Source organism: Ideonella sp. (assembly GCF_041914305.1).
Lineage (GTDB): Bacteria > Pseudomonadota > Gammaproteobacteria > Burkholderiales > Burkholderiaceae_C > Ideonella.
Genome location: NZ_JAYSDQ010000002.1, coordinates 115,344 through 230,686 on the forward strand (window position 1 = coordinate 115,344; position 115,343 = coordinate 230,686).

Annotated in this window: 93 protein-coding genes and 1 tRNA gene (2 of these 94 cut by a window edge); 29 read left to right on the top strand and 65 right to left on the bottom strand. The window is 69.4% G+C overall.

The features are described 5' to 3' along the window. Together ACE3SG_RS03325 and ACE3SG_RS03330 are read left to right on the top strand one after the other, a co-directional pair. On the top strand, positions 1–1,240 hold the 3' portion of the coding sequence (locus tag ACE3SG_RS03325) for a sphingomyelin phosphodiesterase (protein ID WP_374562554.1). 65 nt of this gene lie to the left of the window's left edge; 1,240 of the gene's 1,305 nt are visible here — the last part of the coding sequence; the start codon falls outside the window, past its left edge; its stop codon occupies positions 1,238–1,240. 128 nt (positions 1,241–1,368) lie between these two features. Next, on the top strand, positions 1,369–3,438 hold the full coding sequence (locus tag ACE3SG_RS03330; protein ID WP_374562555.1) for a DEAD/DEAH box helicase: 2,070 nt from the start codon (positions 1,369–1,371) through the stop codon (positions 3,436–3,438). 131 nt (positions 3,439–3,569) lie between these two features. Here the strand turns inward: ACE3SG_RS03330 and truD are convergent, their stop codons facing one another. Next, positions 3,570–4,583, bottom strand: a complete 1,014-nt coding sequence (gene truD, locus ACE3SG_RS03335; protein ID WP_374562556.1) for a tRNA pseudouridine(13) synthase TruD — start codon at positions 4,581–4,583, stop codon at positions 3,570–3,572. Positions 4,584–5,141: 558 nt separating this feature from the next. Between truD and ACE3SG_RS03340 the strand changes: the two genes are divergently transcribed. The 3 genes from ACE3SG_RS03340 to ACE3SG_RS03350 all read left to right on the top strand — a co-directional run bounded on the left by ACE3SG_RS03340 (position 5,142) and on the right by ACE3SG_RS03350 (position 9,821). Then, entirely contained in the window at positions 5,142–5,645 is a 504-nt protein-coding gene (locus tag ACE3SG_RS03340) for a hypothetical protein (protein ID WP_374562557.1), read from the top strand. 166 nt (positions 5,646–5,811) lie between these two features. Beyond that, positions 5,812–8,820 carry a DEAD/DEAH box helicase gene (locus ACE3SG_RS03345; protein ID WP_374562558.1) on the top strand — a complete coding sequence of 1,003 codons (3,009 nt, stop codon included), beginning with the start codon at positions 5,812–5,814 and terminating at the stop codon, positions 8,818–8,820. 314 nt (positions 8,821–9,134) lie between these two features. After that, positions 9,135–9,821 (top strand): hypothetical protein, encoded by a 687-nt coding sequence (locus tag ACE3SG_RS03350; protein ID WP_374562559.1) that lies wholly within the window; start codon positions 9,135–9,137, stop codon positions 9,819–9,821. Between the two features lie 261 nt (positions 9,822–10,082). Here the strand turns inward: ACE3SG_RS03350 and ACE3SG_RS03355 are convergent, their stop codons facing one another. The 35 genes from ACE3SG_RS03355 to ACE3SG_RS03525 form a co-directional block, all read right to left on the bottom strand. Then, the gene (locus tag ACE3SG_RS03355; protein ID WP_374562855.1) at positions 10,083–11,324 is read right to left on the bottom strand and encodes a choice-of-anchor tandem repeat GloVer-containing protein; all 1,242 of its coding nucleotides are present in this window, start codon (positions 11,322–11,324) and stop codon (positions 10,083–10,085) included. Between the two features lie 358 nt (positions 11,325–11,682). Next, on the bottom strand, positions 11,683–13,173 hold the full coding sequence (locus tag ACE3SG_RS03360; RefSeq protein WP_374562560.1) for a GTPase/DUF3482 domain-containing protein: 1,491 nt from the start codon (positions 13,171–13,173) through the stop codon (positions 11,683–11,685). Next, positions 13,170–14,690, bottom strand: coding sequence for a DUF2868 domain-containing protein (locus ACE3SG_RS03365; RefSeq protein ID WP_374562561.1), 1,521 nt, complete (start codon positions 14,688–14,690; stop codon positions 13,170–13,172). Before ACE3SG_RS03365 ends, ACE3SG_RS03360 begins: the two co-directional genes overlap by 4 nt. A gap of 122 nt (positions 14,691–14,812) precedes the next feature. Beyond that, on the bottom strand, positions 14,813–15,688 hold the full coding sequence (locus tag ACE3SG_RS03370) for an alpha/beta fold hydrolase (protein ID WP_374562562.1): 876 nt from the start codon (positions 15,686–15,688) through the stop codon (positions 14,813–14,815). Further along, the gene (locus ACE3SG_RS03375) at positions 15,685–17,124 is read right to left on the bottom strand and encodes a serine hydrolase domain-containing protein (RefSeq protein ID WP_374562563.1); all 1,440 of its coding nucleotides are present in this window, start codon (positions 17,122–17,124) and stop codon (positions 15,685–15,687) included. The genes ACE3SG_RS03370 and ACE3SG_RS03375 overlap by 4 nt, the downstream gene beginning before the upstream one ends. Positions 17,125–17,156: 32 nt before the next feature. Beyond that, complete coding sequence (locus tag ACE3SG_RS03380) at positions 17,157–18,359, bottom strand: acetyl-CoA carboxylase biotin carboxylase subunit family protein (protein WP_374562564.1); 1,203 nt, start codon at positions 18,357–18,359, stop codon at positions 17,157–17,159. Between the two features lie 57 nt (positions 18,360–18,416). After that, positions 18,417–18,680: an acyl carrier protein gene (locus ACE3SG_RS03385; protein WP_374562565.1), complete on the bottom strand. Its 264-nt coding sequence runs from the start codon at positions 18,678–18,680 to the stop codon at positions 18,417–18,419. 32 nt (positions 18,681–18,712) lie between these two features. Continuing rightward, the gene (locus ACE3SG_RS03390) at positions 18,713–19,981 is read right to left on the bottom strand and encodes a hypothetical protein (RefSeq protein WP_374562566.1); all 1,269 of its coding nucleotides are present in this window, start codon (positions 19,979–19,981) and stop codon (positions 18,713–18,715) included. A gap of 19 nt (positions 19,982–20,000) precedes the next feature. Beyond that, positions 20,001–21,482 (bottom strand): MBOAT family protein, encoded by a 1,482-nt coding sequence (locus tag ACE3SG_RS03395; RefSeq protein ID WP_374562567.1) that lies wholly within the window; start codon positions 21,480–21,482, stop codon positions 20,001–20,003. Positions 21,483–21,510: 28 nt separating this feature from the next. Then, on the bottom strand, positions 21,511–22,659 hold the full coding sequence (locus ACE3SG_RS03400; protein WP_374562568.1) for a hypothetical protein: 1,149 nt from the start codon (positions 22,657–22,659) through the stop codon (positions 21,511–21,513). Between the two features lie 7 nt (positions 22,660–22,666). Beyond that, a complete protein-coding gene (cysE, locus tag ACE3SG_RS03405; RefSeq protein ID WP_374562569.1) occupies positions 22,667–23,557 on the bottom strand; it encodes a serine O-acetyltransferase in 891 nt (296 codons plus the stop codon). After that, a complete protein-coding gene (locus ACE3SG_RS03410) occupies positions 23,554–24,915 on the bottom strand; it encodes a SulP family inorganic anion transporter (RefSeq protein ID WP_374562570.1) in 1,362 nt (453 codons plus the stop codon). The genes cysE and ACE3SG_RS03410 overlap by 4 nt, the downstream gene beginning before the upstream one ends. A gap of 16 nt (positions 24,916–24,931) precedes the next feature. Further along, a complete protein-coding gene (locus ACE3SG_RS03415; protein WP_374562571.1) occupies positions 24,932–25,801 on the bottom strand; it encodes a c-type cytochrome in 870 nt (289 codons plus the stop codon). Between the two features lie 42 nt (positions 25,802–25,843). Next, positions 25,844–26,290 carry a DsrE family protein gene (locus ACE3SG_RS03420; protein ID WP_374562572.1) on the bottom strand — a complete coding sequence of 149 codons (447 nt, stop codon included), beginning with the start codon at positions 26,288–26,290 and terminating at the stop codon, positions 25,844–25,846. Between the two features lie 99 nt (positions 26,291–26,389). After that, a complete protein-coding gene (locus ACE3SG_RS03425; protein WP_374562573.1) occupies positions 26,390–27,430 on the bottom strand; it encodes a 3-oxoacyl-[acyl-carrier-protein] synthase III C-terminal domain-containing protein in 1,041 nt (346 codons plus the stop codon). Beyond that, positions 27,406–28,386 carry a hypothetical protein gene (locus ACE3SG_RS03430; protein WP_374562574.1) on the bottom strand — a complete coding sequence of 327 codons (981 nt, stop codon included), beginning with the start codon at positions 28,384–28,386 and terminating at the stop codon, positions 27,406–27,408. Before ACE3SG_RS03430 ends, ACE3SG_RS03425 begins: the two co-directional genes overlap by 25 nt. A 21-nt stretch (positions 28,387–28,407) precedes the next feature. Next, a complete protein-coding gene (locus ACE3SG_RS03435; protein ID WP_374562575.1) occupies positions 28,408–29,409 on the bottom strand; it encodes a Rieske 2Fe-2S domain-containing protein in 1,002 nt (333 codons plus the stop codon). Beyond that, positions 29,402–30,379, bottom strand: a complete 978-nt coding sequence (locus ACE3SG_RS03440; protein ID WP_374562576.1) for a hypothetical protein — start codon at positions 30,377–30,379, stop codon at positions 29,402–29,404. Before ACE3SG_RS03440 ends, ACE3SG_RS03435 begins: the two co-directional genes overlap by 8 nt. Next, a complete protein-coding gene (locus ACE3SG_RS03445) occupies positions 30,376–31,311 on the bottom strand; it encodes a hypothetical protein (protein WP_374562577.1) in 936 nt (311 codons plus the stop codon). Before ACE3SG_RS03445 ends, ACE3SG_RS03440 begins: the two co-directional genes overlap by 4 nt. Then, on the bottom strand, positions 31,308–31,895 hold the full coding sequence (locus ACE3SG_RS03450; RefSeq protein ID WP_374562578.1) for a hypothetical protein: 588 nt from the start codon (positions 31,893–31,895) through the stop codon (positions 31,308–31,310). Before ACE3SG_RS03450 ends, ACE3SG_RS03445 begins: the two co-directional genes overlap by 4 nt. Continuing rightward, a complete protein-coding gene (locus tag ACE3SG_RS03455) occupies positions 31,892–33,040 on the bottom strand; it encodes a PLP-dependent decarboxylase (RefSeq protein WP_374562579.1) in 1,149 nt (382 codons plus the stop codon). The genes ACE3SG_RS03450 and ACE3SG_RS03455 overlap by 4 nt, the downstream gene beginning before the upstream one ends. Before the next feature lie 8 nt (positions 33,041–33,048). Further along, positions 33,049–33,324 carry an acyl carrier protein gene (locus ACE3SG_RS03460; RefSeq protein WP_374562580.1) on the bottom strand — a complete coding sequence of 92 codons (276 nt, stop codon included), beginning with the start codon at positions 33,322–33,324 and terminating at the stop codon, positions 33,049–33,051. Between the two features lie 91 nt (positions 33,325–33,415). Further along, complete coding sequence (locus ACE3SG_RS03465) at positions 33,416–34,534, bottom strand: ABC transporter permease (protein WP_374562581.1); 1,119 nt, start codon at positions 34,532–34,534, stop codon at positions 33,416–33,418. Between the two features lies 1 nt (position 34,535). Beyond that, positions 34,536–35,528: an ATP-binding cassette domain-containing protein gene (locus ACE3SG_RS03470; RefSeq protein WP_374562582.1), complete on the bottom strand. Its 993-nt coding sequence runs from the start codon at positions 35,526–35,528 to the stop codon at positions 34,536–34,538. Continuing rightward, a complete protein-coding gene (locus tag ACE3SG_RS03475) occupies positions 35,525–37,129 on the bottom strand; it encodes an acyl-CoA ligase (AMP-forming), exosortase A system-associated (RefSeq protein WP_374562583.1) in 1,605 nt (534 codons plus the stop codon). Before ACE3SG_RS03475 ends, ACE3SG_RS03470 begins: the two co-directional genes overlap by 4 nt. Next, positions 37,129–39,072, bottom strand: coding sequence for an acyl-CoA dehydrogenase (locus ACE3SG_RS03480; protein ID WP_374562584.1), 1,944 nt, complete (start codon positions 39,070–39,072; stop codon positions 37,129–37,131). The genes ACE3SG_RS03475 and ACE3SG_RS03480 overlap by 1 nt, the downstream gene beginning before the upstream one ends. Further along, the gene (gene fabZ, locus ACE3SG_RS03485) at positions 39,065–39,592 is read right to left on the bottom strand and encodes a 3-hydroxyacyl-ACP dehydratase FabZ (protein WP_374562585.1); all 528 of its coding nucleotides are present in this window, start codon (positions 39,590–39,592) and stop codon (positions 39,065–39,067) included. Before fabZ ends, ACE3SG_RS03480 begins: the two co-directional genes overlap by 8 nt. Positions 39,593–39,600: 8 nt before the next feature. Further along, positions 39,601–40,821: a beta-ketoacyl synthase gene (locus tag ACE3SG_RS03490; protein WP_374562586.1), complete on the bottom strand. Its 1,221-nt coding sequence runs from the start codon at positions 40,819–40,821 to the stop codon at positions 39,601–39,603. Between the two features lie 56 nt (positions 40,822–40,877). After that, positions 40,878–41,180 (bottom strand): acyl carrier protein, encoded by a 303-nt coding sequence (locus ACE3SG_RS03495; RefSeq protein ID WP_374562587.1) that lies wholly within the window; start codon positions 41,178–41,180, stop codon positions 40,878–40,880. A 49-nt stretch (positions 41,181–41,229) separates the two neighbouring features. After that, on the bottom strand, positions 41,230–42,249 hold the full coding sequence (locus tag ACE3SG_RS03500) for a Rieske 2Fe-2S domain-containing protein (protein ID WP_374562588.1): 1,020 nt from the start codon (positions 42,247–42,249) through the stop codon (positions 41,230–41,232). Between the two features lie 31 nt (positions 42,250–42,280). Beyond that, entirely contained in the window at positions 42,281–44,059 is a 1,779-nt protein-coding gene (locus ACE3SG_RS03505; RefSeq protein ID WP_374562589.1) for an FAD-dependent oxidoreductase, read from the bottom strand. Between the two features lie 656 nt (positions 44,060–44,715). Further along, positions 44,716–46,422: a diguanylate cyclase domain-containing protein gene (locus ACE3SG_RS03510; RefSeq protein ID WP_374562590.1), complete on the bottom strand. Its 1,707-nt coding sequence runs from the start codon at positions 46,420–46,422 to the stop codon at positions 44,716–44,718. Positions 46,423–46,458: 36 nt separating this feature from the next. Next, the gene (locus ACE3SG_RS03515; RefSeq protein ID WP_374562591.1) at positions 46,459–47,979 is read right to left on the bottom strand and encodes a S10 family peptidase; all 1,521 of its coding nucleotides are present in this window, start codon (positions 47,977–47,979) and stop codon (positions 46,459–46,461) included. A gap of 44 nt (positions 47,980–48,023) precedes the next feature. Then, positions 48,024–48,764: a 2OG-Fe dioxygenase family protein gene (locus ACE3SG_RS03520; RefSeq protein WP_374562593.1), complete on the bottom strand. Its 741-nt coding sequence runs from the start codon at positions 48,762–48,764 to the stop codon at positions 48,024–48,026. Positions 48,765–49,065: 301 nt separating this feature from the next. Next, positions 49,066–50,877, bottom strand: a complete 1,812-nt coding sequence (locus tag ACE3SG_RS03525; protein ID WP_374562594.1) for a carboxyl transferase domain-containing protein — start codon at positions 50,875–50,877, stop codon at positions 49,066–49,068. Positions 50,878–50,967: 90 nt separating this feature from the next. Here ACE3SG_RS03525 and ACE3SG_RS03530 point away from each other — a divergent pair, with 90 nt between their 5' ends. After that, positions 50,968–53,037 (top strand): PAS domain-containing protein, encoded by a 2,070-nt coding sequence (locus ACE3SG_RS03530; RefSeq protein WP_374562595.1) that lies wholly within the window; start codon positions 50,968–50,970, stop codon positions 53,035–53,037. Here ACE3SG_RS03530 and ACE3SG_RS03535 read toward each other — a convergent pair. The 5 genes from ACE3SG_RS03535 to ACE3SG_RS03555 form a co-directional block, all read right to left on the bottom strand. Continuing rightward, positions 52,994–54,352, bottom strand: a complete 1,359-nt coding sequence (locus ACE3SG_RS03535) for an ATP-binding protein (RefSeq protein ID WP_374562597.1) — start codon at positions 54,350–54,352, stop codon at positions 52,994–52,996. The two genes, ACE3SG_RS03530 and ACE3SG_RS03535, sit on opposite strands and share 44 nt — an antisense overlap. Beyond that, a complete protein-coding gene (locus ACE3SG_RS03540) occupies positions 54,349–55,071 on the bottom strand; it encodes a response regulator transcription factor (protein ID WP_374562598.1) in 723 nt (240 codons plus the stop codon). Before ACE3SG_RS03540 ends, ACE3SG_RS03535 begins: the two co-directional genes overlap by 4 nt. A gap of 164 nt (positions 55,072–55,235) precedes the next feature. Beyond that, positions 55,236–55,610: a hypothetical protein gene (locus tag ACE3SG_RS03545; protein WP_374562599.1), complete on the bottom strand. Its 375-nt coding sequence runs from the start codon at positions 55,608–55,610 to the stop codon at positions 55,236–55,238. A 1-nt stretch (position 55,611) separates the two neighbouring features. Then, positions 55,612–56,094 (bottom strand): Spy/CpxP family protein refolding chaperone, encoded by a 483-nt coding sequence (locus tag ACE3SG_RS03550; protein WP_374562600.1) that lies wholly within the window; start codon positions 56,092–56,094, stop codon positions 55,612–55,614. 103 nt (positions 56,095–56,197) lie between these two features. Next, complete coding sequence (locus ACE3SG_RS03555; RefSeq protein ID WP_374562602.1) at positions 56,198–57,190, bottom strand: DUF72 domain-containing protein; 993 nt, start codon at positions 57,188–57,190, stop codon at positions 56,198–56,200. 98 nt (positions 57,191–57,288) lie between these two features. On the opposite strand from ACE3SG_RS03555, the gene ACE3SG_RS03560 reads away from it, so the two are divergent. Then, positions 57,289–57,708 carry a YchJ family protein gene (locus tag ACE3SG_RS03560; protein WP_374562603.1) on the top strand — a complete coding sequence of 140 codons (420 nt, stop codon included), beginning with the start codon at positions 57,289–57,291 and terminating at the stop codon, positions 57,706–57,708. 17 nt (positions 57,709–57,725) lie between these two features. Further along, positions 57,726–58,775, top strand: coding sequence for a histone deacetylase family protein (locus ACE3SG_RS03565; protein ID WP_374562604.1), 1,050 nt, complete (start codon positions 57,726–57,728; stop codon positions 58,773–58,775). A 79-nt stretch (positions 58,776–58,854) separates the two neighbouring features. On the opposite strand, the gene ACE3SG_RS03570 is transcribed toward ACE3SG_RS03565, so the two are convergent. Continuing rightward, complete coding sequence (locus tag ACE3SG_RS03570; protein WP_374562605.1) at positions 58,855–59,400, bottom strand: hypothetical protein; 546 nt, start codon at positions 59,398–59,400, stop codon at positions 58,855–58,857. Between the two features lie 149 nt (positions 59,401–59,549). On the opposite strand from ACE3SG_RS03570, the gene ACE3SG_RS03575 reads away from it, so the two are divergent. Further along, positions 59,550–60,302, top strand: coding sequence for a pseudouridine synthase (locus tag ACE3SG_RS03575; protein WP_374562606.1), 753 nt, complete (start codon positions 59,550–59,552; stop codon positions 60,300–60,302). A 124-nt stretch (positions 60,303–60,426) separates the two neighbouring features. Further along, a complete protein-coding gene (gene rarD, locus ACE3SG_RS03580; protein ID WP_374562607.1) occupies positions 60,427–61,308 on the top strand; it encodes an EamA family transporter RarD in 882 nt (293 codons plus the stop codon). 64 nt (positions 61,309–61,372) lie between these two features. On the opposite strand, the gene ACE3SG_RS03585 is transcribed toward rarD, so the two are convergent. From ACE3SG_RS03585 to ACE3SG_RS03605, 5 genes are all read right to left on the bottom strand, one after another. Next, positions 61,373–61,753 (bottom strand): VOC family protein, encoded by a 381-nt coding sequence (locus ACE3SG_RS03585; protein ID WP_374562856.1) that lies wholly within the window; start codon positions 61,751–61,753, stop codon positions 61,373–61,375. Positions 61,754–61,839: 86 nt separating this feature from the next. Beyond that, positions 61,840–62,418 carry a DUF3501 family protein gene (locus ACE3SG_RS03590; protein WP_374562608.1) on the bottom strand — a complete coding sequence of 193 codons (579 nt, stop codon included), beginning with the start codon at positions 62,416–62,418 and terminating at the stop codon, positions 61,840–61,842. A gap of 12 nt (positions 62,419–62,430) precedes the next feature. Continuing rightward, positions 62,431–63,780 carry a (Fe-S)-binding protein gene (locus tag ACE3SG_RS03595; RefSeq protein ID WP_374562609.1) on the bottom strand — a complete coding sequence of 450 codons (1,350 nt, stop codon included), beginning with the start codon at positions 63,778–63,780 and terminating at the stop codon, positions 62,431–62,433. 99 nt (positions 63,781–63,879) lie between these two features. After that, the gene (locus tag ACE3SG_RS03600) at positions 63,880–64,299 is read right to left on the bottom strand and encodes a rubrerythrin family protein (protein WP_374562610.1); all 420 of its coding nucleotides are present in this window, start codon (positions 64,297–64,299) and stop codon (positions 63,880–63,882) included. Between the two features lie 158 nt (positions 64,300–64,457). Further along, positions 64,458–65,309 (bottom strand): alpha/beta hydrolase, encoded by an 852-nt coding sequence (locus ACE3SG_RS03605; RefSeq protein ID WP_374562611.1) that lies wholly within the window; start codon positions 65,307–65,309, stop codon positions 64,458–64,460. Between the two features lie 157 nt (positions 65,310–65,466). On the opposite strand from ACE3SG_RS03605, the gene ACE3SG_RS03610 reads away from it, so the two are divergent. Further along, positions 65,467–65,542: transfer RNA gene (locus ACE3SG_RS03610), tRNA-Ala, on the top strand. A 111-nt stretch (positions 65,543–65,653) separates the two neighbouring features. On the opposite strand, the gene ACE3SG_RS03615 is transcribed toward ACE3SG_RS03610, so the two are convergent. The 5 genes from ACE3SG_RS03615 to ACE3SG_RS03635 form a co-directional block, all read right to left on the bottom strand. Beyond that, entirely contained in the window at positions 65,654–67,759 is a 2,106-nt protein-coding gene (locus tag ACE3SG_RS03615; RefSeq protein WP_374562612.1) for an HlyD family efflux transporter periplasmic adaptor subunit, read from the bottom strand. 8 nt (positions 67,760–67,767) lie between these two features. Continuing rightward, complete coding sequence (locus ACE3SG_RS03620) at positions 67,768–69,165, bottom strand: efflux RND transporter periplasmic adaptor subunit (protein ID WP_374562613.1); 1,398 nt, start codon at positions 69,163–69,165, stop codon at positions 67,768–67,770. A gap of 17 nt (positions 69,166–69,182) precedes the next feature. Further along, a complete protein-coding gene (locus ACE3SG_RS03625) occupies positions 69,183–80,699 on the bottom strand; it encodes a putative Ig domain-containing protein (RefSeq protein ID WP_374562614.1) in 11,517 nt (3,838 codons plus the stop codon). 21 nt (positions 80,700–80,720) lie between these two features. Then, positions 80,721–81,548 (bottom strand): efflux RND transporter periplasmic adaptor subunit, encoded by an 828-nt coding sequence (locus ACE3SG_RS03630; RefSeq protein WP_374562616.1) that lies wholly within the window; start codon positions 81,546–81,548, stop codon positions 80,721–80,723. Positions 81,549–81,629: 81 nt separating this feature from the next. Beyond that, on the bottom strand, positions 81,630–83,261 hold the full coding sequence (locus tag ACE3SG_RS03635; RefSeq protein ID WP_374562618.1) for a TolC family protein: 1,632 nt from the start codon (positions 83,259–83,261) through the stop codon (positions 81,630–81,632). Between the two features lie 212 nt (positions 83,262–83,473). Between ACE3SG_RS03635 and ACE3SG_RS03640 the strand changes: the two genes are divergently transcribed. The 3 genes from ACE3SG_RS03640 (at position 83,474) to ACE3SG_RS03650 (ending at position 86,120) form a co-directional block, all read left to right on the top strand. Next, positions 83,474–84,328, top strand: a complete 855-nt coding sequence (locus ACE3SG_RS03640; protein ID WP_374562619.1) for a hypothetical protein — start codon at positions 83,474–83,476, stop codon at positions 84,326–84,328. Positions 84,329–84,590: 262 nt separating this feature from the next. Further along, positions 84,591–85,295, top strand: coding sequence for a phage tail protein (locus tag ACE3SG_RS03645; RefSeq protein WP_374562620.1), 705 nt, complete (start codon positions 84,591–84,593; stop codon positions 85,293–85,295). 108 nt (positions 85,296–85,403) lie between these two features. Further along, positions 85,404–86,120, top strand: coding sequence for a phage tail protein (locus ACE3SG_RS03650; RefSeq protein WP_374562622.1), 717 nt, complete (start codon positions 85,404–85,406; stop codon positions 86,118–86,120). A gap of 184 nt (positions 86,121–86,304) precedes the next feature. On the opposite strand, the gene ACE3SG_RS03655 is transcribed toward ACE3SG_RS03650, so the two are convergent. Beyond that, positions 86,305–88,530 carry a M4 family metallopeptidase gene (locus tag ACE3SG_RS03655; RefSeq protein ID WP_374562623.1) on the bottom strand — a complete coding sequence of 742 codons (2,226 nt, stop codon included), beginning with the start codon at positions 88,528–88,530 and terminating at the stop codon, positions 86,305–86,307. Positions 88,531–88,845: 315 nt separating this feature from the next. On the opposite strand from ACE3SG_RS03655, the gene ACE3SG_RS03660 reads away from it, so the two are divergent. The 4 genes from ACE3SG_RS03660 (at position 88,846) to ACE3SG_RS03675 (ending at position 92,586) form a co-directional block, all read left to right on the top strand. Then, on the top strand, positions 88,846–89,322 hold the full coding sequence (locus ACE3SG_RS03660) for a host attachment protein (protein ID WP_374562625.1): 477 nt from the start codon (positions 88,846–88,848) through the stop codon (positions 89,320–89,322). A 24-nt stretch (positions 89,323–89,346) separates the two neighbouring features. After that, a complete protein-coding gene (locus ACE3SG_RS03665) occupies positions 89,347–89,883 on the top strand; it encodes a CBS domain-containing protein (RefSeq protein ID WP_374562627.1) in 537 nt (178 codons plus the stop codon). A 70-nt stretch (positions 89,884–89,953) separates the two neighbouring features. Beyond that, entirely contained in the window at positions 89,954–90,763 is an 810-nt protein-coding gene (locus tag ACE3SG_RS03670) for a GNAT family N-acetyltransferase (RefSeq protein ID WP_374562628.1), read from the top strand. Next, positions 90,760–92,586, top strand: a complete 1,827-nt coding sequence (locus ACE3SG_RS03675) for a long-chain fatty acid--CoA ligase (RefSeq protein WP_374562629.1) — start codon at positions 90,760–90,762, stop codon at positions 92,584–92,586. Before ACE3SG_RS03670 ends, ACE3SG_RS03675 begins: the two co-directional genes overlap by 4 nt. Before the next feature lie 26 nt (positions 92,587–92,612). Here ACE3SG_RS03675 and ACE3SG_RS03680 read toward each other — a convergent pair whose 3' ends face one another. From ACE3SG_RS03680 to ACE3SG_RS03695, 4 genes are all read right to left on the bottom strand, one after another. After that, the gene (locus ACE3SG_RS03680) at positions 92,613–93,119 is read right to left on the bottom strand and encodes a cytochrome c (RefSeq protein WP_374562630.1); all 507 of its coding nucleotides are present in this window, start codon (positions 93,117–93,119) and stop codon (positions 92,613–92,615) included. Between the two features lie 94 nt (positions 93,120–93,213). Continuing rightward, positions 93,214–93,675 (bottom strand): universal stress protein, encoded by a 462-nt coding sequence (locus tag ACE3SG_RS03685; RefSeq protein ID WP_374562631.1) that lies wholly within the window; start codon positions 93,673–93,675, stop codon positions 93,214–93,216. A 235-nt stretch (positions 93,676–93,910) separates the two neighbouring features. Beyond that, positions 93,911–94,765, bottom strand: coding sequence for a hypothetical protein (locus ACE3SG_RS03690; protein ID WP_374562632.1), 855 nt, complete (start codon positions 94,763–94,765; stop codon positions 93,911–93,913). A 127-nt stretch (positions 94,766–94,892) separates the two neighbouring features. Further along, positions 94,893–95,864 carry a LysR family transcriptional regulator gene (locus tag ACE3SG_RS03695; RefSeq protein ID WP_374562633.1) on the bottom strand — a complete coding sequence of 324 codons (972 nt, stop codon included), beginning with the start codon at positions 95,862–95,864 and terminating at the stop codon, positions 94,893–94,895. A 101-nt stretch (positions 95,865–95,965) separates the two neighbouring features. On the opposite strand from ACE3SG_RS03695, the gene ACE3SG_RS03700 reads away from it, so the two are divergent. Continuing rightward, positions 95,966–96,730 carry an SDR family oxidoreductase gene (locus ACE3SG_RS03700; protein ID WP_374562634.1) on the top strand — a complete coding sequence of 255 codons (765 nt, stop codon included), beginning with the start codon at positions 95,966–95,968 and terminating at the stop codon, positions 96,728–96,730. Between the two features lie 15 nt (positions 96,731–96,745). On the opposite strand, the gene ACE3SG_RS03705 is transcribed toward ACE3SG_RS03700, so the two are convergent. The 5 genes from ACE3SG_RS03705 to ACE3SG_RS03725 form a co-directional block, all read right to left on the bottom strand. Beyond that, complete coding sequence (locus tag ACE3SG_RS03705) at positions 96,746–98,881, bottom strand: acyl-CoA dehydrogenase (RefSeq protein ID WP_374562636.1); 2,136 nt, start codon at positions 98,879–98,881, stop codon at positions 96,746–96,748. Between the two features lie 93 nt (positions 98,882–98,974). Further along, the gene (locus tag ACE3SG_RS03710; RefSeq protein WP_374562637.1) at positions 98,975–99,664 is read right to left on the bottom strand and encodes a GNAT family N-acetyltransferase; all 690 of its coding nucleotides are present in this window, start codon (positions 99,662–99,664) and stop codon (positions 98,975–98,977) included. After that, positions 99,648–100,160, bottom strand: a complete 513-nt coding sequence (locus ACE3SG_RS03715; protein WP_374562638.1) for a MarR family winged helix-turn-helix transcriptional regulator — start codon at positions 100,158–100,160, stop codon at positions 99,648–99,650. Before ACE3SG_RS03715 ends, ACE3SG_RS03710 begins: the two co-directional genes overlap by 17 nt. A gap of 469 nt (positions 100,161–100,629) precedes the next feature. Then, positions 100,630–101,235: a DUF642 domain-containing protein gene (locus ACE3SG_RS03720; RefSeq protein WP_374562639.1), complete on the bottom strand. Its 606-nt coding sequence runs from the start codon at positions 101,233–101,235 to the stop codon at positions 100,630–100,632. A gap of 64 nt (positions 101,236–101,299) precedes the next feature. Further along, positions 101,300–101,914: a hypothetical protein gene (locus ACE3SG_RS03725; protein WP_374562640.1), complete on the bottom strand. Its 615-nt coding sequence runs from the start codon at positions 101,912–101,914 to the stop codon at positions 101,300–101,302. A gap of 155 nt (positions 101,915–102,069) precedes the next feature. Here ACE3SG_RS03725 and ACE3SG_RS03730 point away from each other — a divergent pair, with 155 nt between their 5' ends. Continuing rightward, positions 102,070–102,438 carry an ArsR/SmtB family transcription factor gene (locus ACE3SG_RS03730; RefSeq protein ID WP_374562641.1) on the top strand — a complete coding sequence of 123 codons (369 nt, stop codon included), beginning with the start codon at positions 102,070–102,072 and terminating at the stop codon, positions 102,436–102,438. After that, positions 102,410–102,919 carry an SRPBCC family protein gene (locus ACE3SG_RS03735; protein ID WP_374562642.1) on the top strand — a complete coding sequence of 170 codons (510 nt, stop codon included), beginning with the start codon at positions 102,410–102,412 and terminating at the stop codon, positions 102,917–102,919. The genes ACE3SG_RS03730 and ACE3SG_RS03735 overlap by 29 nt, the downstream gene beginning before the upstream one ends. An 88-nt stretch (positions 102,920–103,007) precedes the next feature. Here ACE3SG_RS03735 and ACE3SG_RS03740 read toward each other — a convergent pair whose 3' ends face one another. Both ACE3SG_RS03740 and ACE3SG_RS03745 read right to left on the bottom strand, forming a co-directional pair. Beyond that, positions 103,008–103,238, bottom strand: a complete 231-nt coding sequence (locus ACE3SG_RS03740) for a hypothetical protein (RefSeq protein WP_374562643.1) — start codon at positions 103,236–103,238, stop codon at positions 103,008–103,010. 105 nt (positions 103,239–103,343) lie between these two features. Next, positions 103,344–103,688 carry a galactose oxidase-like domain-containing protein gene (locus tag ACE3SG_RS03745; RefSeq protein ID WP_374562644.1) on the bottom strand — a complete coding sequence of 115 codons (345 nt, stop codon included), beginning with the start codon at positions 103,686–103,688 and terminating at the stop codon, positions 103,344–103,346. On the opposite strand from ACE3SG_RS03745, the gene ACE3SG_RS03750 reads away from it, so the two are divergent. The 7 genes from ACE3SG_RS03750 to ACE3SG_RS03780 all read left to right on the top strand — a co-directional run bounded on the left by ACE3SG_RS03750 (position 103,570) and on the right by ACE3SG_RS03780 (position 113,693). After that, on the top strand, positions 103,570–104,514 hold the full coding sequence (locus ACE3SG_RS03750) for a Gfo/Idh/MocA family protein (RefSeq protein WP_374562645.1): 945 nt from the start codon (positions 103,570–103,572) through the stop codon (positions 104,512–104,514). The genes ACE3SG_RS03745 and ACE3SG_RS03750 overlap by 119 nt on opposite strands. A 69-nt stretch (positions 104,515–104,583) precedes the next feature. Next, positions 104,584–108,165 (top strand): hypothetical protein, encoded by a 3,582-nt coding sequence (locus tag ACE3SG_RS03755; protein ID WP_374562646.1) that lies wholly within the window; start codon positions 104,584–104,586, stop codon positions 108,163–108,165. Positions 108,166–108,332: 167 nt separating this feature from the next. Further along, positions 108,333–108,944: a hypothetical protein gene (locus ACE3SG_RS03760; protein WP_374562647.1), complete on the top strand. Its 612-nt coding sequence runs from the start codon at positions 108,333–108,335 to the stop codon at positions 108,942–108,944. 120 nt (positions 108,945–109,064) lie between these two features. Further along, the gene (locus ACE3SG_RS03765; RefSeq protein ID WP_374562649.1) at positions 109,065–110,090 is read left to right on the top strand and encodes a hypothetical protein; all 1,026 of its coding nucleotides are present in this window, start codon (positions 109,065–109,067) and stop codon (positions 110,088–110,090) included. Positions 110,091–110,131: 41 nt separating this feature from the next. After that, entirely contained in the window at positions 110,132–111,115 is a 984-nt protein-coding gene (locus tag ACE3SG_RS03770; protein WP_374562650.1) for a hypothetical protein, read from the top strand. 123 nt (positions 111,116–111,238) lie between these two features. Next, on the top strand, positions 111,239–112,651 hold the full coding sequence (locus tag ACE3SG_RS03775) for a coniferyl aldehyde dehydrogenase (protein WP_374562651.1): 1,413 nt from the start codon (positions 111,239–111,241) through the stop codon (positions 112,649–112,651). Positions 112,652–112,748: 97 nt separating this feature from the next. Beyond that, positions 112,749–113,693, top strand: coding sequence for a plasmid replication/partition related protein (locus ACE3SG_RS03780; protein WP_374562652.1), 945 nt, complete (start codon positions 112,749–112,751; stop codon positions 113,691–113,693). 39 nt (positions 113,694–113,732) lie between these two features. On the opposite strand, the gene ACE3SG_RS03785 is transcribed toward ACE3SG_RS03780, so the two are convergent. After that, a complete protein-coding gene (locus ACE3SG_RS03785; RefSeq protein ID WP_374562653.1) occupies positions 113,733–114,866 on the bottom strand; it encodes a sterol desaturase family protein in 1,134 nt (377 codons plus the stop codon). Positions 114,867–115,094: 228 nt separating this feature from the next. On the opposite strand from ACE3SG_RS03785, the gene ACE3SG_RS03790 reads away from it, so the two are divergent. Continuing rightward, positions 115,095–115,343 carry the beginning of a hypothetical protein gene (locus tag ACE3SG_RS03790; protein WP_374562655.1) on the top strand. The gene runs 657 nt beyond the window's last position, so 249 of the gene's 906 nt are visible here — the first part of the coding sequence; its start codon is at positions 115,095–115,097; the stop codon falls past the right edge of the window.

Consider the following 115,343-nt stretch of genomic DNA (forward strand, 5'->3'; position numbering starts at 1 on the left):
CCAGGCCGAAACCTACGTCTACGTCACCAACACCACCGCGAACCCGCTCACCGTCTCGACCGTGCAATACGGCGACAAGACGCTCGTGCGCAACAGCCAGTGGGGCACCTACGACTCGGTGATCCCGCCGTATGCCACGCGCCGCGTGGTGTGGATGAACCGCGACGAAGGCATCACCAACGGCAAGAACTTCTACTTCGACACCACCGTCACCGGCGCCCGCGGCGGGCCGCAGGTGTTGAAGCAACGGTTGCGCGGCAAGTTGATCGGCTCGTCGCTGTGGCAAGGTGCCAAGGCGGCTTCGTTCGAGACACCCTGGTACTACGACCGCACGATCCACACCAACACCGTGGTGCCCGACGAGCAGCTGTCGTTCAAGGCCGAGTTCACCGGCGGCTACGACGATGTCTACTACATCGTGAACGACGCCAACGTGAAAGAGGCGCGCAGCGACGACCCCAACACCTTGAAGGTGCTGGCCTACAACACCTGGGGCATCTTCGTGGCGAAGAACATCTGCGAGCGCTACGCCGCCATGCCCGCGGCCGTGACCGGCTTCGATGCGATCGTGCTGTCGGAAGCCTTCGACGGCGGCTGCCGCGAACAGCTGCTGAACGACCTGCGCGCCGAGTACCCCTACCAAAGCCGCCTGGTCGACCAGCCCGGCAACATCATGAACGGCGGCGTCGTCGCTGTCAGCCGCTGGCCGATCGCCGCGCAAGACGTGCACGTCTACCCCGACTGCACCGGCGACAACTGCTTCTCGAACAAGGGCTTCATCTACTTCGAGATCATCAAGCAGGGCAAGGCCTACCACGTGCTGGGCACGCACACCAACGCCTACAACGGCCCCCAAGACCGCCAGGTGCGCCTGAGCCAGCTGGGCCAGATGGGCAGCTACCCCGCCAGCCACGGCGTGCCCGCGGCCGAGCCGGTGGTCTACGCCGGCGACCTGAACGTGGACCGCTACGCCACGCCCGACGACTATGTGCAGATGCTGGGCCTGCTGCACACCACCGAGCCACGCTACCTCGGCCACCCCTACAGCTACGACCCCACCGTCAACGCCCTCGGCTCCGGCGGCCGCGAATACCTCGACTACGTGTTCGCCGACACCCAGCACCGCTCACCCCGCGCCAACGACAACACCGTGCGCATCTACCGCAGCCTGAACCCCACGCTGTGGATGGACCACGACCTGTCGGACCACTTCGCGGTGTCGGGGGTGCTGCAGTACTGACGCAGGGCGCGGCCCCTGCCAGCTGGGGGCCCGGGGCGCGCGCAGGGCGGCGGTTGGGCGGATGAAGGTCGGCGGGCGGCTACAGTCCCGCCCTCCCCCCGCCCTCACCCGCCTTCCCGCCCTTCGCCATGAGCCTCGCCGACCTGCGCGCCGCGTTGAGCGCCGAGCTCGCCGCCACGCCCGAGTACTACGACTTCAAGGTCTTGCGCACCGAGCGCGACGGTGCGCTGTGGCGTGTCACCCTCGAGCCGGGTTATGTCTATGCCGACGGCCAGGCACCGGGCCGGTCATCGGCCCAGGCGCTGCTGGACGACAGCCTGGACGGCGCCTCGGCCTGGTGGGGCGCGCCCGAGAAGGGCGGCGCCAGCGTGCTGGCCGTGTTGGCCGAAGACGACCAGTTGGTGCTGCAGAACGCCAGTGCCCCGCCACCGGGCACAGACCACCTGATCCGCCTGTACCCCACCCGGTTTCTCAATGCCGTGGCCGACGCCTGGAGCGACACCGCCTGGGCCGAGCGCGCCATGGCCAGCCTGGGCGACCTGGCTCGGCCGCAGCTCGCCGACAGCGGCCCCGCATTGACCGGCGCGCCCTTTCGCTGGCTGCGCCAGGCGCAGCGCGAGGCGCTGTCGCTGGTGCGGCACAGCAGCTCGTTTCTGTGGGGCCCGCCAGGCACCGGCAAGACCACCACGCTGGGCGTGTTGCTGGCCGAGTACCTGGACAGCCGGCCCGGCGCCCGCGTGCTGCTGCTGTCCACCACCAACCACGCGGTGGACCTGGCGACGATCGCCGTCGACAAGGCGCTGCAGAAGGGTCGGCGCGAACACTGGCGCCACGCCGTGCAGCGACTGGGCACGCGTTTCGACGCGGCGGCCTACGCCGGCCGAGAGCATCTGATCCCGAGCGACGACCAGGGCCTGATCGGCTCGCTCGCCCGCGCCGAGGCGGCACGGCCCTCGCCGCGCGATGCGCGGGGGCTGAAGGCCTGGGCAGACCGCGTGGCCGCGCTGCGCGAGCAACTGCGCAGCGCGTCGCTGCAAGTGCTGCGACGCTGCCGCCTGGCCAGCATGACGACCACGCGCGCCGCGTTCACGCTGAAGACGCTGCGCGAACTGGCCGCCGATTCACAAGAGCCAGCATTCGACCTGGTGGTCTTCGATGAGGCGAGCCAGGTGAGCCTGGCCCATGCCCTGGCGCTGATGCCGCTGGGCCGCACCCGCTTGTTCGCGGGCGACCCGCAACAACTGTCGCCGGTGGTGCGCAGCGCCGACCGCGGCGCGCTGCGCTGGCTGGGCCGGTCGGCGTTTTCCGAGATGCCGCGCCAAGGCGATTCGGTGCGGCTGCTCGATGAGCAGTCGCGCATGGCCGGGCCCATCTGCCAACTGGTCAGCGATCTCTACTACGACGGCGCGCTGAAGGTGGCCGCCGACGCACAGGCGTCGACCGACTGGCAGGCGGCACGCCAGCGCACGCTCGGCGAGATCGACGCGCAAACCCATGTGCACGTGCACCGGGTGACGAGCGACGGCGGCTGGTCGGCCGCCGACCGCGGGCCGGTGCGCCGCGAATCGGCCCAGGCCATTGCCGAGACCGTGGCCGCCGCATTGGCCAGCGGCCACTGGCAGGCTAACGAGCTGATCGTGCTGACACCCTTTCGAGCGCAACGGGCCTTGATCCGGCAGCTCCTGGCGGCGCTCGGCGTGGGCGCGGCGGTCAAGGTGAGCACGGTGCACCGCGCGCAGGGCAGCGAGGCGCCGGTGGTGCTGTTCGACCCGGCCGATGGCGCACAACCCTTTCTGCGCACCGAGCAGGCCCAGCGCCTGGTGAACGTAGCGCTCAGCCGCGCCCAGGCCAAGATCGTGGTCTACCTGTCGACCGCCGACACGGCGAACCCGCTGCTCGCGCCCATCGTGCAGCGGCTGCGCCTGGCCGGCGACGCGCGCGAAGCCGTGCCCCTGCGGCACCTCGCCCTGCACCCCGACTTCCCCGCCAACGCCCTCGGCCAGCGGGTGACCACCGGGCGCCAGTGCGGCGAAGTGTCCCGCCTGAGCCCCGACGGCCGGCAGTTCTGGCTGGTCAACGAACGCACCGGCGTGGAGCAGTTGTTCGATGCCGACTTCTGGCGCGAGCGGGCGAAGGCCGACGACTCAACCCACGCGGTCGGTCATGTCGACAGCGGCAGCATCACGACGCGGGCGTAGGCCGGCCGAGAGGCGAGCGCGCCGAACCAGCGTTGCAGCGACGGCAGCACCGGTCGCTCGACCACGCCAAAGTGCCGCCCGGCATCGATGCGCTCATGGCCGAGCCCCAGCAACCCGAGGTGAGAACACCGTCATTCGACGGCCGCAGACTCGTTCTCTGTGTGCCGGTCAGGCTCTGTGGTGCGGAGGATTTCGTTCAGGACGGACGTGGCGTAATTCCCGGCGGGCAACGAGAACGTGAGCACCAGCTGATCGGCTTGCGGCCATTCCCATGACATGTCCGCGGGGCTCGCCACCAGGGCGCGGCGCTCCTGATCCAGACCGGCGTGTTCCATGCCGCCGCACAAGGTGGCGTGACGTTCAGCCACTCCGTTTTCCAGGGCTTGCGCTTGGTCGGTGGTGCTCACGCGGCCCCGACCCCAGAGCGGCCCGGTGGGCCGGCCCGCCTCGTCCATCACGTCGCCGGGCAGGGCCTTGCCCCAGAGCCCCTGCTGAATTCGCAGCGCCAGCACTTCGTTGAAGACGAAGGAGCGCACCGCCGACAGGTAGATGCCCTTCTTCTTCGGGTTGCGCACGCGGATTTCGCGCGCCAGCATGGCCCGGCCTTGCTCGACATTGCCGCCGTCGTGGCCGAAACGTTGCGCGCCGAAGTAGTTGGGCGCGCCATGTGACGCAACGGCATTGAGATTGGCCTCAACGGCGTCGCGGTCGCCGGTCACGTCACGCAGCACGATGCGGAACCGGTTGCCCTGCAGATCACCGGGGCGCAGCTTTTTCACGTGGCGGCTCTGACTCAGTACCTTGAATTCCGGATGCTGAAGCAGGGTCAGGTCAGGCGTTTCGCCCTTCGGCAGATAGATGCTGAACCACTGACGGGTGATGGCGTAGCGGTCCTTGAGGCCGGCATAGCCCACGTCTCTTTCCTGCACGTCGGCGGCCTCGGCCAGCTGCTGGGCGACGAAGGCGGTGTTGGCACCGTTCTTTTCGATGTCCAGCCAGATGTGTTCGCCCTCACCGGAGGGCAGCTGCAGCGGCAGCTCGGTCACGACGAAATCCTCGTTGAGGAGTTTCAGCGTGGCGCTGGCGCCGCTGGCAGGATAAGCGTTGGGCCATGGCGGCAAGGTCGTGTATTGAGCGTCGGTCATGAGCAGTTTTGACAGCACCAGCTGTTGATGGAGACAGGCCCTCACCGATCAGGGGCAGTCCGGGCTGCGATTCTCTCCCTACCCGCAGCGTTGACGACGCGTCAACAGAGGCGACTTCAATGGGAACCGTTGCGCGCTACGACAGGCGGCCTCCGGGCGGCGACATCAACTCACGGACCCGGCCATCTGCTGACGTTCGAAGCCGCCTGACGACAGGCAAGTCAAGACTGGGTGCAGCCGATCGATTCTGGCGGTTGAATGCCCGCTGTTACCCGAACCCGCCATCCGGGCAGATTTCGCGCTGATTCGGCTAGGCGCCAAGCGAGAGAGCGAAGCGCGACCTGATTGCCGGTGCCCAGCGACTCTATCGCCAGGACAACCGGCGAGCGAGACCAACTGCCGAGACTTCCACCATCGCTTGGTAGGGTTATCTCTAGCCCAATTGGACTCGGAACGTGTCGGGTTTTCTGGCGATTTTTCGTTCTTACGAGTTGAAAGGACCCGCGCTCTTGAGGTGCCGAGCATCCGTTGCTTAGCCACCTCCCAGGCAGGCAGACCATGACTCGAAACGAAGTATCCGGAGGGGACCTTGAATACCGCAAATTGCTCGTCGAAGCCGAGCGAAAGGGTCAAGAGGAATTCGACAAGACTGTGCTGTCGCTGTCAGGCGGCGCCCTTGGTGTTTCCTTTGTCTTCCTGAAGGACGTCATCGGCAATCAGCCACTAGACCTGCCTGGGCTGCTGATCGCGGCTTGGGTGTCCTGGGGCTTCAGCACTTTGGCGGTACTACTCTCGTATCACCTTAGTATCCACACGATTCGTCGGTGTATCGAGCAGATCGACAGGTGTCAGCGCGACGAATCCTTCGGCGGCGTTTACGCGGAGTGGACGAAGAGGCTCAATGTCGCTGGCGCCGTGCTGTTTTTTGTCGGAGTGATCTCAATCACTGTGTTTGCCGCATTTAACTTTTCCAACAAGGGAGCACCCAATGCCCGCACCTCGACCGTCAAGCCCGCCGTCTCCGCCTCGGCCGCCGCCCCCGTCTCCAATTCCAAACCGTGAGACTGGTTGGGTCCCGCCAAACCCACCTCCGCCTCCACCGTCGTCGCCGGGGTAGCTCCCAAGCACCAGCATTGCTCGTTTTGCACCAAACATTCTCGATGGATTGCGGACGTCACGGCTCAGCAATGCTTTGCCGCGGCTCGAAGCCGAGGGAAACGGAGCGCTCATGCCGACAAAGGCCGTCTTCGTAGGCATCAACAAGCAGCTCGATCCGACGATTGATGAACTGACCGGCGCGATGCGCGACGCCTGCGCGCTGTGGGCCTTGTTCAGCGACACCATCCCGGACCTCAGTGCACGGTTGTTGATTGACCAGGAGGCGACCAAGGAGGCCGTGTCGCAGGCGATCTTGCGGACGTTGGAAGGCGCCGAACTGGACGACATCGTCATCGTCAGCTTCGCGGGTCACGGGTCGCCGGACGGTAGTCTTGCATTTTACGACACGGTGAGTTCGGACTTGTCCGGTTCGACCCTTCCGATGGCGGTCCTGGCCGACGCCTTCAAGGCCACGCGTGCGCGCGTCGTGCTTTTCATCCTCGACTCGTGCTTCAGCGGTCATGCACCCGCACGCGTCCTCGAAGTGCAAGCGCGGCCCCGGGCGGCATTCTCACTGGAGAGTGTCTCGGGGGAGGGCCGCATCCTCCTGGCCGCGTGTACCGCCACGCAGTCAGCTTGGGAGCAGCCTGGCACGGGTCACGGCCTTCTTACGGGCGCCATCATCCAAGCGATGACCGGGGCAGTCGCCGGGCAGGTGAGTTTCCCGGCGATCGTCGATGAGATCATTCAGCTGACCAGGGTCGAGGCCGAAAGGTTGGGGGTCAATCAGACGCCTGTCTTCCTGGGCAGCGTGCAAGGGGGGCTGGTGTTTCCGCGCCTGGTGCGAGGTGCGAACTTCCAGGCTTCTTTTCCGGCGAGCGATGTCGTACGGCTCGGTGGCAACTTCAACGAACTTCTCTCACATGGCTTTCCTGAAGCCATCGTGCGGCAATGGAGTGAGCGTTTTCCGGGTGGCCTCAACGCCCTGCAGCTGCGAGCAGTCAATGACTTCGGCGTGCTTGCCGGTCGCTCGTTGCTGACGATCGCTCCAACCAGCTCCGGAAAGACCATGGTCGGCGAGCTCGCCGCGGTGCAGTCGGTGATCGCCGGGAAGAAGGCCGCGTTCCTGCTTCCATACCGCGCAATCGTGGCCGAGAAATTCGAGGAGTTCTCGGAGCGGTACGGACAAACAGGCTTGCGCGTCGTGCGCTGCACGGGTGACGCTACCGACAGCGTAGGTGCGGTGCTGAGCGGGCGCTATGACCTCGCCTTCTTCACCTACGAGATGTTTCTGAATCTGACTCTTGGCACACGGCATCTCCTCAACCGACTCGGTCTCGTCGTCGTCGACGAGGGACAGTTCATCACCGATCCGCGTCGAGGCATCACCGTCGAGCTAGTCCTTTCGATGTTGCTGCGCGCGAGGACGCGAGGTGTCTCGCCGCAAGTCGTATTGCTGTCGGCCGTGATCGGTCAGCTTCGCGGCTTTGATCAGTGGCTCAACATCCCGGTGCTGATGTCGCGCGAGCGCCCGGTGCCGCTTGTGGAAGGGGTGCTCGACCGTTATGGTGTATTTCAGTTTGTTGACATTGACAGTTCGACAAAGACGGAGCAGCTCCTGCCGCGACATGCCATCGTTCAGCGCCGGGACAAGCCGTCGTCGCAGGACGTGATCGTGCCCCTGGTTCGGCAGCTCGTCGGCAGCGGCGAGAAGATCATCGTCTTTCGCAACGTTCGGGGGAAGGCGCAGGGGTGCGCGCGCTACCTGGCGGCAGATCTGAATCTCGGTGCTGCCACCGCCGCGCTTGCGGCCTTGCCGGAGCAGGGCCTTACGAGAGCGTCGCAAGAACTGCGGGCCTGCCTTAGCGGCGGGACGGCGTTCCACAACACGAACCTGCTGCGTGGTGAGCGGGAGGCGGTCGAGCGCGGCTTCCGTAGCTTCGACGGCGGCATTCATGTGCTCGCGTCGACGACGACGCTCGCCGCGGGGATCAACACGCCGGCCTCGACGGTCATCCTGGCCGAGAAGGAGTTTCTTGGCGAGGACGGCCGCCCGTTCACGATCGCCGAGTACAAGAACATGGCCGGTCGCGCCGGCCGCCTTGGCTTCAAGGAAATAGGGAAGGCAATCATCCTGGCCGACACGCCGGTCGAACGGGCACAACTTTTCCGACGCTATGTGCAAGGAGTGCCAGAGGATGTTGTGTCGTCCTTCAGCGTCGACGATCTGCCTACCTGGATTCTGAGATTGCTGAGTCAGGTACGCGGCATGCATGCGACGGAGATTCCCGGGCTTCTCGTGAACACCTTTGGTGGCTATGCTGCGTCACGAGCCAGCCCGAATTGGCTCGGCATGATCGAGCAGCGCATAGCGCAGCTCGTCACGCGCTTTCTGAAGGCCGGACTCGCACAGGATGAAGGTGGGGTTATCCACTTGACCCTGCTGGGTCAGGCGGTGGGTGCCTCGTCGCTCTCATTCGAGTCGGGGTTGCGGCTAGTCGAGCTCCTACGCGACATCAACGTCGCCACGACGCCGGCGGCACACGTTCTGGCGGTCGTTCAGGTGCTGGATGAGATGGCGACGGTCTATACGCCCATCATGCGGCGAGGCCGCGGCGAGGCAGTCCGCGTCAGTGATGCGATGGAGCGTTACGATCGCTCCACGATCCATCTTCTTCAGCGCTATGGTGCCGATGAGCACACATTCTGGGAGCGCTGCAAGCGCGCGGCGATCCTGCATGACTGGATCGAGGGCGTACCGGTCGATGCGATCGAGCGGTACTACACGACAAACCCCTACTCCGGCACGATCAGCTTTGGCGACATTGCCAGCATCGCGGAGAGCACGCGCTTTCATCTTCGTTCGGCTCACCGGATTCTGTCCGCGCTGTTACCGGACCAGCCCGGCTACCTCGCGGCGACAGATCAAATACTGATCCGTCTCGAATCGGGTCTACTGGACAGGGCGTTGTCTCTGCTCGCACTGCCTGTACCACTGACGCGCGGCCAGCATCTGGCATTGGTTGAAGTCGGAGCGCTTGATCGAACCGCAGTGCTTGCGTTGTCGGACGACGTTCTCGCGGAGCGGATCGGGAAAGCAAGTGCCGCACGCTTGAAGGAATTGGCCGGATCGACTTGAAGGTGACAACATACCGGGTCCATGAAGCGGGCGTGGACAGCCTGCGGCCGATAGGAATTTGGAGCCATATCGAAACGACGGTCGCCCAGGCCATACGGAGCTGGCGGAGATGTCTCGTAGCTGGCTGTGCAGTTCCTTGACGCCTATCTGAGTTGCTCGAAATCTGCCGTACGAACCCCAAGGCGAAAATGTCGCAATCTAGTCTCAAATCGAAGTCTGGAGATCGCCCTACCGATTGGTACTCGGACTACAAGGCTCCAGAGCTTATCGGTCGAGGCCGAGTGCTTCGCCGCGATCTGGACCCTGGGGACACGGTGTATCGCTACACGTCCATCGATCGAGTGACGCAGATGATCGATCAGAAGGCTCTCACGTTGGTCTCGCCGCGAAAGTGGCATGACCCCTATGAAGAGTGGTGGTGCGACCAACTCTTCGCGCCTGGCAGCCAGCTTGCCACGGCGCACGCGTTCGGCTCTTGTTGGACTGTCAGCTATCTCGATGAACCTCGGTGGCGCCTGTATGCCTGTATCTGCGACGAAGAGCAGGAGCCATTGCCGGCGGTGAGAATAGCGACGACCGTAGGCAAGCTGGTGGATGCGCTGGTTTGGTCCCCGGGAATCGACACCTCAAAGGCCTACATTGGCCGAGTCCGCTACCCGAAGCGCTCGGCAGAGCTGACACGAATTGCGGTTCGACTCAGGGATGGCGGCCATCCGCAGATTGCCAATTCCGCGGCGAACGCGCTGTACACCAAGCGGTACGCGTACCGCTTCGAAGATGAAGTGCGCGTGCTGTGGATTGACCGCTCGAAACGGCGTGACCTTCACGAGATTCCGATCCAGCCAATGTCATTCATCGACCAGGTAATGATCGGGCCGACGAAGAGTGAAGCGCACGTCGCAGCTATCGCGGGCAAACTGTTGGATCGAGGTTTCCCGTCTGACCGCATTCGAGAGTCGGGGCTCTATCGCCGGCCGCGTGAGCTTCCGCCAGAGCCTTAGCATACCGGCTCTACCTTCAGCATATGCAATACAGGCGCACTGTACCGAGCCGTGAAAGCACTCCGTACCTACGACTGACTCGAGCCCGGTGCCTTGAGCGACCGCTTCCTGTAGGAATTGAGCCCGTGGGCACTCGGACGCGGCGGTCCGCACCCGCTGCACAGCAGCCAAACTGGATTTCCCAATGCCTTCAAAGCCTGAGTGCGGTCGCTTGTTCCATCAACGTTGGATTCCATCGATTGCGCATGAAACCTCGTGACTTCAGCGGGTGGATGTCCTCGGTGCAGGGGTGATGCGCAGGCGGTACACCGCGCCTTGGTTGCTGGTGCCGCCGACGGCGGTCGCGCCGAGGAACTCGCCGTCGGACACCTCGACCAGCGGGTTGCTCGCAAACCAACCCTCCTCGCCCTGCAACTGGAAGCTGTGCAGCGTCGTCAATCCGCCATTCGGCGTCAGCCGGAAGAGCGTGCCCCTGTCGAACTCGCCTCCCTGGTTGGTGCTGCCGTAGAACGCTCCGTCCCGGCCGAGCGCCAATTCCTGGAACGGAAACTTGCCTTGGACGTCGACCGGCGGCGTGAAGCTGTAGACGACCTCGTAGTGGCCAGCGGCGTCGATGCGATAGACCAGGCCGCGCGGGTTGTCGGCCCGGTCGGCCTCGATCACGCCGTAGAAGCGGCCGTCCGGTCCCTTGGTCAATGCCTTCAGCGCGGCGCCGTTGCGGCCCTTGCGACCGAAGTCGTACAGCATCTGTGGCGACCCGCCATGGCGGCGCATCTTGAAGACGATGCCGTAGCCTCGCGGGCCTCCGGAGTTCGTCGTGCCGTAGAGCAGGCCGTCGGCACCTTCGACGAGGCTGCCGGTGGGAGACCGGCCGCCTCCGCCGGAGAAGGTGAAGCTGTGCAGCGACGCCACCTGGCCGTTCGGCCGCATGCGGAAGATCGTGCCCTGGTCGTCGCTACCGCCGAAATTGGTGGCACCGTAGAAGAGGCCGTCGCTGGCCAGCAGCAGCTGGCCTTGCGGGCCTCTGCCATCGACCGCCGACTGGAACGAATGCAGCAGCTTGAGCTTTCCTTTCGCGTCAATGCGATAGGCCATGCCCTCGTCGAACGCGCCGCCGGCCAACGTCAGGCCATAGAGCGCACCATCCGCCCCGCGCGCCAAGCCGACCGGCCGGTCGCCGTCGTCGGGCGCGCCACGAAAATGGTGCAGCACCTCGAGTTGGCCGTCGGCCAGGATGCGGAACACAGTCCCCAGGTCTTGGCGGCCGCCTCTGACGGCGGTGCCGTAGTGCAGGCCGTCAGCCCCCTCAACGATCGGGCCCAGGATGTTCTTGCCCTCGAGCCCTCTCATCGGGTGGACGCCCTCGACCGTGACCTCGTCCGCCCAGGCGGGCGCGGCGGCCAAGATCCACGCCAGCAGGGCACCGGTCAGCCACCCATGGCGTGCCGAGACTCGGCGAGGGAAATCAAAGTGCATCCAACCTCCGAATGGCAGGTTCCTCATCTCCGCTGACTGGCGTGGGTTGTCCCAGGTGGCGTGAGACTGGCAAGGTAGGGGCGCCGGCCCGGTAGCGTCAAGGGCAATTCGTGGGGGATGCCGCTCTCCGATGCGGTCGAGGCAGGCCTGGTCCAGCGCCGACTCGACCTCGCTGGGGTAGCTGTTCGACTCGCCGCTGATGATCACGTCCTTCGAGCGATCGCGCAGGGTCAGGAAGAAGACCTTCACCGGCCTGCTGGATCAGCAACGGAACGTCATCGCCGTCGCGGGGGTACAGCGCGACGGCGTTGGAGACGCCGACCTGGGCGTCGCGGGCCGCCGGCTCAATTGGGGCGGCGCGCCAAGTCCCAACGGCCCTTGGCGGCTAGAGAGGGGTCGGGCGTGCGGCGCCGGATGCCGCCTCGACGACCTCGTTCAGGTGTCGCTCGATGATCTCCGGCAGCAGGCGGGCTTCATCGCCCGGGGCGCCACCGCTCTTGCGCAGCGCGGCGAAGGCCCTTTCGCAGCGCTTGCGGTCGGCCTCCGGCCAGTGTTCGACCGTGAGCCGTTGTTCGGCCAACCAGGGCTGAAGCTCGTCGACCTTGACCTGCGCGGCGTCGCGCCGGCCGTGCGCGCGGCCGGCCACGTAGACCAGGGTGCAAAGGGCCCGATCGATCAGGATCCACGGGAAATTGACAGCCTTGAGGGGACCGACGACCACCTCGTTGGCAGACAGCCGAAGCTTGTTCGGCAGCAGCATTCGCATGGCTTTGGGCAGGCTGGCGGTGCGCAGCGAAACCGAGATGTCCGGCTGCTTCTTGCCGAGCAAAAACGCCCCGCCCGCGCCGACGGCTGCACCGATGGCCGTGCCGGCCAGCAGCGTGTGGCCGGCCGTGAGGGCATCGACACCGGCGCCCGCCAAGCCGCCGGCCACCGCGCCGGCTGCCAACAGCTGGTCGCCGCTCAGCCCCAGCAGTCGCCAGGTTTCTTCGCTGAACAACGAATGGCCGAACATGTCTTTCGACTGCCCGGGCGACTGCACGAGGCGGTGAGCAAACAGCCCAATCATCGCGTCGTGCGCCTTGGCCTCCATCGCGGCCATGTCGGCCTTGAAACTGGCTTGAAGCTCGACTGCAGCAGAACCTGGGGCGCCTGCATCTTCCGCCTCGATGGCCTGCCGCTTTGAAAAACCCAGGGCGGTTTCAAGCAGCCCGGTGACGATGGCCGCTGCATCGGCTACGCGAGAGCGCCGGTCGCTTTCGAGCGCGGCCACGGCCTTCTGCAGCTGAGGCTTCCACGCGCGTTCGATGTTGGCCAGGGCTTCGAGCAGATCTTTGCGGTCTTCGAAGCTGGCCCAGTGGGCGTTGAATTCGCGCACGGCATTGAAGGTCTGGGCCAGCACGGCGCGCCACTCATCCACATGGTCGCGCCCGGCGGTGCGGTTGACGATCGCCAGCCGTGGGGCGGCCGTCAGGCGCACGAGCTCGACTTCGCAGCGGTGAAGGTCGGTGACGGGCAGCGAGCCGTCCACCACATAGATGACGCCGGCACCGGCCAGGATGGGTTGCAGCAGCCGGCACTCGGCGTCGAACTCCGGGTCACCCTGGTGCCGATCGACAAATGCCCGAAATCTGGCCAGTGGGTCCGGTGGGGCCGCCGCGGATTGGATTTCGGCCAGCGCCTTGCGCGCGTTCTGGAACCCCGGGGTGTCGTAGAACGTGAGCAGATCGCTCAGCCGAAACTGCTTCACCTCGACCGTTTCGCCGGGCATCGGCGACACGCGAACCTCGTCGTCTTCAGACAGCGTCGACACGACGGAAGACTTGCCGTGGTTCACCGCGCCGATGACGGCGAAGGTGGGCTTCGGCGCGATCACCGGCATCGCTCCACGCCCACGCCAAGCCGGTGGATGGCGACGAAGCGAGACCAGATCCGGTGCCGCTCGTCCATCGATGACGCATCGGGCGCGGCCTCACCGGCGTCGCCTGCAAGAAGCACGACCACCTCGCCGCCAGGCTGGACGGCGGCGCTGAGTTCACGAAGAAAACTGGCGATGGCGACGATCGGGTTCTGCGTCGCGGGTGCCACGACCGCCACCGCGTCAGGCCGCGTGCGCAGCCCGGCAGCCAGCTCAGGCCCGAGCCGGTCGTCGTCGATGCAGGCCGTCACGATCTGGTCAACCTTCCACCCCAAGTGGTTCTGAACGAGCATCGTCAGCTGCGCGTCGTCGAGCGCACAAGCGTCTGATCTGACGGCCAGCACCCGCTGTGGGCGCACGTGCGCGGTGCCGGCACCGGGCGATTCGGCCGGCAGCTCTGCGTTGCCCCCGGCCGAGACGATCAAGGGCCCCTGAAGCCGGCGCCAAAGCGCATTCGCAGCCGGGTGGTTGAATGCTGGGCGCCGCAGGCGCCATCGAAGCAGGCCTTCCATCAGCGCCGCGGCCATGAGCCGGAGTGTCAAGCCATAGAAGGCGACGGCGCACAGAAGAAAGGGCCACCAGGCATGCGCGGCCGATGGGTCGAGCGACAGCGAGCTCTGGCCGCGGGCGAATTCGGTGGCCAGAATCTGCGGCCTCGAGGGGGCCAACCCATCGGAGATCCAGCGCCAGGGTGCGGCGATCACCTGGGTGGCCTGGTAGACGGCCTCGGGGCCGAGGGAGTAGGTCGACTGCCAGCCGAACCGCAGTTCGAGAAACGGCAGGTAGACCAACAGCATGGACGCCAGAATGCCCAGGTTGAAGGCGATGGCGAAAGCCTGCGTCAGCTTCATCAGCTCGAGGCCGACGAACGGTGCGAGTCGGCCGGACCGTGCGCTGACCCGCGCGAGTTGCTGCCGCACGGCCATGCGGCGTTCGCCGTTCAGACGGCCGGCCAGCCCGGCCATCAGGCGCACCAGCGTCTCCATCCAGCCCCGCAGCGTGGTGAACCGAAAGCCCATCGCGCGCGCTGCCGCAGCCAAGAGCGCCGCCACGACGATCCCCACCTGCAGCCCCACGGTCCACACGAGGAACAAGGGGGCGTTGATGGGTTGCGGCCCGTCGTGCGAGAGAAGGCCCGCCGTGGTGGCAGCCCCCAACAGCAGGCCGATGGCCACGGCCAACGCCCCGGCCGCCCGAAGCCCACGCTCGAACAGGGCGCCGGCCGATGGGCTGTCGGCGGCTGCCCCGGATGCACGCAACCAGGCCAGGAAGACGGCTGAACGGTCACTCGCCAGGTGGCGCAAGGCCGGCGCGATGCGTTCGACGAACAAAGCCCTGTCACGAGCGGGATCGGCGCCGCTCGTGGCATCGAGCGCGAGCTCGAAGTCGATCAGGTCGGCAAAGCGCCACCGCGCGCCTTTCGGCGCGATGGCCGATGGGTCGTCACCTTCGATCTCGTTCGATGGCCGTGGCACACGCTCCCCTGTTCATGGCCTCGCGCGGGCCCACCATGGACTGGCGACCATGGCCTTCTCACGCCTGGTTCGATGAACAGCTTAGCAGGCGAGCCCTTCACCCAGGGCCCACGTGGCGCGAATCAGCAGGCCAACGCCGGCTCGAACCAACGCCCCAGCGCGGTCAGCAGCCCACGCGGGTTGTCGATCTGCACCGAGTGGCCGGCCATCGGCACGACGGCCAGCTCGGCTTGCGGGCAGGCGGCCACCAGGCTTTGCGCGCATTCGCGCGACACCACCCACGACAGCGCACCGCGCACCACCAGCACCGGCAGCTGCAGGCGGCCGAGTTGTTCGTTGGTGGTGGCCAGGTCGTCGCCATGGCACAGCGCGTCGAGCACGGCGATGTCGAAGCGTGGGCGGTGGCCGGCATCGGTCGGCCGCAGCGCCGCGTGGGCCACGGCCTCGAGCAGTTGCGGGTTGGCCAGCACGTGGCGCCGGCGCAGGATGGCCACGTAGTCGGCGATGCTGTCGTAGGTGCCGTGCATCAGCGCCAGCGCAGTGCGCACCAGCTTGATGTTGGCCGGGGCCACTTCGGTGGCGTAGTCGACCAGCGCCAGCGCGGCGTAGCGCTCGGGGGCGGCGGCGCAGGCCTGGATCGCCACCGCGGCACCGAGCGAGTGGCCGATCAGCAGCGGCTTGCGCAGGCCGAGCACCTCGACCAGCGCCGACAGATCGGCCGCCATCTCGCGCACCTGGTAGTCGCTGGGCGCCACGTGCGGTGAGCCGCCGTGCCCGCGCAGGTCGACCGCCAGCACCTCGCGCTTCTCGGCCAGCGCCGGCGCCACGCCTTGCCAGACCCACGCGCAATCGCCCAGACCGTGCACCAGCAGTGCCGGCGGCGCGGTGCTGCCCTCGGCGGCCGGCCAGCGCAGCAGGTTCAGGCTCAGGCCGGACGGCAGCGTGACGGTGCTGGCGATCGGCGCCTTGTCTTGCGGTGGGGGCGTCGTGGGCGTCATGGCGAAGTGGCCTTCGTCGTCAGGGGTGGAGTGTCGTGCACGGCAGCCACGGCCGAGGCGACCAGCGCCTCGAAGCCGCGGGCGCCGAAGTCTTTGGCGTGCGAGCGGCCGAGCCGAACAATGACCAATCGCTCGGACGGGATCACCGCCAGGTACTGGCCCAGGTTGCCGAGCGCGTAGAACGCATCGGCCGGCAGTTGCGGCATCAGCGGCATGTCGAACTTGCTGATGCGCACGCCATTGGGGTTGAGCGTGCGGTTAGGCCACCAGCCGGCGCCGTAGTCGGTCTCCAGCGTCGGCGCGGTCGACATCTTGACCCAGCCTTCGGGCAGCAGCCGCTGGCCGCCCGCCACGCCGTCGTTCAGGTACAGGCTGCCGAAACGCGCCCAGTCGCGCGCCGAGGCCAGCATGTAGTGCGCGCCGATCGGCGTGCCCGTGGCGTCGGTCTCCATCGTCACGTGCTGCATGCCCAGCGGGCCGAACAGCTCGTTGAACGCGAACTGCTGCACCGCCTCGCCGCTACCGCCCGCCTTGTCTCGCACGATGCGGGCCAGCAGGTGCACACCAGCGCTGCTGTAGAACCAGCGCGTGCCCGGCGCGGCCTTGAGCTTGGCCTGCTCGGCGAAGGCGGCCATGTCGGCCACGCCGCCGTAGAACATCTGGTTCGACGGGTCGAAGCCGCTGCCGGTCTCGTCCAGGTCGAGCCCGCTGGTCATGCGCATCAGCTGCTCGACGGTCACCGCGCGGCGCGGGTCGTCGGCGCCCTGCCAGGCCGCGATTGGCGCCGGCGCGGTGATGTCGAGCTGGCCCTTGCGCACCAGGATGCCCAGCAGCGCATTGATGACCGACTTGCTGATCGAGAAACCGAGGATCGGCGTGTCGACACCATAGCCCGGCGCATAACGCTCGGCGATCACCTGCCCGTCGCGCAGCACCACCACGGCCTTGGTCCGTTCATAGGGCGGCTGCGCGGGCTCGGCGAAGGCCGCGTCCAGCACCGCGCGCCATTTGGCGTCGCTGGGCTCCACGATCGCAGGGCCGGCGATCGGCGGCAACAAGGGCGCGGCGGTCGGGTGCACAGGCGCCGGCGCGTCGTTCAACTGCCCGTCGATCGGCACCAGTGCGCAACCCAGCCCTTCGCGGTAGACGGCGCGGCTGCCCAGCGTGCCGGCCAGGGTGGCGTCGACCTCGCGCCGCGCGGTGTCGACGTGGTAGACCAGGCTCCAGCCGACGAGGTTGAAGCCCGGCCGCGGCTGCAGGCTTTCGGCGAAGACCACGTTCGGGTCCAGCCCGCTGACGAAGGTCTCGGAGCAAAGGTCGTGCGCCGCCACGCCGGTGGCCACGCGCAGTGCCCGGTCAGGGCGAAAGGTGCTGCAGGCGCTGACCCCTGCAACGACCACGGCGGCGGTGACCAACAAGGCAGTGCGAGACGGCATGGGTGGGTGGTGTGCGATGGTGGTGGGCAGGCTCAGTGGCCCAAGGCCCCAATGTAGTCGCGCAGCGCCTGCGCCGACCGGCTGCGCACCAACACGTGGCCCAAGCGCTGCTCGACACCGAAGCCGCCGGCACCCGTGTCTTCCTTCGCGTGGCGCACGCGTTCGAGCACCTCGATCGACGGGTCGAGCGGGGTCGCCTGGTTCTCGTGGAAGAGGAACTTGACGCCGTAGCAGTAACCGTCGCCTTCGGGCGTGTGCCGGGCCAGCGCCGAGCGCACGTCGCCGCGGCAACGCAACAGCACCAGGCACTCTTCGAGGCTGACACCGTGCCGCTTTTCGGTGATGGTCGAGATCAGGTCGCCACCAATGCGGCACGCCGCCTCGATGACCTTGACCTCGCCGTCGCACCACTTGAACTCGACATGCAGCACCGCCGATTCGAGCTGCCAGGCGCGGATGATCCCCTCGACGGCCCGCTCGGCCTGGGCCTGCATCGACTCGCTCAACCACGGCTCGCCCGAGATGTGGCCGACCTCGTCGCAGGTCGGGTAGGCGCTGAGCAGCTTGCTGGTCAGGAAGGCGGCCACCAGCTTGCGCTTGTCGACCACGCATTCGATGCTGTACTCGGGGCCCATGGCCACCTCTTCCAGCAGCCCCTGGGCCGAAAACGCCACGCCAGAGAACGATTGCGAGTGCTTGAAGATGCGGCGGTAGATCTTCTTCGCGCTGTCGGCGTCGTCGCACAGGCGCACGTAGAAGCTGCTGCTCAGGTCGATCGGCTTGACGATGACCGGGAAGCGCACCGACGACCAGTCGAACGCCTCGACTTCTTCCATCGAAGAGAACTTGGCCAGCAGCTTCGGCTGGTTGACACCGGCGTCGGCAAAGCGCTGGCGCATCTGGTATTTGTCGCGGTACGACTCGATCGGCCCCAGTGGGTTGTGGAACAGGCCCAGCCGCGCGCTCAGCCGCTCGCCCAGCAGCACCGAGTATTCGCCGGCGGCCACCACCGCGTCGTAGCGGCCCAGCAGCGGGGCCATCGCCTCGTCGTCGTCACCGGCCACCGCCAGCTCGTCGATCGTCTCGAGCGAATCGTTGGCGAACGACACCAGGTAGTGCTTGGTCGGCGGCCGCGGGGCCATCATGATCGTCATGTCGACACCGGCGCGGCTGCAGGCGTCGGCAAAGCGGGTCAGCACAAACAGTGCTTTGGGCTTGAGCAGGAGGATGTTCATCGGTCGGCCTCGCGGTGGCGGTGGGCAGCGGCGGCGCGGCAGCGCCGCAGCGGGGTATCAGGAAGAGAAGAGATCGACATCCTTCTTGGCCAGGATGTCGCAGAAGCCTTGCACCGAGTTCAGCGCAAACACCTCGGCCGCGCCGAACGAGACCTTGAACTGCTCTTCGATCGCGACCACCAGCTCGACGTGGCGCAGGCTGTCCCAGTTGCGGATGGTCTTGGTGCTGGAGCTGAGCGCGATCTCTTCAGGCTTCACGCGCAGCACCTGCGCGAACACCTGCTTCAGTGCTTCGGGGACTTCGTGGGCGGCAACAGACATGGTGGATCTCCGTGAACGGGTTGGAAAAGAATTCAGGCGGCCGGGGCCAGCGCCGGCGTGACGCCGGCGTCTGCCGCGTTGGGGCGCGCATCGGCCAGGCCCAGCGCCTGGCGCAGCGCCGGTGGCCACTGAGCCGGCTCCAGGCCGTGCTGGGTGAAGACCACCAGCACCAGCCGTTCGAGCCCCCACGACGCGCAGCCGCTGAAGGCCGGGCCGCCGCTCGCATCGCTGATGTTGAAGGCCGTGCCGAAGTAGGTGCCGTGCAGGTTGAACGAACCGGCGGCCACGGTGCGCGGCCCGTCGCCGTCACGGCCTTCCACGGCAGCACGCAGTTCGAATTTCAGGTCTTGCCCGCGCTGCCAAAAACTCTTGGCGGTCGACACCGAGGTGAAGAAGGGGTCGCTTGCGGTCTCGATCGTGCAGTCGATGTCCCAGGCGCGGGCCAGCTCCATCGCCAGCTCCATCGCCCACTCGCGGCGCTCGTTGCAGAAGCCGTCTTCGCCCAGCCAGATGATCGAGCGCTGGCAGAACTCCCACAGCCGGTCCAGCCCGACCATGCTCGACGACTCGTAGCGCGCGATGCGGCCGTTGGCCGTTTCCACATGGCCGCGCAGGTCGAGCTTGCGGTTCTCGAGCGTCGGGTAGCAGTGGTAGCACAACGCCGGGCACAGACAGACCTTGGGGTGGCCGAAGGCCCGCGCATCGGGGATGCGCAGTTCGCGCTGGTCGGCGTTGGCGCTGCGAAAGCGCTCGATCGCGTCGTAGTTTTCGTCGAGGTGGCTGACGATCGACAGGTGCTGCGGGAACGAGCTGGTGTAGCCGCACCGCGCCAGCACCTCGGCCGGGATCAGCGCCGGGTAGGCACGCTGCATCGCACCGAAGCGCTCGACCGCGATGTCGGCCAGGCTGCGGTCCAGCGCGTTCGACAAGGCCAATGCGGGGCCGGCGAGCGCCACCTGGCCCTGGCCGAGGTCGAGCACCCAGCCCTTCTCGACCAGCTTCGCGAACACATCGGTCTCGTAGGGCCGCGGGTTGGCGCGCTCGTGGCGCGCCACCACCTTCATCGGCACCGGCCGGAAGCCGCGGCGGATCGCGTCGAGAAAGCGGCGCACACGTTCGCCGACCTCGTCTTCTCGGCCCGCCCGCACGCTGAACACCACCTCGCGGCGATCGGCGCCGACCTTCAGCGCCAACAGGCCGGTGTCGATGTAGACCGATTGCTTCTCGACCTCGGCGACGAGGTCTGCGTGCAGCGGTTCGTCGAGCGTGATGGCGACCGAGCGCCTGTCTTGCATGTCCATGGCGATGCTCCTGAAATCGTTAGAACCGGTAGTAGATGAACTGCGCCGCCTTCGGGATCAGCACCGCCGAAGAACAGAAGACGACCGACGCGAACAGCGTGCCCAGCGTGCCGTGGTGCCAGGTGAAGCGCTGCTGCCAGCGCGGCACCGCGTCCCAGGTTTCTTTCAGCACGACCGGGAAGCGCTCCATGATTTCGTGCGTGTTCGGTGCCAGCAGCGCCACGCCGCCCAGCGCCAGCAGCCAGCCGGCCACGGTGGACGCATCGAGCAGCGTGCTGGCACCGCCCTGCCCGGCCATCGCCTGCAACACGAGCGACGCGGTGGCCATGTCGTCGGAGCGGCTGAAGACCATGCCGCAGACGACGATCAGCGTCGTCATCGCCCAGCCCACGCCCCGCGGCATGGCCGGCAGGTCGAGCTTGACCCACAGGTGGTTGACCGAGATCGCCGCGCCCATCAGCAGGCCGAAGACCATCGCGGTGACGCCGGCACCGTGCCACAGCCCGATCAGGAAGAAGGTCACCAGCATCGGCAGCAGCACCGTCGCCAGGTAGCGCACGATGGCGCCGCCAACGCCGCTCAGGCGCCAGTGCACGGCGGCGCGCATCGCCTTCAGCACCAGCGGCAGGTAGATGTGGTTGGTGAAGAAGCGCGTGGCCGACATGTGCCAGCGGCGCCAGAACTCCATGATGCTGCGCGCCTTCAGCGGTGAGTGGAAGTTGCGCGGTAGGCTCAGGCCGAACAGGCCCGCCAGGCCGGCCGCCATGTCCGAATAGCCCGAGAAGTCGAAGTAGATCTGCAGCGTGTACAGCGACGCTGCGCCCCAGGCGTCGAGCGTCGACAGCGGCACGCCGCGCCCTGCGGCCTCGTAGACGGAGTCGACGTACAGGCCCAGGTTGTCGGCGAACACGACCTTCTTGAACAGGCCGAGCGAGAACAGTGTCAACGCCGGCAGGAACAAGGCCTTCATGCGCGCCAGCGACATGCCGGCGAACTGGCTGAACATCTCGTCGCGCGTGACCACCGGGCCGGCGATCACATACGGGAAGAACGCGACGAACAGCAGATAGCGGCGCAGCGGCGGCAGCCCGTCACGCCGGTCGTTGTAGGTGCTGACCAGGTAGCCGATCTGCTGCACCGTGTAGAACGAGATGCCCAGCGGGATCGACACCGGCGCGCCGTCGCCGAACAGCAGGCCGGCGTACTTCAACCATGCCAGCAGGCCGATGTTGAACGCCACGCCGGTGATCAGCAGCGCACGTGTCTTGCCCACGGAGTGCTCGCGCCAGCGCACCATGCCGGCGGCCAACAGGTGGTTCACCACCACCGACACCAGCAGCTGCGGAATGTGCCGGGGGTCCAGCGATGCGTAGAAGACAAGCGAACACGCCACCAGCCACCAACAGGCGGCGGCGTCCAGGCGCCGATGCACCAGGCCGGCGAAGCCGAGCCAGGCGATCGGCACAAACAGGAACAGGAACTCGTAGCTGGTGAAGAACATGGCGGTCGGCGCGTCGGTGAAGGCCGGTTCAGTTCAGGCCGGGAATGGATCTCAGCACCTGCGTCAGGCAGTGATCGCTCGCGTGGTTGAAGTCGCGGTAGTCCGCCGCGGTGCAGCCCAACGCCAGCGAATCGAACCCGCCGCCGACCAGCGCGCCCGAGGCGGCCGCCACGCTGCGCGTGTCGGCCTCGACCTGGCGGATGTCGTCGTAGTAGGGCGTGCCCTGGATGGCCTTGAAGTACGCCGGGTGGAACGGCGTCTGCACCAGCACCACCTGCACGCCTTGCTTCTTCAGAAAGCCGATCAAGGTGCCCAGTTGCCCCACCAGCTCACGCTTGATGTGGATGCGCGCGGTGCGGTGCTGCGCTGCCGTCTCCAGCGCATCTTTCTCGACGCCCTCGGGCGTCAGCGTCTTCAGGTGCGCTTCGGAAAAGCGCAGCGCGCCATCGCTGCCGATGATGTTCATCTGCGGGTCAGACACCGCGGTGGTCGGGCGCCAGCCGGCCTCTTCGACGCTGCCGCGTTGCAACGACTTGAGCGCCGAGTCGGCCGACAGCAGGTGCGAATACTGGCTGACCGGCACGCTGTCGGTCCACGAATGGGCGGGGATGCCCAGGCGCTCGGACATCTGCTTGTACTCGGGGCTCGTCAGCGTCCACCACAGCTGGTCGTGGCGGTCGAGGTAGTCGAAGCTGAAGAAGCGCACGCTCAAGATCAGCGTCTTCGGCAGGTGGCCGGTGGTGTAGAGCTGCCCGGTCAGCGCGACGATGTCTTCGAAGAAATCGTTGGTGACGAAGGCGTTGTAGAAGCGCTTGTTCGGCGCCACCGCGGCGCTCGCCTCTTGCCAGCGGCTGCCGCCGAAGAGGATGACATCGGGCGTCTCCTTCATCTGCGACAGGTGCTTGCTGCGCAGCGTGCGCCAGTCGATGTTCGGGTCGGCGATCGCCACATTGCCCCCACCCGCCAGCGTGGCGGCCACGGCCTGCTGCTGGTCGCCGTCGTAGGTCAACGGGTTGTAGCGGTAGTTGACGGTGCCGATGCTGCCGAACACCAGCGCCGCGACGCCGACGAACAAGGCGCCCAGGCGCCACGCCGAGCGCCGGCGCGCGGGCTGCGTGGCGGCGGTGGGGTCACCAGACAGGAGGTTCAGCGGCGCTGACGAAGATTGCATGCTCATGGTGGGTTCAGCCAACAAGGCTCGGGTCGATGGGGTGGATGGGGTGGCTGGCGGCAGCGCGCTCACGGGTCGGGATCAGCTCGCGCGGGGCGATGGGGTCGCGCGGGTGCAAGGCCGGATCGTCCACCGGCAGCGGGCCGCTGGCCGCCACCGGCGCGAACTCGCGCACCATGCGAGCCGGCACGCCGACCACCGTGGTGTACGGGCGCACGTGGTGCAGCACCACGCTGCCGGCGCCCACCTGGGCCCCGTCACCGATGCGGATGTTGCCCAGCACCTTGGCACCGGCGCACAGCAGCACGCCGTTGCCGACCTTCGGGTGGCGGTCGCCCTTTTCCTTGCCGGTGCCGCCGAGCGTGACCTCTTGCAGCATCGACACGTCGTCGCCGACGACCGCGGTCTCGCCGATCACGACACTGGTCGCATGGTCGATGAACACCCCGGCGCCGATCCGCGCGGCCGGGTGAATGTCGACCGCAAAGACCTCGGACGTGCGGTGCTGCAAGAAGGCCGCGACACCGTGGCGGCCGCCGCGCCAGTGCAGGTGCGCCGCACGGTGCGCCTGCAGCGCGTGGAAGCCTTTGTGGAACAGGTAGCCGGCGAGCAGTTCGTCGGTCGACGGGTCGCGTTCGACGATCGCGGCCACGTCGCGCCGGCTGGCCACCATACTGGCCGGGTCGGCATGGAACGCATCTGCCAGCGCGCGCGCCAACGGCTCACGGGCCACCGCCTGGGTGCACAGCTTGTCGGCCAGCATGTGGGCCAATGCACCGGCGAGGTCGGCGTGGGCCAGCACCGCGTCGTCGAGCATCCAGCGCAGCAGCGGCTCGCGGGCCTGCATCGTGCGGGCCTGTGCACGCAGCGCCTGCCAGGTCGGGTCGAGGTCTTCGCGCGTCATGGCTGGTCCTTCACGGCAACAGGGGTGCGGTGGGCCAGCACCAGGCTCAGAAAGCCGAGCAGCGCGACCAGCGTGAGGCTGGACTCGACCCCGATCAACAACGCCGCCACGACCGTGCACAAGGCCGCCACGCGGGCGAAACCCCGGTCGGGCCAGATCGCCTGCAGCCCCGAGCGCAACATGCCCCAGCCGATCAGCGCGATCGTGCCGGCCACCGCGGGCAGCGCGATGTAGGCGAACAGCGGCCCGGCCAGCCAGGCCAGCAACAGCAGCAGCACCGAAGACAACACGCCGGCCAGCCGCGTCTCGGCGCCGGCCTTCACATGGGCCGCCGTGCGGTTGAACGAGCCCGAGCCGGCGAAGCCGCCGGTGAACGCCGCCGACAGGTTGGCCATGCCTTGCGCCAACAGCTCGCGGCGCGGGTTCTGCGCGCGCGGGTCGTCGCCGCAGACGGCGCGCGAGATCACCACCGTCTGCAACCCGCCCACCACCGCGATCGCCACTGCGCTGTAGGCCAGTTGCTTGATCACGAACCATTCGTGCCAGCGCAGGTCGGGCATCGACCAGGGCAGCAGCAGCACCTGCAGGTGGCCGATGCGGTCGATGTTGGCCACCGCAGCGCCGAACAACAGGTCGAGCAGCCAGGCCATCAGGCTGCCCCCCACCATCGCCGCCACCAGCGGCGGCAGGCCGGGCACGCGGTAGCGGCCGCACAGGTGCCCGGCCACCAAGGCCGACACCGCCACGGTGATCGAAAACGGGTTCATGGCCGCGTGGTCGATCAACACCGACCAGGCCGACAACCACGGCGACGCCTCCGGCAGCGACAGCACGCCAGTGGCCGGCGCCAGCTGCGAGCCGATCATCACGAAGCCGATGCCGGCCGTCAGCCCATGCGAGACGAAGGGCGGCAGCAAGGCCAGCAGGCCACCGGCACCGCAGGCCGCGAAGACCAGCTGGGTCACACCGACCATCACGCTCAGCACCGCCACCAGCGCGAGGTAGTCGCAGCCACCCGGCGCGGCCAGCGGCAGCAGCGCCGCGGCGATCATCACCGACACCGCCGTGTTGGGCCCGGACAGCAGGCGCGGCGACGCGCCCAGCAGCGCGGCCACGATCACCGGCACCACCGAGGCATACAAGCCCATCTCGGGTGGCAGCCCGGCGATGACGGCAAACGCCACCGCCTGCGGCACCATCACGATCGACGAGACCCAGGCCGCGCGGAGGTCGCCGCTGCGCGGCCGCCAGCCTCGCAGCAGGGCCGGCGCACCGGGCGGCCGCACAGGGGCTGCGGCCTTGTCGTCGCGCGCCAGGGGCCCGAGGTGAGTTGGCACCGGCGTGGTCATCGTGTTCATGCCCGTGTCCTCTCGCTCAGCGTTCCAGCAGGCCGGTGATCAGGCCCTTGCGCGGGTCGGGCCAGCGCTCCTGCAACGTGATCCAGGCGGCCACGTCGAGCGCCTCCTGGTCGGTCAGGTCAGGCTTGTCGTAGGGCATGTTGGCCTTGACGAAGCCGGCCAGCAGGTCGATGCGGTTCATGCCGGCGCCCTTGTTGAAGCTGTCGTGGCCCCACAGCGGCGGGAACACCGCGGCGCCACTGGGCGAACGCACGCCCTCGCCTTCTTTCCCATGGCATTGCGCACAGCGCGCGGCATAGACCGCCTTGCCGCGGAAAGCGTCGGGGTCGGCGCCGGTGCGCGGCACGGTCGGGAAGCCCCGGCCCGGCTGCTCGACGCCGATCGGTTGCCCGATCGACACGAACTGCATGTAGGTCAGCAGTGCGCGCATCTCCTGGCTGTCCTGCGGCGGCGGGAAGCCGTTCATGCTGAAGCGAAAGCACTGCTGGATGCGCTCTTCCAGCGTCGTCACGCGGTCGGTCTTGCCCAGGTAGGCCGGGTACATGCCCCAGGCGGCCCACATCGGCGCAGCGTTGGCGCGGCGGCCGGCGTCCAGGTGGCAGCTGGAACACGACAGCGAGTTGCCGCTGAAGCGGCGCGCGAACACCGGCGTGTTGGTGAAGATCGCGTGGCCCTGGCGCACCAGCTCGCCGTGCTTGTTGGGCGGCAGGTCTGGCAGACCGGTGACAGGCGGCAGCTCGGCCGCGGCCGGCACCGAGGTCACGGCCGCCGCGGCGGTGTGCAGCGGTGCGTCTTCGCGCACGCGGCCGCAGCCGGCGAGCGCCACGAACACCACCGCACAGGCAGCAGCCGAGGCGAGCCAGGTTGGACGACGAAGGGCGGCCATGGCGAGTCCTGATGTCGGGATGGAGATCAGCGCACCGCCCGCTCAGGGCTTGATGTAGGCGTAGCGCTCGGTGACCTGCAGCCGGGTCAGCTCGGCCACGCCGGCGGGCACGATGTTCACGCCGGCCACCAGCGTGGCCGGCTCGACGTTCTTCTGCGTCATCGAGTTGCGGCAGGCCTGGAAACGCACGCCCTTGCCCTGCAGTTCGTTGATCAGCGGGGCGTATTCGCCCACGCGGTCTTTCTCGCCCTGCACCAGCATGAAGATGCCGCGGCCGTTGGCCACCAGCGCCAGCTTGGCGCCCGGCGACGCGACGAGGTGGTTCTTGATGTTGACCAGCGCCTCGCGCGCCGATGCCACGTCGTTGACGTGGTAGACGGCGCGGTCTTCGGCCGCGGCCTCCGGGGCGGCGGCGCTGGCGCGCGAGGCGGCGCCGGCGAACAAGGTGGCGGCAAAGGCAGCGGGGATGTAGCGGCGGATCGGGTTCATGGTGAGGTCACTCCGTGGCGGACAAGGGAAGACAAGCGTGCGCAATGAAAACGAGGCCGGCACAGCGCACCGCCGGCATTGGGAATACGAGGACAAGACTCATGCGGCCTCCTCCAGGCAGGCGGCGGCGGCGAAAGCGGGGGCCGCGTCGGGCGCACCGGCCCAGGCGCGGCTGACGCCCACGGCCGAGAACACGCCCGAGCTGGCCGACGCGAACAGGATCGCGTTGCCGCTGCCGACCTGGGCCGGGTCCTTGAAGCGGTCGAGGAAGTTCAGGAACGGGTCGCAGCAGAACAGGTGGCCGGTGACGCCGATGTTGCGCGAGTGCAGCCGGTCGATCGGCATGCCGAGCAGCTCGATGACCTTCGAGAATGCCGTCAGGTTGGCGTTCATCGGCAGCACCGCATCCACATCGGCCGCGGTCCAGCCCGAGCTGCGGATCACGTCGTCGATCACGTGGTGGGCCAGCACCGCGTAGTTCAGGCCATAGCGGCGCGTCAGCTCCGGCCCCTTGGCCGAGCCGCGGTAGTAGCGGCCGTCGATGTTGTAGGCGATGTGGCCGATGCGGTTGAACTCGGCGTCGCGGCGAATGCGCAGGGCCAGCCCGCCATCGCTCTGGATCGCGTAGTTGCTGACGTTGCGCGAGGTCTCGCCGAACACCTTGTCGGCGCTGACGATCAGCACCTCGCGCAGGTTCGGGTCGCGCCACATCAACGTGCGCAGCAGCCGCAGCGCGCAGACGATCGACGCGCAGTTCTGCTGCGCGATCGAATGGCCGATCGCCCGCGTCATGCCGAAGCGCTTGATCAGCGTTGCCGGGATGCTCGAAGGCGGCGCCATCACGCTGGTGGTGTTGGTGTGGCAGTAGATGACCCGGTCGATGTCGGCCATGCCCTGGCCCGACTCGTCGCACAGCCGCTCGACCGCCGCAACGCACAGCGCCTCGACGCTCATCTGCGGCGCGACGTGGTAGTTCGCCAAGCCGTTGGCCTTCATCGACGGCAGCAGCGCACCGGCCACGCCGGGGCCGACCGCGGCGGCCCAGTCGTCCAGGCCGCGCCGCTCGGCCGGCAGGAACCAGGCCCCGGCGGCGATGCCAAAAGAGGGAGCGCTGCTCACAGCCGCCTCAGCACGGTGCATGCGAACTCTCCGTTGTTGCCGGCGCTCCAGGCCAGCACGCGCGCCCCGGCCGGTACCGCCGCTTCCACGGCGGCCAGCGCCAGCAGCAGGTCGGCCGACCCTGCCTGGGGTTGGCGTGGCGCCGCGGTGGCGGCCGGCACGACCAGCCCGGCCCCCAGGTGGACGCGGGCCGCGAACGCCGCATCGGGCGAGGTGGTCAGCACGGCCTGCAGATTGCCGGGCGCTTGGCCACCTTCTGCCAGAGCCTGCCGCAGCACGCCGGCACCGAACTGTGCGAACGCATCGAGCTCTGCCTGTGGCCACACCGCCAGCGCGTCGCACGGGGTGGTGAAGTGGCGCAGCAGCACCTGCTCGACCGCCCAGCCCTGCTCTTCGCCGCGGCTGACCAGCGCCGCCGCAGCCACGTCGCCGAAGATCAGCCGGCGTGCGTCGGTGCCTGGGCCGCCGAAGACCAGCTTGTCCGAGGCGACCAGCAGCACGTGCTGAGCCTGCTCGGGCCCGTCGACCAGGCCGAGCGCCATGTCCAGCGCAATCCACAGCGCGGTGTGGTGCGCCTGCGAGATCGCAAAGGGGTTGGCCGCACGCAGCGCCAGCTCGAACTGCAGGCGGCCGACGGTCGACTCCGACATGCGCTCGTCCGGCGCTTCGTGGCAGTAGATGACGGCGCCGACACGCCCGCTCGAGCCCGGCGGCATGCGGCCCATCAGCTGGCGCGACACATCGACGGCCAGGTCGGCCGCGCTGGGCCCGCGCCGACGACCGGCACCCAAGGGCACCACGCAGGCCGGCCGTTGCCAGTAGCGGCGCGAGAACATCGCCCGCGCGTTGTCGCGCAGCGTCGTGCAATCGCCCAGCAGCACGCGGCGCGTGATCACCGCGCGCTGCAGCCCCATCGGGCGGCGCGCGGGCGCACCGTGCGTGGCGTCATGCGTGGCGATGGCAGAGATCGAAGCCATTGGCGTTGCACCCTGCCCGGCTTACTGGCGCACCAGCACCAACTTGCGCTGCACCAGCGACTCACGGCCCGCCTGGTCCCACTGGCCCTTCTTCGCCAAGTTCAGGATCTTGCGGCTGAGCAGCGTGGCGTAGTCGGCCGGCACACTGCGCTCGAAACCGTCACCGGCGCGGGCGTAGTTCAGCTGGGCGCTCTCCTGCAGCACGCGGTCCTGTTCCAGCGTCTTGGGCTCGTCGTCGCACCACTCGACGCAATGCTCCTTGCCGCGCTTGCGGGTCAGCCACTCGATGCGGCAGGTGTGCTCGCCGGTGGGCACCATGTGCAGCACGTTGTAGAAGTCGGTCAGCGCGCCCTTCTGCAGCACCGTCACGCGGTCCGGCAGCTCGAAGGTGACCAGCGAATCGGCGTTGGGCGGCACCGGCGCATCGGCAGACTCGGCCACCGGGTAGAACAGCACGTAGCCGTAGTCGGTGACGCGAACCTCGTACTCGTACTCTTTGAAGCCGTTGATCTGGTGGAAGAAGTACGCCGGGTGCGTGCCCTTGTGGGCAAACACCGGGTGCGCGCCGTCGAGCATGTTCTCGAGGAACAGCTCGGCGTTGCACTTGGCGTCGATCGTGCCCTGCTTCCACGCGTATTCGTGGGCGCCATGGATGCGCCGCGGCGGCGCCGGCGGCTCACCCTCGCCCATCCAGACCCAGACGTAGTGGTCTTGCTCGACGACCGGGTAGCTGCGCACCTTGAAGCCAGCCGGGATGGCCGTGCCTTCGCAGAACGACGGCACGTGCACGCACTTGCCACAACCGTCGTACTGCCAGCCGTGGTAGCCGCAGGCGATGTGCTCGTCGACGACCTTGCCGAGCGACAGCTGCACGCCGCGGTGGCAACAGCGGTCTTCGAGCGCGTGGGCCACGCCCTGCGCGGTGCGAAACAGCACGATCTTGTCGGTCAGGATCGTGATGGCCTTCGGCGTGTCTTTCAGTTGCGACGACGCACTGCCGGCGTACCAGTAGTTCTCAAGCATGGCTCTGTAGCTCCAGCGGAAGTTGGCGAGGGGAATGCGGCCGCGCGGCACGCGAATCGATCAAGGGTTCGTCGGCGGGCGCGCCGATCGCACGTTCGAGCGAGGCCACATCGCCGCCGAGGCGGCGAAAGCCGACGCAGGTCTGCGCGTCGACGACGACCGGCGCGAAGCTGTAGTAGCCGTTGTAGGCAATGCCACCGGCCACGACGCTGCAGGCCGACTGCGGCGGCTGCGCCTCGAACCACTCGATCAGCCCGATCCAGGGGTCGGCGCCGAAGCAGTGGCCGTACTCGGCGTTGCGGTTCGGCCCCAGCTGCGTCTTGGCCAGCACACGCTCGGCGGTGGTGGCCAGCGCCCCTTGGGTGAACGGGATGAAGGTCGGCTGCGCGCCGTGCCGGCCGTGGTGGGCCTTCAGCGCCATCACGAAATCGTTGAACGCGCTGTTCGGGTGCGGGCCCGAGCACTGCGGCTCGCGGCTGCGGTCGCTCGGCAGCGTGGCCAGCAGCGTCGTGACGCCGAAACCCGAGGCGCCGATGACCGGGTGGCGGCGCTGCCAGGCCAGGTTGTGCGGGTCCAGGTCGACGATCGCGATCGCGACACGCTTCACGTCGGTGTGGCGCAGGAAGTGGCGCAGCGCATAGCCCCAGCCGGTGCACATGTAGGCGTTGACGATCGCCTGCGGCCGCAAGCCGCAGACCTGCTCGATCGCGTCGAAGAAGCGGGCCTCGCCGGCGGCGCTCATCGTGATCGCCGCGGTCATCACGGTCGACGAGACCACCAGCGCCTCGGCGTCGAAACCGGTGCGCGCCATCGTCTCGGCGAGTTGGCGCCCGGCCAGCTGGCCGCTGAGCGTGATCTGCTGGTCGAGGTCGGCCGCGTCGATCGCGAACGGCGGCTCGACGCGCCAGTGCACCGCCGCGTGGATGTAGGTGTCGGCCAGGTCGGTGGTGGCCATTGCAATGGCGCTCATGCGCAGGCCTCCACCATCGCAGCGGGTTCACCGGCGGTTTCGGCATCACGCCGCAGCTGGTCAGCCTCGCCGCCCCAGTCGCGCAGCGCCAGCTGGATCGACGCGGGCACCTCGAAGCTGCACAACGTGAAGTAGCCGTGGTACGCGAAGGCACCCAGCGTCACGTCGCGGGACTCGGCCGACGGGTGGGCACGGCACCATTCGATCAAGCCGATCCACGGGTCGGCGCCAAAGGTGTGGCCGTAGTCTTCGTGCCGGTTCGGCCACAGGTTGTCGGTGCCGATCATGCGTTCGGCGACGCCGGCAAACCCTTCGGGCAGGAACGGGATGAAGGTCGGCACGCGGCCACGCTCGCGGTGGCTGGCCTTGACCGCATGCAGAAACTCGTTGAACGCGCGGTTCGGGAACGGTCCGCCGCAGCGCGGCAGCGCCGCACCGGCCGGCAGCTCAAGGCCCAGTGTCGTGATGCCGAAGCCGATGCGGCCGATCGCCGCGACATAGGCGCTGGACACGGCTTCGTGGATGTCGGCATCGACGATCGAGATCGCCAGCCGCTGCGCCCCGGCCTGCTGGCCGGCGAAGCGCAGGGCGTAGCCCCAGCCCGCGCATTGGTAGGCCTGCAGCAAGGCCAGCGGGCGGATGCCGCTGTGGCTTGCAATGCGGGCGCTGAAGCCTTCGGCATGCTGCGGCCAGCCGGTCAGCATCGGGCTCAGGCAGGTCGTGCACAGGATGTGGTTCCAGTGCGCCTCGGGCGTGGTGGCGCGCACCTCGTCGAGCTGCGCGCAGACCTCGTCGGCCAGCCAACCCATGCGCTGCGGCGCGGTGCTGGCGTGGCCGCCGAACGGCGCGACGATGCGGGTGTGCAGCGCGGCCTGCACCCGCGGCAGCGGGCGTTGCGGCGCGACAGCCGCCGGCGTGGCTCGGGTGTTCATGCCAACGCCCCCAGCGCACTGTCAGCGACCGGCGCCACGCTCAGGCCCGACAAGCCTTGCAGAAACGCACTGCGGTCGACGAAGCGCTGGAAGCCCTCGACCGCTTCGGCGGTGGGCTCGACCAGCCAGACGGCGAACTCGTTGCGCCCCTGCTCCAGCCCGTCGGCGCGCAGATCCTGCTGGACGATCGCGATGTTGCGGCGGCCGGCGCGGCGCATCGCCGGCAGCAGCTGCAGCGGCGCGTGGGCCACCAGCACGTCGGGCGCCAACAGCTCGGCCGACATCTGCACGTCGAAGTCGGGCCCGTACATGCGCACGCCGATGAAGCTCAGGCCGGGCACCTCGGCGCGCAGCTCGCGCACCACGCCGGTCAGGATGGCGCAGCGCTGCGTCGGCGACACCAGCACCGGCGCGGCCTGCGGCTGCTCGAACAGCGAGACGCTGGCGTACTCGTGCGCATCGGTCATCGGCACGCAGGCCAGCTCGGCCTTGCAAAAGCGCGGCCGGCCGGCGCCGACGTAGGTGCCCGCCACCCGCAGCGCGGCAGGCACGGCCGTTTCCCAGGCTGTCGACGGCGCATTCATGAGGCGATGTAGCGCTGGGCGCCGCGCAGGTTCAGAAAGCCGGTGGGCGAGTAGCTGTGGTACGCGCCGCAGTGGTCGAACACCAGCAGGTCGCCGACGTTCGCCGGCTCACCGTCGAGCTGGCCGATGCGGTCGGCCTTGTTGCAGCTGCTGCCGACCAGCAGCGTCGGCCCCGCCGGCACCGAAGCGTCGGCCTCGGCGGCCAGCGGCACGCGGCGCGGCTGCGCCGGCTTCTTGACGAAGTTCTCGGTCTGGGCGAGCGCAAAGCACTGCGCCATGCCGCCATCGCACACGGCCACGGCGCGGCCGCCCACCGAGCGGGTGGCCAGCACCCGCGTCAGGAAGGCCCCGCCGCGCGAGAACACGGCGCGGCCCGCCTCGTGCATCACCGTCACCGGTTGCTGCTGCAGGCGCGCCAGCGCCGCCCGGTACGGTGCGAAATCGAGACCCGCCTCGCGCCAGTTGGCCGGGATGCCGCCACCGAGGTTGACGAACTCCAGCGCCGCGCCGGCGTGTCCGCGCACGTCGGCCACCAGGTTGGCCATGCGCTCGGCGATCGGCACCGCGCAGTCGCCGAAACTGTTGGAGCCGGCGAACACGTGCAGGCCGGCGATCTTCAGCGGGTCGTCCTTCAGCGCATCGAGCATCGACCACAGCGTGTCCAGGTCCATGCCGAAGTGGTCGCGCTGGCGCTCGGGCGATTCCAGCAGCGCACCGGCGTTGATGCGCAGGCCGATGCGCAACGGGCCGCGGGCCTTGGCCGCGACCTCGCGCACCAACGCCAGCTGCTGCGGGCCATCGATGATCAAGGTGGCGCGGCAGGCCAGCGCGGCGGCGGCGAGCGTCGCGTCCAGCGCCGGGGTGTTGACGTAACGCGGCACCGTCATGCGGCCGACGGTGACGTTCAGTTCACCGAGCGAGGCGATCTCGATGCCGTCGGTGAAGGCGTGGTTGCAGCGCACGAGCAGGTCGAGCACCGGGTTGGCCTTCATCGACACGACCACGGGCGTGCCCAGCTCCGCCCGCAGCCGCGCGTGGTCTTCGATCACGGTCGCCGGGTCGAAGACGTAGCAAGGCGTCTCGAGCGCGGCGAGCGCTTCGGTGTCCGCGTCGCGCAAGGCAACGCTGCTGAGGGTCGAAGCCATGGCCAAAGTCACTTCGCGGTGGCGACTTCGGTCTGTGCGCGGGCCTTGGCGGCCATCGCCTGGAACTGCTCGTCCAGGCCGCGCAGCGTGGTGAACTGGTCGAGGTTGATCGACTCGGGGTCGATCGAGGTCTCGTACAGCTCATCGCAGATCAGGATCAGCTCGACGACGCGCATCGAGTCGAAGCCCAGCTCGCCGATCGCGACATCGGCGTCGATGGCTTCCTGGTTCAGGGCCTTGGCAACGTGGCCGACCAGCAGGTTCAGGGTGTTCTTGGTTTCCATGGTCGTCTTCCTGTCAATGAATGGAATGGAGAGATGCAAAAGGAATCGGAAAGGGACAGCTCGGTACAGGCGGGGTCAGGGGCTCATCGGCTCAACCTCCTGCCTGGCGGTGCCAACGGAACGTCACCCGGGCGATCGTGGCGAACAGCAGCGTCCAGCCCAGCATCGCGGCCAGCAGGCCGAGCTGCTGCCCCAGGCCCTCACCACGCACCAGCACGTGGCGCAGCGCGGTGACGAACTGCGCCGTCGGCAACTGGCGCATCACCTCGCTCACGGCCGTCGGCATCGCCGTCAGCGGCATCGTCAGGTCGCTGAGGAACAGCAAGGCGATGTAGACCAGGTTGGTCGCCAGCGTCGCGCTGGCCACCGTGGCCATGCGGGCGGCCATCGCGGTGCCCATCGCCAGCAGCATCGAGCCGCCGAGCACGATGACCACGGCGGACTGCAGCAGGCGCGGTGCGTTGAAGGTCAGCGGAATGCCGAACAGGTAGTGGCCGCCGAACAGCAGCGCGAACGCCGCCACGCACAGCACCAGCAGGCGCGACAGCAGCATCGCCGACAGGAACGAGCCGGCGCTGATCGGCATGCAGGCCATCATCTTGAAGCCGTTGCGCTCGCGCCGGTAGGCCAGCGCGATGCAGATCGTCGTCATGCCGGCCGACATCATCGACATCACCAGGATGCCGGTCAGCGTGTAGTGCGTGAACGACAGCGACGGCGCCGCGTCGCGGTCATCGACCACCACGTCGACCGACTCGGGCGCCTCGGCCACGTCGGCGTTGAAACGCACGGTCAGCGCACGCACCACGCGCACCGCGAACTGCGCCGGCATGCCGTCTTGCGCATAGGTGACCTTCACGTCGACCGGCCGCTTGCGCTCGACCGCGTAGCCGAAGCCTTCGGGCACCGTGATGCGCACCGCCTGCTTGCCGAGCCGGCTGTCGGGGTCGACGTCGCTCAGCTTGCCGGGGATCGCGTCTTTCTCGTTGAAGGTCGAGCCGACCAGCGCGATGAAGCGCTCGCTCAGCGGCGTGCGGTCGAGGTCGGCGATCTCGATCGTCTGGAGCGGCAGCTTCCCTTCGGTGCCGTACGAGAACAGCATCATGAAGAGAAAGAAGAACGGGAAGATCAGGATCCAGAACAGCGTGGTCGAGTCCCGCAGCAGGATCATCGTCTCGTTGTAGACCAGCGTGGCGAGGCGGCGGAACATCTCAGGCTCCCTCTTTGGCGCAATGGCGCAGCAGGTCGACCAGCGTGCTGCGGCCAGCTTCGACCGACTGCACGCCGGCGCGGTCGACCAGCGCTCGCGCCAGGTCGGCCAGCGGCTCGGCGGCGGCCACCTGCACCCGCGCGCCATCGGTGTGAATGCGCGCGCCGCTGGGCACGTCGCTCGCCAGCGACTGCGCCAGCCGTGCGGCGCCGGCCTCGTCTTCACACTGCGCGACCAACCGGTAGTCACCCACCAGTTCATGGCGCAGGTGTTCCGGTGCGTCGTAGCGCGCCAGGCCATCGGTCTTCAGCCAGGCCACCTTGTCGACCAGGCTGAACTCTTCGATCGTGTGACAGCTCATCACGATCGTTGCGCGCGTCTGGCGGCGGATCAACGCGGAGAGGTTCTTCGCGAACTGCGGGTCCAGCCCGGTGAAGGGCTCGTCGAGGAACAGGATCTCAGGCTCGTGGGCCAGCGCCAGGAACAGGTCGATGCGCTGTGTCTCGCCGCGCGACAAGAACTCGTACAGCCGCGGCAGCAGCGCCGGCACGCCGAGTGCCTCCATCACCTCGCCCGAGGTGTGGTCGAACAGCGCACGGTGCATGGCCACCAGCTCGCGCACCCGCGGGCGGCCGGGGAAGGCCACGCGTTGCAGTTGCACGCCCAGGCGCTTGCGCAGCTCGGGCCGGCGGTGCCACTGTGCCAACTCGGTGCCGAGCATCGTGCCCTCGACCCGCGCGCCTTCACGCAAGCCCAGCAGCGCTTCGACGACGCTGGTCTTGCCGACGCCGTTGCGCCCGATCATCGCGACCTTGTGGCCCCGCTCGATCTGCCAGCCCTCGATCGTCAGCAGGCCGCGCGGCAGCGGCACCGACAGGTGGCGCAACGCCAATGCGGGGCCGGCTGCAGCCTCGGTCTGCACCACAGCCAGCGCCGGTGCCGGCGACGGGCGGGCCGCCCCATAGCCTGCTTCGGTGGCCAACGAGGTCTTCATGCCGTGGTCTCCGCCGCTGCCGGGGCGGCGGCTGCCGCGGCACGCGTCTCGGCATGCAGCTGCACGCACAGCTCGCGCAGATGCACCCTGTCGATCTTGCCGTTGGCCGAGCGCGGCAGCTGGTCCAGCACGACCAGGCGCGGCGCCATGTAGGCTGGCAGCGCCTTGGCGCAGTGCGCGTCGACCAGCGCGCGATCGAAGTCGTCGCCGCTCGGGGCAACGGTGGCGTAGATCGCATCGCCGATGTCGCCGTCGGGCACGCCGAACGCGGCAGCGTCGCGCACGCCCGGCGCCGCGCTGAGCACGCTCTCGATCTCGGTCGGGCTGATGCGGTAGCCGCTGGTCTTGATCATCTCGTCGCGGCGGCCAACGAAGTACAAGAAGCCCTCGGCGTCGCGCCGAACGATGTCGCCCGACCAGACCGCCATCTCGGTCGCCAGGCCATCGGCCAGCCGGGGCGGCAGCGGGCGAAAGCGCTCGGCGGTCTTCTCCGGCGCGTTCCAGTAGCCCATCGAGACCAGCGCACCGCGGTGCACCAGTTCGCCCGGCTCGTCGTCGTCACAGACGCTGCCGTCGGCGCGCAGCACCAGGATCTCGGCATTCGGGATCGCCTTGCCGATCGAACCCGGCCGGCGCTCGACCTCGGCCGGGTCGAGGTAGGTCGAGCGGAAGGCCTCGGTCAGCCCATACATCAGGAACGGCCGCGCCTTCGTGAAGGTCTGCCGCAGTTGCGCCAGCAGCGTCGCGTTCATGTGCCCGCCGGTGTTGGCGAACAGGCGCACCTGGTCGGTCGCGATGCCCTCCCAGCGCGCGCTGGCCAGCAGCGACCACAGCGGCGGCACCGCGGTGATCGAGGTGATGCCGTGCTGGCCGACCGCGGCCGCGGCCTGCTGCGCCTGCAGCGGCGTGTGCAGCACGACCTTGGCACCCACCGCCAGGCCGGTGCTGAGCTGGCTCAGGCCGGCATCGAAACTGATCGGCAGCAGCGCCAGGATCGCGTCTTCGGCCTGGGTGCTGAGGTAGGCGTTGACCGCTTGGCAGCCGGCCACCAGGTTGCGGTGCGAGACGACCACACCTTTCGGGTGGCCGGTGGAGCCCGAGGTGTAGAGGATCGCCGCGGCGTCGACGTCGATGCGGCGATGCACCGGCGCATCGGCCCTCGCCGCCATCAGCAGCGACGTCAGGCTCGTCAGCGACTCGTCGGCCACCGTCGCCGCCCCCGCCAGCACCACACGCACCGGCGCATCGGCCAGCAGCGGGCGCAGCTCACCCAGGCGGTGCGGCGTGGTCACCAGCAGTTCGGCGCCGCAGTCGCGCACGATGTAGGCCACCTGCTGCGCCTTCAGCTTCGGGTTGACCGGCACGACGATGCCGCCGGCGTGCACCACCGCCAGCAACAGCGCAGCGGTGTCGACCGACTTGTCGAGGAACAGCGCCACGCGGCCTTGCGAACTCAGCCCCGCGGCCAGCAGGGCATCGGCAAAGCGGCGCACCCGACCGGCCAGCGCGGCGTAGTCGAGCGCGTGGCGCTCGTCGAGCAAGGCGGGGCGAAACGGCGCGCGGCTGGCCGAGTCGAAAAGCAAGGTGGCCAGGTTTTGCATCACACGCCCTCCGCGAAGCCGAACTCGAGCGAGTCGGCATGCACGTAGCTCGCGTCGCCGCGGCCGATGACCTGGCGCAGCGTTGCCACCCGGGGCAGCACGTTGTGCACGAAGTAGCGGGCAGACTTGAGCTTGCCCGAGTAGAAGGCGCGGTCGGCGTGGTCTTCGCCGATCTCGCCCAGCCGCCGTGTCGCGATGCAGGCGGCTTCGAGCAGGTTCCAGGCCACCATCACGTCGCCGAACATCGTCAACACCCGCGAACAGAATTGGCTGACCAGCAGCAGCTTGCCGGCGTCGGCCTGGGCGGCGATGTCCTGCAGCGCGTCTTTCAGGTGGCGCAGCGCCTCGGCCACGGCGGCGAACTCGCGCGTCAGCCCCGGGTACTGCGCCGACTGCGCGAGGCTGCGGCTGACCTCTTCTTCAAACGCGCCGAAGGCGGTCGACTGGCGGCCGAAGCCGAGGCGGTCGCGCACCAGGTGCTGCGACTGGATGTAGTTGGTGCCTTCCCAGATCGTCAGGATCTTCATGTCCCGCGCGTACTGTTCGAGCGGGCGGCGGCGCAGGTAGCCTTCGGCGCCGTGGACCTGGATCGCCTGGGTCACGACGTTCCAGGCCTCTTCGGAGATGTAGGCCTTGCCGATCGGGCTGTACATGTACATCAGCCGCGAATGGCGATCGAGCTCGGCGCGGTCGATCGGCTGGCCCAGGTGGTCCTGCAGGTACTGGTAGTGCTGCACCATCGACGCGTGGTACGAGATGCGCCCCATCAGGATGCGGCAGCCCTCGACCTTGGACTTCATGTCGAGCAGCATCCGCTGCACGTCCAGGTGCTCGATGATCGGCACCTTCGGCGCACGCGGGTTCGACGACTCATCGAAGCGGGCGCCTTGCGTGCGCTGGCGGGCATAACGCACCGCATGCAGGTACGCCGACGAGGCCAGCCCGACGCTGTGGATGCCCGTGTGCACCCGCGCCTTGGTCATCAGGTTGGCCAGCTGCAGCAGCGCCACGTTGGCCTTGTTGCCGAGCAGGAAGCCGCGCGTGGGCTGCTCGCCGCGGCCGAACACGAGCCGCGTGTTGGCGCAGCCGTTCAGCCCCATCTTGTCTTCGACGTGGGCGCAGACGACGTTGTTGGGGCTCAGCGAGCCGTCGGCCTCGGGCCAGTAGCGCGGCACGATGAAGCAAGACAGCGACATCGGCGACTGCGCCGCGCTGGCCATGCGGCCGATCACCAGGTGGATGGTGTTCTTCGTCAGCGAGTGCATGCCGGCGCTGATGTAGACCTTCTCGCCGGTGATCGCGTAGACGTCGTCGCCCAGCGGCCGCGCGGTCGTGCGCACCGCCGTCAGGTCGGAGCCGGCCTCGGCCTCGGTGGCGCAGAAGCAGGCGTCCCATTCGACCGTGTCGAGCTTGTCGACGAACAGCGCCTTCTGCCGCTCGGTGCCGCGCTGGCGCAGCAAGGTGGCCGCCGCCGGCGTGAAGCCGCAATAGGTCATGAAGGCCGGGTTGGCGCCGATGAACGACTCGCCCATCACCTGGTTGACGAGGTGCGGGTACATCACCTCGCCTTCGTCGTAGCCGGTGGCCTCGTCGCCTTGGCGGCGCATCCAGTTCCAGTCGCGCAGGTGCTCGTCCCACAGCTCGTGGAAGGCGGCAGGAATGTGCACCGTGTCGTCGTCGATGCGGCGCGCCGGATCGCGGTCGCCGGCGCTGTAGGCCGCCGACAGGCGCTGCGAGTGCGCACGCGCCTTGACCCGCAGCGCCTCGACGGATTCACGCGTGCCCTGGTGGAACGGCGCGTTCTTCATCACGGTTTCGTCGGCGCGGAAGAACTCCCACAAGAAGAAGTCGATCTCGCGCGGGTCGCTCAGGTAGGCCGGCACGGTGGCCGGCGCTTCGTCGTTCCAGTCGATGCCGGGGTCGGCGATCGTCATGTCATTCATCGTGGGCTCCAAGAAGAGCGGGCATCGTTGGGGTGGCTGTCGGGGCGTGGCGCGGGGCCGCCGCCACGGGGAAAGTCGTCGGTGCAGGTGCCAGCGTCGCGGTCAAGGTGGCCTCGGCCGCCAGCTCGCCGTTGACTTCGGCCCGGGCCGACAGGCGCCAGAACGGGCCCCAGGCGCGCAACGAGCGCACGCTCAGGTCGAGCCGGTCGCCCGGCTGCACCAGCCGGCGGAACCGTGCGTGGTCGACGCCGACGAGGTAGGGCAGCCGCGGGCCGGTGTCCGAGCGGGTGCTGTGCGCGGCGAGCACGCAGGCCGTCTGCGCCATCGCCTCGAGGATCAGCACGCCGGGAAAGATCGGCTGGCCCGGAAAGTGGCCCTTGAACCAGGGGTCGTCGAGCGTCACGTCTTTCTCGGCGCTGGCGTGCTCGAACGGGCTCACCGAGACGATGCGGTCGATCAGCAGCATCGGCGGCCGGTGCGGCAGCGCGTCGAGCAGGTCCAGGCGTTCGGCGGCGTTCATCATCGCGCTCACATGCCGTGGGCAGCCCGCACCGCGAGCACCGCGTTGTGGCCACCGAACGCGAACGAGTTGCTGAGCGCCGCCTTGCAGCTCGCCGGCCGGGCCTCGTTGGGCACGTAGTCCAGGTCGCATTCCGGGTCCCGCTCGACGAAGTTCATGGTCGGCGGCGAGAAGCCGCGCTCCAGGCTGATCAGCGTGGCGATCAGCTCGATCGCACCGGCGGCACCCAGCGTGTGACCATGCATCGACTTGGTCGACGACACGTGCAGCCGGTCGGCCCCGTGGCCGAACACGCGGCGGATCGCCTTCGTCTCGGTCAGGTCGTTGGCCGCGGTGGCGGTGCCGTGCGCGTTGACGTAGCCGACCTCGTCTTCGCTCATCCGTGCGTCGTCCAGGCAAGCGCGGATCGCCGCGGCCTGGCCTTCCATCGACGGCATCAGGATGTGGTGCGCGTCGGAGTTCATTGCGCAGCCGGCCAGCTCGCCCAGGATCGTGGCCCCACGTGCACGGGCCCGGGCCAGCGACTCCAGCACCAGCATGCCGGCGCCCTCGCCGATCACCAGGCCGCGGCGGCCTTTCGAGAACGGGCGGCAGGTGTCGGGCGACAGCACGCGCAGCGCGTCCCAGCCCTTCAGGTTGCCCTCGAGCAGCGCCGCTTCGGCACCACCGACGATGGCCGCGTCGACCACGCCGGCGCGGATCATCTGCAGGCCCAGCGCCGCCGCGTAGGCCGACGACGCACAGGCGGTGGCCACCATGAAGGCCGGCCCGGTGATGCCATGCAGCAGGCTGATGTGACTGGCCGGCGCGTTGGCCATGATGCGTGGCACCGTCATCGGGTGCATGCGCCGGGTGCGGTCGCCGAAGAAGTTGCCGTAGGTGCTTTCGACGGTGGCCAGGCAGCCCGAGGCACTGCCGAAGATCACCGCGGTGCGGGTGCCGATCTCGCCCTCGAAATCGAGCCCGCTCTCTTGAACCGCTTCACGCGCCGCGATGACGGCGAACTGGGTGGCGCGGTCCATCATCGACAGGTCGGTTGCACTGAACTCCGCCGCGCCGTCGTAGCCGCTCAACGCGGCGCCGACGCGGGGCATGTCGGCCAGTGCGCCGATGCCGTTGCGACCCTCGGCCAGCGCCTGGGCGAAGCCGGGCACGCCGCGGCCGATGGACGACAGAACACCGCGCCCCGTCACGACGACGCGTTCGTGTGCTTCACGGTGCAGGCTCATGGCGTCTGCTCCCGTGCGGCGATCAGGTGGAGGCGGGCGTTCATCGTGGCCTCGGATCAGGCGCGGGCGATGCCGAGGTCGGCGTCCAGCCCCAGGCCCTGCTCGGCCTTGGCTTCGATCAGGTCGACCACCGTGTCCAGCAGCACGCCGACCGACTCCAGCCGACCTTCGTTGGCGTTGTACGGAATCGAGATGCCGTACTTCTCTTCGATCGAGAAGATCACCTCGACCAACTGCAGCGAGGTGATGCCGAGGTCGGCCAGGCCCGCTTCGGGCATCACCGTCGCGGGGTCCACCTGCACGATGTCGGCCAGCAGGCGGACGAGCTCACGTTCGATGATCGATCGTTGGGTGGTCATGGGAGGCTCCTTCAATAGACGCAGGGGTGCGGTGGCGGGTTCGATGGGGTCATTGCCGGACGAGCACCAGCTTGCGCGGCACGATCTCGTGGCGCTTGGCCGGCCACTCGCCGCCCCGGGCGAGCGCGAGCAGCCGGCGCGCCAGCAGCGGCGGGTAGTCGGCCGGCACGTGGCGTTCGAAGTCGGCACCGCCGCGCTCGTAGTTGCGCTGGGCGCTTTCGAGCAGCACGCGGTCTTGCTGCAGCGTGGCGTTGTCGCTGCCCATCCACTCGACGCCCTGGGTGCGGTCGCGCTGCTGCATCAACCACTCGACGCGGGTCAGGCCCGGGCCGCGGCTGACCATGTGCAGCACCAGGTAGAAGTTCGACTTCACGCCGCGCTGGAACACATACAGCCGATCGGGCAGTTCGAACTCGAGGTACGAGGCGACCTTGTCGTCGAGGTGGCCCGGGGCCTCGGGCCCGGCCGAGGGCGGATAGAACACCGCCAGGCCCTGCTCGGTGGTGCGGACTTCGTACTCGTAGTCCTTGAAGCCGAACATCTTGTTGAGGAAGTAGCCCCAGTGCGTGCCCGCGTGTACGAACGGGATGTGCGAGGAGTCGAGGATGTTGTCGAACAGCAGGTCGACATCGCAGGCCGACTCGATGACGCCCTGCGTCCAGCCGTGCGCTTCGAGCCCACGGATCGCGGGCGGCCCGGCGGTGGTGGGCGGCTGGTCGCCCATCCAGACCCAGACGTAGTGGTCTTGCTCGACACACGCAAAGCTGCGCACCTTGAAGCCCGACGGCACCGGCGTGCCGCTGCACAGCGAGGGCACGTGCACGCAGCGCCCGCTGCGGTCGTACTGCCAGCCGTGGTAGCGGCAGGCGATGCAGCCTTCGGCGGTGAGGCTGCCGAGCGACAGCTGCACGCCGCGGTGGCAACAGCGGTCTTCGAGCGCGCAGGGCTGGCCCTCGCGGTCGCGGAACAGCACGATCGGCTCGCCCAGCACCAGTGCAGCCCGCGGGGCGTTGTCGAGCTGGCTCGATGCGCAGCCGACATACCAGTGGTTCTTGATCATTGGATTCATGTCGCGTATCTCGTTACTTCGGCGAATGCCCTCAAGCGGCCAACGCCTCCTGGTCACAGGGGGTGTCGGCCAGTCCCTCGATCGGTTGGCCGGCCATGTGCTGCGCCGCCAGGTGCGCGAAGGTCATGCCCGGCCCGAGCGTGATGCCGCCGCCCGGGCAGGCGCCGCCGAACACGTTGGCCATGTCGTTGCCCACGGCATAGAGGCCCGGGATCGGCCGGTCGTCGTGGCCGAGGGCACGGCCGGCGATGTCGGTCTTCAGGCCGACCAGCGTGCCCATGTGGCCGGCGGTCAGCCGCACCGCGTAGTAAGGCGGCTTGCCCAGCGGGCCGATGCAAGGGTTGGGCCGGTGGGCCGGGTCGCCGTAGTAGCGGGCGAACGGCGACTCGCCCTTGCCGAACAGCGGGTCGCGGCCTTCGCGGGCATATTGGTTGAACTCACCCACCGTGGCCTCCAGCGCCTGCGAGTCGATGCCGATGCGCGGTGCCAGCTCGGCGATGCTGTCGGCACGCTGCAGGTAGCCCGAGCGCAGGTGCGGTGCCAGCCGCGCGGGCCACGGCGCGATCAGGTCGCCGCAGCCGACGCGCCGCAGGCTCTGGTGGTCGCAGATCAGGTAGGCCACCGGCGCCTGGCCCTCGGGCGCGGCACGCACGATCGCCTCGGCGAAGTGGTGGTTCGACAAAGCCTCGTCGGCGAAGCGCCTGCCACGTGCGTCGACCGCCAGGAAGCCCGGGCGATGGCGGTCGTGGAAGTGACCCGCCAGTTCAGCGCCCGGGCCCGGCGGCCGCGAGACGGGTGCCCAGAACGCCGGAGTCTGCAGATGGTCGTCGATGCGGGCGCCTGATTCGAGCGCGGCACGCAGGCCGTCACCCGTGTTGCCAGGCGTGGCGAGCGACCAGTTCGCCCCATCGAGCGCCGGGCGGTCGAGGAGCTCGGAACACCACTCACCGCTCCAGCCGAAGCCGCCGCACGCCAGCACCACGCCACGCCGCGCACGCATCGTGACGAGCTGGCCGTCGCGTTCGATCACGGCACCGCAGACACGGCCGTCTTCCACCAGCAGGCGGCGCATCGGCGACGAGGTCCAGACCGGGATGCCCAGGCCGGTGCTGGCCTTCAGCAAGCGGGCCACCAGGGCGTTGCCGTTGGTCAGCCACATCGTGCGGCCATGGCGTGCCAGGTCGGCCCAGTGGCGCAGCAGGCGACGCGCGGTGTGGCGGAACGAGGCCCAGGACCGCGTCGCCTTCTGCAGGATCTTCACTTCCTTGGGCGTGTACATCATGCCCATCAGCGTCTGCGTGCGCAGCGGGGGCCGAAGCTGCCGGATCAGCGCGCCCAGTTCGCGCCCGTCGAACGGCGCGACGAAGATCGTCCGCCCGCCGAGGCTCGCGCCGGGCTTGTCGGGGTGATGGTCGGGGAAGTTCTCGCGGCAATGAAAGTGCAGGCCGGCATGGCGCTCGAAGAACTCGAGCATGCGCGGTGCGTGCGCCAGGTAGGCCCGCGCCCTCGCTTCGTCGAACTGCGCACCCATCTCGTGGCGCAGGTAGGTCAGCGCGCTCTGCGGGTCATCGGCCAGGCCCTCGCGCGCCGCAGCGGGGCTGCACGGCACCCACAAGGTGCCATACGAGTAGGCACTGCTGCCACCGACCAGCGCCTGCTTTTCGACCACGTGCGCGTCCAACCCCAGCAGGCTCGCCGCCACGGCAGCAGACAACCCGCAAGCACCAGAACCAATCACGAGGACGTCACATATTGGTGCGGCCTCGCCGGTTTTCGCGCTGGGATTAATAGTGGCGGTTTCGCGGTTCACGATAGTATTGGCTATCTATTTCAGAAATATTAAGACAAAGGTATTCCAAGCCCAGTATCAAACTGAGTTCAAAGTCATTGATTGGGTACGGAAAAAGTTTCCGCCGAATTCTTCCAGACGACACTAACCCTGCCCGGAAATAGGCATGAGGAAGCCACCGAAGGAAATACCCCCCACTCAGCCACCGAGCGCGGCTGAATACGAAGCACGGGCACTAGCCCGAGCTCACCTACGGCAAAGACACCCTCGACACCGCCTCCCAAGCACCGAAACGGTGCTCACGGCATGTAGACGCAGGAAGAAAAACGCTCAATCGATCACATCAAACACAAGGAATCTCCTGATTTCTGCTGCCATCGATGGCAGACAAATGGTGACTCAACCTGTGCGCCAGACCCTCATCACAGCGCGCTGCGGGAAATCAATGTTCCCTTTATGACAAAGGGAGACTTGACTGTTGTGACTTATGTGACTTCACTATACCGGTCGGAACTTTTTGCAACCATCCTTGCCTCTAGGGGTATTTCCTCAAACAAGGGAATTCCCCGGGGAGTAATTAGGGGGTGGTCGCCGGACCGGCCTGTCATCTTGCCCTGGTATACGCGGACCAGCCCAGTTTGGATCCCGGTCGAACCGGGGCGCCGCCCCGGCCGATTTCAGGTGGCCCGCTTGCGGCGGTACATGTCCGCATCGGCCTGCTGGATCAGCGACGGCACGTCGTCGCCGTCGCGCGGGTACAGCGCCAAGCCGATCGACACGCCGACCTGGGCGTCGCGGGCGGCGTCGATCGGCTCGCTCAGGCGCGCTTCGAGCTGGTCGGCGATGCGGCGGGCGAGCTCGACGTGGCCGACGCCGTCGAGCACGATCAGGAACTCGTCGCCGGCCCAGCGGGCCACCAGGTCGCCCTCGCGCACGGCCGTGGCCATGCGGTTGGCCAGCTCGCGCAGCACCTGGTCGCCGGCGCCGTGGCCGTAGCGGTCGTTGACGGCCTTGAAGCCGTCGACGTCGAGGAACAGCAGCGCGAAGGGCTGGCCGTCGGTGTCGCGCCGGTGTTGCTCGATGCGGTCGCTGATGCGGCGGATGGTTGCCTCGCGGTTGGCCAGGCCGGTCAGGCGGTCGGTCGAGAGCTTGTGGCGCATCGTCGCAAAGCTCTGCGCCAGGTCGCCGATCTCGTCGTGCCGGTCGATGCTCAGCGGCGTGTCGAAATGGCCTTCGCCGATCTGGCGCGCGGCCACCGCGATGGCGCGCAGGTCGCGTGAGACGACGCCCAGGCTGATCCAGCCCACGCCCACCACCGACAGCGCCGCGAGCAAGGCCAGCGCCACGCTTTGGTAGAGGTTGGCGGTCACGCGGTGCAGAAAGTCGCTGCGCGGCACCGCCACGGCGATGATCCAGTCGAGCCCGGCGTTGTCGTGCAGGCGCGCGTAGGCCACTTGCACCGAGGCGCCATCGGGGCCGTCGATGCGGCTCGAGCGGGTCGTGGCGCCCTCGCCCGCTTCGTCGATCAGCGCCTTCACGCGGGCATAGGTGGTCGCCAGCAGCGCGTCGTCCGCGGCCAGGGCGTTCAGGCGCTTGGCGGCGCCTTCGCCGTCGCGCTGCAAATGGGCGCCGCGCGAGGTGGCGATCAGGTCGCCGTTGGGCTCGACGACGAAGGCCACGCCGTGGGCGCTGGGCTGCAGGCCCTGCACGAACTCGCTCAGCTGGCGCAGCGACACATCGGTGGCCACCACGCCGCGCATCTGGCCGTCATGGCCCAACACCTGGCGCGTGCGCGTGGCCACCAGCTCCTGGGTGCGAAAGTCGATGTAGATCGGCGACCAGCTGTCGCCCGGCCGCGCCTTGGCGGCCTGGTACCACGGCCGCTGGCGCGGATCGAAGACCTTGGCCTCGGGCAGGCCGTCGTGCAGCACGCCGCGCGGCCCCTCGAAGCGGAACAGCGTGCGCGGCCCCTCGCCGCGCAGGCGCAGCCGCAGCTCGGCCGCTTCGCTGCTGTCGCGCCACAGGCCGAAGAAACGCCCCTGCTCGTCGCCGTAGTAGGCGTAGTTGTTGAGCTCGCGGTGCACCGAGGTGGCGAGCCAGAAGCGCAGCCGCAGCTCGCTGAGCACCGGCTCGATCTCGTCGGGCGCCGGCTCGCCGGCCGGGAAGGCGATGTCCAGCACGCGGCTGGACGCCTCGAGCTGCTGGTCGACCGCGCGCCCGATGCGGCCCACGGTTTCGGCCAGCAGCCGCTCGGACAGCTCGTCGACCGCATCGCGCCCGGTGCGGTACGACAGCAGCCCCAGCACCACCGCCAGCCCCAGCACCAAGGCCACGTACGGCAGGGTGAGCAGCTGCCGCAGGCTGAGCCAGCGGAACGGGTGCATGGACTTGTCTGGTTAGCTGGTTGGCTGGTTGACTGGTTAGTGAGGCAGCGCGGCCAGCCAGCCGGCGAGGTCGCTCTTCAGCTGGCGGATGTCGGCTTCGCGGGTGTACATCATGTGCCCGGCGCCGTAGTAGCGGTGCGTGATGCGCGCGCGCACCTCGGCGTTGATGTCGAGCTGGTCCAGGCTCCAGTCGGTGGCGCTGTAGGGCGTGCCGAGGTCGAACTGGCCGCTGGCGACGAACACGCCCAAGTGCGGCAGGCGCCGCAGCGCGCGGGCCAGGTCGGTGCTGGTGCAGGTGTAGCTGTTGCCCTGGCTGTCGCCGCGGTTCCAGTGCCAGGCCTTGTGCGCCTGCTCGGACATGGGCACATACACGCGCTCGACCGAGCCCTCGGCCTCGCCGATGCCCAGCGTGCTGCGAAAGTAGTCCATCGCCGCCATCGTGTAGGGGGCGACCAGCGCGTCGATCGACGGGTCGAACTCCCACTCGCGCTTGCGGTCGGGGCCCATCGGGCCGGCCACCCGCGCGTCGAGCCGGCCCAGCACCTGGCCGCGGTCGCGCAACAGCTCGTGGAAGTAGCGAAAGTCGGACACGCGCAGGTGCATGTGCTCGACCACCGCCGCCGGCAGGCCGATCAGCTCGCCGATGCGCTTGGCGATGCGCGCGCGCTCTTTGTCGGACAAGGTGGCGCCGCGGTGCAGCGCGCTCAGGTAGTCGCTGTGCACGAAGTCGAGCGCGGCCTGGCGCGCGGCGTCGGCCGACTGGGCCAGCGGGCCCTTCAGGCAGCCGTGGAACTGCGCGGTGCCGGCGAACGCGGGCAGGAACAGCGCATACGGCAGGTCGTTGCGGGGCGAGAACTCGAGCGCCTGGATGTCCATCGCGCACGACACGAGGATCAGGCCGGCCAGCGCCACGCCCTGCCCGCACAGCAGCTCGGCCATCGCCGCCGCGCGGGTGGTGCCGTAGCTCTCGCCGCACAGGTAGACCGGCGAGCCCCAGCGGCGGTGCCGGCCCAGCCAGGCGCGCATCGCCTCGCACAGCATCGCCACGTCACCATCGACGCTGAAGGCCTTCTTGCGCGCGTCTTCGTTGGCGGTCAGCGAGTAGCCGGTGTGCGGCGGGTCGATGAAGACGAGGTCGAAATGCTCGAACCACGACAGCGGGTTGTCTTCGACGCGGTAGGGCGGCGCCGGCATGCCGCCGTCGTCGCGCACGCGCACCCGCTTGGGGCCCAGCGCGCCCAGGTGCAAGAACATCGACGCCGAGCCGGGGCCGCCGTTGAAGGCGAAGCAGATCGGGCGCTGGGCGGCAGCGTCGCCGTCCAGCTGGTACGAGGTCATGAAGATCGCGGCGTCGGGCTCGCCGTGGGTTTCGCCCAGCGTGCCCGAGCGCACCGGCACGAAGCCGGCGTCGACCTGGTAGGCCAGCCGCTGGCCACCCAGCGTGACGCTGCCGCTGCTGCGCGCCGGTGCCTCGGCCAGCGCCTGGTCCACCGCCGCGCGCTGGCGCTTGTTCGCTTCTTCCTTCTCGGCCGCCGTGGCCTTGTGGTCTTCGCTCATCGACTATCCCTCTGCTTGTGGTGTTGGGCGGGCGGGGCAACCGGTCAGGTGCCGGGCCCTTGAAATCCGCCGGCGCGGTAGGTGAGCACCAGCGTGTCGCGATGGCCGCTGCCGCTGGGTTGCAGCGGCTGGATCGGCGTGGATTCGTGGATCACCTTGGCGTCGTCGAGCCACAGCGTGGAGAACGGCTCGCTCAGGGTGAAGCGCAGGCCCTCGCGGCCTTCGGCGGCGAAGACCCGGGTCTCGGCGCCCTTGATGCCCTCGCGTGCGATCAGCGTCACGCTGACCAGGTCGACACCGTCGCGGTGGGCGCCTTCGGGTGTCGGGCGGCCGATGCCGTCGGTGGTGTCGATGCGGAACATGTGCGCTTCGACGTACCAGGGCTGCACGCCTTTCAAGGCTGAGGCGCGCGCCGCGCCCATCATCAGCCAGCGCGCCCACAGCGGGTCGGCCACCAGCGCCTCGGGCAGCGGCTCGAAGTGCCGCTCGATCCCGCCGTGCAGCGCGTTGTATTCCACCGGCTGCCAGTGTGGCCGGTGCGGCTGCAGCCGCACCGATTCACCGTCGACGATGAAGCAGCCATGCCGACGGCGGCGGTAGCGACCACCGTCTTTCAGGTAGGCGTCGGGCGGCAGGTCGTCCCAGAACGGCAGCCAGCGCGCCAGTGCCGCCACCGGCTCGCCGAGCAGCTCTGCCGCACCCGCGGCCCCCAGAACAGAGAAACCCAGTTCGGCCAGCGCAGCGTCCTGCTCGTCCGGCGGGCAAAGAGGTGGTGAAAGCAGCATGGTGGGTCGATTGTGACAAGGCTGAGTGTCCTGTCTCAGGAATACGTGTCATTGCGACGGGCCGCAATGGGGATGATCGCGAGTCGACGAGCCGGGCAGATACCTGCTGGTATCTGCCCGGCTTGGCGGCGCTGCGAGCGCCCCATTTCGACCCGCCCGAAGGGTTCGACCAGATGGCGCCCTCGCGCGCCCGGTCCTCAGGGCAGATACGCGGGGTATCTGCCCAGCCGCCCGGCCGCGCGATCATCACCATCTGGTCGAATCTCAATGGCACGTATTCCTGAGACAGGACACTTGGCCGTTACCAGGTGTCGAGCAACCCGCGGCGCGGCGGCAGCGGTGAGCCCGCCGCCGCCTGCAGGCCACGCGCCAGCCAGGCGCGGGTGTCGGCGGGGTCGATCACGTCGTCGATCTCGAGGTGGCTGGCCATGTTGATCGCGCGGCCACGGGCCATGTGCTCGGCCACCAGTTGGTCGAACAAGGCCTGGCGGCCCTCGCCGGCCGCATCGAGCTGCTTCTTGAAGCCCAGCCGCACGGCGCCCTCGATGCCCATCGCGCCGAACTCGGCGCTGGGCCAGGCGGCGGTGGCCACCGGGGCGTGAAAGTGCCCGGCCGTCAGCGCCATCGCCCCCAGGCCATAGCCCCGGCGAAGCACCACGCTGAACACCGGCACCCGCAGCGCCGCCGCGTTGACGAACAGGCGCGCCGCGTGGCGCACCATCGCGGTCGCCTCCGAGGCCGGGCCGACCATGAAGCCGGGTGTGTCGACCAGCGTGACCAGCGGCAGGCCGAACGCGTCGGCCAGTTGCATGAAGCGGGCGAGCTTGTCGCAGGCGGGTGCGTCCAGCGCGCCGGCCAGGTGGCGCGGGTGGCTGGCGGCCAGCGCCACCGGCCGGCCCGCGATGCGCACCAGCGCCGTGATCACGCCCGGCCCGAACTCGGCCCGCAGCTCCATCACCGAGCCGGCATCGGCCAGCGTGTGGATGATGGCCCGCGGGTCATACAGCGCGTTGCGGTTCTCGGGCAGTGCGTGGCGCAGCGGCGCCTGGTCGGCCGCCTCGCCTGGCGGCAGCGGGCCTTGAAAGTAGCCGAGGTAACGCTTGGCCGCCGCCACCGCGGCGGCCTCGTCGGCCACGCGAACATCGATCACGCCGTTCGGGCCCAGCACCGACACGGGCCCCACGTCCTCTGGCGCCACCTTGCCCAGGCCGCCGCCCTCGATCATGGCCGGGCCGCCCATGCCGATGCTGGCCGAATCGGTGGCGATGATCACGTCGGCGCAGCCCAGCAGCGCCGCGTTGCCGGCAAAGCAGCGGCCGGCGACGATGCCGACCCGCGGCACCTGGCCGGCCAGCGCGGCCCAGCGGGCGAAGGTGGTGCAGTCGAGCCCGGCGACGATCGGCCAATCGACATCGCCCGGCCGGCCACCGCCGCCTTCGGCGAACAGCACCACCGGCAGCTTCAGCCGGCCGGCCAGGTCCAGCAGGCGGTCGCTCTTGTGGTGGTTGAACACGCCCTGCGTGCCGGCCAGCACGGTGTAGTCGTAGGCCATCACCGCGCAGCGCGCCCGCTCGGCGCCGAACGCGGCGGCGTTGACGGTGCCGATGCCGGTGACCAGGCCATCGGCCGGCGTCTGGGCGATCAGCTCGTCGAGCGGGCGGCGGCTGCGCTGCGCCGCCACGGCCAGCGCACCGTATTCGTTGAAGCTGCCGGCATCGACCAGGTTGGCGAGGTTCTCGCGCACCGTGCGGCCCCCGGCGGCGTGGCGGCGCGCCGTGGCCTCGGGGCGGGCCGCGTCGGTCAGTTGGTGGCGGCGGCGCTGCAGGGTCTGCAGCTCGGGGTGCGGCGCCGAGGGCGCGGCGGCCGGGGCGGCGGCCGGCGAGGTATCGGCGCTTTCGTCGAAGCGCGCCAGCGCCTCGCCCTCGCCCACCGTGTCGCCCACGGCGATGTGCAGGGCCCGCACGCGGCCGGCGAACGGTGCCTCGACCGGCACCTCCATCTTCATCGACTCGATCACCACGACCGGCCGGCCGGCGGCCACCGCATCGCCCACCGCGGCTTCGACCGCGATCACCACCCCTTGCACCGGCGAACACAGGCTGACGGATTTCATGGGCTCATTCTGGGGGCAAGTCACAGGGCCGGCCCGGCGGGCCGTGGGCCTAAACTCGCTCGACGCGCCGAGGGCGGCGCTTGAACCGCCATGACCGCCACGCCCCAGGACCCCAGCTTCGACCTCGACCAGCTGCACATGGCGTTGGACATGTCCAACGTCAGCATCTGGCGGCTGGACGTCTCGACGCAGCGGGTGCACGCCAACACGGCCGGCTTTCGGCTGCTGGGGCTCCCACCGCGGCCCGAGGGCTGGCCGGTGGACGACATGATGCTGTCGATCCACCCCGACGACCGGGCGGTGATGATCGAGGCCGCCCACCAGGCGCGCCAGCAGGGCAAGCAGGTCGAGGCGGTGGCCCGCTTCAAGCACGAAGACGGCCAGTGGCGCCAGGTGCTGACGCGGCGCATGGCGATCCGCGGCGACGACGGCCAGCTGCTGGCGTTCGTCGGCATGGCGATCGACGTGACCGCCCGGATGGCCGCCGAGCAGCGCCTGCGCGACGCGAACCAGCAGATTGCACTGATCGCCCGCACCGCCGGCATCGGCACCTGGGAGTGGGACCTACCCGAGGGCACCAGCCGCTGGGACGAGCAGATGTTCTTGCTGCGCGGGCTGACGCCGGGGCCGCAGTCACCGACCATCGCCGAGATGACGCAGCTGCTGCACCCGGACGACCGCGACTACGTGAGCCAGCAGATCCAGCGCGCGATGGGCGGGCGCGGCGCCACGCAGTACGAATTCCGCGTCATGCTGCCCGATGGCCAGGTGCGCTGGCTGGCCTCGCGCTCGGTGCCGGTGTTCGACGACCAGGGCGTGATCATCCGGCGCATCGGCGTCAACTGGGACATCACCGCCAGCCGCGAGGCCGAGGCGCAGCGCCAGGCCAAGGCGGTGGCCGAGCGCGAGAGCGAGGCCAAGTCCGAGCTGCTGGCGCGCATGAGCCACGAGCTGCGCACGCCGCTCAACGCGATCCTCGGCTTCACCGAGCTGATGCTGGCCGACGACCAGCGCCAGGGCACCGGCGCCCGGCTGGCGCGGCTGGAGCACATCCAGTCGGCCGGCCGGCACCTGCTGGCGCTGATCAACGACGTGCTCGAGCTGGCCCGCCCCGGCAGCGAGGCCGCCAACACCCACCCGCTGAGCCGGGTGCCGCTGGAAGAGCTGTTCGCCGACACCCTGCCGCTGGTCGAAGGCGCCGCGCAAGAGCGCGGCGTGACGCTGCGGCGCGACCCCTGCGCGCCGGGCTTGGCCGCGATGGCCGACGCGCTGTGGCTGAAGCAGGTGCTGCTGAACCTGCTGACCAACGCCGTCAAGTACAACCGGCCGGGCGGCTGGGTCGACCTGAGCGCACGCGCGGTGTCGCCCGGGCGCGTCTGCATCACCGTGCGCGACGGCGGCCACGGCATGTCGGCCGAGGCGCTGGAGCGGGCGTTCGAGCCCTTTCACCGCGCTGCCGAGCGGCAGCCCGGTGTGCCCGGCGTGGGCATCGGGCTGGCGGTGGTGAAGACGCTGATGGCGCGCATGGGCGGCGAGGTCACGGCCCGCAGCACGCCCGGCCAGGGCAGCGAGTTCGAGCTGTGGCTGGGCCGGGCCGACGACGAGGCGGCCGCGGGCCATGCCGGCTTCACGCTGGTGGAGCAGCTGCCTGCGCCACCGATGCCGGCCGCGGCGTTGCCGGCACCGGCACCGGCACCGACGTCAACGCCTGCCGCCCTGCCCGCCGCACCACCAGCGCCCGCCCCCGAGGCGGCGCCCGCCGGCACGCTGCCCCCCGGCGCCACGCCGGTGCTGCTCTACATCGAAGACAACCCGGTCAACGTGATGATCGTGCAAGAGCTGGCCGAGCGCCGGCCCGGCCTGGTCTTTCATAGCGCACCCGACGGCGGCAGCGGCCTGCGCAAAGCGGCCGAGCTGGCGCCGTCGCTGATCCTGCTGGACATGCAGCTGCCCGACCTGCACGGGCTGGAGGTGATGGCCCAGTTGCGCAAAGACCCGCGCACGCTGCGCATCCCGTGCATCGCGCTGTCGGCCAACGCGATGCCCGAGGACATTCGCCACGCGCTGCAAAGCGGCTTTGCCGACTACTGGACCAAGCCGCTGGACTTCGGCATCTTCAACCAGGCGATGGACGCGCTGTTCCAGTCCACGGCAGGCTGAGCACCACGCGCAGCCCGGGGTCGGCGGCTTCGAAGCTCAGGCTGCCACCGTGCGCCTGGGCGATCAGCCGGCACAGGTACAACCCGAGCCCGACCCCGCCGGTGGCGCGCTGGCGGGCGGCATCGGCGCGGTAGAACGGCTCGGCCAAGCGGGCCAGCACCTCGGGCGGCACGCCGGGGCCGTGGTCGCGCAGCGTCAGCGTCAGCCGGCCGTCGGCCAGCGTCGCGCGCAACTCGGGCGGCTGCTGCGCATCCGAAGCGTGGCGCAGCGCGTTGTCAATCAGGTTGCGCAGCAGCAGCGTCAGCCGCGTGCGGTCGACCTCGGCGCTCGGCAGATCGGGCGGCAGGTCCACCGACAACGGCTTGCCGATGAAGGGGCCGGCCTGCAGGTTGGCGATCAGCACCGCCAAGTCGGTCGGCTCGCGCTGCAACGCCACGTGCGGCTGCGCCAGGCGCTCGCTTTCGAGCAGGCTGGTGACCAGGTCGCGCATCTCGGCCAGGTCGCGCAGCAGCGCGTCGCGCTCGGGGCCGTCGGGCACCAGCTCAGCGTTCAGCCGGGCGCGCGTCAGCGGCGACCGCAGCTCGTGGCTGATGGCCAGCAGCAGCGCGCGCTTCGCATCGAGCATGCCCGACAGATCGGCGGCCATCGTGTTGACCTGCTCGGCCAGCTCGCCGAGCTCGTCGTGCCGGTGCAGCGTGATCGGCTGGCTGAAATCGCCGCGGCCGAAGCGCTCGACACCGAGGCCGATCTCTTTCAACGGCCCGAACAGGTGGTGCGCGAGCTTCCAGGCCACCGCCGTCAGCATCAGCAGCACGGTCAGCGTCATCCAGCCGATCATGCGCGGCCGCTGCATCCAGGCCTGCGCGTCGAGCCCGAAGCGGATTCGGTGGCCGTCGGCCGTGGTGCGGATCAGCAGCTCGTGCGGGTGCTCGTCGAGCACCGGCCCCAACCGCGGCGGCGCCGAGCGCCAGTGCACCTGCGGGCCGTCGATCTCGATCGTCAGCGGCAGCCGCGCCGTCAGCGCCTTCGCGCGCTCGATGTCGGGCGGGCTGCCGAGGTCGGCGGCCAGGCGGTCCACGTAGTCGACCACCAGCGGCTTGACCACGTCGCGCCAGCCGGTGCTGAACGCGCGCTGCATGCCGAACATGAAGGTGCAGCTGATCGCCAGCGCCAGCGCCAGGAACAGCACGATCAGCCGCAGCCCCAGCGAGTGGCGCATGCGCTGGTGCCAGCGCCGGTGCCAGCGCGGGTCGGCGCAGGCGCTGCGGTTGGCGCGGCAGGCAGGGCGCGGGGCGACTCTGGCAGCGGCTCTCATAGGCTGCCGTTCACCGCCGGCGCGCCGGCAAATGCGTAGCCGGCATTGCGCAAGGTCTTGATGCAGTCCAGCGGCTCGAGCTTGCGGCGCAACCGCGAGACCAGGATGTCGACCGCGCGCGTGGCGAGCTCGGCGTCGTGGCCACGCAGGCGGTTCAGGATCTCGTCGCGGCTGAAGACCTTGCGCGGCTCGCTGGCCAGCAGCGCCAGCAGCTCGAACTCGGTGCCGGTGAGCTCGACCACGGCGCCCTGGCGCCGCACTTCGCGCCGCGCCAGGTCGATCGAGATCTCTTCGAAGCACAGCTGGTCGGGCGGGTTGGACACGGTCGGCGAGGTGGCCGCCGTCACGCGGTGGCGGCGCAGCACGGTGTGCAGGCGCGCGGCCAGCTCGCGCGGCTCGAAGGGCTTGGGCAGGTAGTCGTCGGCGCCGAGCTCCAGCCCCACCACCTTGTCGGGCAGCTCGCCGCGGGCGGTGAGCATGATCAGCGGCAGGTCGGCCATGGCCCCGCTGCTCTGGCGGATCGTGCGCAGCAGCTCGAACCCGTCCATCTCGGGCAGCATCACGTCGAGGATGGCGGCGTCGAAACGCTCGTCGCGCAGGCGTGCCAGCCCGAGGCTGGGCCGGCCCGCCCAGGCGAGCTCGAAATCGAAACGCTTCAGGTAGGTGGCGAGCGGTGGAGCGAGGTGCTCGTCGTCGTCGATCAGCAAAATGCGGGGCATGTCGTTATCGTCGCACGGGCGGTCAGCCCTGCGTTCCCTCCGGTGGGCAGCGGTCTGCCGCTGCCCACCTCGTTACCACACGTGCGGCCAGCGCTGGGCCGCTCCCGAGCGGCCGCACACCCACTTGGGGGGTGGTTGCGGTACTCCGCAACCGGGGGCGCCAGTCACCAACGGATTTCTCGTCGCGCCCAGCGCGTGCCGACAAAGAACAAAGTGCCGGCCAGTGCCAGCACACTGCCCATCGCGGTCCAGATGGCGGCCACGTCGCGCACCGGCAGGCGCCGCGCCGCGACCGCCAGACCGCCGACCAGCAGCAGGCCGAGCACGCCGGTGATGACCTGGCCCGCCGACCGCGGCAGCTGCGGCGCCCACAGCGCCCACAAGGCCAGCGCGGCCAGCACCAGCATGCTGACCGCGTGCCAGGCCACGAGGCCGCCGTCGGCCGGTGGCGCCGCCGCGTCCAGCAGCAGCGCCAGGCCACCGACCAGCGCAATCGCCAGTGTGATCAGCGCGCGGCCGATCGGTCGGTGCGGCCACATCTCAGCCTCTCCAGCCGTGGTGGCCGCCGCGGGCCATGAAGTCGCGCAGCTTCTGCTGCTGCTCGGGCTTCAGGCTGTCGAAGAAGGCGGCGGCCGCGGCGATCACCGCGGGGCTGGCGGTGCGCAAGGCCTCGGTCTTTTCGAGCACCAGGCTTTGCGCGCGGCTGGCGTCGAAGCGCTCGCCGGCGATCAGCGCCTGCAGCTGTTCGCGCGGGTTGCTGCCTTGGGGCATGAAGGTCTGGCGCTGGGCGTGCAGCGTGTCGGCCAGGGCCACCAAGTGCTGGCGCTGGGTGGCGTCGAGCGACAGCTCGCTGCTGGCGCGGTCGATGATCTTGTCGCGGAACTTGGCCACGTCGGCCTCGCTCATCGCGCCGTGACCGTGCCAGCCGCAGCCGCCGCGCACATTGCTGGCGAAGGCCATGCCGCCGAGCGCCACGCTCGCGCCCAGGGCCGCAATCAGGGTGTTCTTGATCCAGTTACGCATGGTCGGCTCCTTTGACAGCCAATGGGAAGTTCAGGTGTCCCCATCGTGCCGGCCGGGCCGCCGCGCGTCCTTTCGCCGGGGTATCGGCGTGTTTCGTTTCTTGTCAGGCGACCGGCCCACCCGGCCATTCATACGCTTGAAGGATGCGCGCCAGCTTCTGCGCGGCGCGGATGCCCTGGTCTTCGTAGTTCACGTTGAGCAGCACCTGCAGCTCGAACGCCTCGTCGGCCAATGCCTCGATGCGCCCGGCCAGTTCGTGCAGTTCGTCGTCGGCGTACTCGTAGTTGAACCGTTCGGACGAGGCCGACAGGCCCTGGCCGGTCCAGGTCTCGGCGTTGCGGCCATGCAGGCGGACGATGGCCAGCTGCGGGTTCGTCACCGCCCACACGGCCTGCGCGAAGTTGCCCACGCCCTGCGGCTCGTCGACCACCACATGAGCCACGCCCAGCCCACGCTCCCAGGCCAGCGTGTGTTCGGCCTGCTTGTCGCCCAGCCATGTCTGGTTGCGAAACTCGACCGCCAGCAGGTGGCCGGCCATGCGCTCGACACAATGCTCGACATGCGCCCGCCAGGCCGGCTCGCCGGTGACCCACGGCGCGAACTGAAAGTGCACCGCGCGCAGCTTGCCCGCCGCCTTCAGCGGCGCCAGCGCCGCGATGAAGCGCCGCCACAGCTCGTCGCGCATCTCGGCCGGCACATCGGCGTAGTAGTAGTTCTTCTTGCGCCCGGTCAACGGTGGCAGCAGCGGCTTGATGTCGGGCGGAAAGACCTGCGGCGGCGTCTGGTGGCCGGTGAGCAACCGGAACGCCTTGACGTTGAAGACAAAGTCGGCCGGCGTGCGCTGGGCCCACAGCCGGGCATGATCGGGCTCGGGCATCGCGAAGAAGCTGCTGTCGACCTCGACGATCGGGAACTGGCTCGCGTAGTAGACCAGCCGCTGCTCGGCCGTGCTGCAGCCGCGCGGGTAGAAGGTCTTGGCCTTGATCAGCGACGGGTCGGTCCAGCTGCAGGTGCCGACCCGCACGTTGCCGCGCCGCCCGACCGGGCGCGGTGCCTCGGCGGGGAAGAGTTCGGCCTGGGCGGGCTCGTAGGTCACGCCCCAGTCTGCGGCGAAGGCGGGCCGAGATCAAGCGCCCACCCACCCACCGCCGGGCCTGGCCCGGCCCGGCGCCGGCTTGCGGCAAGATGCCGGGCATGTCCACCCCCTGCCCTTGCGGTCGCCTGGGCCGCGACCAGCGGCCACTGGCCTACGAGGCGTGCTGCGCGCGCTGGCACAGCGGCCCCCTGCAATACCAGGCCCCCGATGCCGAGGCGCTGATGCGCTCGCGCTACAGCGCCTATGTGCTGGGCCTGGCCGACTACCTGCTGGCCACTTGGCACCCGAGCACCCGGCCGGCCACGCTGGAGCCGAACGAGCCGGGGCTGAAGTGGCTCGGCTTGGAGGTGCGCCGCCACGCGGTGCAAGACGCCCGGCACGCCACGGTCGAATTCGTCGCCCGCAGCAAGCTGGGCGGCCGGGCGTTCCGGCTGCACGAGACCAGCCGATTCGTGCGCGACGAGGCCAGCGAACGCTGGTCCTATGTCGACGGTGACCTGCATTCCCGAAACACTTGAACACGAGGCCTGCGCCGATGCTGATCTACGCCAACCCCCGCCACGCGCTGCACGACGGGCGCCACGAGATGTTCCGCGGCCGCCTGGTGCCCTGCCACGAAACGCCAGCCCGGCTGGACCATGTGCTGGCCGAGCTGGGCCGGCGCCCGGTCGGCGAGCTGTGCGACGCACCGCCGGTGCCTCGCGCCACGCTGGAGCGTGTGCACGCGCCGCGCTACCTGAACTTTCTGGCCAACGCCTGGGCCGAGTGGGTGGCGCTGGACCCGGCGAACGCCGAAGTCGACGCGCTGCCCTCGACCTGGCCGGTGCGGGGCTTTCGGCACGATGTCGAGCCGGCCAATTTCTCCGCCCGCATGGGGCTGTATTCGTACGACGCCGGCACGCCGCTGACGGCCGGCACCTGGGCCGCCGCCGAGGCCGGCGCCGCCTGCGCAGTGGCCGCCGCCCAGGCCGTGGGCCGCGGGCAACGCGCCGCGGTGGCGCTGACCCGCCCGCCCGGCCACCATGCCGGCGCCGACTTCTTCGGCGGCTACTGCTTCTTGAACAACGCGGCGCTGGCGGCCCAGTCGCTGCGCGACGGCGGCGCCAAGCGCGTGGCGGTGGTCGATGTCGACTACCACCACGGCAACGGCACGCAAAGCCTGTTCTACGGCCGCTCGGACGTGCTGACGATCTCGATCCACGGCGACCCGCGCACCGAGTACCCGTTCTTCCTGGGCCACGCCGACGAGCGCGGCGAAGGCGACGGCTTCGGCTTCAACCTGAACCTGCCGCTGCCGGCGGGCACCGGCTTCGTCGCCTGGCGCACGGCACTGATGGCCGCGCTGCAGCGGGTGACCGATTTCGGCGCCGACGCGCTGGTCGTCGCGCTCGGGGTCGACACCTACGAAGGCGACCCGATCTCCCGCTTCACGCTGGGCAGCGGCGACTACCTGCAACTGGGCCGCGACCTGGCCGCCGCCGGGCTGCCGACGGTGTTCACGCTCGAAGGCGGCTACGCGGTGGCAGCGATGGGGGTGAACGTGGTCAACGTGCTGGAAGGCTTTGCCTTGGCCAGCGCCGCCTGAGGCAAGCAGCACGGTCTGAAATGCGAAAGGCCCGGCAGTGCCGGGCCTTTCTGTGTCGGGGCTGGCGAGCCCGGCCGCCTCAGGCGACGAACTCTTGCCGCACCTTGGGCGACATCAGGCGGCGGATGACCCAGGCCAGCAGGCCGCAGGCCCCGAGCGTGACCACGCCCGACAGCACCTTGGCCGCGGTGGCGAAACCACCGAACACGCCGACCGCGCCCATCGGCAGCGGGGTGTCGCGCAGCGTGGCGTCGACCAGCGACTGCACGAACTCGTGCTGCAGCCACAGGCTGGCCAGGTTGGCGGCGATCGCCACCACCACCAAGCCGATAAAGGCACGGCGGGCCCATTCCAGGCGCATCAGCAGGCCCACCGCCGCCACCAGCAGCGCCACCGCCAGGATCAGCCCGGTGCCGGTGACCCACGGCAGGTAGCTCAGCATCATCCCGCTGACCAGCGGCATCGGCTCGGACTGCACCGCCGAATCGAGCGCCGGCAGCCACGACGCCAGCGCCGCTTGCTGGATGGCCCCGAATGCGCAGGCCACGGCGGCCATCACAATGGCGGCCCAGGCGGTGAGCGTGACGAAAAGCGAGCGGTATCCGAGGTAGTAGGTCTGGGGCATGGCAATCTCCAGTGCGGTCGCATCATGACGACTGCACGTGTCCGCCATTTTTCCGGGCGCAACCAGACGTGTCATTCCCTCGAAAGAGGGTTCTCCCTAGGACGTAGGATGCGCGCGCCACGCTGCGTCGCGGTCACCCCACACTCACTGTGACCAGTCACGCCGAACTGCAACTTCTGTATCGCGACGACGACCTGCTGGTGATCGACAAGCCGCCGGGTCTGCTGGTCCATCGCACCGGCCTGGACGCGCACGAGACCGACACCGTGCTCGAGCGACTGCGACACCAGCTGGGGGCCGACCTGCCTGCGGGCCTGGGCCCGGCCCACCGGCTGGACAAAGGCACCTCGGGCCTGCTGGTGCTGGCCTGCCATGCCGATGCAGCCCGCGCGCTCGGCGCGGCGTTCGACGAAGGTGCGGTCACCAAGCGCTACCTCGCGCTGGTGCGCGGCTGGCCGGCCGAGACCATCGACCTCGACCACCCGCTGGCCCGCGACCCCGAGCTGCCGAGCACCGGCCAGGTGCAGTTGCCGGCACGCACGCTGTTCCAGCGGCTGGCGCGGGTCGAGTGGCCGTTCGCGGTCGACGGCCGCCACCCGACCAGCCGCTACGCGTTGGTCGAGGCCCGCCCCTTGAGCGGCCGGCGCCACCAGATCCGCCGCCACCTGAAGCAGCTGGCCCACCCGATCGTCGGCGACGCAACGCACGGCAAGGGCCCGCACAACCGCGCCGTGGCCGCGTGGCTGGGCATCGGCCGGTTGTGGCTGCACGCGGCAGCGCTGGCGCTGCCCCACCCGGCCGATGGGCGCCCGATGCACTTCGAGGCCCTGCCCGGGCCCGACTGGCAGGCCTTGCGGGCCCATGGCCCCTGGCAGGACGATCCACCGCCCCGCGGGGCGTAGACCGCGGGGCCGGCGCCGCGCCAGCGTGCAATGCACCCACGCGAGCGTGGGGCGGCATGGCCGCCGACAATCACCGGCGATCCCGCAGCCCCCCACCCCGGCGCTCGCCCGCCGCCCCCGCCCCATGCCCACCGGCCTGCTTGCCGCCGCCCTGTCCTACGCGTTGTGGGGCCTGTTCCCGCTGTACTTCCACCAGGTGGCTGAGGTGCCCGCGTTCGAGATCGTGCTGCACCGGTCGGTCTGGTCGCTGGTGTTCGTGCTGGGGTTGCTGACGGTGATGCGGCGCTGGGCCTGGGTCGGCGGCCTGCTGCGCCAGCCGCGCACGCTGCTGGTCTTCGGCGCCAGTGCGCTGCTGCTGTCGACCAACTGGGTGGTCTACGTCTGGGCGGTCAACAACGGCCGCGTGATGGAGGCGAGCCTGGGCTACTTCATCAACCCGCTGGTCAACGTGGCGCTGGGCATGGTGTTCCTGCACGAGAAGCTGCGCGCACCGCAGCGGTGGGCGCTGGCGGTTGCCGCGGCCGGCGTCGCCTGGCTGACCTGGACGGCCGGCGTGCCGCCGTGGATCGCGCTGGCGCTGGCCTTCAGCTTTGGCCTGTATGGCCTGCTGCGCAAGACCGCGCCGCTGGGCGCGCTGGAGGGCCTGGCGCTGGAGACCGCGCTGCTGGCGCCGCTGGCCGTGCCAGCGCTGGCCTGGCTCAGCAGCCATGGCGGCGCACTGTCGCATGCCAGCCCGGCCACCTGGGGCTGGCTGCTGTTCGCCGGCCCGCTGACCGCCGTGCCGCTGCTGATGTTCGCCTACGGCGCGCGCCGCGTCACGATGGCCACGCTGGGCCTGCTGCAGTACCTGGCGCCGACGATCCAGTTCGCGCTCGCGGTCTGGGTCTTCCACGAGCCGCTGAAGCCTGAACGCCTGGTCGGCTTCGTGCTGATCTGGATCGCGCTGGCGCTGTACAGCGCCGAGTCGCTGTGGCGGCTGCGACAGCCGGCGCCGGCCACGGCCTGACGGCACTCCCACTGGCGCGGGCCGTGGCGGATGGCGGTGGTGCCCCACCGCCGGGTGCCCCAGGTCACATCAGGTCTTCGTGCAGGCAGAGGATGTTGCCCTCGGTGTCTTCGAACCAGGCGGCCTTTTCCGAGCCCAGCACGCAGACGTGGCCGACCGTCTTCAGGCCCGGCAGGTCGTAGTCGGCAAAGGCCACCCCGCGCGCCGACAACTCGGCCACCGCCTTGCCGATGTCGGCGACGCGGAAGCTCAGCGCCGTGTGCGTGGCCTGCGTGCCCTCGGGCTTCGGGAACAGCGCCAGCTCGGTGCCGCTGCAGCGGTAGATGAACTTGCCGTCGGGCTTGGCGCCCATCGGCGTCAGGCCCAGGCGCTGTTCATAGAAGGCCCGGGCGCGGGCCAGATCCTTGACCGGCAGCATGCAGGTCACCAGGCTTTCGTCGAGCATAGACATCACGCTCTCCTCGGGCGCGGGGTGCGCCTTGGGCGGGTTGTACGCCCGCCGCGTGCCGGCGTCCAGCCGACCAAACCCGCTCAGCGCAGGTCGCCCGCCAGGCTGGCCAGCGTGTCGGCCGGGATCGCCATGTGCGCCGGGTAGTTGGTGTGGTCGCAGCCCAGCCGCACCCCGGCCCCGGCGCGCACCGCCTGGCAGGCCGCCGGCGGCAGCTCGAAGCGCAGAAAGTGCACCGACGAGGTCTTCTCTTCGTTCTCGCGGTCCAGGTCTTCGTCGGCGATCGCGTAGACACGGGCGTGGCCCTCGACCTCGACGAACATCCGGTCTTCCACGCCGATCAGCCGTGACAGCTCTCGCTTGCGCTCGTTCGGGTCGGGGTACTCGATCAGCATCGTGGCCTTCCAGTTGCTGCCGTCGGGCACCAGCGGCGCGTAGGCGTCGATCTCGCCCTGGATGCCGTCTTCGTCGAAGATCTTCTCGATGTGCAGCATCTCCTGGATCTGGCGGCGAATGGTCTGCTCGTCTTCGAACTGCAGCGTGATGTGCTCGCCCAGGTGCACACTGCGCAGCCGCCGGTGGGCGATGACCGCGGGCTTGTCGGTCTTGCGGATCTTGGCGTAGGCCTCGAGCGTGAGCAGGCTGTCTCGGGTGATGGTCATCGTCGTGGTCCTTCAGATGCCGTAGGCTTGGCGCACCAGGCTGATCGGGTGCTTCAGCGCCTTGGCCGGCGTGCCGGCAATCGCCATGCCTTGAGCGATGTGGTGGCCGGCGAGCGCGCAGTCGCTGCTGATCACGTCGGGCTCGTCCTTGGCCATCGCCTTGAACACCGGCTTGCCGATCTTCATCGCCATCGGGTGAAAAGGCGTCTTCACGCCGTAGGTGCCGGCATGGCCCGAGCAGCGCTCGACCGTGTTGAGCTGCACCGTCACCGTCTGGCCGATCAGCTTGAACATCTCTTCGGTCTTGCGGCCGATGTTCTGCACCCGGCCGTGGCAGGGGATGTGGTAGCTCACCTTGCCGAGTGCGGCCTTGAAGTCGGTCTTCAGCAGGCCGTCCTTGTGGCGGGCCATCAGGTACTCGAAGGGGTCGAACATCGCCTCCTTCACGCGCTGCACGTCGGCCTCGTCGGGAAACATCAGCGGCAGCTCTTGCTTGAACATCAGCGTGCAGCTGGGCACCGCGCTGATGATGGCCCAGCCCTCGTGGGCATAACGCGCCAGCACCGGGATGTTGGCCGCCTTGTGCCGGGCCACCGCGTCCAGGTCGCCCAGCTCGAGCTTGGGCATGCCGCAGCACTGCTCTTTCTCGACGATCTCGTAGGGGATGTCGTTGTGCGACAGCAGCTTCAGCAGGTCGTGCCCGATGCCGGGCTCGTTGTAGTTGACGTAGCAGGTCGAGAAGATGACCACCTTGCCCGGCGTGCGCTGGCCGTTGGTCACCACCTCGGGGTTGCCGTCGGCGCGCGCCTTCCAGCGAAAGCGGCTGGTCGCCAGATCGGGCAGCCATGCATCGGGGTGCACGCCGAGCTGCTTGTCCAGCAGCTTGCGCATGGTCTTGGTCTTGTTCACCTTGTTGACGACCTGCACCACGATCGGGATGCCGGCGAACTGGCCGTGCACGTCGGTCGAGGCCAGCAGCTGCTCACCCCTGCCCACGTGGCCCTGCTTGAACTTGATCGCCTTGGCCCGCAGCATCAGGTGCGGGAAGTCCAGGTTCCACGGGTGCGGCGGCACATAGGGGCACTTGGTCATGTAGCACAGGTCGCACAGGTAGCACTGGTCGACGACCTTCACGTAGTCGGCCTTGTCGATGCCGTGCACCTCGCCGTCGGCCGTGGCGTCGACCAGGTCGAACAAGGTCGGGAACGACTGGCACAGGCTCACGCAGCGGCGGCAACCGTGGCAGATGTCGAACACCCGCTCCATCTCTTTCAGCGTGGCGGCTTCGTCGTAGTACGACGGCTCTTGCCAGGCGATCGGATGGCGGGTCGGTGCTTCGAGATTGCCTTCGCGCTGGGCCATGGGTCCTCCTGCCTTCGGTCGGGTGGTTCTGACGCGCAATGCAGCGGGGGGCGTGTTGCGCCCCCCGTCTGGTCTTCTGGTCGTGGCCTTGGCAGGCGATCAATCGACCAGTTGGTCCAGCGCCTTGGTGTAGCGGTTGGCGTGCGAGCGCTCGGCCTTGGCCAGCGTCTCGAACCAGTCGGCGATCTCGTCGAAGCCTTCTTCGCGCGCGGTGCGGGCCATGCCCGGGTACATGTCGGTGTACTCGTGCGTCTCACCGTGCACGGCGGCCTTCAGGTTGTCGCGCGTGGGGCCGATCGGCAGGCCGGTGGCCGGGTCGCCCACGGCCTCGAGAAACTCGAGGTGGCCGTGCGCATGGCCGGTTTCACCTTCGGCGGTGGAGCGGAACAGCGCCGCCACATCGTTTTGCCCTTCGATGTCGGCCTTGTTGGCGAAGTACAGATACCGGCGGTTGGCCTGCGATTCGCCCGCAAAGGCGTCCTTCAGGTTCTGCTCGGTCTTGGAACCCTTCAAACCCATGACAAGCTCCTCAATGGTGGTGACGGGGGCCGCCAGCGCCAGCCGGCGACTCGTGGTTGACGCTAGCAGAGCACGGCTCGAAATGGCAATTCAATGCGTCAATGCGGGAGATAGGCAACGCCTATGCAGACCAGGGCGAACCCTCGGCCCGCCGGGTGTCAGCGCAGGCCCAACAAGCGCAGCGCCAGGTCGTGCAGGCGCCCGGCCGGGTCGACCAGGTTGCGCAGCACGTCGAAATGGTGGTGACCGACCAGCGTCTCGCACACCGGCACCGCCGTCGGCCCCCACTGGTCGCGGATCAGCTGGTTCTGGCGCAGGAACTCGGCGCTCTCGTCGCCGCCCACCACCGCGTACAACGGCCGCTTGGCCCGTGGAAAGAACGCCGGCGACAGCCGCTTGACGCTGGCTGGCGTCAGGCCCAGGTCGGCCGCCAGGAAAGGCGCATGGCGGATCGGCTCCAGGTCGTACACGCCCGAGATGCCCAGGGCGCCCTGCACCGGCAGCAGCGGCAGCCCGGCGTCCACGTCCTTCCAGCGGCAGCACAGCAGCATCGCCGCCAGGTGCGCGCCGGCCGAGTGGCCGACCAGCGCGATGCGCGAGGCATCGCCGCCGAACTCGGCCGCATGGCGCCAGGCCCATGCGACCACCCGCGTCATCTGCAAGGCGATGTGCTCGATGCTCACCGCCGGGCACAGGCTGTAGCCCGGCACCAGCACCGCCGCGCCATCGGCCAAGAACGACGGCGCGATGAACGAGTGGTCGGCCTTGCCCAGCGCGCGCCAATAGCCGCCATGGATGAAGACGAGCACCGGCGCGCCCGGCCGGGTCGCCGGAAAGACATCCAGCCGCTCGTCGGCACCGTCGCCATACGGCACGCCCAGCTCGCAGCGCGCCTGCTCGCGCGCCAGGCGCGAGGCGTTTCGCCAGCGCCCGAAGATGGCCGCGTGCTCGGGCACACGAGCACGGTTGTTGTACTGCGCATCCAGCCACTGGGGGTCGAGCGGGTTCATCCAAAGCCTCCCGATGCAAGCGTTTTGACAAGGCGGCAACGTTGACGCCCGCGGGCCCTCGGACAGCAAGTCCACAGGCCCCGCGCAGCGGCGCGATTCTGACGCCGCAACGCCCTCGCCGTGAAGCGAAATTCTTGCTGCTAGAATTCGTGGCTCTGGGGACGTAGCTCAGCTGGGAGAGCGTCGCGTTCGCAATGCGAAGGTCGGGAGTTCGATCCTCCTCGTCTCCACCAGACTTCACAAGGCCTTGTTCTTCAAGGCCTTTTTTCTTGCCGGCCGGCATCGGTGTCGAAGTGGTCCAACAGGCCGCCCCCACCGCCCGGCTGCTCGGCATCCGCCCAGGCTCAGAAACCGGCCTCACGCCAGAAGACGCTCAGCAACTGGTTGGCAAACCGCTGCAGCAGCGGCTCAGGCCGGGCCACGATGACGACACGGCCGCGCCACGCCTGCTCGCGATGGTCCAGGCCGGAGACGGTCTCCAGCACCACGCGAAACACCGCCGCCTCGGGTATGAAGGCCTGGCCTTGCTCGCGCACCAGCACCTCGCCGCCCAGGTGGCTGGCGAGCACCTTCTCGTTCAGCGTGCGCGAGGCATCACGTTCGATCGCCTTCACACGAAGGTGCAGCGCCGGGCCGGACAAGGCGTCGACGACGAACAACCCTTCGTCGTCGACGGCGATGCGCCGCACGTCCGCCTCGTCGACATAGGTCACCACCTCGCGCGTACCGGTGGCCACCAGGCGGCCCAGGACTTCGTCCGTGGCCACCCAGTCGCCTGGGTGCAGGTCTGGGTCCGCATCGACAAAGCGCCCGGCGAAGGGTGCAACGGGCGCATGGCGTTGCGCGTCGGCGGCCACCGTGTCGGCTTCGGCCCGGCGTGTCTGGAGCTGCTCGGCGGCCAGTTGCCAGTCGCGCCGTTGCTGGGCATCGAAGGCGGCCGCCGCAATCTGGCCCTGCATGCCGGCCACGCGCGCGGCGGATTGCGAGGCGCGCAGGCGCAGCTCGGGCGACTGCACTTCGAACAGCACCGCGCCGGCAGGCACCGCATCGCCATGGCGGAACGGCAGCTTCGTGACCTGCGCGCCCGCGGGTGCATACAAGGTGAGCTGCTCGGCCGGCTGCAGCAGGCCCATGCCGGTGACCCGACCCGGCAGCGGCACCCACAGCAACGCCAGCAGACAGGCGATCCCGATCGACCACCCCATGAGGCGGCGCCGGCCGATGCGAGCGCGGCGCTGCCACCAAGCCCGCAGTTCGCCCCAGACGGGTGACGCGATGAACCAGCCCACCTCGACGACGAACAACAGGATGCCGATCGCCTTGACGACGAAGTGATAGACGAGCACGGCGATGCCGAGGAACAGCACCAGCCGATACAGCCAGGTCGCCCAGGCGAACGCCACCAGCCAGCGCGTGCGCCGCGGCGACAGACGCTCAGGCGCCGGCTCGCCGAGATCGAACAGCGATTCGCGCAAGTGCCAGCGTGCCAGCGCAAAGGCGCGGGCGTGCAGGTTGGGCATGTCCAGTGCGTCGGACAGCAGGAAGTAGCCGTCGAAGCGCATGAACGGGCTGGCGTTGATCAACAGCGTCGAGATCCAGGTGGTGCTGGACAGCAGGAATGCCACCGTTCTGACCGTACCGTCGGGCAGCCAGAGCCAGGCCAGCGTGGCCCAGGCGGCGATCGCCAGTTCGGCACAAATGCCTGCGCCGGCCACGGCCATGCGCTGGCGGGCGTTCGGCAGTTTCCAGACCTCGGTGGTGTCGGTGTACGCGACCGGCCACAACACCATCAGCGCCACGCCCATCGTCGGCACGCGGCAACCGTAGCGCTTGGCCGTCAGCCCGTGCATGAACTCATGCACCGTCTTCACCGCGACGATCGCCAGCCCGTAGGCGGCGAGCCCTTGCCAGGTGAACAGGTCGACCAGCGTCGAGGCATACGCATTCCACTGGCGCGAGACGCCGCCCAGGCCCAGCAGGCCGGCCAGCGCCGTGAGCAGCAGGAAAGGCCGGCCATAAAGCCAGCCGACCCGCGGCGCCAACCTGTCGAGCAGCGCATCGGGGCGCAGCAGCGGCACCCGGAAGAACAGGTAGTGGTGCAGCAGCCAGGTCCAGAAGCTGCCGCGCTGGTGCTGCCTTCTGCTGGCCAGCTCGCGGGCCTGGCCCGGGCGCGCTGCCAGCAACTGGTTCATCTGCAGGAAGTCGAGCAGCCGGCCCACGTCGTCGGCGTCCACGGCCAGCGTCGTCTCGCCACCCACCGATGACACGATGGCCTGCGGCGAGCCCAGGTGCCAGCGGCTCAGCAGCTCGAAGCTCAGCCAATCCAGCTGGAAGAACTGGTTGCGCACGGGATCGTGCAAGGTCCAGCTGGGCTGGCCTGCAGGCCCGCGCGAGCCCGGGTAGAGCGCCAGTTCCTCGCGCAGCGGGGGCAGGTCCGTGTGGTCGCTCACAGTGGGCGTCAGAGCGCAAGGTACTGGCGGGCCAGCGCCAGCGGCCGACGCAGCACCCAGTAGGCCAGCGGCACCCAGCCGGCCTGCAGGCGACCGGTGCCTTTGAGACCGATGCGGTGCTCGGTGGGTGCATCGAGCCGGGCGCGCACGCGGTAGGCATAGCTGCCGTCCGGCCGCTGAACCGCGTCGTGCGCCATGTAGCGCAGCGTGGCCGTGACAGGCTCGAGCGGCGTTGCGGCCAGGTACAGCTTCAGCTCGGCCCCTTCGGGCAGCGGCAGCGCGTCGCCGACCGGCAGCCAGGCCTCGACTTCGACCTGGTGCGGATCGACCACGCGCAGGATGCGTTCGCCGGTGTGCACCGGGCGGCCTTCCCATTCCGACGGGTCGTCGAAGATCGCAACGCCGGCGCGCGGCGCCTCCACGCGCGAGCGCCGGAACTGGTCTTGCAGGAACTCGGCCTCGGCGCGCTTTTCTTCGATGCGGCCTTGCACTGCGGCCAGTTGGCCTTTGGCTCGCGGGTCGGCCAAGGCCAGTTGCGTGACCTGGCGGTATTCGACCTCGGCGGTGGCCAGGGCCTGCCGCGCCACATCGAGCCGGCTGGCGATCGGCGCTTCGTCGAAACTGAACAGCACTTGTCCGCGGCTGACGGCTTGATTGGGCTGCACCTGGAAACGATCGATCACCCCATCCAACGGTGCACGCACCACGGTGGCGTCGGCAGCCACCAGTTCGGCCGGTGCGAGGACCGTCAGCCGCACCGGAAGCAGCATCGACACCAGCGCGGCCGCACCGATCTGCGCCGACCGCCGCCGCCACCAGACCGGGCGTGGGCCGACCGAGGCGACCGGCTCTTGACGCAGCAGGCGCTGCCACCAGGCCTGCGGCCGGTCCAGGCCGCGCCAGGCGTGGGCCCAGGTCTGCAGCCATTCCTGCCAGAGCGGCCAGGCGGCCTCGGGGCACGGCTCATCCAGCGCCAGCAGCAAGCCACCGCGGGGGGGCTGGCCGGCTTCGCCGGGTACCGGCAGCCACAGCCCTTCGCCGGGCAGCCAGTCGGACCATTCCGCCCCCAGCGCCGGCGGCAACTGGTGGCGATCGACCACAAAGACACCGTCCTGCGCGACGGCCCGGTGCGAGCTGTGCAGGTGCGCACACAGCTTGCGGACCCAGATCGCGTAAGGCGCATTCGGATCTGGCTCGACGACACCGGACAGGCCGCGCAGACCGGTGTCTTCGAACCACAGCGCTGCCTGGCGATAGCGCAGCAGACGCTGGCTGTCGTTGAGCAGCAGAAAGGCCAGCTCGTCGCGACTGCGGGCCTCGCGGGCCTGGTGCGCCAGGTCCAGCAGCAGGATCAGCAGGTCGCCCGCTTCGTACGGTGCGGGCTCCCCTGGGTGGGCCATCAGCATGGGTTCACCCGTGACCTTCACGCCGACGCCGCACGCTCACCCCGCGCACTGGAGGCCAGTCGATCGGCGATCGTGCCTCGTGGCTGCAAGCGCGCATGGCGAAGCTGCTCGCTCAGGCTCGGGCGCGCAGCCAGGGGCTCCGAGGCCCCGCCGAGCCCATGGCGAGCGGGCGCCTTTTCCGATGGCGCTGGCTTCGTCGCGTCGGTGGGCACCGGCGTGTCACCGACATGGATCACCAGCTTCGTCGTCGTGATCTGGCCACGACTGTCGCGAACGGTCAGCACCACCTCGATCACCCCGCGCACGGACGCGGGCACCCGCCCGGTCAATTGGCCGGTGGCCGGATCGAACTGCAGCCACGACGGCAGCGGCTGCCCATCGGCCAAGCGAGCGTCCAGCGCGACCGCGCCTTCGGGCATCGACAGCGTGAACGCTGAATGCGGGAGCTCGACGCTGAGCTCCGAGCCGCCACCGGTGCGCACCGCTTCGAACTGAGGAACGGCCTGCTGCGCCGCAGAGTTGCCCGCCGTGCCGCCGGATTCGCTGGAGGGCGCCGGTGCAAGGTGCGACGTCCCCCCGGAGATGGGGTCTTGCCGCAGCATGCCGTCCAGCGCCACGCCTGCCGGCGTCGTGGTGAAGAACTCGACGCCGGGGTTGACGGGCGGTGCAATGTCTGGGATGACGACGCCGCCGCTGCTGACAGGTGGAGGAACGACGACGATCGGTGGCGGCGGCGGCACGGGCGGTACCGGCGGGGGCACGGCCTCGCCGGTCACCCTCAACGCGAAATCGCTGGCGACGCTGGCTTGGCTGCCGTCGGTGGCCGTCACGCGCACGTTGATCGTGCCAACGTCGCCCGTCGCCGGCGTGCCGCTGAAGGTGCGCGTCGCGGCGTCGAAGCTCAACCAGCTCGGCAGTGGTGAGCCGTCGGCCAGTGTCGCGGTGAAGCTCAGCGTGTCACCGGCGTCGACGTCGCTGAAGGTGTCGGGCGGCACCGTGAACGTGAAGGCACTGCCCTGGGCTGCGGTCTGTGCATCGATGCCGATGGTGGTCGGCGCATCGTTGGTGTTGACCACCGTCAGCGTGAAGTTGCTGGACGCGCTGGCGTGGCTGCCATCGGTGGCCGTGACGCGAACGCTGATCGCGCCGACATCGCCGTTGGCCGGTGTGCCGCTGAAGGTTCGCGTCGTCGCGTCGAAGCTCAACCAGCTCGGCAGCGGTGAGCCGTCGGCCAGCGTCGCGGTGTAGCTCAGCGTGTCGCCGGCGTCGACATCGGTGAAGGTGCCGGGCGGAACGGTGAAGCTGAACGCTCCGTCCTCCGTTGCCGATTGCGCTGCGATGGGGCCCGCGGTCGGTGCATCGTTGGTGTTCGACACCGTCAATGTGAAGTCGCTGGACGCGCTGGCCTGGCTGCCATCGGTGGCCGTGACGCGCACGGTGATCGCGCCGACATCGCCGTTGACCGGTGTGCCGCTGAAGGTGCGCGTTGCTGCGTCGAAGCTCAGCCAGCTTGGCAACGGTGAGCCATCGGCCAGTGTCGCGGTGTAGCTCAGCGTGTCACCGGCGTCGACGTCGTTAAAGGTGTCGGGCGGCACGGTGAAGTTGAACGCGCTGTCTTCCGTTGCCGATTGCGCTGCGATGGGGCCGGCGGTCGGCGCATCGTTGGTGTTCGACACCGTCAGTGTGAAGTCGCTGGACGCGCTGGCCTGGCTGCCATCGGTGGCCGTGACGCGCACGCTGATCGCACCGACATCGCCGTTGGCCGGTGTGCCGCTGAAGGTGCGCGTCGTGGCGTCGAAGCTCAGCCAGCTTGGCAGCGGTGAGCCATCGGCCAGGGTCGCGGTGTAGCTCAGCGTGTCGCCGGCATCGACGTCAGTGAAGGTGTTGGGCGGCACGGTGAAGCTGAACGCGCCGTCTTCAGTCGCCGCCTGCGCCGCGATGGGGCCTGCGGTCGGCGCATCGTTGGTGTTCGACACCGTCAATGTGAAATCGCTCGACGTGCTGGCCTGGCTGCCATCGGTGGCCGTGACGCGCACGCTGATCGCGCCGACATCACCGTTGGCCGGCGTGCCGCTGAAGCTGCGCGTCGCTGCGTCGAAGCTCAACCAGCTCGGCAGCGGTGAGCCATCGGCCAGCGTCGCGGTGTAGCTCAGCGTGTCGCCGGTGTCCAGATCGGTGAAGGTGCCCGGCGGTACCGTGAAGCTGAAGGCGCTGTCTTCGGTCGCGCCCTGGTCGACCAGCGGGTTGGCGACGACGGGCGCCGCGTTCAGCGCCGTCAACGCGATGTCGTTGCCGTCGCCCCCCACGTAGCTCAGCTGCAGGTCGCGGCCGTCGGCGGCCGTGAATATCGTGCCTTCGGGCTGCCCATCGAAGGTGTTGGCCACGGCATCGACGGCGTCGTTGCTGATCACCGTGTAGACCTCGCCGGCGGTGGCGGCGTAGTTGCCCAGATCGAGCGTCAGCGCGCCGCCGTTCAGCGTCACGGCGCCCTCGACGACGACCTGGTCGTAGCCGCTGCCCGCCACGCTGCCGCGCGCCTCGGCCAGCAGATGGGCGCCGGCGTCGAACACCAGGCCGTGGTGCAGTGTCAGCGTGCCGGTACTGCCCGTGCCGAGCCCGGGTGCCAGCGTGCCGCCGGCGCCGACGACCACCACGCCGTTGCTGCCGCTCGTGCCGATGCCGCCGGTGCCGGCCAGCGTGGCGCCGCTGGCCACATCCACTTGCGCGGTGCCGTCCAGCGCACCGGTGACCTGCAGCGTGCCGGATTGCACCCGCGTGATGCCGGTGTAGGCGCTGGTCCCCGACAGCGTCAGCACCGCATTGCCGGCCTTGGTCAGGTCGCCGCTGCCGGTGATGGCGCCCGACAGCGTGGCGTTCGCATCGGCCTGCACGGTGCCGCCCGACACCGACAGCACCAGCGCGTTGTCGATCGTCGCGTCGGCTGCCGTCAGCGTCAGCGTGCCGCCGTTGAGCGTCACCGCGCCTGCGCCGAGGTTGGCATCACCGGCCACGCGCAGCGTGCCGCCCTGCACGGTCGTGGTGCCGGTGAAGTTGGTCGCATTGCCGCTGTTGGACAAGGTCACCGCACCGCCGCCCTGCACACCAAGCGGGCCGTCGCCGCTGAGTGCACCGCTCAGCGTGAGGGCCGCGGCCGCATCGACCGTGCCGCCGCTGCCGATGAGGACGATGCCGTTGTCGATGGTGCCGGCACCCGTCACGCTCAGCGTGCCGCCGTTCAGCGTGACGGCGCCGGCGCCCAGGTTCGCGTCGCCGGCCACCGTCAACGTGCCGCCGCGGACCTGCGTCGCGCCGGTGTGGGCGCTGCTGTTGCCACTGTTGGACAAGGTCAACGATCCACTGCCCTGCTTGAACAGCGTGCCGCTGCCGCTCACCACGCCGCTCAGCGTGGCCGCCAGGCCGCCGGCCACGTCGACCAAGGCGGTGTTCACCAGGACCACGGCGTTGTCGATCGTCGTGGCACCGGTGATCGACAGCGTGCCGCTGTTCAGCGTCAAGCTGCCACTGCCGAGCTGTGCGTCGCCGGCCACCGCCAGGCTGCCGCCCAGGACGCGCGTGGCGCCGCTGAAGCCGCTGGCGTTGGCGGCGTTGGTCAGGGTCAGCGTGCCGGTGCCGACCAAGTCCAGCGTGCCTGCACCGGTGAGCGCGCCGCTCAGGGTCAGGGCATTGGCGTTGTCGACCACGGCACCGCCGGCACCGATGGCGATGTCGTTGTCGATCGTGCCGGCATTGGAGACCGTCAACTGACCGCCGTCCAGCGTCAGCGTTCCACTGCCGAGGTTGGCATCGGAGGCCACGGCCAAGGCGCCGTCGACGACCTGGGTGGCGCCGGTGTGCGCGCTGGTGCCGCTGAGCGTCAGGGCGCCGGCGCCGGTCTTGTCCAAGGTGCCGCTGCCGGAGACGACGCCCGAGGCGGTCCAGTCGACGCCGGCATGGAGGGTGCCGCCGCCGCTGCCGATCACCATGTCGTTGTCGACCGTGGCGCTGGCGGTGGTGACGTCCAGCGTGCCGCCGTCGAACTGCAGCGTGCCGCTGCCGAGCGCATCGTCGTCGCCGATCGACACGGTGCCGCCATCGAGCGCGACGTCGCCGGAGAACGAGACCTCGTTAATGGTGCTGGCCAGCACCAGTGTGCCGTCGCCGGACATGGTCAGCGTGGCGCTGCCCGCCAGCGTGCTGGCCAGGGTGGCGCTGTCGCCGCTGTCGTTGGTGATGGTCAAGGCGCCGCCGAGCGTCAGCGTGCTGCCGGTGATGGTCAGGCCGTCGGCATCGCCAAGGTCGAGCGTGTCGCCGGCCCCGCTGGTGACGCCGCTGCCCAAGGTGATGGTGGTGTCGTCGGGCAGCACCACGTCGATGGTGTCGGCACCGCCCTGGGCCACGCCGCGGGCCAGGGCCTCGCGCAGGCTGAAGCCATCGCCCGCATCGCCGTCGGCATCGTCGTTGGCCTGGTCGACGTAGATCGTGCCGCAGGTCAGCGTGAGGTCGCAGTCGATGGTGGCGCCCTGGCTGTCGGCCAGGGTCAGGCGCAGCGCGGCGTCGCCATAGGGCGTGTCGTTGCGGTAGTTGACGTGTCGCACCACGTCCTGCACCAGCGCGGTGGTCGCCGGCGTGCCGCTGCCGGTGAAGCTGATGGTCAGCACGCCGCCGGTGTCGGTGAAGGTGGCGAAGGTCAGACCGGCCAGTTGCAGCTGGTTGCCGTTGACGGTGAATGTGGCGCCGGGGGCGAAGCCGAACACGTCGTTCGCGCTCGGGTCGGCCGTGCCGCCGGTGAAACGCTGCACGACGATGCTGCCGCCGTTCCAGTTGGCCAGGTCGTCCTCGGCGTCGCTGACCACCGCATTGCCGCCCGCATCGAGCAGCACGGTGCCACCTGCGGTGTAGGCGATGCTGTCGCCGTCGAGGTTGGTCACCACCGGCGCGCTGTTGTTCGGCGCGGTCAGCGTGAAGTCGTTGCTGTTGGTGCCGCCCACATAGCTGGCGGTCAGCACCGTGCCGTTGCCGCCGGCCGTGAGGGTGTCGCCCTCGGGCAGGCCGGTGAAGGTGTCGACGATGGCGTCGCTGGCATCGTTGTCGATGACGACGTAGGTGTCGGCCAGGCCCGGCGTGTAGTTGTGGGTCACCGACAGCGCCGCGCCGGCGGAGTCGAGCGTGACGGCGCCATTGACGACAACTTGGTCGTACTCGCTGCCCGCCGTGGTGCCGTTGATGTCGATCTGCAGCGTGCCGAACAGATCCAGGTCGCCGTTGATGGTCAGCGTGCCAGCGCCGCTGTTGACGCCGATGACACCCGGCGAGAGGAAGCCGCCGCTGTCAACCACCACCGCGTTGGCGGTGGTGATGCTGCCGCTGCCGGCCAGCGTGGCACCGCTGAGCACGGACACGGCATTGGTGGCCGTGAGCGAACCGGTGAGGTTCAAGGTGCCGGCCTGCACCACCACGTCGCCGGGCAAGGTGTTGGCGGCCGACATCGTCAGCACGCCGGTGCCTGCCTTGTTGAACGACGCCCCGCTGACGCCCGACATGACGCCGGTCAGCGCCAGCGCGTTGTCGTTGCTGATCGTGCCGCCGCCGGTGTCGATGGTGAAGGCATTGACCAGCGTGACGTTGCTGCCGGTGACCTCCAGCGCGCCGCCCGAGCCCAGCGTGATGGTGTTGGTGCTGATGTTGCTGGCGTCGGTGACGCTGAGGGTGCCGCCGCTGCCGGTGACCGTGGTCGTGCCGGTGTAGCCGTTGCTGCCGCTCAAGGTGAGCTTGCCGGTGCCGCTCTTGGTGAGGTTGCCGCTGCCGTTGATCGTGCCGCTGAAGGTGGTGCTGGTGTTGTTGCCGCCAGCGGACAGCGTTGAACTGCCGAGCACGACCGCACCAGCGCCGGCCAGCGAACCGATGGTCTCCGACGCCGCCAGGGTCAGCGTGGCGCCAGAGGCCACCGTCACGCTGGACGAGTTGCCGATCGCGCTGCCGCCGCTCACCGTCAGGCCGCCGGCCGAGATGTCGATGCTGCCGGACGCGGTGTTGGTGCCGCCCAGCGTCCACGTGCCGCTGCCGGTCTTGGTCAAGCCACCGGTACCGCTGATCGAGCCGCTGTAGCTGGTGCTGGTGTTGTCTCCGCCGACGGTCAGCCGGCTGCTGCCCAGCGACACCGCGTTGCCCGAGGCGGCGGCGAGCGAGCCGATGGTCTCGTTCGACTGCAGATCGAGCGTGGAGCCGTTGCTGAGCGTGACCGCCGAGGCATCGCCCAGGGCCGCACCGCCGGACACACTCAGCGTGGCCGAGGTGACGCTGACGCTGCCGCTGTGCGTGTTGCTGCCGGACAGCCGGACCGAGGCGCCCGCGCCGCCGCCGGTGGTGAGCGCGCCCGAGCCCGAGACCACGCCGGTCAGCGTCAACGTGCCGGTGCTGGCATACAGCGTCGCCGCGCCGGCGATGGCGATGGCGTTGTCGACCGTGGTGGAGGCCGTGCTGGTCAACTGGGCGCCGCCGTTGAGGGTGATGGCGCCGCTGGCGAGCTGGTTGTCGCCGGCGAACTGCAGCGTGGCGTCGGTGGCGGCGAGGGTGCCGCTCCAGGCGGTCGAGTTGCCGGTGTTGCCCAGCGTCAGAACCTCGGCAGCGCCGCCGGCCACGCCAATCACCGCCAGCGCGCCGGTGCCGCTGAAGGCGCCGCTGAAGGTGGCCTGGGTGCCAGACGTCAAGTTGAGGGTGCCGCTGGACGCCATCGCCACGCTGTTGCTGAAGGTTGGCGAGGCCCCCGAGTCGACCGTCAGCGCGCCGCCATCGAAGGTGATGCTGCCGCTGCCCAGGCTGGCGCTGTTCTGCGCGGTCACCGTGCCGGCGCTCAAGGTGGTGCCGCCGGCATAGTTGCTCGAGCCCGACGACAGCGTCAGGTTGCCGCTGCCGGCCTTGGTCAGGCTGCCGCTGCCGCTGATCGCGCCAGACGCCGTGACGGCCGCATCGATCAGCAGTGTGGCCGAACCGCCCAGGCTGATGGCGTTGTCGATGGTGGTGGCGCCAGTCACCTGCAGCGTGCTGCCGGCGCTCAGCGCGAGTGAGCCGGCGCCGAGGTTGCCGTCGCTCGCCACGGCGAGCGTGCCGGCCGACACGGTGGTGGTGCCCGAGTAGTTGTTGCTGCCAGACAAGGTCAATGAGCCGCTGCCGGTCTTGACCAGGCTGCCGGTGCCGCCGATCGCACCGGACAGGCTGACAGCCCTGCCGGAGCCCACCGAGACGCTGCCGTCGTTGACACCCAGCGTGACCGTGTTGTCGACGGTCGTATCGCCGGTGACCGACAGCGTGCCGCCGTTCAATTGCACGGTGCCGGTGCCCAGGTTGGCATCGCCGGCAATGGCCACGGTGCCGCCGCTCAATACGTTCAAGGCCCAGCTCTGCGCACTGTTGGTGCCCGACAGCGTCAAGGTGCCGCTGCCATCGAGCGTCAGGGTACCGCTGCCGGTGATGCCGCCCGAGAAGGTGCTGCTGTCGCCGTTGATGCCGACCGTCAGTACATGGGACCCGACCGCCACCGTGCCCGCACCGCTCAGCACGGCGATGGTCTCGTCGTCGCCGAGGGTCAAGGTCGCACCGGAGGCCACCGTCACCGCGGTGCTGTCGGCGAGCGTGCCGCCGACCGCGCCGAGCGTCAGGCCACCTGCCGACACGGTGGTGGCGCCGGTGTAGGTGTTGGAGCCACTCAGCGTCAACGTGCCGCTGCCGGCCTTGGTCAGGCCGCCGGTGCCGCTGATGGCGCCGGACAACGTGGTGTCGGTGCTCTGGCTGACGGTCAGCGTGTTGCTCGACAGGCTCACGCTGCCGGCGCCGGACAGCGCGCCGATGGTCTCGTTGTTCGACAGTGACAGCGTGGTGCCGCTGCTCAGCGCCACCGTCGCGGTGTCGGCCAGCGCGGCGCCACCGCTGAGCGTCAGCGTGCCGGCCGTCACCGAGAAGGCGCCGCTGTAGGTGTTGCTGGCGGACAGCGTCAGGGTGCTGGCACCGCTCTTGGTCAGCGCGGCGCTGCCGCTGACAACACCGCTCAGCGTCATGTCGCTGGCGGTGCTGATGGTGGAGCCAACCGTCACGTCGATCGCGTTGTCGATGGTGACGATGGCGCTGTTGGTCAGCGTGCCGCCAGCCAGCGTCAAAGTGCCGCCGGCCAGGTGGTCGTCCGAGCCGATGCTCAGCGTGCCGGCCGTGATGGTGGTGCCGCCGGTCAGCCCGGCCTCGTTGCCGGTGTTGGACAACGCCAGCGTGCCGGCATCGGTCTTGTTCAGGTTGAAGGCGCCACCGCTCAGCGCGCCGCTGAGGGTCAGCGTGGCGCCACTGGCAGCGCTGATGTTGGCATCGCCCGACAAGGTGACGATGCCGCTCAGCGTGCTGCTGCCGCTGACCAGATGCAGCGCGCCGTAGTCGACGCCGCTGACCGTCTTGCCGGTGCCGGCGATGGTGAACGCCTCGGCGACGGTAAGCCCGCCGGTGACGCGCACGGTGGCGCCGCTGGCCACGGTGGTGCTGCCGGCCGTGGTGCCCAGCGCGTTGGCGTGGTTGGCGATGACCGTGCCGGCGGTGATGCTGAGGGCGCCGCTGAAGGTGTTGTTGCCGTCGAGCTGCAGGATGGCCTGGCCGTTCTTGAGCAGCGTGCCGGTGCCCGAGATGACGCCCGTGAGGCTCATCAGCGTCGCGCCACCACCCCCGCCGACATTGATGGTGCAGCCCGACGAACCGATCGCGATGGCGTTGTCGATCGTGCAGGCGCTGCTGGCGTTGGTCAGCGTGCCGCCGTCCAGCGTCAGCGTGCCGGACGAGAGGTAGTTGTCGTCACCGATCTGCAGCGTGCCGCCGGTGACGCCGATGCCGCCGGACATGCCGGCTTCGTTGCCGGTGCTGGTCAGTGCCAGCGTGCCGGCGCCGACCTTGGCCAGTGCGCCGGTGCCGGCCAGCGTGCTGGCGATGGTGACGGTGCCGCTGGCGTTGGTGAGACTCAGCGTGGTGCCGCCACCCAGCGTGATCGTGCTGCCGCTGATGACCAGGCCGCTGGCCGAGTCGGCGTTGACCGTCAGGCTTTCGCTGATCGACAGGTCGCCGGCCATCGTCATCGTGCTGGTGAAGGCACTGCTGAAGATCAGCGTCTGGCTGCCCGTGGCATCGGCCGCGGCAATGCCCACCGCCTCGCTGAGGCTCACGCCGTTGCTGACGTCGATGGCGGCGGTGTCGGTGGTGTTGTCGACGTAGATCGTGTCGCTGGTCACCGTGACGTCGGCGGTGGTGCTGGTGTTGCCGTCGCTCATCGAGAAGCGGATGGCGGCATCGCCGTAGGGCGTGTCGTTGCGGTAGGTGATGTGGCGCATCACGTCCTGCACCAGCGCGGTGGTGGACGCGGTGCCGCTGCTGGTGAAGCTGATGGTCAGCACACCGCCGGTGTTCGTGAAGGTGGCGAAGGTCTGGCCGCCGGACTGCAGGTTGGCGCCGCTCACGGTGAAGGTGGCACCGGCCAGGCTGAAGCCGAACACGTCGTTCGAGATCGCCGAGCTGGAGCGCGACACCGTCAGGCTGGCGCCGGCCCAGTCGCCGTTGCCACCGTTGAGCGCATCGAATTCGGCATCAGAAGCCGTGCTGTCGCCACTGGCATCCAACAGCACGGTGCTGCCGACGCCGGCCCACGCGACGCTGTCGCCGTTCAAGTTGGTGAGCACCGGTGTGGCGTCGGTGCTGACGACGCTGAAGCTCATCAGCGTGCGGTCTGCCAGCGCGTCCAGCGAATTGCCGGCCCGGTTGATGGCGGGGTCGGGCAGGCCCGCGTGGAAGCGGTTGCCGACCTTGGTCACGAAGCCCTTGCCGTCGGCGTCGACGAAGGCGGTCGAGCTCACCACCACGTAATAGTCTTTGCCGGACACGAAGGTGCCGCTCGGGTTGATCGTGACCGTCGAGGTGGTGGAATCGCCCGTCAACGACACCCGCCCGTCGGATGCGGAGAAGGTCTCGAACACCACGTCGTTGCCGAAGTTGCCGTCGCCGTCGTCGACCCGGATGGTGATCGTGCCCGAGCCTTGGCTCAGCGCGACGCTGTGGCTGAAGTTCAGGACCAGGTTGTCGCTGGGGCCCGCGTTGCCGTTGGCCGACGGCGTGAAAGAGGTCAGCGTGGGCGGTGCGTTGTCGTTCTGGAAGAACAGGTCGTTGCCCGCGCCGGAGATGCGCTGGTAGTAGTCGACATCGCCGTCGTTGTTGTAGTCGCCGATGCGCACACTGGTGAAGCTGATGTTCAGCCCGGTGACGCCGGCTGCGATCGCCTCGGACGAGCTGTAGCTGCCGCTGCCGTCGTTGCTCCACAAGGTCACCGCGGTGGCCGAGCCGCCCTCCTGCGTCAGGATGTCGGTGTCGCCGTCGTTGTCGAAGTCGCCGACCTGGATGAACGCCTGGTTCGTGGTGCCGGAGTCGGTCAATGGCGTGGTGCCCGCCGAGAGCCCACCCGAGCCATTGTTGGCGTAGAAGATGTCGTTGGCGGCGCCGGACACCCGCTGGTAGTAGTCGAGGTCGCCGTCGTTGTCGTAGTCGGCGATGCGCACGCTCGAGAAGCTGATGTTCAGGTTGGTCACGCCCGCCGCGATGACCTCCGACGAGGTGAAGCTGCCGCTGCCGTCATTGGTCCACAGGGTCACGGCAGTCGCCGAACCACCGTCCTGGGTGAGGATGTCGACGTCGCCGTCGTTGTCGATGTCGAACGCCTGGATGAAGGCCTGGTTCGTGGTGCCGCTGTCGGTCAGCGGCGCGGTGCCTGCCGAGAAGACGCCGGAGCCGTTGTTGACGAAGTAGAGGTCGTTGCCGGCGCCGGAGATTCGCTGGTAGTAGTCGAGATCGCCGTCGTTGTCGTAGTCGCCCAGGCGGACGCTGCTGAAGCTGATGTTCAGCCCGGTCACACCGGCACCGATCGCGGTCGAGCTGGTGTAGGAGCCGGACCCGTCGTTCGACCACAAGGTCACCGCGGTCGCACTGCCGCCCTCTTGGGTCAGGATGTCGATGTCGCCGTCGACGTCGAAATCGCCGACCTGGACGAAGGAGAAGTTCGCCGTACCGCTGTCGGTCAGCGGCAGCGTGCCCTGCGAGAAGCTCTGCGCGAGCACGCCCTCGGGTGCCTCTTCGCCGGTCGGCGCAGGCGCCGCGGCGGCCTCGCCCCGTGGCGCCACGCCGATCGCCTTCTCATGCTCGCGATACCCGGCCGCGGGCACCGCCTGCACCAGGCGCTGCGCGGCTTCGGCCAGCACCGCGGCATGGCTGCGCTCGGCCACGCCGGTGTCGACGATCTGGCCCGCATGCGCCATGTCGGCCGCCGCCACGACGGCGGCGGCATCGAACATCAGCCGCGGCTCGAGCACCAGCGGTCGCGCGCGCGCCGCCGATGTGGCCTCGACGGCCTCGGCCGCGCCGCCGGTGCGGCGGCTGGCGCTGCGGTGGCCATGGCTGCGCGCCACTTCCGAGACGGCGACGAAGGTGCGCGTGACGTCGTTCCACAGGCTGCGATAGACGTGGTTCATGGCAAGGCACTCCGGTGGATGTCAGCGGACCGCCGCAGGCTGCGGCTGCGGCACGATCACGCGCCCGCTCATGCCGGCGATCAGGTCCGGGAAGCGGCCGCGGATCGCGCCGACGAACTTGACCGACTGGCTCACCGGATCGACCCGCGCCGCGGTGCGCACGATGGTCGCGGGGTAGTTGCGACCGGTCTCGTCGATACGGATCTCGAACGGCGAATTGACCTTCAGCAGGGTCATCCACTGCGACGGTGCGATGAACTCCAGCTCCAGTGTCGAGTCGTCGATGATCTCCAGCAGCGGCTGGCCGGGCTGCACGTACTGCTGCTCACGCACGCGCTGTTCCGACACACGGCCGGCGAACGGTGCCGCCACGCGGCACTTGCTCAGCATCACCGTGTTGAACGAGACATCTGCCCGCGCCTTCGCGGCCTCGGTCTGCGCGAGCTCCAGCTCCAGCTTGCCGGCCGAGTTCAGTTCGGACAAGCGGGTGGTCGACTTCAGCGTCGCATCGGCGGCCTCTTGCGCCGCCCTGGCCTTCTGCGCCTGGGCCTGCTGCAGCGAGCAGTCGAACGACACCAGGGTCTGGCCCGCCTTGAAAGAGCCGCCTTCGGGAATGGGCAGCGACTGGATCTTGGCGCCCACTTCGGCGGCCAGCGTGGTGTAACGCTTGGGCGTCAGCTGGGCGCGGATCTCGCGCTCGGCCACCGCGGGCGCGGTGCTCGGTGCCGCCTGCGGCGCTGCGGTGGCCACCTGCGCAGGCCGCGATTCGGCGGCGCGCACGGCGACCGTCGGCAGCAGCCCCACCCCCAGCAACAGCAAAAGGCAGCCCACGGTGAACCATCGCTGCATTCGGCGGCATGGAGGCATCGGCAATCCCTGCATCGGTGACGCGGCGCGTCGGTGTCGGCTGTTCGCGGCGGGAGGTGGCGCTCAGGTCGGCGGCCCGACGCGCACGCCGGCAGAGCGCGTCCCCGGCTCCGGCGTTGGCGCTTGGGCCTGGGAGGCCGGTGCCGGGGTCGTCCCGATATCCGGGCGCTTCGGCGATGGCGGTTCGCCGCTGTCCTTCAGCTCGGGCAGACTGGCCGCATCCCAGGCCTGCAAGGCCGTGGCGACACGACGGGTCAATTCGTCGATCGGCAGGCTGTCCGCCCCCTCGATCACCGGCTCCAGCCCCAGCGTGGCCTGCAGCTTCGAGGCGGCGGCCTGGACGTTCGACAGCGTCTGGTAGCGACGCAGCTGCGACAGGATGGCCGCCGTCTGCTGCGCTATGCGCTCGAGCTGGGACTGGCGCGCGGCCGCTTCCTGGTTGGCCACGTGCCGCGCGATGCGGGCATCGACCTGCGCAATGCTGTCTGCCCGCTCATACTGGCGGATCGCATTGGCGTACTGCAGCCGCGCAACATGCAATTGCGACAGCACCGCCATCTGCATGCTCATGCGCTTGTGGTCGGCCAGTTGCACGCCAGCCTCGGCCATGCGCTGCTGCACCGGCGCCGACAGCAGGCCCAGCAGATTCAACGACAACTGCACGCCGGTCTCGTTCCACGACTGGTTGATCAGGTACCGGTCGTCGGAGTGGCGCACCGCATAGTTGAACGACAGGCCCGGGAACATCCGCAGCATCGCGCGGCGCGTCTCCAGGCGGGCGATGCGGGCGTTGTAGACGCTCTCGCGCAACTCGGCATTGCGCACCAGTGCCTGCTCCTCCAATTGCTCCACCGGCACCTGCAGCCAGGTGGTGTTCAACGCAGCGTCGGGCTCCACGACGGTCAGCGGCACGCCACGCGGCGCATTGATCAGCTGGGCCAGTTCGATGCGGGCGACCGACAGCTCCTGGTCGACCAACTCCAGCAGACGCAGGTTCTCGAGCAGTTGGCGCTGGTAGCGCAGCGGCTCGAGCGGCGAGCGCAGCCCTTCGGACTCGATCTTGCGCGCGTCCGACAGCGCATCCTCACCCAGCTGGGTGGCCTGCTTCAGCTCGGCGGCCAGCTTTTGCGCCGCAGCGACGCGCCAGAACGCGGTGCGCACGTCCTGCACGAGCAGGTGGGTGGCGCGCCGACTGCGTTCGGTGGCGATCAGGAAGCGGTCGGCGCTTTGCCTGGCCGCGTAGTAGCTCTGGCCGAAATCGAGCAGGCTCCACGACAGGGTCAGGTCGGTGCTGGTGGCTTCGCGGCTGGACGAGATGGTCTCGCCGCCGATCACGTCGCCAGTCTCCAGATCCTTGCTGAGCGTCAGCAGGTCGTTGTTGCGATGGCGATAGCCTGCATTCGCCACCAACCGGGGCAACATGTCGTAGCGCGCCGCATCCATGCCGTCGAAGGCCAGTGCCTCGTCCATGCGGCGCAGGCGCCGGTCGGCGTTGTACTTGATGGCACGCGCAATGGCCTCTTCCAGCCGCAACGGGCCGCTCAGCGGCACTACGTCGCGCTGCAGTGCCTGCCCGTCGGCGCGCGTGATCTCGGCCACCTCGTGCAGGGTGACGGGCTGCGGCTTCAGCGAAGAGCATCCCGCGACCGACAGACTTGCCGAGACAAACGACAACAGCTTGAGCCAGGTCTGCATGCTTGGTCCTCGTGGTTGAACCAGCTACACAAGCCCGCAGAACTGCCGGGCAGCCTAATACCGATGATCACGGTACTTGGCAATTGATGCCACGTACAGAAACACCGACGGCACTAGGGACACCACAGGCACCACTTCTCCTTTCTCCGCATGAGCGCTAGCGCCATCCGCGCTTGCACAATCGCCGGGTCGCCCGTGACGCCCAGCCACCGATGCCCGCCCTCCTGCCTCAGCAAATTGCCCCCTGCACGCCGCTGCAGTCAGAACTGACGGCACGCTGGCTGCAGCCCCTGGGGCCAGCCCTGTTCGACCACTGCCGCGCGATGCGTGCCGAGACCGACGCGGTGCTCGCGACGCAATTGCCGGACGCCGCCGGCAAGCCCTATCCCTACGGCCGCTGCGAAGAAATCACCCAGCACTTCCACGGCCGTCTGCAGGCGCGCCTGCGCCGGCCCGAGCACCCCGTGGAGCAGGCGCTGGCGGGCTTCGTCGGCCAAGGGGGCTGGCTGCGGTCGGTCTGGGGCGTGTTGCGCGAACAATACTTTCAGAACGCGCTGCAGATGGGCACGCTGTACGTCGACGTGTCCAACGACACCGTGGTGGTCACCAAGCCGCCGGTCGAGATCCTGCCGATGGAGGCCTCGGGGCTGGTGGCCGTCCGTGACCTAGGGCACTTTCGCCAGACGGCCGAGCGCTACTGGGGTGCGACGCTGTACGCCAACCACCTGGTGCCGACGCTGGCGCCGCTGCTGCCGATCGTCTCGGTCAGCCCCGGCAAGCTCGTGCCGGGCCTGCAATCGGCCTGCGACTACATGATCGAACTGATGCGGCGCGACGATTTCCACCAGGCTGAAGCCTGGCTGCGCGACGGCCCGCCGCCGCCGCCGGACCTGCGGCTGCCCCGCCTGCCACCCGACCTGCGCCCCTGGACGACGGACGCCCGCCTGGAATCGATGCAGGCCTGCCGGCGGGCCCGCGACGCTGGCGCCGCGCGCGACCGGAACTGGCGCGTCGCCCGGGTCAGCGACTACCTGCGCTTGCTCAGCGAGCCGGCGGCAGCCGACTGAATGCGATCGCAGAACGCGCGCCGATGAAGGGCCTCTCGTTGTTGCCTTCTTGAGCGTCAGAACCCGCGGCACGCTCAGCGCTGCGGGCGAGTCGATAGCACTCGCCCAAACAAGGGGATTGGCAACGAACGGCGTTCGCTTGCCCTAAATTGCCGTCCATCGCCTTCATGGCGATCAACAAGGGGCCAGCCCGCCAAGCCCCGTCGCTTCAGTGCGGGCCGCGCTCCTACATGCACGATAAATCCCCAAGGAGGCTCCCATCATGGCGATTCGCACCCTAATCCGTTCGATGGCGCTGACCGGCCTCGTCGCCGCGACCAGCGTGCAGGCCCTGGCCTGCGGCACCGAGGCCTACACCGGCCAGATCTGCGTCGTGGCGGGCAACTACTGCCCGACCAACACCGCGGAAGCCCAAGGTCAGGTGCTACAGATCAGCCAATACAACGCGCTCTATTCGCTGTTGGGCTGCACCTATGGTGGCGACTGCCGCGCCACGTTCGGGATACCGGACCTGCGCGGCCGCGGGCCGGTCGGTTGGGGCCAGGGGCCCGGCCTGACCGCACACACCGTGGGACAGAAATTCGGCCAGGAAGGCGTGGCGCAGACCGTCACCATGATGGCGCAGCACACCCACGCCGCCACCTTCTCGCCCAGCGGCGGGGGCGGCACCAACGCACAGGTCAACGCACGCCAGGCCGCCGCCACCACCAATGCTCCGCAGGCCGGCTACATGCTGGGGCAGAGCAGCACGACCTCAGGCGAGCAGGCCAACGTCTACCTGAACCCCTCGGTCACACCGGGGACCGATGTGGCCCTGAGCGGCGTGTCCGGCGGCGGCGGCGGCTCTGGCGGCGGCACGGTGACGATCTCGCCCACGGGTACCTCGGCGCCGACACCGACCGTTCCGCCCGAAATTGCGGTTCGCTATTGCATCGTCCTCGACGGCATCTATCCGCCGCGCCCCTGATCGTCCGCAGGCAAGGCCCGCGTGCGGCCCGGCCCGCGTTGGCGGGCCGGTCGCCTGCGGCCTGGCGGCTTGGGCCGCGCTCCCGAAACCCGTACAGGAGGACCGTTCATGACGATTCGCACCCTTGTCTATTCCGCGGCACTGACCGGTCTGGTCGCCGCGATCCCCGCCCAGTCCCTCGCCTGCGGCGAGGATGCCTATATCGGGCAGGTCTGCCTCATGGCGGGCAGCTACTGTCCGACCAACACCGCAGAAGCCCAGGGGCAGATGATGGCCATCAACAGCTACCAGGCGCTGTTCTCGCTGCTGGGCTGCACCTACGGCGGCGACGGCGCTTGCCGCACCAACTTCGCGCTGCCGGACCTGCGTGGTCGCATCCCGGTCGGCTGGGGCCAGGGGCCGGGGCTGAGCGCGCACACCATGGGCCAATCGTTCGGCCAAGAGGGTGTGACGCAGACCTTGGCCATGCTGCCCGCCCATACCCATGCGGCGACCTTCGTGCCCGCAGGCGGCGGCACGCCGGGCAGCAATGTGCAAGTCAAGGCGCGCCAGGCAGGCGGGACGACAGACGCACCATCCGCCGGCGCGATGCTGGGGCAGAGCAGCACGACCTCCGGCGAGCAGGTCAACATCTACCTCGATCCCGCCGTCACGTCGGGGAGCGACGTGGCGCTCGGCGGCGTGTCCGGCGGGGGCGGCACGCCCAGCGGCGGCACAGTGACGGTCGATGCGACCGGCGGCGGCGCGGCGCTGCCCACCGTTCCACCTTCGATTGCGCTGCGCTACTGCATCGTTGTCAACGGCATCTACCCTTCGCGTCCATAGCGACAGCAGCGACAGCAGCAGCACGCCGCGAGGTGGTCCATGTGCACCTCGCCTCCACCCGATGCGAAAAAGGCCGGTTCCACCAGGAACCGGCCTTTTCTTTCTTGGCCGTCAGGGGCCGCAGCAGCTGCTGCGGCCCTTGGGGGGCAGCGGGCCTTGCGGCCGCTGCCTCACCCGCCCAGCATCAGTAGCTGGCTTTCAAGCTCACGCCCGAGAAGGCCGAGTAGCCTCGCAGCATGATGTAGTAGTCGCCCGCCGAGGTGGAGGTGACGGTGCACGTCTCGTTGTTGCCGCTCAGGTAGGGGCGGCAGAGGTAGGTGCTGGTCGTCGGCCGAGACCCGAAGCGGGTGTACAGGTCTGCATCGCCCGTGCCACCGGTGATGGTGATCGTGAGCGTCTTGCCGGCCGGGGTGTTGATGCGCCAGTACTGCGCACTGCCCGAGGCACCCGACACGGTGATGGCCTGGCCGTTGGTCAGCAGCGGGTCACCACCGCCACCGCCGCCCGAGTAGGTGGCGGTGAGCGTGACGCCGCTGTATGCCGAGTAGGCGTTGAGCATCACGTAGTAGGTGCCCGCGGCCGGTGCGTTGACGGTGCAGGTTTCGGCGTTGCCCGTCTTGTAGGGGCGGCAGTCGTAGGTCGACAAGGTCGGCTTGGCACCGAACTTGGTGTACATGTCCGCGTCGCCCGTCCCACCCGAGATGGTGAAGGTCAGCGTGGTCTGGCCAGCCGGCACGTCGATCTTGTAGAACGCCTGCACCCCGGTGGCGCCGCTCTGGTTCGACAGCGGCACGCCGTTGGTCAGCACCGTTTCGCCGCCGCCACCGCCGCCAGGGGTGGGCACTGCCACGCCCACGGCCTGCCAGGCATTGGCCACCGAGATCTGGTCGGCCAGCGGGTAGCCCAAGTTCACCGCGGCCTGCACCGTGGCGTTGCCCGCGGCCAGGAAGTTGGCGTTGGAGGTCAGGATGTTGACGTTGGCTTCATAGAAGATCCGGATGGCCTTGGCCATGCCGACGCCGGTCACGTTGATGTTGGACTTGCCGCGCGGATGGGTGCCACCTTGCGACATCAGGTAGAACGCCAGGTTGGCGATGCCCGAGCTGTAGTGGACGTCGACATTGCCCACGCCGCTGACCCAGTAGTCCTTCGACGCACCGTCGGCGGCCGGGTCGTTCATGTAGCGCAGGGCGGGCGAGATGATGTCCTCGCCGACCTTCCACGTGTCCGACGACACGGCCAGCGTGCCGGTCTTGCCGCCGTCGACATAGGCTTCGGTGAAGGCACCGAAGATGTCGGACATGGCTTCGTTCAGGCCACCCGATTCGCCCGAGTAGACCAGGCCGGACTCGTTCTCGGTCACGGCGTGGGTCAGCTCGTGCGCGGTCACGTCCTGCCCGCGCGCCAAGGGCAGGCAGCCCTGGCTGGAGTTGCCGTCGCCGTACACCATTTGGGTGCCGTTCCAGTAGGCGTTGCAGTAGTTGGTGCTGTAGTGCACCGAACTGATCAGCGCCGCGCCGGCGTTGTTGTACGAGTCACGGTTCCAGAACGCCTTGTACGACTCGTAGGTGGCGCCGGTGCCGTCGTAGGCGGCGTTCACGTCGACATCGGACGTGGCGGCCTGGCCCTCGGACCGCTTCAGCGTGCCAGGGATGCTGGTGCCGTTGTTGGCGCTGTAGACCTTGCGGTTTTCCGCGAAGTAGATCTGCGGATGGACGCCCAGGATGGTGCCGCTGTCGACGTCGACATACACCTTGTCCCGAACCGGATCTTGCCCGCGCTGCCCCGTGACCACCGTCTCGTAGGCCATGTGGATGGCGCCGTGCGGGGTCATGAAGTAGACGCGGCGCGGCGGCGTGGTCGCCATGCCGGCGAAGCGCGCATCGGCCATCACGGCAGGGTGCACCGCGCTCTCGCCGACGTCGTGCGAGCCGAGGCTGGCCGCGATGTCGCCGCGGGCCATGCCGTTGATCGCGAAGACGCGGCCCTTGCCGTCCACATGCACGACCAGGTCGCCACCCACCACGTCGATGCCGCGGTGCGTGAGGTTGTATCGCAGGTGCAGGCTGCCCATCGAATCGACGTTGACCTTGCGCAGCTTCAGCGCGGCCGGGCGCAGCCGCAGGGCGGCCAGTGCCGGCGCCAGCACCGGGCGCATCGTCAATTCAGTGGCGGACAAGGCTGCCGCGTTGAGCTGCGGTGCCTGCCCCAGGTCCCCCCGCAAGAAGGTGGGAACCCCGTCGGGGGTGGCCTGAATCACGTCCACCGAATGCAGCGCACCGAGGGCTTGCGCAACGTCTGCCGGCGTGTTGCCAGGAACAGCGGCCATGGCGCTGGAAACCAGCGCGAGACCCGAGGCCAAGGTGGCGATCAGCCGGCCTTTGACCCATTTCGAGATCATTGAACTCATCGTGCCTTCCTAAGTTACGTTGAGTGCACGCGCGGTAGCGCGTGATTGCGATGTCGACCATGCGCGCCCGGTTTTGACGCGCGGCCGGATGCTGCGAGTGTGTGTGTTTTGTGTCAATCCTCGTAAGCCATCGGAAAACCCTGGGTCCTTGTTCACCGCGCACGGGCCTTCTCCGGGCGTCGAGCCGCCCATCCGGGGCCTGCGGCCGGTGGCTCCGGATAGACCCTGATTGATCCGGATTGAGATTGCGCAAAGCAGGCGCCATGCCAGCGCGCATGATCAAACGGTGACCCTGTTCTGCACCAAGGAGATGGCATGACAACCCAAGCAACCCGACACCCCACCGCCCGCGCCGAATGGGTGCTGGTGGCCAATGGCGCCCGCGCCCGCTGCTTCGAGCGCGACCCCCAGAGCAGCCACCTTCGCGAGATGGCCGGCTTCGTGCACGAAGAAAGCCGCATCAAGCCCAGCCAGCTCGGCGACGACCGGCCCGGCCACGCGATGAAGGGCGGCGCGAGCACGCAGTTCGAGGCCCACACCGATGCGCACGAGAAGCAGCGCGCCCTGTTCGCCCGCGAACTGGCGGCCTATCTCGACGAGGCGGCGCTGGCGCACCGTTTCGACAAGCTGGCGCTGATCGCCTCGGCGCCCTTCCTGGGTGACCTGCGCGCCCAGCTGGGCGATGCGAGCCGCCGCTGCGTGATCACCAGCCAGGCGCTCGACCTGACCGAAGTGCATGGGCGCGAGCTGGAACAGCGCGTCACCTCGGCCATGCTCGGGCACAGCGTCTGAGGCCTTTCGCCACGGCAGCATGACATGAACATCGCCACGATCTCCCAGCGCAGCGTGGTCGCCGTGGACGAGCACGCCAGCCTGCAAGAGGCCGCGCAGCTGATGCGCGACCGCCATGTCGGCGCCGTGGTCGTCACCCGCGGCGACGCCGGCCACACTCGCCTCGTGGGCCTGCTCACCGACCGCGACCTCGCGCTGCTGGTGGTGGCCGAGGGCAGCTCACCGCGTGCGCAGGTGGGCGGCGCGGTGGGCCAGGCCGGCGGCAAGGGCCTGGTCGCGATCTCGCCCCAGGCCAGCCAGGCCGAGGCGGCCCAGACGATGCGCGAGGCCGGCGTGCGGCGGTTGCTGCTGATCGACGGCCAAGGCCGCCTCACCGGCATCGTCACGCTGGACGACCTGATCGCGTCGTACGCCGACCAACTGGGCGACGTGGCCGCCGCACTCGAGCGCGGCATCGAACATGAGGTCGAGCGCGACCGCGCGGCCGACGACGCCGACGCAGCCCCGGTGCTCGTGCCGCCCGACCTGGCGGTGAGCTGGCGGCGCGTCTTCGAGCCCTGAGTCACCCGCGCATGCTTGCTCGTCACGCGATGGCCTGCCCCGAGGCGGGCTGAGTGCCTGCCGCCCACGCATGCACCCCGACGACATCCGCGCCATCGTGCTGGACACGATCCGCACGATCGCGCCCGAGACCGCGGCGTGCCCGATACCGCCCGGCGCTCAGCTGCGCCAAGCGATCGATCTCGATTCGATGGACTGGCTCAATGTGGTCGCCGGGCTCGAGGAGCATCTGTTGATTGAGATCCCGCCGGCCGATGAGGCGCGCTTGTCCACGGTCGACGCGATCGTCGACTACGCCGCGGCCAGGCTGGCGCAGCCGTCGCCGCCGCGCCCGGTGTCGCCCAGGGCGCCTGCCTTGCCGCGCAGCGAGCATGTGATTAACGGCGCGCCGGTGCTCGTGCGCCCGATACGGGACGACGACAAGGCGCTCGAGGCCGATTTCGTTCGCCACCTGTCGAGCCTGAGCCGCTACCGGCGCTTCATGGCCACGATGAGCGAGCTGCCGTCGGCCAAGCTCGAAGAGCTGACCCATGTGGACCAGGACCACCACGTGGCCCTGGTGGCCGAGACCACGCACCAAGGGCTGCCACAGATCGTCGGCGTCGCCCGCTACGTGGTCGACGCGGCCGGCACCGGCTGCGAGTTTGCGGTGGCCATCGACGACGCCTGGCAAGGCAGCGGCCTGGCCGGCATCTTGATGCACAAGCTGATCGCCACGGCCCGCGCGCGTGGCCTGGCGACAATGGAAGGGCTGGTGCTGCGGGCCAACGACAAGATGCTCAAGCTCAGCCGCCAGCTCGGCTTTCAACACCAGCGCGATCCAGATGACCACGACACGGTGCGTGTCGTGCGCTCGCTGGCCACACAGAACAACACATGACCCTGCCCCTGCCACCCTCCCCGCTGCCCGCCGACACGATTCGCACACTGCCGCAACTGCTCGCCTGGCGCGTTGGCCAGACACCGCATGCCGAGGCCTATCGGCAGTTCGAGCCGGCCACAGGCGCCTGGGTCGGCCTCAGCTGGGCCGAGGTGGCCGAGCGCATCGCACACTGGGCGGCGGCCCTGGCTGCGCTGTCGCTGCCGGCCGGCTCGCGCATCGCGATTCTTCTGCCCAACGGCCTCGACGCCGTGTGCATCGACCAGGCCGCGCTCGCGCTGGGCTGCGTGCCGGTGCCGCTGCACGCGATCGACAACCCGGGCAGCGTCGCCTACATCCTGACCGACAGCGAAGCCGCGGTGCTGGTCGCGGCCACCGAGGCCCAGTGGACGGCGATCGCCCAGGTGGGCCAGCCGCTGCCGCAACTGCGACAGGTGGTGGTGCAGCAGCGCGACGGCAGCTCGGCCGCCGCCGCATCGTCGGCGACGGTGCAGCTGCTGGGCGACTGGCTGGCCGCGGCGGCACCTTCGGCAACCCTGCCGCCCGGCCCGAGCGAGAACGACCTCGCCGCGCTGGTCTACACATCGGGCACCACCGGCCGGCCCAAGGGCGTGATGCTGACGCACCGCAACGTCGTCTCCAACGTGATGGCCTCGCTGTCACGCGTCGCGCCGCGCAGCAACGACGTCTTCCTGTCGTTCCTGCCGCTGTCGCACACCTTCGAGCGCACCGCCGGCTACTACCTGCCGATCGCGGCCGGCTGCTGCGTGGCCTTCGCGCGCTCGGTGTCCACGCTGGGCGACGACCTGAAGACCGTGCAGCCGACGGTGCTGGTCTCGGTGCCGCGCATCTACGAGCGCATCTACGCCAAGGTGCAGGCCGCGCTGGCCGGCTCGGCGGTCAAGGCCTGGCTGTTCGAGCAGGCGCAAGGCGTGGGTTGGCGGCGCTTCTGCCGCGCCCAAGGCCTGCCGGTGCCCACCCCCGCCTCGCCGCTGCTCGACGACCTGGCTTGGCCGCTGTTGCAGCGGCTGGTGGCGCGCCCGCTGCTGGCCGAGTTCGGCGGCCGCGTGCGGGTGGCCGTGAGCGGCGGCGCACCACTGTCGCAGCCGATCGCGCGTTGTTTCCTCGGGCTCGGGCTGCCGGTCTTGCAAGGCTATGGCATGACCGAGACCTCGCCGGTGGTGGCCGTCAACGCGCTCGAAGACAACGACCCGGCCACCGTCGGCCGGGCGCTGCCGGGTGTCGAGGTGCGCATCGGCGACAACCGTGAGCTGCTCGTGCGCGGGCCCAACGTGATGCGCGGCTACTGGAAGCGCGACGAAGACACGGCTCGCAGCTTCGTCGACGGCTGGCTGCGCACCGGCGACCAGGCGGCGATCGACAACGGCCGGCTGCGCATCGTCGGCCGGGTCAAGGAGATCATCGTCACAGCCACCGGCGAGAAGATCGCCCCCGCCGACCTGGAGCTGGCGATCACCGCCGACCCGCTGTTCGAGCAGGCCTATGCGGTGGGCGAGAACCGGCCCTTCATCGCCTGCCTGGTGGTGCTGAGCCGGGACGGCTGGTCACGCCTGGCGACCAGCCTTCAACTCGACCCGCAGGCGCCGGAAAGCCTGCAGTCGGACGAAGCGCGCGCCGCGGCGCTGGCGCGCATCAAGGCGCTGACCGAGCAGTTCCCGCACTACGCGCAGCCCCGCGCGGTGGCGCTGACGCTGGAGCCCTGGACGATCGAGAACGGGCTGATGACGCCGACGCTGAAGCTCAAGCGCAACAACATCCAGGCGGCTTTCGGCGAGCGCATCGAAGCGCTGTACCGGCGCTGAGAAAGCGCCCGGCGCGGCCTGTCGCGCTATGGGCGCGACGGCCCCGGCCGGCCGCTGCCCTGCGTGCCTTCGGCGCGCGCCGAGAGGTAGGCGTAGAGGTCGGCGATATGGGCGTTGACGATCGGCTCGCCCTCCCAGGCGGGCATCGTCAGCGCGGTGTCTTCGCGCCGCAGCACCTCGTCGATCAAGACCTCGCGAGTGGCGATGTCGGCGCTGGCCCGCACGTCGGGCATGCCCCAGTCGTAGCGCTGCAAGACGATGCCGACGAAACGCCGCGGCCCCATGCCGCGCACACGCGGCAGCAGGTCGGGGCCGACGCTGGTGCCGCTGGCCGCGGGCCCGTGGCAGGCCGCGCACTTTTGCTGAAACACGCGCCAGCCGGTGTAGACCGAGCCCGCCGGCTCGGCCTGCCGCGCCAGTTGCCGCGCCGGCTGGGTGTTTTGCCAGGCATCGGCGCAACCCGCGAGCATCAGGGCCGCCACGGCCATCGTGATCGGGGCCTTCACGGTATTCACCAGCGTGCGAATGCTCATCGGGGTCTCCCAGTGTCCGGTCCGGCAGTCTATGAACAGGCCTGGGCGGCGGCCTTGCGCGGGCGCAAGGCCAGCGCCATGCAGCCCCTCAAGCTCAGGCCGCCGCGGGCCGCGGCGCGCGCACCAGCAGCACCGGCACGGGCGACAGGCGTGCGATCTGCTCGGCGTCGCTGCCCAGCATCAGGCGGCCCACCCCGCGCCGGCCGTGGGTGCCGATCACGATCAAATCGGCGGGCCAGCGGCGGGCCTCTTCCACCACCTGGTCGCACACACGCCCGGCCGAGCTCTCGACCAGCTGGGTCTCGACGCCCACACCGGCCGACTTGACGCGCGCTTCGGCCTGGGTCAGCAGTTGCTGCCCTTCGTCGGTCAGCAGTTGCACCAACTGCGATGTCAAGGCCGCACCGCTCTCGGGCGCCATCGAGATCGTCATCAGGTCGATCACGTGCAGCAGCCTGACCGAGGCACCGGTCAGTCGCGCCAATTGAATCGCCTCGTCGAGCCCCCGGTCGGAGGTCGGGCTGCCGTCCACCGGCACCAGGATCTTCGCGTACATCGTGTGCTCCTCGGGGTTCACAGGCCTGCTTCGCGCAGGCGGCGCAGCCACTCGTCGTTCGCTTCGGCCAGCCCGAGGCCCGGGCGGGTGCGCGGGCGCCAGGTGGCAACCCAGTGGTTCAGCAGCTTCTTCATCGTGGCTCCTCGGCGGCGGGCTGGACATCATGGTCGGCCGGCCAGGTAAACGGCGGCGCAATGCGCGGCAGCAGGCGGTAACGGCGCGTGAATGGCGTGTATCAGGCCAGCGCCACGGCCCCCACGAAAGGCCGCCCGGGGCGCTGCGCCCAACGGGCCGGCAGGTGCATCAGGCCCACGCTGAGCCAGACACCCACGCTGAAGTACAGCGACATCCACGCGACCTCGCTCTGCCAGTCTTGCCAGCGGTGCGAGACGACCCAGCGCGCCGAGACATCGCCGAAGCCCTGCACCACGCCAAGGTAGGCGCGGCCCTGCGCGGTGTCGAGCACCCAGCGGGCCCAGTACATCGGCACGTCGACCCAGACCATGTAGCCGATGTAGCCCGCGCCCAGCACGCAGATGGCCGTGACGACCGGGCGCAGCGCGGCGGGGCAGCGCGGGCGCGCCAAGCCCAGGTTCACCACCAGCAGCACCGCGCAGAAGGCCCAGATCGACTCTTCGACCACGTGCCCGAGGTTCGAGGTGGTCAGCACCGCGTACCACGAGCACAGCTCGGCCAGCACGATCAGCGGCACGATCACTCGCCCGCTGCGCACCGCGGCCGGGCGGCCCGCCGCGTGGCCAACGCCCTGCAGCAGCAGCGCCCACTGCGCCGCGAAGCACAGCTCTGCCAGCGTGGCCACCGAGCGCCCGACGGCGACGCTGGACAACCACGAATCGACCATGCACAGGCGTTGCACGTCGTAGACCGGAAACACCGAGCGGTACGCACAGCCCAGCACATAGCCGGCAGACAGCCCCATCTGCAGCCGCACCGCGGCCCAGGCCGTCACGTGGCTGGCGCTGCGGCGCCGCCACAGCACCGCGGTCGAGGCGCCCCAGGCCAGCACGTTGAGCACGCTCACCGCGCACAGCAGCGCCCACCAGGGCACGGTGTCGGCGGTCAGGCCCATCGCCACCGCGGCGGGCCGCGCCGAGCGTCTTGCAGAGCCTGTCGCGCACTCATCGTGCACAAGGTTTATACGCCGACCAGCGGCCCGCGCAATAGGCGCAATCGGAGCGGTAGGTGCAACGCGCCGATCAAGAACCGCGGGCCGGCCGGGCCGAGCGCCGCTTGGCGGGCTGGGGCCGCTCGGGCCCCGACTGGCGCCACTGCTCCCAATACGGTGGCTCGCCGAACGCCGAGCGCAGCCAGTCCACCAGCGCCCGCAGCTTGGCCGACGCGGGCCGGCCCTGCGGGCGCGCCACGTAGAGCCACTCTTCGGGTGCCTGCAGGCCGATGTCGACCACCTGCAGCGCGCCGGTGCGCAGGCTTTGCCCGGCGATGAAGCTCGGCATCAGGCCCAGCCCCAGGCCGGCGACGACCGCGTCGTGCATCACGTCGCCGTTGTTGAGCCGCAAGGCCGACTTGGCGCGCAGCACGACGGCGCCCTCGGCCCCCTCGAAGCGCCAGTCGGCAACACCACGGTTGGTGTAGAAAATGCCTCGGTGATCTTGCAGCTGCTGCGCATCGGCCGGCGTGCCATGACGCGCCAGGTACGCAGGCGATGCCACCAGCACACGCCGGCTGGGCGCCAGCTTCCACGCGACCAGGCGCGAATCCAGCAGCGGCCCGTGCCGCACCACCGCGTCGAAGCCGTCGGCCGCGGCGTCGACGCGCCGGTCGTCGAACTCGAGCGTCATCTCGATGCCCGGGTGCGCCGCCAGAAACGGGTACAGCGCCGGCCCCAGGTGCAGGCGCCCGAAGGTCACCGGGGCCGACAGGCGCAGCGGGCCGGCCAGGGTGCCGCGGCGCTCGGCCATGTCGGCCGCGGCCTCGTCGACCTCGCGCACGATGCGCGTGGCGCGCTCGAGAAACGCCGCGCCGTCTTCGGTCAGGCTCAGGCGCCGGGTCGTGCGGTGCAACAGCGTGGCACCAAGCGTGCGCTCGACCTCGGCCAGGCGCTCGCTGACCACCGACTTGGCCAGGTGCAGCCGCCGCGCCGCCTCGCTGATCGACCCCGACTCGGCGACCGCGACGAAGCTCGCCAGGCCATCCAGCTTCAGGCTCATTGTTCGGACTTTCCGGAAAGAAGAACCACGATCTGCACTCTAGTGCGAACGACGCCGGCTCGCCACCATGACGCCATCCCTCACCCACTCAGGAGATCTTCATGGGACGTCTGTCCGGAAAAGTTGCCCTCATCACCGGCGCCAGCGCCGGCATCGGCCGTGCCACGGCCCAGCTGTTCGCGGCCGAAGGGGCGCAGCTCGTCATCGGCGCGCGGCGCCAAGGTGAGCTCGACGACCTCGTGGCGCAGATCCGCCTGTCGGGCGGCGCCGCGGTGGCGCTGGCCGGCGATGTGCGGTCGGAAGACTACGCCCAGGCCCTCGTCGCGCTGGCCAGGCAGCACTATGGCCGCCTCGACATCGCCTTCAACAACGCCGGCACGCTGGGCGAAGTCGGGCCCAGCAACGAGGTGACAGAAGCCGGCTGGAACGACACGCTGGCGGTCAACCTGACCGGTGCCTTTCTCGGCGCCAAGCACCAGATCGCTCAGATGCTGAAGGGCGGCGGCGGCTCGGTCATCTTCACCTCCACCTTCGTCGGCCACACCGCGTCGTTCCCAGGTGTGGCGGCGTATGCCGCCAGCAAGGCCGGCCTGATCGGGTTGACGCAGACCCTCGCGGCCGAGTTCGGCCCGCGCGGCGTGCGCGTCAACGCGGTGTTGCCGGGCGCGGTCGACACGGCGATGTTCCGCGCGAAGAACGACACCGCCGAGTCGCAGGCCTTCGTGACCAACCTGCATGCGCTCAAGCGCGTGGGCAAGCCCGACGAGCTGGCACGCGCGGTGCTGTTCCTGGCCAGCGACGAGGCAAGCTTCGTCACCGGCACCGCGTCGCTGGTCGACGGGGGCGTGTCGATCACGCGCACCTGAGCGCGGGCGCCGCGATCACGGCGCGAAGTCGTCGACCTGGATGACCCGGTCGGCGGCTCGCAGATAGGCCAGCGCGGCGGCGGGGTCGCGCGCGCCGGCCGCCGCCTGCTCGAGCGATCGGGTGCGGCGCAGCGCCTTGTTCAGCGCGGGCCACTCGTCGGCCACCGCCCGCGACAGCTCGATGGCCTGCATCAGGTCGCGCAAGCCACCGCTCTTGGGCATCGACAGATCGGGGCACAGCCGCGCGATGACAGCGGGGTCGTCGCGCAGCAGGTCGGCCAGCTCGAGCACGTGGCGGTCTTTCAGCGGCCGGCGCTGCCGGGTGCCTCGCAACAGCAGCGGCGCGGCGCAGCGCAAGGCGCGCGACGGCAGGTTGGCGTACAGCTCGTGCAGCGTGTCCGCACCACGCGCCAGCTGCACGCGGATCGCCGCCTGCGCGAACGGCAGCATCTTCGGGTCGGCCTCGACCTGGTAGCGCCAGACAGCGGCGCTGGCCAGGTACAGGGCCGACAGCACATCGCCCAGGCGCGCCGACAGCAGCTCCAGCCGCTTGAGCTTGCCGCCCAGCAGCCCCATCGCCAGGTCGGCCGTCAACCCAAACGCAGCCGACAGGCGCGCAATCATCGCGGCCTCGCGCCGCAGATCGGCCGGCGGCGTGCCGCGCACCGGCGCCCACGCCACGCTGCGCCACAGGTTGCGCAGCACGTGCCCGCCATGACCCAGCAGGGCTGCACCCAGTGCGCGCTCGTCGTGCTCGGCCACCGCCTTCATCTCGGCCAGCACGTAGGGGTGGCAACGCACGGCGCCCTGGCCGAAGATGATCAGCGCCCGCGTCAGCAGGTTGGCGCCTTCGACGGTGATCGCGATCGGCGCGTGGCGATACGCCACCCCCAGCAGGTTCTTCGGGCCGCGGATGATGCCCTTGCCGCCGAGGATGTCCATGCCATCGGTGACCGCGCGCCGGCCCGCCTCGGTCAGTTGCACCTTGAGGATGGCGCCGGCCAGGCTCGGCTGCTCGCCGGCATCGAGCGCGGCCGCGGTGTAGCGGCGCGCCGCGTCGCTCGCGTACAGGTCCACCGCCATGCGCGACACCAGCGCCGCCACGGCGTGGAACCTGCCGATCGGCAGGCCGAACTGCTCACGGATGCGGCCATAGCCGTTGGCGACATACAGCGAGGCCTGCTGCATCGCCGCGCCGAGCGCCGGCAGCGAAATCGAGCGCCCTGCTGCCAGGCTCTCCATCAGCATGCGCCAGCCCTGCCCGACCTGGGCCTCGCCGCCGATCACCCAGTCCATCGGCACGAACACCTTGTCGCCGCGGATCGGGCCGTTCATGAAGGCCGAGTTCATCGGCAGGTGTCGCCGGCCGATGGTCATGCCCGCGGTGGGCACCGGGATCAACGCGCAGGTGATGCCCAATGGCTGCTCGCCCTCGGGCCGCGATCGGTCCACCGCCTGGAAGGCCAGGCCGACCACTGTGGCCACCGGCGCGAGCGTGATGTAGCGCTTGTCGAAGCTGACCTCGAAGCCGCGCACGCGCCGGCCGTCGATCTCGCGCTCGCATAACACGCCGGTGTCGGGGATCGACGCCGCGTCCGAGCCGGCATAGGGCGAGGTCAGGCCGAAGCACGGCAGCTCGCGGCCATCGGCCAGGCGCGGCAGGAAGTGCGCCTTCTGGCTGTCGGTGCCGTAGCGCAACAGCAGCTCGGCCGGGCCCAGCGAGTTGGGCACCATCACCGTCACGGCAGCGGCGACATTGACCGTGGCGATGCGCGTGACGACCGCGGCATGCGCGAAGTGGCCGAAGCCCAGCCCACCGTAGGCCGCCGGGATGATCATGCCGAAGAACTTCTTCTCGCGCAGATAGCGCCAGACCTCGGGCGGCAGGTCGCGCGCCTCGTCGATCGCGAAGTCGTCGAGCATCGCGGTGAGGCTGCGCACCTCGTGGTCGAGAAAAGCCTGCTCGGCCGGGGTCAGCCGATTGGCGCCACGCGAGCGCAGCGCGTCCCAATTGGGCCGCCCGGCGAACAGCTCACCCTCGAAGCCGACGCTGCCGGCCTCCAGCGCCGCGCGCTCGGTGTCGCCCATCGCGGGCAGGGCTTTGGAAAACGGGCCGTACGCCACGCGCCCCAGCAGTGCAGAAAGTGTCATGCGGCAGTATTTCGCATCGGCATCGGCGCGGTGTCAGCGCGCGGGCCGCCACGCTGTCGGACGACCGCCCGTCGTGGCAACCCGGTGCCACCGTCAACGCTCGGCGGGGCGCTCCAGGACCGCCACGTGAACCTCGGCCCGCTGCGCGAAACCCAGCGACGCATACAGCGCGATGGCCGCGGCGTTGCTGGCCCACGCATGCAGAAACGGTTGCTCGCCGCGCGCCTCGATGCGCGCAGCCACCACCGCCGACAACCGGCGCGCGAAGCCGCGGCCACGCGCGTCGGGGTGCGTGCAGACACCGCTGACTTCGGTGTAGCCCGGCAGCCGCAGGCGCTCACCGGCCATGCCGAGCAAGCGGCCGTCTTCGCGCACGCCGATGAACCCGCCCATCAGGTGTGTGCGGGCCAGAAACGGCCCGGGCTCGGTCAGCTGCGCCAGGGCGAGCATGTCTGGCGCGTCTGCGTCGGCCAGATCGGCGATGCCGGCCAGGTCGGCCTCTTGCGCCAGGCTGCGCGTGGCCACCATCTGCACGCCCTTGGCCTGCTTGACGACGCGCAAGCCGGGCGGCACGGCGATCTCGGGCACCTGCAGCACATAGACCCGCTCACCCGGTGGCACCAGGTCGACCAGGGCGGCGAGCGACGGTTCGCTGTCGTCACAGGCCGAGGCGAAGACATTGACCTGGCGCTCGAAACGCCGGGCCCACGGCGTGCCTTCGGACAGTGGCGCGTGGTGCGTCGTCAAGCTGGCCCACACCGGGCGATCAAGTGGATGCGGCACGGCGCTTTCCTCCAGTCGATAAACGGTTGGCACGGTCGTTCAGGCTCTCGTCTGCCAGGGCCTGCTCCAGCGTGGCCAGCAACGCGAGCAAGGCCCGGCCATCGGCAGCGCACGCGTCGCTCACCGCCGCCTCGATCGCCGGCCAGGTCGAGCGTTTGGCGCGCGCCACGAGCTGTTTGCCGGCCTTGGTGAGATCGATGGTTCGCGAGCGCAGGTCACCGGGCGACGGCTCGGCCTGCACCAGGCCTTCTGCCTGCAAATTGGCCAGCTGTCGAGTCACGCCGGGCTGGCTGACACCCAGCGCGTCGGCCAGCTCGCCGACGCTCATCGCGCCCAGCCGATCCAGCGCCGCCAGCAGCGGGAAGTGCGAGGCCGGCGTGGCGACGCCGGCCGATGCGAGCACGGACTGGGTCTGCGCCTGCAGGCGCTCACCGATGCGCTTGAGCCGGGTGCCCAGCGCCAGCAGGCCCAGCTCCTTGACGACGTCTTGCTTCATGCGATGCTTAAATTGATAACAGGTTATATAACAATGCATCGACTGGCGCAAGTGGCGGCTCGAATCGGCAAAGCGCGCCGCGCGCTCCGGCAGGTCAACAGGCAGCGTGGAATGAGAAAAGCCCGCGGCCATTGCTGGCGGCGGGCTTGCCTGCCGATCGTCACGCGGTGCGTGGCGTCGGCCTTCGAAGCGCTGGGTGACGGGTTCCCTGGGCCTTGTTCAGCCCTCCGCCCAGTGGTGCGGCCGGTTCTGCGCTCGAGTGAAGTCAGTGTAGGCGCGGTTCATGGCAGCCGTGTGACGAAGCGTACGCGCCGATGGGCCGTGTGCAGACCGCCTCGCTCAAGCTTGGCAGGGGCTTTTGACCTCGCCCCAGCCCCACTGGGGCCTTGGTGCGCTCGCATCCATCGTGACACCCGGTTGCGAGTTGATCACCGCCCCAGCGCGAGCCCCACTCGCCTTCGGCGCCGCGTCAGTCGGCCGCAGGGGCCAGCGTGATGGCGTCCAGACCGTTGCTGTTGTCGTTCAGCGGATCGGCGTTGATGAACGCGATGGTCGTGCGCTTGGCGGTGGCCACGAAGCTGGTGCTGAAGCGCTTCCAGCGCAGTTCGTTGTTCACGCCGCCGCTGTAGGTGGCGCGCATCAACGGCACGCCGTCGATCTGGACATCGACGCTGCTGTCGCTGCCGAAGACGTTGCCCGGGTCGACCACGTTGCCGACCGAGAACGCCAGCACATAACTTTGCCCTGGCACGGTCTTCACGGTCTGCGCCACGCCGGTCGCGCGGTCGCTGGCGAAGCCGGTCAGGTCCAGCCACTGCTGGCCGGCCTTGGCCTTGAACGCGATGCCGTTCTGCGCAAAGGTCGTGCTGACGATCGCCACGTCGCCGGGCACGCCGACCACCGTCCACGGGCCGAAGACTTCACCGGTTTCGAACCGGGTGAACCCGCCCACCGGCACCAGCGGCGTTTCGAAACCGCCGTCCTTGATCAGGTTGGCAGCGTGGGTACTCAGGGCAGTGGCGGCCAGGGCCGTCAAGGCAGCGGCGCGGGCCAGCGTAGCGAATCGGCGGGTCAAATCGGTCTCCTCGGTGACTGTAAAGCGGCGCAGCTTAGCGCCGCTGCCGCCGCCGTCACATCCCTCAGTTAGCGTCGACCGGTGCGCCAACCGTCACGCCGTGCCAGAACTCGTAGTCCGGCTGCTTCCAGCTGATGGCCGAGAAGGTGCCGATGAACTGCACCACGCCGTGGCCTTCGGTGCCGGTGAGCGTCTTTTTCTTGACCTTCAGGCAGTCGGCGCAACCGCCGTAGAAGCCGACGCCCGACGACAGCAGCGTCGGCGTCTGGTTGAAGACATACCGTGTCGGCACCGCATTGCGGCCCAGCGACAGGATGGCCATCACCGGGTTGGTCACCGGCTTGCTGAAGCTGATCTTGTAAACCTGGGTGTCGCTGCCGCCGACGAAGGCGAGCAGGTCGCTGCCGACGGGCGCGCCTGTCACGGCGTAGGCATCGGGCGTGCCCGAAGACCAGTAGTCGGTCTCGCCGGTGCCGGTCTGCGCGAAGTACAGCGTCGGGCCGCTGAACTTGACCTTGACGATGCCGCTGGGCAGGCTCAGGCGGCCGGTGACCGTGGTGCTGCTGGTCTCGGTCGTCCAGTCGGCCCAGGCGGTGTCCAGCGCATGGGCAGAGACGGCCCCGAAGGCGAGTGCCGTGGCGGCCAGGGTGCGGGCGATGGGGTGGAGGCGGTGGTTCATGCTGCGTATCCCTCTTGTTGGGTTTGAGAAAAGGGCGCCAGTGTGACCGCGAGAAAACGTTTCCACATCACCCCAAAGGGTGGGTTGACAAAGCGGCGCCAAGCCGGTGAGGTGCCCTCTTGCCGAACGGCGGGCAGGCTCCTACACTGAGCCAAATGGCTAACCGTCAAACCCCGTTGCCCGACGTGTTCTATGCCCTGGGCGACCCGACGCGGTTGGCCATCGTGGGCGCCCTCGGCCGCGGGCCGGCGTCGGTGTCGGCGCTGGCGGCGCCCTTTGCGATGGCACTGCCATCGTTCATGAAGCACCTGTCGGTGCTCGAGCGCAGCCAGGTGATCCGCTCACGCAAGGTCGGGCGGGTGCGCACCTGCGAACTGGTGCCCAAGACCTTGACCCAGGCCCACTCGTGGCTGGCCGAGCAACGCGCGCTGTGGGAAGCCCGCAGCGACCGCATGGCCAGCTTTGTCGAACAGCTTCATCAGGAGGATCTGTCCCATGAGCAACCCGCCCGCCGCCACGCCTGAACCGAACGACCTCGTCATCTCGCGCCTCGTGCGCGCACCGCGGGCCAAGCTGTGGCGCGCCTGGACCGACCCGCAGCTGTTGAAAGAATGGTGGTGCCCTCGGCCCTGGACGACCGAGGTGCGCGCCTTCGACTTGCGCCCCGGCGGCGCCTTCCACACCTTCATGCAGGGCCCCGACGGCGGCACCAGCGACAACCCCGGCAGCTTTCTCGAGATCGTGGAAACGTCGCGCATCGTCTTCACCACGGTCCTGACCGCTGGCTGGCGCCCGCAGACGGCGTGGATGCCGATCACGGCCATCATCACTATGGCCGACGAGGCCGGTGGCACGCGCTACACGGCCACCGTGATGCACCCCGACAAGGCCACCCGCGACCGGCACGAAGAGCTCGGCTTCTTCGACGGCTGGGGCACCTGCATCACGCAACTCGAGGCGTTGGCGCAGCGCCTGCCCGACCAGCACGCCTCGCCGGAGTTCTGAGCGGATTGGGCGCCCACCTCGTTGCTTCGGTTGTCGGCCCGCCTAACGGCCAAGCGGTGCACCACCAGCCAGAGGCCTGTCCGCGCCGTCAGGCCGGCGACCACAACAGCCACGCGGTCAGCACCAGCGCGCCCAGCACCTGCACGCCGATCACCATCGGCAGCAGGTCCAGCGGTTCGAGCCTGAACGTGGGCATCAGCTCGAGCCACACGCCCAGGGCGGCCACGGCCAGCACCATCAGGCAGCGGATGGCCCAGCGGGCCCGGTCAGCGTTGCCCACCAGCAGGCGCGGCGGGGTCGATTGAAAGCTATTGATCATTGGTGTCTCCCGTCAAAACACCAGTAGACCCGGCGACAAGCTCAAGGCCTGAGCCTGCCCTCCTTCGATTGCCGATTGCCGATCGCGCTGAAAACGCTGTGTCGCTCAAGCCCCGAGCCGCAACACCCTCGCCTTCGACGGCACACCTTGCGCGTCGAGCGCGAACAGCAGGTAGAACCCCGGCGGCGCGCGGTTGGCAGACACCGGCAGGTTGACCGTCAGGTGCCGGCCGTTCTGGCTGAACGCCGGGAGGCCCGATGGCCCGGTGCCTGCACGACGAAGCCGCCGCCCGCCACAATCGACGCACCGAGGTTTCACCGCACCCACCACCATGCCCACCCCACCTGCGATTGACTCCGCCACGCGCCGCTTCGGCGTGGGTGTGCTCGGCCTGGGCGTGATGGGCCAACGCATGGTCGACGCGCTGCAGCAGCACCCGCACTTCAGCATCCCCGCGGCGTTCGACCCCGCCGCCGCCGCGGGGCCGGTGCCGATGCTGGCCAGCGCCGACGCGGTGATCCACCACCCCGAGGTCGACTGTGTCTACATCGCCTCGCCGCCGCACAGCCACCTCGCGCTGCTGACACAAGCGGCCCAGGCCGGCAAGGCGGTGTTCTGCGAGAAGCCCCTGACAGCCTCGATCGACGAGGCCCGCGCCTGCGTGGCGGCCATCGCGGCGGCGGGCGTGCCGGCGGCGGTGAACTTTCCGTTCGCCAGCGCCGAGGCCAGCCTGCAGTTGCAGCAGTTGGTGCAGTCCGGCGCGCTGGGCCAGGTGCGCGACGTGCAGCTCACCCTGCGCTTCGCCCGCTGGCCACGCTCGTGGCAGTCGGGCGCCAACGCCTGGTTGATGGGCCCGGCGCAGGGTGGCTTTGCGCGCGAGGTGCTGTCGCACTTCATGTTCCTGAGCCTGCGCCTGTTCGGCCCCGGCCGCATTCGCCAGGCACGCGTCGAGCGAGGCCCGGCAGGCACCGAAACCTGCCTGCAGGCGGTGCTCGATTTCGGCCCCGTCGCCTGCGCCATCGACGCAGCCGTGGCCGGCGACGCCGACGACCACAACCGCTACGAGGTGCGCGGCACGACCGACCATGCCGCGCTGTTCGACTGGGGCCGGCTCGACCACGCCGGCACGCAGACCGAGCGCACCGCCGCACTGCCCGGCCAGGTGCAGCGCCTGCACCGGCTGCTGTGCGGCGAGCCGGGCCATGGCCTGGCCACGGTCGGCGAGGCGGCCGAGGTCGTCACCCTCATCGAAGGGCTGCTCGGCGCCGTGCAATAAGGCGTAATGGCGCGCGCCGCCGCGCTGCCCGACCATGGGCCCCCGCTGTCTGTTGCTGGAGGCCCCGCCATGAACGCCCGTCACCCCCACCCCGGCGCCACCGCGCCGGTGACGGTCACGGTGGAGCCGGCATTCACGCAAAGCCTGCAGGTGGCCACCGCGGTCAACCCCGGCGCCGGCCTGGCGTCGGTGCGCAATGGCAGCGGCGACGCCGAGTTCTTCAGCATCGGCAGCGACGCCGCCGTTCACCACTACCACCCCGACCCGAACGCCGTGGGCGGCCACGCGACGACACCGGTCGGCCTGTGCGCCGACACGATCGCCGTCACCCTCGATGCCGCGGGCGCGATCGTCGTCTTCGCCGCGAGCGCCACCACGCTGACGATGGTGACCGAGCAGCCCGGCTTGCCCCAGCGCTGGGGCACGCCGGTGCAACTGGCGGTGCCGCTGCCGCCGCAGGCGCGGTCGATCGCGGCGCTGCATGCCGCCTGCGACGGCAGCACCCACCACCTCGCGCTGCTGGTCGAGGCCGAGTCCGGCTCGACCGAGGCCACCTACCACCTGGTGCTCGCGTCGATCGAGGCCGGCCAGCCGCCGATGTTCGTCGAGACCGGGCTGGTGCTGGGCCACCTGAACGGCAGCTGGATGGGCAATCGGCCATCGACGATGCGCTTCGTCTGCGACGACGGCGACCTGGTGGCCGTGACGCCCTCGGGCCACGGCACACGCCTGCCCACGCACACGGCGCTGCCGAGCCTGGGCCTTGCCAGCGCGGTCGATGGCCACGGCAGCGCCCGGCTGTTCGCGGTGCTGGCCGACGGCAACGCCTACCAGTGGCGCGACGACCCCGGCGCCAGCGGCTGGGGCCCGCTGACCCAGGCCCAGGCGTTCACCCAGATCGATGCCGAGCCCGATGCCCACGGCGCCATCCACCTGCTGTGCCTGGGCGCCGGCCGCCTGTGGCACCTGGCACCCGACCCGCGGTGCGCCACCCGCTACGGCGAGCCGTTGCCGGTGGTGGTGCCGGCGGTGCTGTCCGCGCTCACGGCCACCTCCAACGACGACGGTGATGTCGAAGTCTTCGCCGGCAACGCCGGCACGCTGCACTACCTGGCCTGGGACGGGCGCGGCCACTGGGACAGGCTGCCGGTCGAGACCCGCCATGGCGACAGGGTCGACGAGCACAGCGCCTACGGTTGCGAGGTGCAACTGCGCGACGTCTGCGGTGCCCCGCTGGCGTTGCAGCGGGTGACGATCACGGCCACCGGCGCGGCCCGCATCACCGTCAACGGGGCCACCTACCGCATCGACGCGCACCGCGCCGCGCAGGTCTGCACCAACGGCAGCGGCCGGCTGCACATCCAGCAGCCGGCCCGCGCGCTGGCGGCGCCGACGCTGCGGCTGTCGGTGCCCGGCCTGATGCCGGTGGGCGAAACGATCGCGATCTCGCCGGACATGGTCGTCCAGGCCCGGCTGGCGGCGCTGAGCGGCGACACGCTGTACGCCGCCACCACCCCCACCGGCACGCCGGTGTTGCCCGACGCCTGCCGCACCCCCGAGCAGGCGGCGGCCATCGCCTCGGCCATCTCGCGGCTGATGGGCCTGGCCGAGCCCGGTGCGCCACGGGGCGCTGCGGGCGGCACCCGCCTTCGCCGCGCTCGCCCGGGGGTTCGCATGGTCGGCCAGGCCGAGGGCCCGCACCTGCGCCGCCTGGCACCGCTGCGCGCCACCCACTGGCGCTTCGGCGTGGTCGGCGGCGCGGCGCAGTTCCACACGCTGAGTGCGGACGAGGCCCAGGCCCACCTGGCATCGCTGCGCGCCACCTCACGCCGGGCCGGCGGGTTCATCGACCATGTCGACGGTGTCGGCGACCTGAACGCCGGTGCCGCCCACGGCCTGCTCGACATCACCGACACCGTGATCACGACCATCGGTGGCGTGGTGCACGCCGCGGTCCGGTTCGTGCTCGACGGCGTCAACTATCTGCTCGACACCGCGGTGACCACGGTCGACCAGTTGTTCGACCTGGCCGAAGCAGTGTTCGCGCAGGTCCAGGTGCACTTCCAGACGCTGCACGCCTGGCTGGGCACGGTCTTCGACTGGCCCGCGATCGTGCGCACAGCGCAGGCGATGAGCCACACGGTGCAGCAGTACCTCGGCTTCTTCCAGGGCGCGGTCGGTGGCATGCAGGCCTTCTTCGACCAGGGCATGGGGCCGCTGCAGGCCACCATCGGCGGCCTGTTCGACCAGGCGATCCAGCGCGTGGGCGGCGCCAGCGTCGGGGCGTATGCCGACGGCCACGAGCCCGACGACCCCTTGGTGCAAGGCGCCCTGTCGAACAACCCGATCTTCCACGCCCTGCTCGACCATGGCGGCGGGATGCGGCCGCCGGCGGCGCTGTTGCAGGCGCTCGCCGCCGCCCGCGCCCCGGCCGGCGACGACCCCTACGCCGCCATCGGGCAGGCGCTGCAGGCCAGCACCCGCCATGCCATCGGCCATGCGCGCTTCGCGCCGATGCAGGACTACTTCACGTCGATGGGCTCGGCGCCTGGCAAGGTGTTCAGCGCGCTGCTGCAAGACATGCTGGCCGTGGTGCGCGACCTGATCCAGGCGGTGCTGGCAGGGTTGCAGGCGGTGGTCGACCAGTTGCTGCCGCTGCTGCAGACGATGATGGGCGCGTTCACCGCCGCGCTGAACGCGAGCTGGAGCGCGCCGGTGCTGTCGCCGCTGTTTCGCCACGCCACCGGCGGCCTGCCGATGAGCATGGTCAACCTGGTCTCGCTGATGCTGGCGATCCCGGCGACGGCCCTGTGCCAGGCAGGCGGCGGCGGCGCGCCCTTTGCGTCGCCCGCCGAGCTCGCCGCCTTCGAAGACGCGTGGGACGCCAACACACTGCTGCGCGCCAGCGGCCTGCGCGGCGAATCGGCGCAGGGCACGCAGCGGGCGCTGATGCGCGCCGCGCAACGGGGCGACACACGCTGGACCGGGCTGCTGCCGCCTGCCGCAGCGCCGGTGGTGGCGACCCTCGGCGCGGTGGCGGCGTACTACACGGCCGGCCTCGGCGCGGTGCCGGCCACCACCGCGGCCGACAGCGGCCAGGTCGAGCCGCTGTCGATCTGCGGTTTCGTCACCGGCGTGCTGGGCCAGGCGGCCAGCTGCCCCTGGTTCTATGCCGCCGGCACGATCGGCTGCGGCGGCGACAGCGCCAGCCACCTGAACTGGACCTACGCCAACCTCGGCATCGCGCTCGACCTGCTCTACCTCGTGGCCGGCGAGTCGATCCCGGGCGATGTGCAGTCGGTGACCAAGCACCTGTACGGCAACGTGCACCTGGCGCTGTCGGCCCTCGCATCGGCCGGCCCGTCGGCGGTCGACATCGCGCCGGCCCTGCTGGCCGCCATCCCCGAGACCGGGCAGGTGTTGCGACTGTCTGGCATCTCCGCCGCCACCGAGGGCCATTCGCTGGCCGTGCTGGCGGTGCTCAATGCGATCTGCATGCCGCCGGCCTCGACCCTCGCCACCGGCCACGCCATGGCGGCCCACGCCGGGCCCGACACCGCCGCGCTGTGCACGCCACTGGCCGCGGCCGCCTTCGCCGAAGCCTCGCCGCAGCGCGGGCCCTCGGCCTGCCCGTCGGCCCAGCCCGCCTGACCAGCCCCGCCGCGCGCACCACGCCGCCATGACCGGCGGCGTGGCGCCGCGTGGCCCGTTGCCAGCGGCCCACGCGCGGCAATCTTTCTTCACCTCGCACAACGGGTCGGACACACGCGCCATCAAAAACGGTATAAACTGTATATATCGTTTTTTAAGGAGAACCCATGAACGAACACGATTCGAGCGCGACCAAGACCAACGGCAGTGCCGTGCTGGCCGAAGTGACCGAGCAGAAGGCAGAAACACCCAAGGTGCCCAAGGCCAAGCTGGTGCGCGACAGCTTCACGATCCCGAAGGCCGAGTACACCACGCTGAACGAGCTGCGCCAGCGCGCCACGCGCCTGGCCGTGCCGGCCAAGAAGAGCGAGCTGCTGCGCGCCGGCATCGAGCTGCTGAAGGGCTTGTCCGACCAGGCGTTCCTGGCCGCGCTGGCCGCAGTGCCCAACCTGAAGACCGGCCGGCCGAAGAAGGAAGGCGAAGAAGAGTCCGACGAGCCCACCGCCAAGACCGGCAAGAAGATCATCGACAAGATCGCCGCCCGCCCCGCGGCCAAGAACGCCGCCAAGGGCACGGCCAAGTCCGGCACCAAGGCGGCTGCCAAGGGTGGCGCCAAGAAGGCCGGCGCCGGCAACAAGGGCGCCGCCGGCAATGCCGCCAAGAGCCCCGCTCGCCAAGCCGCCCGCAAGGCCGCCAAGCAGGCCGCCGGCAACGAGCCCAAGGCCGCCCGCCAGGCTGCCAAAGCCGCTCGCCAAGCCGCCAAGGCCGAAGAAGACTGACGCACCGGTTCGGCCGCCTTCGCCGCCGAACACTCGCCTTGCTAACCCCAAATGAGGGGGGCATGGCATAACCTTTAAGTTGATGGGATAGGATGCCTGATCCGAACTGAGGAGCACGGCATGAAGTTCCCGTCACGAACCACGGTGCGGCGCCGCCTGGCAGCCGCCGCCTTGGCTGGCAGCCTGGCGCCGGCCGCCGCGCTGGCCGCCTCGCAGCCCTACCGCATCGAGCCCGTCCCGGCGGGCGACGACGTGGTGCCGATCACCGCCACCGGCGTCAACCACAAGGGCGAGGTGGTCGGCCTGGCGCTGATCAAGCATGGCCGCAACATCGCCAGCTATGCCTACCGGGGTGGCCGCACGGTGCAAGTCGGCCTGCCCGACGACCACCTGACCGCCATCAATCGGCGCGGCGATGTCGCAGGCGACGCCACCGTCAACGCGGCGTGGTGGAGCCACAGCGGCGTGCTGCACAACCTGGGCGCCAAGATGAGTTGCCAGGGCACCAGCCATGCCGTGGGCCTGAGCGATGACCGGTGGCTGGCCGGCTGGATCAGCTGCTGGGGCGGCGAGACCCACGCCTTCGTCGCCCGCGGTGGCGTGGTGACCGACCTGCCCGGCCTGGGCGGGGTGGGTGCAGACGCCCGGGCGATCAACAACGCCGGCCAAGTCATCGGCGATGCAGCCCTCGAGCCCAACGGCTCACGCTTTCATGCCTTTCGCTGGCAAGACGGCACCATCACCGACCTGGGCACGCTGGGCGGTAATGAGAGCCACGCCCGCGCCATTGCCGACAACGGGCACGTGGTGGGCAGCGCCCAGGACGCCTCGGGCACCTGGCGCCCCTACCTGCACGACGGCAGCCAGATGACGGCGCTGCGCGACTGCCGCGAGGGCTTCTACACCTCGCCGATGGCGATCAATTCGAAAGACCAGATCGTCGGCGTGTTCGGCAACGGCCGCCGCAACGAGGTCTTCCTGATGCAGCGCCAGCACTGCCACCGCCTGAGCGACCTGCTCGACGCCAGCGGCACCGGCTGGGAGCTGGAAATGGTCGACGGGATCAGCAACGCCGGGCAGATCGTCGGCAACGGCCGCTACCAAGGCGAAGCCCGCGCATTCATCGCCACACCGATCGCGCCGTGAACCCGCCGCACGACTGCCCACCCCATCCAGGACCAGCCCCCATGACCTCACGAACCCTTCGCGCCGCCTGCGCCGCGCTGACCTTGTTCGCCTGCCTGGCCGCTTTGGCCGCGCAACCGGTCTACCGGATCGAGCCGCTGAAGAACCAGGACGGCATGCGCCCCCGCTACCCCGCCGCCATCAACAACCGCGGCGTGGTGATGGGCAGCGCGCAGGATCTGTCCAACCGCTACCTGCACCAGGTGTTCTTGCACGATCACGGGCAGCTGGCGTTCGTGGCAGGCAGCGATGGCGCGCTCGCGAAAGACTTGAACGATGCCGGCGACGTGCTGGTGGGCGTGCCGCTCACACCGGCGATCTTCTGGCACGACGGCCGCTATCAAGAGGCGCCGGAGATGTCGCTGGTCTACCGGTTCAACAACCGGGGCGTGATGGCGGGCAACGCCGACTTCGGCCCCGAGACCCACGCCGCCCTCTGGGACAACGGCACCCTCACCGACCTGGGCACGCTGGGCGGCCAGTACGCGTCGGCCACCGACGTGAGCGACAACGGCTTCGTGGTGGGCGAGTCGACACTCAACCCGAACAACTGGACCAAGCACCACGCCTTCCTCTGGGCCAACGGCCAGATGAAGGACCTGGGCACTTTCGGCGGCGACACCAGCTACGCCCACGTCGTGAACAACCTGGGCCACGTGCTGGGCATCGCCGAAGACGAGGCGAACGTCTACGTGCCGTTCTTCTACGACGGCACCAAGAAGCGCCATGTGCCGGCGATCGGGTCGGCCACGCTGTCGCCGCGCGACATGAACAACCTCGACGAGATCGCCGGCGCCTCGTCGGTCGGCGCCTTCATCTCGACCCAGGGCAAGAGCCACCTGCTGATGAACCTGCTGGACGGCAGCCGCGAGGGCTGGGACCGGCTGGACGACATCGTCCGCATCAACGACGCCGGCGATGTGACCGGCACCGGCTACTTCCACGGCAACCGCAAGGCCTTCGTCGCCCGGCGCGTCGCGCCCTGAGGCGCCCCGCCCGAGCCGCGCCGAGTGGTTGGGGTAGATCCCGGTCCGCTCTAGGGTTGCTCGCCTAGTTCGCGGCCACCCGGTCGAGTACCCTGCACCGCCTGATCAGCCAGGAGGTGCAGCGTGAACCAAGGCATTGAAGAGCATCTGCGCGTCGCGCTCGAACAGCAGCGTGCCGCTTTCGCGTCAGAGACCTTCCCCACGTTGGCTGTGCGGCGCGACCGTCTCGCGCGCGTGAGGCAGATGACCGAGAAGCACGCGCAAGACCTGGCCGCGGCCATTGCGCAAGACTTCGAGAACCGCGCGCGGCAGGAAACGCTGCTGACCGAGGTCTTCACCGTGCAGTCGGCCGTGCGCCATGCGATCAGCCACCTGCCGGGCTGGATGAAGACCCGCCGCGTGCCCACCGCGATGCACTTCTGGCCGGCGCGCAACCGGCTGCTGCGCCAGCCGCTGGGCGTGGTGGGCGTCGTCTCGCCCTGGAACTACCCGTATTACCTGGCGATGGCGCCGGCGCTGGCCGCGCTGGCGGCCGGCAACCGCGTGCTGATCAAGCCTTCTGAGCTGACGCCGGCCACCAGCGAGCTGATGGCCCGCATGGTGCGTGAACACTTCGCGCCCGAAGAGATGCAGGTCATCGTCGGTGACGCCGATGTCGGCCGCGCGTTCACCAGCCTGCCGTTCGACCACCTGTTCTTCACCGGCTCCACCGCCGTGGGCCGCATCGTCGCCCAGGCCGCCGCCAAGAACCTGACCCCGGTCACGCTCGAGCTGGGCGGCAAGTCGCCGGCGCTGGTCGACCGCAGCGCCGACATCGGCGTGACCGCCGAGCGCCTGGCCTTCGGCAAGCTGCTGAACGCGGGCCAGACCTGCGTCGCGCCCGACTACGTGCTGGCACCGCGCGAGATGGTCGCGCCGCTGGTCGACGCGGTGCTGGGCCGCGTCCGCGCGATGTACCCGACGCTGGCCCACAACCCCGACTACACCAGCATCGTCTCGCCGCGCCACCACGCGCGCCTGCAAGGCCTGCTGGACGACGCGAAGGCCAAGGGCGCACGCCTGGTGCCCACGCACACCGAAGCCCCCGGCGGCCGCAAGCTGGTGCCGCACCTGGTGCTGGACGTGACCGAGCAGATGACGGTGATGCAGGAAGAGATCTTCGGCCCGCTGCTGCCGATCGTCGCCTACGACAAGCCCGAAGAAGCTCTGGCCTACATCCAGCGCCACGACCGGCCGCTGGCGCTGTACTGGTTCGGCCGCGACGCCGCCGCGCAGCGCCACGCGATGGAGCAGACCCACGCCGGCGGCGTGACCGTCAACGATTGCATCTGGCACCTGGGGCAGGAGGAGCAGCCCTTCGGCGGCGTCGGCGCCAGCGGCATCGGCTCGTACCACGGCGAATGGGGCTTCCGCACCTTCAGCAAAGAAAAGCCGATCTTCGAGCAGACGCGCTTCGCCGGCACCAAGCTGTTCTACCCGCCCTACGGCGCCACCTTCGACCGCATGATCGGCATGCTGAAGAAGATCGCCGGCTGAGGCCGCGGTACTGAACGGGCTGCGGCCCGGTGGAGGCCCCTTCAGGCGCAGCTCTCTACAATGCGCGCCCTTTGCCTCTGCCCGAAACCCCGCGCCCATGGACATCGTCGTCAACGAAGAACTCAAGGCCTACATCGACCCGTTGACCGCGGACGAATACGCTGCCCTGGAGCGCAGCATCCTGGCCGAAGGCTGCCGCGACGCGCTCGTGCTGTGGGGCGACGTGCTGGTCGACGGCCACAACCGCTACGGCATCTGCCGCAAGCACAACCTGCCGTTCCAGACCGTGCAGAACACGCGCTTCCGCTCGATCGAAGACGTGCACCTGTGGATGATCGACCAGCACCTGGGCCGGCGCAGCATCTCGGACTTCCAGCGCGGCGTGCTGGCGCTGCGCAAGCGCGAGATCGTGGCCGAGCGGCGCGCACGACAGGCCGCCGCACCGAGCCCGGCGCCGGAGGCCGCTGCCGAGACCGCCACGGCGGCCGCAGCGCCCACCACGAAGGCGGATGCGCTCGACACCCGGGAGGCCATCGCCCGCGCCGCGCGCTTGAGCAACAGCCAGGTCGTGATGATCGAGAAGATCCACAAGCAGGCGGCGCCCGAACTGGTCGCCGCGCTGAAGGCAGGCGCGATCTCGATCAATGCCGCCGCCGCGGTGGCCAGCCTGCCCGCCGAAGAGCAGGTGGCCGCAGCGACTGCCGGCGCCGACGAGCTCAAGCAAGCCGCCAAGCGCGTGCGCGACGCCAAGAAGAAGACGCCGGCCTCACCCACCAACGCAGCGACTGCCACCAACGTGGCGACCGACATGCCGGCCGCCGCCCACGCGGCGGTCGCCCTGCCCGCCTCGCCCGCAGAGCCGGGCACAGCGCCTTGGGACGCCGATCCGTCAGAAGACAACGTGGCCGCCCTGCGCCAGCGCGTGGCCGCACTGACGGCCGAGAACGCAGCGCTGCGCGAGCAGGTGGCGAGCCTGCAGGCGCAACTGCGCGACGCCCTCAACGCCGACGAGCCAGCCACCGAGGCAGGCCCGCCCTTCTGACCTCAGGCCACCCGGCCGGCGCCTGCGGCCGGCCGGTGGTCAGCCCTTCCAGGTGAACGGAAACGCCACCTGCTTGAAGAAGCCATCGGGCACGTAGTCGCCCAGCACGCCGTAGTGCTCGGGCCATTCGCGGTCGGACTTGACCGCGGTGCCGAACAGGTAGTCCAGGAACGCGAAGTGCGCGGCGTAGTTCTTGTCCAGCGCTTCCTGGTCTTGCGAGTGGTGCCAGTGGTGGAAGTTGGGCGTGACGATCAGGTAGCGCAGCGGGCCCAGGCGCACGCTGACGTTGGCGTGGTTGAACACCGCCTGGAAGCCGACGACGATGATGTAGGCGTCGATCACCTCCTTGCTGAAGCCCAGCAGGTAGATCGGCGCCAGCACCAGCGTGCGGGTGAGGATGAGCTCGAGGATGTGCTGGCGCGAGCCGGCCAGCCAGTCCATGCTCTTGACGCTGTGGTGCACCGCGTGCAGGCGCCACAGCATCGGCACCTCGTGGTAGGCGCGGTGCGTCCAGTACTGCACCAGATCGGCCACCAGGATGATCAGGAACAGCGCGGCCCAGAAATTCAGCTGCGCCACCCAGCCGCGAATGCCGTCGTTGGCGGCCCAGCCGAACAGCCGGTGCACCAGCAGGTTGGTCGCCAGCAGCACGAAGCCGACCAGCATGTGGTTGACGACGAAGTGCTGGAAGTCGGTCTGCCATTCGGCGCGAAAGACCGGCTGGTCCTTGCGCAGCGCGAACAGCTTCTCGATGAAGACGAAGATCAGCGTCGAGCCGAGCAGGTCGAGGATGAACCAGTCCAGCCCGATGTAGGGCGTGTGGTCGGGGAAGTCGCTGTCGACCGGCACCTTGTGGCCACCCAAGGCCAGCGACAAGCCGATCAGCGCAAAGGAGGCCAGGGCGAGCCAGCGCGCGCGCCCGCGGATGACATTGAACAGCGCGATCGAGCCCGACAACACCAGCGACCAGAACAGCACCTGGCGGATCACGTCGACCTTGTAGGCCTGGCGCAACTGCGGCGTCGTCAGGTACTCGGGCCAGTGGAACGCCAGCACGCCCAGAAAGCACAAGATCGCCAGCCCCAGGGCGATGACGCCGGACACCATGCCCTTGCCAGGCTGCAGCGCCCCGTGCGACTTGGTCAGTCGGTTGAGTTTGTCGAGTTCGTTCATTCCTGCCCTCCCAGGCATGCGTTGTCGGCGAAGTGACCGCCCGCGATTATCCAAGCCCATCCGTCGGCCCGATCCACAAACGTGGGGGATTCACCGGTGCCCGAGCCGGCCCCGGCGAGACTTCCTGCGCAATCGACCTGGTCGCTGCCGGTCAGCCCCGGCACCTTTAACCCCGCCCGGCCGACCCGCCCGTAGAACGCATGTCACCCCATCCATCCGGAGGTTCCCATGCGTTTCATCCCGTCTTGCCAGTTGGCACCTGCCCGCCGCCCCGCTGCCCGCCGCGCGTTCCTGTCGGCGGCGGTCATCGCCTTGCTCGGTGCCGGCTGTGCGCCGGCGGCGCTGGCGGTGGGCAGCAAGGTCGACGTGGCGGTGGTCGACCGCGACACCGGCGACACGCTCGCCGTGTACCCCTACCGTGGCCGGAGCTACATCGCCGGGCGGCCCGGCTCGCGCTACGCCATCCGTGTCACCAAC

Excerpts from the sequence above, each read along its gene's own strand:
- ACE3SG_RS03690 (WP_374562632.1), bottom strand. The coding sequence starts at position 94,765 with ATGGGCCTGACCGCCGACACCGTGCCCTGGTGGGCGCTGCTGTGCGCG.
- ACE3SG_RS03725 (WP_374562640.1), bottom strand. The coding sequence starts at position 101,914 with ATGAACCACCGCCTCCACCCCATCGCCCGCACCCTGGCCGCCACGGCA.
- ACE3SG_RS03650 (WP_374562622.1), top strand. The coding sequence starts at position 85,404 with ATGACGATTCGCACCCTTGTCTATTCCGCGGCACTGACCGGTCTGGTC.
- ACE3SG_RS03475 (WP_374562583.1), bottom strand. The coding sequence starts at position 37,129 with ATGCAAAACCTGGCCACCTTGCTTTTCGACTCGGCCAGCCGCGCGCCG.
- ACE3SG_RS03770 (WP_374562650.1), top strand. The coding sequence starts at position 110,132 with ATGACCTCACGAACCCTTCGCGCCGCCTGCGCCGCGCTGACCTTGTTC.
- ACE3SG_RS03630 (WP_374562616.1), bottom strand. The coding sequence starts at position 81,548 with ATGCAGCGATGGTTCACCGTGGGCTGCCTTTTGCTGTTGCTGGGGGTG.
- ACE3SG_RS03330 (WP_374562555.1), top strand. The coding sequence starts at position 1,369 with ATGAGCCTCGCCGACCTGCGCGCCGCGTTGAGCGCCGAGCTCGCCGCC.
- ACE3SG_RS03380 (WP_374562564.1), bottom strand. The coding sequence starts at position 18,359 with ATGAACATCCTCCTGCTCAAGCCCAAAGCACTGTTTGTGCTGACCCGC.
- ACE3SG_RS03500 (WP_374562588.1), bottom strand. The coding sequence starts at position 42,249 with ATGAATCCAATGATCAAGAACCACTGGTATGTCGGCTGCGCATCGAGC.
- rarD (WP_374562607.1), top strand. The coding sequence starts at position 60,427 with ATGCCCACCGGCCTGCTTGCCGCCGCCCTGTCCTACGCGTTGTGGGGC.
- ACE3SG_RS03590 (WP_374562608.1), bottom strand. The coding sequence starts at position 62,418 with ATGACCATCACCCGAGACAGCCTGCTCACGCTCGAGGCCTACGCCAAG.
- ACE3SG_RS03600 (WP_374562610.1), bottom strand. The coding sequence starts at position 64,299 with ATGGGTTTGAAGGGTTCCAAGACCGAGCAGAACCTGAAGGACGCCTTT.
- fabZ (WP_374562585.1), bottom strand. The coding sequence starts at position 39,592 with ATGAACGCCGCCGAACGCCTGGACCTGCTCGACGCGCTGCCGCACCGG.
- ACE3SG_RS03480 (WP_374562584.1), bottom strand. The coding sequence starts at position 39,072 with ATGAATGACATGACGATCGCCGACCCCGGCATCGACTGGAACGACGAA.
- ACE3SG_RS03550 (WP_374562600.1), bottom strand. The coding sequence starts at position 56,094 with ATGCGTAACTGGATCAAGAACACCCTGATTGCGGCCCTGGGCGCGAGC.
- ACE3SG_RS03635 (WP_374562618.1), bottom strand. The coding sequence starts at position 83,261 with ATGCAGACCTGGCTCAAGCTGTTGTCGTTTGTCTCGGCAAGTCTGTCG.
- ACE3SG_RS03740 (WP_374562643.1), bottom strand. The coding sequence starts at position 103,238 with ATGATCAATAGCTTTCAATCGACCCCGCCGCGCCTGCTGGTGGGCAAC.
- ACE3SG_RS03705 (WP_374562636.1), bottom strand. The coding sequence starts at position 98,881 with ATGACACTTTCTGCACTGCTGGGGCGCGTGGCGTACGGCCCGTTTTCC.
- ACE3SG_RS03440 (WP_374562576.1), bottom strand. The coding sequence starts at position 30,379 with ATGAGCGCCATTGCAATGGCCACCACCGACCTGGCCGACACCTACATC.
- ACE3SG_RS03730 (WP_374562641.1), top strand. The coding sequence starts at position 102,070 with ATGGCTAACCGTCAAACCCCGTTGCCCGACGTGTTCTATGCCCTGGGC.
- ACE3SG_RS03780 (WP_374562652.1), top strand. The coding sequence starts at position 112,749 with ATGGACATCGTCGTCAACGAAGAACTCAAGGCCTACATCGACCCGTTG.
- ACE3SG_RS03760 (WP_374562647.1), top strand. The coding sequence starts at position 108,333 with ATGAACGAACACGATTCGAGCGCGACCAAGACCAACGGCAGTGCCGTG.
- ACE3SG_RS03510 (WP_374562590.1), bottom strand. The coding sequence starts at position 46,422 with ATGCACCCGTTCCGCTGGCTCAGCCTGCGGCAGCTGCTCACCCTGCCG.
- ACE3SG_RS03455 (WP_374562579.1), bottom strand. The coding sequence starts at position 33,040 with ATGGCTTCGACCCTCAGCAGCGTTGCCTTGCGCGACGCGGACACCGAA.
- ACE3SG_RS03685 (WP_374562631.1), bottom strand. The coding sequence starts at position 93,675 with ATGTACGCGAAGATCCTGGTGCCGGTGGACGGCAGCCCGACCTCCGAC.
- ACE3SG_RS03425 (WP_374562573.1), bottom strand. The coding sequence starts at position 27,430 with ATGCACCGTGCTGAGGCGGCTGTGAGCAGCGCTCCCTCTTTTGGCATC.
- ACE3SG_RS03625 (WP_374562614.1), bottom strand. The coding sequence starts at position 80,699 with ATGAACCACGTCTATCGCAGCCTGTGGAACGACGTCACGCGCACCTTC.
- cysE (WP_374562569.1), bottom strand. The coding sequence starts at position 23,557 with ATGACGCGCGAAGACCTCGACCCGACCTGGCAGGCGCTGCGTGCACAG.
- ACE3SG_RS03715 (WP_374562638.1), bottom strand. The coding sequence starts at position 100,160 with ATGAAGCAAGACGTCGTCAAGGAGCTGGGCCTGCTGGCGCTGGGCACC.
- ACE3SG_RS03525 (WP_374562594.1), bottom strand. The coding sequence starts at position 50,877 with ATGAAATCCGTCAGCCTGTGTTCGCCGGTGCAAGGGGTGGTGATCGCG.
- ACE3SG_RS03750 (WP_374562645.1), top strand. The coding sequence starts at position 103,570 with ATGCCCACCCCACCTGCGATTGACTCCGCCACGCGCCGCTTCGGCGTG.
- ACE3SG_RS03410 (WP_374562570.1), bottom strand. The coding sequence starts at position 24,915 with ATGAACACGATGACCACGCCGGTGCCAACTCACCTCGGGCCCCTGGCG.
- ACE3SG_RS03420 (WP_374562572.1), bottom strand. The coding sequence starts at position 26,290 with ATGAACCCGATCCGCCGCTACATCCCCGCTGCCTTTGCCGCCACCTTG.
- ACE3SG_RS03385 (WP_374562565.1), bottom strand. The coding sequence starts at position 18,680 with ATGTCTGTTGCCGCCCACGAAGTCCCCGAAGCACTGAAGCAGGTGTTC.
- ACE3SG_RS03470 (WP_374562582.1), bottom strand. The coding sequence starts at position 35,528 with ATGAAGACCTCGTTGGCCACCGAAGCAGGCTATGGGGCGGCCCGCCCG.
- ACE3SG_RS03465 (WP_374562581.1), bottom strand. The coding sequence starts at position 34,534 with ATGTTCCGCCGCCTCGCCACGCTGGTCTACAACGAGACGATGATCCTG.
- ACE3SG_RS03415 (WP_374562571.1), bottom strand. The coding sequence starts at position 25,801 with ATGGCCGCCCTTCGTCGTCCAACCTGGCTCGCCTCGGCTGCTGCCTGT.
- ACE3SG_RS03665 (WP_374562627.1), top strand. The coding sequence starts at position 89,347 with ATGAACATCGCCACGATCTCCCAGCGCAGCGTGGTCGCCGTGGACGAG.
- ACE3SG_RS03660 (WP_374562625.1), top strand. The coding sequence starts at position 88,846 with ATGACAACCCAAGCAACCCGACACCCCACCGCCCGCGCCGAATGGGTG.
- ACE3SG_RS03755 (WP_374562646.1), top strand. The coding sequence starts at position 104,584 with ATGAACGCCCGTCACCCCCACCCCGGCGCCACCGCGCCGGTGACGGTC.
- ACE3SG_RS03700 (WP_374562634.1), top strand. The coding sequence starts at position 95,966 with ATGGGACGTCTGTCCGGAAAAGTTGCCCTCATCACCGGCGCCAGCGCC.
- ACE3SG_RS03670 (WP_374562628.1), top strand. The coding sequence starts at position 89,954 with ATGCACCCCGACGACATCCGCGCCATCGTGCTGGACACGATCCGCACG.
- ACE3SG_RS03390 (WP_374562566.1), bottom strand. The coding sequence starts at position 19,981 with ATGGACATGCAAGACAGGCGCTCGGTCGCCATCACGCTCGACGAACCG.
- ACE3SG_RS03565 (WP_374562604.1), top strand. The coding sequence starts at position 57,726 with ATGCTGATCTACGCCAACCCCCGCCACGCGCTGCACGACGGGCGCCAC.
- ACE3SG_RS03520 (WP_374562593.1), bottom strand. The coding sequence starts at position 48,764 with ATGCTGCTTTCACCACCTCTTTGCCCGCCGGACGAGCAGGACGCTGCG.
- ACE3SG_RS03395 (WP_374562567.1), bottom strand. The coding sequence starts at position 21,482 with ATGTTCTTCACCAGCTACGAGTTCCTGTTCCTGTTTGTGCCGATCGCC.
- ACE3SG_RS03585 (WP_374562856.1), bottom strand. The coding sequence starts at position 61,753 with ATGCTCGACGAAAGCCTGGTGACCTGCATGCTGCCGGTCAAGGATCTG.
- ACE3SG_RS03605 (WP_374562611.1), bottom strand. The coding sequence starts at position 65,309 with ATGAACCCGCTCGACCCCCAGTGGCTGGATGCGCAGTACAACAACCGT.
- ACE3SG_RS03640 (WP_374562619.1), top strand. The coding sequence starts at position 83,474 with ATGCCCGCCCTCCTGCCTCAGCAAATTGCCCCCTGCACGCCGCTGCAG.
- ACE3SG_RS03695 (WP_374562633.1), bottom strand. The coding sequence starts at position 95,864 with ATGAGCCTGAAGCTGGATGGCCTGGCGAGCTTCGTCGCGGTCGCCGAG.
- ACE3SG_RS03620 (WP_374562613.1), bottom strand. The coding sequence starts at position 69,165 with ATGCTGATGGCCCACCCAGGGGAGCCCGCACCGTACGAAGCGGGCGAC.
- ACE3SG_RS03735 (WP_374562642.1), top strand. The coding sequence starts at position 102,410 with ATGAGCAACCCGCCCGCCGCCACGCCTGAACCGAACGACCTCGTCATC.
- ACE3SG_RS03595 (WP_374562609.1), bottom strand. The coding sequence starts at position 63,780 with ATGGCCCAGCGCGAAGGCAATCTCGAAGCACCGACCCGCCATCCGATC.
- ACE3SG_RS03400 (WP_374562568.1), bottom strand. The coding sequence starts at position 22,659 with ATGAGCATGCAATCTTCGTCAGCGCCGCTGAACCTCCTGTCTGGTGAC.
- ACE3SG_RS03430 (WP_374562574.1), bottom strand. The coding sequence starts at position 28,386 with ATGGCTTCGATCTCTGCCATCGCCACGCATGACGCCACGCACGGTGCG.
- ACE3SG_RS03655 (WP_374562623.1), bottom strand. The coding sequence starts at position 88,530 with ATGAGTTCAATGATCTCGAAATGGGTCAAAGGCCGGCTGATCGCCACC.
- ACE3SG_RS03745 (WP_374562644.1), bottom strand. The coding sequence starts at position 103,688 with ATGCTGAAGTGCGGGTGCTGCTGCAGCGCGTCGACCATGCGTTGGCCC.
- ACE3SG_RS03545 (WP_374562599.1), bottom strand. The coding sequence starts at position 55,610 with ATGTGGCCGCACCGACCGATCGGCCGCGCGCTGATCACACTGGCGATT.
- truD (WP_374562556.1), bottom strand. The coding sequence starts at position 4,583 with ATGACCGACGCTCAATACACGACCTTGCCGCCATGGCCCAACGCTTAT.
- ACE3SG_RS03560 (WP_374562603.1), top strand. The coding sequence starts at position 57,289 with ATGTCCACCCCCTGCCCTTGCGGTCGCCTGGGCCGCGACCAGCGGCCA.
- ACE3SG_RS03460 (WP_374562580.1), bottom strand. The coding sequence starts at position 33,324 with ATGGAAACCAAGAACACCCTGAACCTGCTGGTCGGCCACGTTGCCAAG.
- ACE3SG_RS03570 (WP_374562605.1), bottom strand. The coding sequence starts at position 59,400 with ATGCCCCAGACCTACTACCTCGGATACCGCTCGCTTTTCGTCACGCTC.
- ACE3SG_RS03445 (WP_374562577.1), bottom strand. The coding sequence starts at position 31,311 with ATGAACACCCGAGCCACGCCGGCGGCTGTCGCGCCGCAACGCCCGCTG.
- ACE3SG_RS03645 (WP_374562620.1), top strand. The coding sequence starts at position 84,591 with ATGGCGATTCGCACCCTAATCCGTTCGATGGCGCTGACCGGCCTCGTC.
- ACE3SG_RS03355 (WP_374562855.1), bottom strand. The coding sequence starts at position 11,324 with ATGAGGAACCTGCCATTCGGAGGTTGGATGCACTTTGATTTCCCTCGC.
- ACE3SG_RS03515 (WP_374562591.1), bottom strand. The coding sequence starts at position 47,979 with ATGAGCGAAGACCACAAGGCCACGGCGGCCGAGAAGGAAGAAGCGAAC.
- ACE3SG_RS03345 (WP_374562558.1), top strand. The coding sequence starts at position 5,812 with ATGCCGACAAAGGCCGTCTTCGTAGGCATCAACAAGCAGCTCGATCCG.
- ACE3SG_RS03785 (WP_374562653.1), bottom strand. The coding sequence starts at position 114,866 with ATGAACGAACTCGACAAACTCAACCGACTGACCAAGTCGCACGGGGCG.
- ACE3SG_RS03490 (WP_374562586.1), bottom strand. The coding sequence starts at position 40,821 with ATGAGCCTGCACCGTGAAGCACACGAACGCGTCGTCGTGACGGGGCGC.
- ACE3SG_RS03680 (WP_374562630.1), bottom strand. The coding sequence starts at position 93,119 with ATGAGCATTCGCACGCTGGTGAATACCGTGAAGGCCCCGATCACGATG.
- ACE3SG_RS03765 (WP_374562649.1), top strand. The coding sequence starts at position 109,065 with ATGAAGTTCCCGTCACGAACCACGGTGCGGCGCCGCCTGGCAGCCGCC.
- ACE3SG_RS03375 (WP_374562563.1), bottom strand. The coding sequence starts at position 17,124 with ATGCCGTCTCGCACTGCCTTGTTGGTCACCGCCGCCGTGGTCGTTGCA.
- ACE3SG_RS03530 (WP_374562595.1), top strand. The coding sequence starts at position 50,968 with ATGACCGCCACGCCCCAGGACCCCAGCTTCGACCTCGACCAGCTGCAC.
- ACE3SG_RS03535 (WP_374562597.1), bottom strand. The coding sequence starts at position 54,352 with ATGAGAGCCGCTGCCAGAGTCGCCCCGCGCCCTGCCTGCCGCGCCAAC.
- ACE3SG_RS03340 (WP_374562557.1), top strand. The coding sequence starts at position 5,142 with ATGACTCGAAACGAAGTATCCGGAGGGGACCTTGAATACCGCAAATTG.
- ACE3SG_RS03370 (WP_374562562.1), bottom strand. The coding sequence starts at position 15,688 with ATGACGCCCACGACGCCCCCACCGCAAGACAAGGCGCCGATCGCCAGC.
- ACE3SG_RS03675 (WP_374562629.1), top strand. The coding sequence starts at position 90,760 with ATGACCCTGCCCCTGCCACCCTCCCCGCTGCCCGCCGACACGATTCGC.
- ACE3SG_RS03450 (WP_374562578.1), bottom strand. The coding sequence starts at position 31,895 with ATGAATGCGCCGTCGACAGCCTGGGAAACGGCCGTGCCTGCCGCGCTG.
- ACE3SG_RS03435 (WP_374562575.1), bottom strand. The coding sequence starts at position 29,409 with ATGCTTGAGAACTACTGGTACGCCGGCAGTGCGTCGTCGCAACTGAAA.
- ACE3SG_RS03495 (WP_374562587.1), bottom strand. The coding sequence starts at position 41,180 with ATGACCACCCAACGATCGATCATCGAACGTGAGCTCGTCCGCCTGCTG.
- ACE3SG_RS03540 (WP_374562598.1), bottom strand. The coding sequence starts at position 55,071 with ATGCCCCGCATTTTGCTGATCGACGACGACGAGCACCTCGCTCCACCG.